The organism is Fuchsiella alkaliacetigena (assembly GCF_023227765.1).
Lineage (GTDB): Bacteria > Bacillota > Halanaerobiia > Halobacteroidales > Acetohalobiaceae > Fuchsiella > Fuchsiella alkaliacetigena.
In genome coordinates, this window is record NZ_JALKBZ010000003.1 from 1 (window position 1) to 115,343 (window position 115,343).

General features: G+C 36.2%; 98 protein-coding genes, 3 riboswitches and 1 other annotated feature (1 of these 102 running past the window's edge). Of the genes, 83 read left to right on the forward strand and 15 right to left on the reverse strand.

Annotated features, from left to right (window positions below):
• Nucleotides 1-513 precede the first annotated feature (513 nt).
• From MWH30_RS01295 to MWH30_RS13755, 4 genes are all read right to left on the reverse strand, one after another.
• A complete protein-coding gene (locus MWH30_RS01295; protein ID WP_248662232.1) occupies nt 514-1,185 on the reverse strand; it encodes a hypothetical protein in 672 nt (223 codons plus the stop codon).
• 130 nt (nt 1,186-1,315) lie between these two features.
• Nucleotides 1,316-1,498: a hypothetical protein gene (locus MWH30_RS01300; protein WP_248662233.1), complete on the reverse strand. Its 183-nt coding sequence runs from the start codon at nt 1,496-1,498 to the stop codon at nt 1,316-1,318.
• A 1-nt stretch (nt 1,499) separates the two neighbouring features.
• A complete protein-coding gene (locus MWH30_RS01305; RefSeq protein WP_248662234.1) occupies nt 1,500-1,814 on the reverse strand; it encodes a hypothetical protein in 315 nt (104 codons plus the stop codon).
• Between the two features lie 193 nt (nt 1,815-2,007).
• Complete coding sequence (locus MWH30_RS13755) at nt 2,008-2,139, reverse strand: hypothetical protein (protein WP_282706118.1); 132 nt, start codon at nt 2,137-2,139, stop codon at nt 2,008-2,010.
• Nucleotides 2,140-2,675: 536 nt separating this feature from the next.
• Between MWH30_RS13755 and MWH30_RS01310 the strand changes: the two genes are divergently transcribed.
• The 8 genes from MWH30_RS01310 (at nt 2,676) to MWH30_RS01345 (ending at nt 10,004) form a co-directional block, all read left to right on the forward strand.
• Entirely contained in the window at nt 2,676-3,593 is a 918-nt protein-coding gene (locus MWH30_RS01310; RefSeq protein WP_248662235.1) for a PstS family phosphate ABC transporter substrate-binding protein, read from the forward strand.
• 196 nt (nt 3,594-3,789) lie between these two features.
• A complete protein-coding gene (gene pstC / locus MWH30_RS01315) occupies nt 3,790-4,632 on the forward strand; it encodes a phosphate ABC transporter permease subunit PstC (protein ID WP_372494113.1) in 843 nt (280 codons plus the stop codon).
• On the forward strand, nt 4,632-5,483 hold the full coding sequence (gene pstA, locus MWH30_RS01320) for a phosphate ABC transporter permease PstA (RefSeq protein ID WP_248662237.1): 852 nt from the start codon (nt 4,632-4,634) through the stop codon (nt 5,481-5,483). Before pstC ends, pstA begins: the two co-directional genes overlap by 1 nt.
• A 25-nt stretch (nt 5,484-5,508) precedes the next feature.
• Nucleotides 5,509-6,276 carry a phosphate ABC transporter ATP-binding protein PstB gene (pstB, locus tag MWH30_RS01325; protein WP_248662238.1) on the forward strand — a complete coding sequence of 256 codons (768 nt, stop codon included), beginning with the start codon at nt 5,509-5,511 and terminating at the stop codon, nt 6,274-6,276.
• A 37-nt stretch (nt 6,277-6,313) separates the two neighbouring features.
• On the forward strand, nt 6,314-6,964 hold the full coding sequence (phoU, locus tag MWH30_RS01330; protein ID WP_248662239.1) for a phosphate signaling complex protein PhoU: 651 nt from the start codon (nt 6,314-6,316) through the stop codon (nt 6,962-6,964).
• 101 nt (nt 6,965-7,065) lie between these two features.
• A riboswitch (molybdenum cofactor riboswitch) is annotated at nt 7,066-7,192 on the forward strand.
• A gap of 88 nt (nt 7,193-7,280) precedes the next feature.
• Nucleotides 7,281-8,141: a molybdate ABC transporter substrate-binding protein gene (gene modA, locus MWH30_RS01335; RefSeq protein WP_248662240.1), complete on the forward strand. Its 861-nt coding sequence runs from the start codon at nt 7,281-7,283 to the stop codon at nt 8,139-8,141.
• On the forward strand, nt 8,141-8,917 hold the full coding sequence (locus tag MWH30_RS01340) for an ABC transporter permease (RefSeq protein WP_248662241.1): 777 nt from the start codon (nt 8,141-8,143) through the stop codon (nt 8,915-8,917). The genes modA and MWH30_RS01340 overlap by 1 nt, the downstream gene beginning before the upstream one ends.
• Complete coding sequence (locus tag MWH30_RS01345) at nt 8,910-10,004, forward strand: ABC transporter ATP-binding protein (protein ID WP_248662242.1); 1,095 nt, start codon at nt 8,910-8,912, stop codon at nt 10,002-10,004. Before MWH30_RS01340 ends, MWH30_RS01345 begins: the two co-directional genes overlap by 8 nt.
• Nucleotides 10,005-10,083: 79 nt before the next feature.
• Here the strand turns inward: MWH30_RS01345 and MWH30_RS01350 are convergent, their stop codons facing one another.
• From MWH30_RS01350 to nuoE, 3 genes are all read right to left on the reverse strand, one after another.
• Nucleotides 10,084-11,841 carry an NADH-dependent [FeFe] hydrogenase, group A6 gene (locus tag MWH30_RS01350; protein ID WP_248662243.1) on the reverse strand — a complete coding sequence of 586 codons (1,758 nt, stop codon included), beginning with the start codon at nt 11,839-11,841 and terminating at the stop codon, nt 10,084-10,086.
• Nucleotides 11,842-11,872: 31 nt separating this feature from the next.
• Nucleotides 11,873-13,675 (reverse strand): NADH-quinone oxidoreductase subunit NuoF, encoded by a 1,803-nt coding sequence (nuoF, locus tag MWH30_RS01355; RefSeq protein ID WP_248662244.1) that lies wholly within the window; start codon nt 13,673-13,675, stop codon nt 11,873-11,875.
• Between the two features lie 73 nt (nt 13,676-13,748).
• On the reverse strand, nt 13,749-14,231 hold the full coding sequence (gene nuoE / locus MWH30_RS01360; protein WP_248662245.1) for an NADH-quinone oxidoreductase subunit NuoE: 483 nt from the start codon (nt 14,229-14,231) through the stop codon (nt 13,749-13,751).
• Between the two features lie 421 nt (nt 14,232-14,652).
• On the opposite strand from nuoE, the gene MWH30_RS01365 reads away from it, so the two are divergent.
• From MWH30_RS01365 to MWH30_RS01530, 34 genes are all read left to right on the forward strand, one after another.
• Nucleotides 14,653-15,600 carry a biotin/lipoyl attachment domain-containing protein gene (locus MWH30_RS01365; RefSeq protein ID WP_248662246.1) on the forward strand — a complete coding sequence of 316 codons (948 nt, stop codon included), beginning with the start codon at nt 14,653-14,655 and terminating at the stop codon, nt 15,598-15,600.
• A gap of 5 nt (nt 15,601-15,605) precedes the next feature.
• On the forward strand, nt 15,606-16,919 hold the full coding sequence (locus MWH30_RS01370) for a PhoH family protein (RefSeq protein WP_248662247.1): 1,314 nt from the start codon (nt 15,606-15,608) through the stop codon (nt 16,917-16,919).
• Nucleotides 16,920-17,025: 106 nt separating this feature from the next.
• Nucleotides 17,026-17,724: a YggS family pyridoxal phosphate-dependent enzyme gene (locus MWH30_RS01375; protein WP_248662248.1), complete on the forward strand. Its 699-nt coding sequence runs from the start codon at nt 17,026-17,028 to the stop codon at nt 17,722-17,724.
• 36 nt (nt 17,725-17,760) lie between these two features.
• A complete protein-coding gene (locus tag MWH30_RS01380) occupies nt 17,761-18,183 on the forward strand; it encodes a cell division protein SepF (RefSeq protein WP_248662249.1) in 423 nt (140 codons plus the stop codon).
• A 46-nt stretch (nt 18,184-18,229) separates the two neighbouring features.
• On the forward strand, nt 18,230-19,036 hold the full coding sequence (proC, locus tag MWH30_RS01385) for a pyrroline-5-carboxylate reductase (protein ID WP_248662250.1): 807 nt from the start codon (nt 18,230-18,232) through the stop codon (nt 19,034-19,036).
• Between the two features lie 19 nt (nt 19,037-19,055).
• On the forward strand, nt 19,056-19,340 hold the full coding sequence (locus MWH30_RS01390; RefSeq protein WP_248662251.1) for a YggT family protein: 285 nt from the start codon (nt 19,056-19,058) through the stop codon (nt 19,338-19,340).
• Between the two features lie 24 nt (nt 19,341-19,364).
• Entirely contained in the window at nt 19,365-20,159 is a 795-nt protein-coding gene (locus MWH30_RS01395; protein WP_248662252.1) for a photosystem II electron transport protein, Sll1252 family, read from the forward strand.
• A 13-nt stretch (nt 20,160-20,172) separates the two neighbouring features.
• A complete protein-coding gene (locus MWH30_RS01400; protein ID WP_248662253.1) occupies nt 20,173-21,438 on the forward strand; it encodes a DivIVA domain-containing protein in 1,266 nt (421 codons plus the stop codon).
• A 24-nt stretch (nt 21,439-21,462) separates the two neighbouring features.
• Nucleotides 21,463-22,167 carry a 5'-methylthioadenosine/adenosylhomocysteine nucleosidase gene (locus MWH30_RS01405; RefSeq protein ID WP_248662254.1) on the forward strand — a complete coding sequence of 235 codons (705 nt, stop codon included), beginning with the start codon at nt 21,463-21,465 and terminating at the stop codon, nt 22,165-22,167.
• Nucleotides 22,168-22,234: 67 nt separating this feature from the next.
• Nucleotides 22,235-22,465, forward strand: a binding site (T-box leader).
• A gap of 50 nt (nt 22,466-22,515) precedes the next feature.
• Entirely contained in the window at nt 22,516-25,296 is a 2,781-nt protein-coding gene (ileS, locus tag MWH30_RS01410) for an isoleucine--tRNA ligase (RefSeq protein WP_248662255.1), read from the forward strand.
• Nucleotides 25,297-25,995: 699 nt separating this feature from the next.
• Entirely contained in the window at nt 25,996-26,739 is a 744-nt protein-coding gene (locus tag MWH30_RS01415) for a ferritin-like domain-containing protein (protein WP_248662256.1), read from the forward strand.
• 318 nt (nt 26,740-27,057) lie between these two features.
• Complete coding sequence (gene sigG, locus MWH30_RS01420) at nt 27,058-27,852, forward strand: RNA polymerase sporulation sigma factor SigG (RefSeq protein ID WP_248662257.1); 795 nt, start codon at nt 27,058-27,060, stop codon at nt 27,850-27,852.
• A 1-nt stretch (nt 27,853) separates the two neighbouring features.
• A complete protein-coding gene (spoIIR, locus tag MWH30_RS01425) occupies nt 27,854-28,537 on the forward strand; it encodes a stage II sporulation protein R (protein WP_248662258.1) in 684 nt (227 codons plus the stop codon).
• A 128-nt stretch (nt 28,538-28,665) separates the two neighbouring features.
• Nucleotides 28,666-28,926: a YlmC/YmxH family sporulation protein gene (locus tag MWH30_RS01430; protein ID WP_248662259.1), complete on the forward strand. Its 261-nt coding sequence runs from the start codon at nt 28,666-28,668 to the stop codon at nt 28,924-28,926.
• Nucleotides 28,927-29,036: 110 nt separating this feature from the next.
• Nucleotides 29,037-29,462, forward strand: a complete 426-nt coding sequence (gene nikR / locus MWH30_RS01435; RefSeq protein ID WP_248662260.1) for a nickel-responsive transcriptional regulator NikR — start codon at nt 29,037-29,039, stop codon at nt 29,460-29,462.
• Nucleotides 29,463-29,766: 304 nt separating this feature from the next.
• A complete protein-coding gene (locus tag MWH30_RS01440; RefSeq protein ID WP_248662261.1) occupies nt 29,767-30,678 on the forward strand; it encodes an ABC transporter permease in 912 nt (303 codons plus the stop codon).
• Between the two features lies 1 nt (nt 30,679).
• Nucleotides 30,680-31,447, forward strand: a complete 768-nt coding sequence (locus tag MWH30_RS01445; protein WP_248662262.1) for an ABC transporter ATP-binding protein — start codon at nt 30,680-30,682, stop codon at nt 31,445-31,447.
• A gap of 22 nt (nt 31,448-31,469) precedes the next feature.
• Nucleotides 31,470-32,438 (forward strand): ABC transporter substrate-binding protein, encoded by a 969-nt coding sequence (locus tag MWH30_RS01450; RefSeq protein WP_248662263.1) that lies wholly within the window; start codon nt 31,470-31,472, stop codon nt 32,436-32,438.
• Between the two features lie 804 nt (nt 32,439-33,242).
• On the forward strand, nt 33,243-35,465 hold the full coding sequence (locus MWH30_RS01455; protein ID WP_248662264.1) for an amino acid permease: 2,223 nt from the start codon (nt 33,243-33,245) through the stop codon (nt 35,463-35,465).
• Nucleotides 35,466-35,537: 72 nt separating this feature from the next.
• A riboswitch (cyclic di-AMP (ydaO/yuaA leader) is annotated at nt 35,538-35,686 on the forward strand.
• An 82-nt stretch (nt 35,687-35,768) separates the two neighbouring features.
• Entirely contained in the window at nt 35,769-38,015 is a 2,247-nt protein-coding gene (locus MWH30_RS01460) for an amino acid permease (protein WP_248662265.1), read from the forward strand.
• 91 nt (nt 38,016-38,106) lie between these two features.
• A complete protein-coding gene (locus MWH30_RS01465) occupies nt 38,107-38,793 on the forward strand; it encodes a response regulator transcription factor (RefSeq protein WP_248662266.1) in 687 nt (228 codons plus the stop codon).
• Nucleotides 38,774-40,567: an ATP-binding protein gene (locus tag MWH30_RS01470; protein WP_248662267.1), complete on the forward strand. Its 1,794-nt coding sequence runs from the start codon at nt 38,774-38,776 to the stop codon at nt 40,565-40,567. The genes MWH30_RS01465 and MWH30_RS01470 overlap by 20 nt, the downstream gene beginning before the upstream one ends.
• A gap of 145 nt (nt 40,568-40,712) precedes the next feature.
• Nucleotides 40,713-40,937 carry a hypothetical protein gene (locus tag MWH30_RS01475; protein WP_248662268.1) on the forward strand — a complete coding sequence of 75 codons (225 nt, stop codon included), beginning with the start codon at nt 40,713-40,715 and terminating at the stop codon, nt 40,935-40,937.
• Between the two features lie 274 nt (nt 40,938-41,211).
• A complete protein-coding gene (locus MWH30_RS01480) occupies nt 41,212-45,048 on the forward strand; it encodes a PAS domain S-box protein (protein WP_248662269.1) in 3,837 nt (1,278 codons plus the stop codon).
• 92 nt (nt 45,049-45,140) lie between these two features.
• Nucleotides 45,141-47,717 (forward strand): gluzincin family metallopeptidase, encoded by a 2,577-nt coding sequence (locus MWH30_RS01485; RefSeq protein WP_248662270.1) that lies wholly within the window; start codon nt 45,141-45,143, stop codon nt 47,715-47,717.
• An 18-nt stretch (nt 47,718-47,735) separates the two neighbouring features.
• The gene (locus tag MWH30_RS01490) at nt 47,736-49,553 is read left to right on the forward strand and encodes a sigma-54 interaction domain-containing protein (protein ID WP_248662271.1); all 1,818 of its coding nucleotides are present in this window, start codon (nt 47,736-47,738) and stop codon (nt 49,551-49,553) included.
• 316 nt (nt 49,554-49,869) lie between these two features.
• Entirely contained in the window at nt 49,870-50,502 is a 633-nt protein-coding gene (locus MWH30_RS01495) for a cobalamin B12-binding domain-containing protein (protein WP_248662272.1), read from the forward strand.
• A 50-nt stretch (nt 50,503-50,552) separates the two neighbouring features.
• Nucleotides 50,553-52,028 (forward strand): trimethylamine methyltransferase family protein, encoded by a 1,476-nt coding sequence (locus tag MWH30_RS01500; RefSeq protein ID WP_248662273.1) that lies wholly within the window; start codon nt 50,553-50,555, stop codon nt 52,026-52,028.
• Nucleotides 52,029-52,094: 66 nt separating this feature from the next.
• Nucleotides 52,095-53,546, forward strand: a complete 1,452-nt coding sequence (locus MWH30_RS01505) for a trimethylamine methyltransferase family protein (protein WP_248662274.1) — start codon at nt 52,095-52,097, stop codon at nt 53,544-53,546.
• Between the two features lie 48 nt (nt 53,547-53,594).
• Nucleotides 53,595-55,568 (forward strand): hydantoinase/oxoprolinase N-terminal domain-containing protein, encoded by a 1,974-nt coding sequence (locus MWH30_RS01510; protein WP_248662275.1) that lies wholly within the window; start codon nt 53,595-53,597, stop codon nt 55,566-55,568.
• Nucleotides 55,569-55,615: 47 nt separating this feature from the next.
• Complete coding sequence (locus MWH30_RS01515) at nt 55,616-56,413, forward strand: dihydropteroate synthase (RefSeq protein WP_248662276.1); 798 nt, start codon at nt 55,616-55,618, stop codon at nt 56,411-56,413.
• A 33-nt stretch (nt 56,414-56,446) separates the two neighbouring features.
• Nucleotides 56,447-58,030, forward strand: coding sequence for a BCCT family transporter (locus MWH30_RS01520; protein WP_248662277.1), 1,584 nt, complete (start codon nt 56,447-56,449; stop codon nt 58,028-58,030).
• A gap of 85 nt (nt 58,031-58,115) precedes the next feature.
• Nucleotides 58,116-59,540 carry a trimethylamine methyltransferase family protein gene (locus tag MWH30_RS01525; RefSeq protein WP_248662278.1) on the forward strand — a complete coding sequence of 475 codons (1,425 nt, stop codon included), beginning with the start codon at nt 58,116-58,118 and terminating at the stop codon, nt 59,538-59,540.
• A 502-nt stretch (nt 59,541-60,042) separates the two neighbouring features.
• The gene (locus MWH30_RS01530) at nt 60,043-61,551 is read left to right on the forward strand and encodes a DUF445 family protein (RefSeq protein ID WP_248662279.1); all 1,509 of its coding nucleotides are present in this window, start codon (nt 60,043-60,045) and stop codon (nt 61,549-61,551) included.
• Nucleotides 61,552-61,616: 65 nt separating this feature from the next.
• On the opposite strand, the gene MWH30_RS01535 is transcribed toward MWH30_RS01530, so the two are convergent.
• Nucleotides 61,617-61,910, reverse strand: coding sequence for a hypothetical protein (locus MWH30_RS01535; protein WP_248662280.1), 294 nt, complete (start codon nt 61,908-61,910; stop codon nt 61,617-61,619).
• 122 nt (nt 61,911-62,032) lie between these two features.
• On the opposite strand from MWH30_RS01535, the gene MWH30_RS01540 reads away from it, so the two are divergent.
• The 20 genes from MWH30_RS01540 to MWH30_RS01630 all read left to right on the forward strand — a co-directional run bounded on the left by MWH30_RS01540 (nt 62,033) and on the right by MWH30_RS01630 (nt 87,087).
• Nucleotides 62,033-62,917 carry a diacylglycerol/lipid kinase family protein gene (locus MWH30_RS01540; protein WP_248662281.1) on the forward strand — a complete coding sequence of 295 codons (885 nt, stop codon included), beginning with the start codon at nt 62,033-62,035 and terminating at the stop codon, nt 62,915-62,917.
• 14 nt (nt 62,918-62,931) lie between these two features.
• Nucleotides 62,932-64,230, forward strand: a complete 1,299-nt coding sequence (locus MWH30_RS01545; protein WP_248662282.1) for a glutamate--cysteine ligase — start codon at nt 62,932-62,934, stop codon at nt 64,228-64,230.
• An 18-nt stretch (nt 64,231-64,248) separates the two neighbouring features.
• Nucleotides 64,249-65,571 carry a glutathionylspermidine synthase family protein gene (locus tag MWH30_RS01550; RefSeq protein WP_248662283.1) on the forward strand — a complete coding sequence of 441 codons (1,323 nt, stop codon included), beginning with the start codon at nt 64,249-64,251 and terminating at the stop codon, nt 65,569-65,571.
• Between the two features lie 122 nt (nt 65,572-65,693).
• Nucleotides 65,694-66,689, forward strand: coding sequence for a metal ABC transporter solute-binding protein, Zn/Mn family (locus MWH30_RS01555; protein ID WP_248662284.1), 996 nt, complete (start codon nt 65,694-65,696; stop codon nt 66,687-66,689).
• A gap of 1 nt (nt 66,690) precedes the next feature.
• Entirely contained in the window at nt 66,691-67,449 is a 759-nt protein-coding gene (locus MWH30_RS01560) for a metal ABC transporter ATP-binding protein (RefSeq protein WP_248662285.1), read from the forward strand.
• On the forward strand, nt 67,446-68,279 hold the full coding sequence (locus MWH30_RS01565) for a metal ABC transporter permease (RefSeq protein WP_248662286.1): 834 nt from the start codon (nt 67,446-67,448) through the stop codon (nt 68,277-68,279). Before MWH30_RS01560 ends, MWH30_RS01565 begins: the two co-directional genes overlap by 4 nt.
• Nucleotides 68,280-68,390: 111 nt before the next feature.
• Nucleotides 68,391-68,813 carry a Fur family transcriptional regulator gene (locus tag MWH30_RS01570; protein WP_248662287.1) on the forward strand — a complete coding sequence of 141 codons (423 nt, stop codon included), beginning with the start codon at nt 68,391-68,393 and terminating at the stop codon, nt 68,811-68,813.
• Nucleotides 68,814-68,942: 129 nt separating this feature from the next.
• Complete coding sequence (locus MWH30_RS01575; RefSeq protein WP_248662288.1) at nt 68,943-69,368, forward strand: PPC domain-containing DNA-binding protein; 426 nt, start codon at nt 68,943-68,945, stop codon at nt 69,366-69,368.
• A 133-nt stretch (nt 69,369-69,501) separates the two neighbouring features.
• Nucleotides 69,502-69,630: a hypothetical protein gene (locus MWH30_RS13760; protein ID WP_282706120.1), complete on the forward strand. Its 129-nt coding sequence runs from the start codon at nt 69,502-69,504 to the stop codon at nt 69,628-69,630.
• Nucleotides 69,631-69,823: 193 nt separating this feature from the next.
• Nucleotides 69,824-71,371 carry a sensor domain-containing diguanylate cyclase gene (locus MWH30_RS01580; RefSeq protein WP_248662289.1) on the forward strand — a complete coding sequence of 516 codons (1,548 nt, stop codon included), beginning with the start codon at nt 69,824-69,826 and terminating at the stop codon, nt 71,369-71,371.
• A gap of 236 nt (nt 71,372-71,607) precedes the next feature.
• Nucleotides 71,608-72,270: a vWA domain-containing protein gene (locus tag MWH30_RS01585; protein ID WP_248662290.1), complete on the forward strand. Its 663-nt coding sequence runs from the start codon at nt 71,608-71,610 to the stop codon at nt 72,268-72,270.
• A 348-nt stretch (nt 72,271-72,618) separates the two neighbouring features.
• Nucleotides 72,619-73,398 carry an ATP-binding protein gene (locus MWH30_RS01590; RefSeq protein WP_248662291.1) on the forward strand — a complete coding sequence of 260 codons (780 nt, stop codon included), beginning with the start codon at nt 72,619-72,621 and terminating at the stop codon, nt 73,396-73,398.
• A gap of 163 nt (nt 73,399-73,561) precedes the next feature.
• Nucleotides 73,562-75,487, forward strand: coding sequence for an anaerobic carbon-monoxide dehydrogenase catalytic subunit (gene cooS / locus MWH30_RS01595; RefSeq protein WP_248662292.1), 1,926 nt, complete (start codon nt 73,562-73,564; stop codon nt 75,485-75,487).
• A gap of 99 nt (nt 75,488-75,586) precedes the next feature.
• Entirely contained in the window at nt 75,587-77,719 is a 2,133-nt protein-coding gene (gene acsB, locus MWH30_RS01600; RefSeq protein WP_248662293.1) for an acetyl-CoA decarbonylase/synthase complex subunit alpha/beta, read from the forward strand.
• A 123-nt stretch (nt 77,720-77,842) separates the two neighbouring features.
• On the forward strand, nt 77,843-79,186 hold the full coding sequence (acsC, locus tag MWH30_RS01605) for an acetyl-CoA decarbonylase/synthase complex subunit gamma (protein ID WP_248662294.1): 1,344 nt from the start codon (nt 77,843-77,845) through the stop codon (nt 79,184-79,186).
• Between the two features lie 34 nt (nt 79,187-79,220).
• Complete coding sequence (locus tag MWH30_RS01610) at nt 79,221-81,143, forward strand: ASKHA domain-containing protein (RefSeq protein WP_248662295.1); 1,923 nt, start codon at nt 79,221-79,223, stop codon at nt 81,141-81,143.
• Between the two features lie 147 nt (nt 81,144-81,290).
• Nucleotides 81,291-82,253, forward strand: coding sequence for an acetyl-CoA decarbonylase/synthase complex subunit delta (locus MWH30_RS01615; RefSeq protein WP_248662296.1), 963 nt, complete (start codon nt 81,291-81,293; stop codon nt 82,251-82,253).
• Between the two features lie 51 nt (nt 82,254-82,304).
• Nucleotides 82,305-83,090 carry a methyltetrahydrofolate cobalamin methyltransferase gene (locus MWH30_RS01620; protein WP_248662297.1) on the forward strand — a complete coding sequence of 262 codons (786 nt, stop codon included), beginning with the start codon at nt 82,305-82,307 and terminating at the stop codon, nt 83,088-83,090.
• A gap of 134 nt (nt 83,091-83,224) precedes the next feature.
• Complete coding sequence (locus MWH30_RS01625) at nt 83,225-85,990, forward strand: UPF0182 family membrane protein (RefSeq protein ID WP_248662298.1); 2,766 nt, start codon at nt 83,225-83,227, stop codon at nt 85,988-85,990.
• Nucleotides 85,991-86,022: 32 nt separating this feature from the next.
• Nucleotides 86,023-87,087, forward strand: a complete 1,065-nt coding sequence (locus MWH30_RS01630) for a hypothetical protein (RefSeq protein WP_248662299.1) — start codon at nt 86,023-86,025, stop codon at nt 87,085-87,087.
• Here the strand turns inward: MWH30_RS01630 and MWH30_RS01635 are convergent.
• Nucleotides 87,080-88,000, reverse strand: a complete 921-nt coding sequence (locus tag MWH30_RS01635; protein ID WP_248662300.1) for a VanW family protein — start codon at nt 87,998-88,000, stop codon at nt 87,080-87,082. The genes MWH30_RS01630 and MWH30_RS01635 overlap by 8 nt on opposite strands.
• A 154-nt stretch (nt 88,001-88,154) precedes the next feature.
• On the opposite strand from MWH30_RS01635, the gene MWH30_RS01640 reads away from it, so the two are divergent.
• The 7 genes from MWH30_RS01640 to MWH30_RS01670 all read left to right on the forward strand — a co-directional run bounded on the left by MWH30_RS01640 (nt 88,155) and on the right by MWH30_RS01670 (nt 94,161).
• Nucleotides 88,155-89,213, forward strand: a complete 1,059-nt coding sequence (locus MWH30_RS01640; protein ID WP_248662301.1) for a M20/M25/M40 family metallo-hydrolase — start codon at nt 88,155-88,157, stop codon at nt 89,211-89,213.
• The gene (locus tag MWH30_RS01645; protein ID WP_248662302.1) at nt 89,204-90,241 is read left to right on the forward strand and encodes a M42 family metallopeptidase; all 1,038 of its coding nucleotides are present in this window, start codon (nt 89,204-89,206) and stop codon (nt 90,239-90,241) included. Before MWH30_RS01640 ends, MWH30_RS01645 begins: the two co-directional genes overlap by 10 nt.
• Nucleotides 90,225-91,214 (forward strand): M42 family metallopeptidase, encoded by a 990-nt coding sequence (locus MWH30_RS01650; RefSeq protein ID WP_248662303.1) that lies wholly within the window; start codon nt 90,225-90,227, stop codon nt 91,212-91,214. Before MWH30_RS01645 ends, MWH30_RS01650 begins: the two co-directional genes overlap by 17 nt.
• A gap of 19 nt (nt 91,215-91,233) precedes the next feature.
• Complete coding sequence (locus tag MWH30_RS01655; protein ID WP_248662304.1) at nt 91,234-91,983, forward strand: class I SAM-dependent DNA methyltransferase; 750 nt, start codon at nt 91,234-91,236, stop codon at nt 91,981-91,983.
• Between the two features lie 155 nt (nt 91,984-92,138).
• Complete coding sequence (locus MWH30_RS01660; protein ID WP_248662305.1) at nt 92,139-92,621, forward strand: hypothetical protein; 483 nt, start codon at nt 92,139-92,141, stop codon at nt 92,619-92,621.
• Nucleotides 92,618-93,631, forward strand: a complete 1,014-nt coding sequence (gene splB, locus MWH30_RS01665; protein ID WP_248662306.1) for a spore photoproduct lyase — start codon at nt 92,618-92,620, stop codon at nt 93,629-93,631. The genes MWH30_RS01660 and splB overlap by 4 nt, the downstream gene beginning before the upstream one ends.
• Nucleotides 93,632-93,744: 113 nt before the next feature.
• Complete coding sequence (locus tag MWH30_RS01670; protein WP_248662307.1) at nt 93,745-94,161, forward strand: ferritin-like domain-containing protein; 417 nt, start codon at nt 93,745-93,747, stop codon at nt 94,159-94,161.
• 60 nt (nt 94,162-94,221) lie between these two features.
• Here the strand turns inward: MWH30_RS01670 and MWH30_RS01675 are convergent, their stop codons facing one another.
• Nucleotides 94,222-94,995: a DUF1385 domain-containing protein gene (locus MWH30_RS01675; RefSeq protein ID WP_248662308.1), complete on the reverse strand. Its 774-nt coding sequence runs from the start codon at nt 94,993-94,995 to the stop codon at nt 94,222-94,224.
• A gap of 148 nt (nt 94,996-95,143) precedes the next feature.
• Between MWH30_RS01675 and MWH30_RS01680 the strand changes: the two genes are divergently transcribed.
• The 5 genes from MWH30_RS01680 (at nt 95,144) to MWH30_RS01700 (ending at nt 100,438) form a co-directional block, all read left to right on the forward strand.
• Complete coding sequence (locus MWH30_RS01680; protein WP_248662309.1) at nt 95,144-96,793, forward strand: radical SAM protein; 1,650 nt, start codon at nt 95,144-95,146, stop codon at nt 96,791-96,793.
• Entirely contained in the window at nt 96,793-97,095 is a 303-nt protein-coding gene (locus tag MWH30_RS01685; protein ID WP_248662310.1) for an MTH1187 family thiamine-binding protein, read from the forward strand. The genes MWH30_RS01680 and MWH30_RS01685 overlap by 1 nt, the downstream gene beginning before the upstream one ends.
• 127 nt (nt 97,096-97,222) lie before the next feature.
• The gene (locus tag MWH30_RS01690) at nt 97,223-98,380 is read left to right on the forward strand and encodes a cysteine desulfurase family protein (RefSeq protein WP_248662311.1); all 1,158 of its coding nucleotides are present in this window, start codon (nt 97,223-97,225) and stop codon (nt 98,378-98,380) included.
• Nucleotides 98,381-98,400: 20 nt separating this feature from the next.
• Nucleotides 98,401-99,573: a tRNA uracil 4-sulfurtransferase ThiI gene (thiI, locus tag MWH30_RS01695; protein ID WP_248662312.1), complete on the forward strand. Its 1,173-nt coding sequence runs from the start codon at nt 98,401-98,403 to the stop codon at nt 99,571-99,573.
• 184 nt (nt 99,574-99,757) lie between these two features.
• On the forward strand, nt 99,758-100,438 hold the full coding sequence (locus tag MWH30_RS01700) for a Crp/Fnr family transcriptional regulator (protein ID WP_248662313.1): 681 nt from the start codon (nt 99,758-99,760) through the stop codon (nt 100,436-100,438).
• A 138-nt stretch (nt 100,439-100,576) separates the two neighbouring features.
• Here MWH30_RS01700 and MWH30_RS01705 read toward each other — a convergent pair whose 3' ends face one another.
• Nucleotides 100,577-100,750 carry a hypothetical protein gene (locus MWH30_RS01705; RefSeq protein ID WP_248662314.1) on the reverse strand — a complete coding sequence of 58 codons (174 nt, stop codon included), beginning with the start codon at nt 100,748-100,750 and terminating at the stop codon, nt 100,577-100,579.
• 15 nt (nt 100,751-100,765) lie between these two features.
• Nucleotides 100,766-101,749: an SDH family Clp fold serine proteinase gene (locus MWH30_RS01710; RefSeq protein WP_248662315.1), complete on the reverse strand. Its 984-nt coding sequence runs from the start codon at nt 101,747-101,749 to the stop codon at nt 100,766-100,768.
• Between the two features lie 157 nt (nt 101,750-101,906).
• Between MWH30_RS01710 and MWH30_RS01715 the strand changes: the two genes are divergently transcribed.
• The 9 genes from MWH30_RS01715 to MWH30_RS01755 all read left to right on the forward strand — a co-directional run bounded on the left by MWH30_RS01715 (nt 101,907) and on the right by MWH30_RS01755 (nt 112,307).
• Nucleotides 101,907-102,296 (forward strand): Hsp20/alpha crystallin family protein, encoded by a 390-nt coding sequence (locus tag MWH30_RS01715; RefSeq protein WP_248662316.1) that lies wholly within the window; start codon nt 101,907-101,909, stop codon nt 102,294-102,296.
• A gap of 66 nt (nt 102,297-102,362) precedes the next feature.
• Nucleotides 102,363-102,992, forward strand: coding sequence for an Hsp20/alpha crystallin family protein (locus MWH30_RS01720; RefSeq protein WP_248662317.1), 630 nt, complete (start codon nt 102,363-102,365; stop codon nt 102,990-102,992).
• Between the two features lie 143 nt (nt 102,993-103,135).
• Nucleotides 103,136-104,587, forward strand: a complete 1,452-nt coding sequence (gene cls, locus MWH30_RS01725; RefSeq protein WP_248662318.1) for a cardiolipin synthase — start codon at nt 103,136-103,138, stop codon at nt 104,585-104,587.
• A gap of 112 nt (nt 104,588-104,699) precedes the next feature.
• Nucleotides 104,700-105,089: a lactoylglutathione lyase gene (gloA, locus tag MWH30_RS01730; protein WP_248662319.1), complete on the forward strand. Its 390-nt coding sequence runs from the start codon at nt 104,700-104,702 to the stop codon at nt 105,087-105,089.
• A 187-nt stretch (nt 105,090-105,276) separates the two neighbouring features.
• Nucleotides 105,277-106,209, forward strand: a complete 933-nt coding sequence (locus MWH30_RS01735) for a L,D-transpeptidase family protein (RefSeq protein WP_248662320.1) — start codon at nt 105,277-105,279, stop codon at nt 106,207-106,209.
• Nucleotides 106,210-106,231: 22 nt separating this feature from the next.
• On the forward strand, nt 106,232-107,614 hold the full coding sequence (locus MWH30_RS01740) for an ABC transporter substrate-binding protein (protein WP_248662321.1): 1,383 nt from the start codon (nt 106,232-106,234) through the stop codon (nt 107,612-107,614).
• Nucleotides 107,615-107,677: 63 nt separating this feature from the next.
• Nucleotides 107,678-107,793, forward strand: a riboswitch (SAM riboswitch).
• 82 nt (nt 107,794-107,875) lie between these two features.
• Entirely contained in the window at nt 107,876-109,069 is a 1,194-nt protein-coding gene (locus MWH30_RS01745) for an O-acetylhomoserine aminocarboxypropyltransferase/cysteine synthase family protein (protein WP_248662322.1), read from the forward strand.
• Nucleotides 109,070-109,089: 20 nt separating this feature from the next.
• Nucleotides 109,090-110,238, forward strand: a complete 1,149-nt coding sequence (gene metX, locus MWH30_RS01750) for a homoserine O-acetyltransferase MetX (RefSeq protein ID WP_248662323.1) — start codon at nt 109,090-109,092, stop codon at nt 110,236-110,238.
• A 593-nt stretch (nt 110,239-110,831) separates the two neighbouring features.
• Nucleotides 110,832-112,307 (forward strand): vWA domain-containing protein, encoded by a 1,476-nt coding sequence (locus MWH30_RS01755; RefSeq protein WP_248662324.1) that lies wholly within the window; start codon nt 110,832-110,834, stop codon nt 112,305-112,307.
• A gap of 104 nt (nt 112,308-112,411) precedes the next feature.
• Here MWH30_RS01755 and MWH30_RS01760 read toward each other — a convergent pair whose 3' ends face one another.
• The 3 genes from MWH30_RS01760 to MWH30_RS01770 all read right to left on the reverse strand — a co-directional run.
• On the reverse strand, nt 112,412-112,996 hold the full coding sequence (locus tag MWH30_RS01760; protein ID WP_248662325.1) for a hypothetical protein: 585 nt from the start codon (nt 112,994-112,996) through the stop codon (nt 112,412-112,414).
• Nucleotides 112,993-113,421 carry an alpha-helical endospore appendage domain-containing protein gene (locus tag MWH30_RS01765; protein WP_248662326.1) on the reverse strand — a complete coding sequence of 143 codons (429 nt, stop codon included), beginning with the start codon at nt 113,419-113,421 and terminating at the stop codon, nt 112,993-112,995. The genes MWH30_RS01760 and MWH30_RS01765 overlap by 4 nt, the downstream gene beginning before the upstream one ends.
• 164 nt (nt 113,422-113,585) lie before the next feature.
• Nucleotides 113,586-115,343 carry the 3' portion of a CLIPPER-2 domain-containing protein gene (locus MWH30_RS01770; protein ID WP_248662327.1) on the reverse strand. The gene runs 117 nt beyond the window's last position, so only the last 1,758 of its 1,875 coding nucleotides appear in the window; its start codon lies beyond the right edge, outside the window; it ends in the stop codon at nt 113,586-113,588.

Here is a 115,343-nt window from a genome sequence, read left to right on the forward strand (position 1 = left end):
AAAATCAATAAATCAGTAGCAATTATGTCTGGCAAATCAAGTAATTTTGTGATATTATATGATTGCATTTGTCCAAGCTCCTTTCTCTATTTTGAGTGTAGTTACTTAAATAATTAGAGAAAGCCTGGTCAAATGCATTTTTATTTTTGAAATTTACATATTTTTCTTCACAACATTAGTCAGAGATCCGATTTTTTTAAATTTATTTAGATTTAGCTAAATCTGTGCAATGTTTCTGTAATTATAAGCAGGAATAATGTATAGTTTTATTAGTTTTAAAAATGCTAAAATCAAGAATACTATCATAGCAAGGGATTAGAGTATTATGCAACTTTACTGTAATTCTGTTGCATAATACATATATTTACAATTTGACTTCTGATATTTCTAGTATTCTGTTATTTTATTTACCTATAGAATATATTAGTATTATTACATAGTAGTTTAAAAACCACCCTAAACCCTTACTTCGTAAGGGATTAAAAGATTTAATTTTTTTAACGAAATTAAAAATCAGGGGAAATATTCAGCTTTTGCTGTAATTCTATGGGTTTGACTTTCTGCTATTAAAATAGCTTGCTCTGCTGTACTCTCTTTAATTTGATCTGCTGACTTAGTTAGAGATACTTGCTGTTCTTCTACTCTATTCTCTTGCTGTTCTACTACTGTTGCACCTATATACTGCTCAAAGTCAAAGTTTCCTGCTGTCCTATGTATTCTGCTTTGATTTATGCAATAGTGAATAGCTTTGACTAATCCTTCTTCTCCATTTTTAATATTCTTAGCGTGGAACAGTTTTTGATCTTGATTAATTTTTTCTAATTCAAGTCCAAACTGATTATTAAACTTTTTGATAAAATATAACCTAGTCTGCTTTGTAATTTGATTTATATTTTTACCTAATGCTATTATATGCAAATGTGATTTTTCTTTGAATTGGCTTTTAATCTTATGTAGTTTATTTCTCTTGCTGCCTTTTCCTGCTGTATTTTCTTTCCCTCTATACATTAAAGTATCTACTCTATTTATAGGAGCATAGGGAGCTGGAGCTATTAATAAACTACAATTCCAGTTATTCTTTTTAATGTGATATTTCATAGACTCTATATAACTATGTGCTGTATTTTCTAGCTCTTTTTCTGATATATTTTTTGGTAGATTGATTGTTAATAATTTCATCTTCATCCAACTCCCCCCCCTTCAATGTAATTGCTTAGAATTAAATATAATCTGTTTTATTGATGTCTGCTTATCCCTATACTAGTCTGAAATTAAAACTGCTTAGAATTAAAAATAAGCAGGATTATAGCTACTTCTAATCTATTCTTCTACCCCAGTAATCTCTTTTATATATTTTCTTTGGTTTTTCTTTCTGCTTAAATCCCCATCTATCTCTACCTAATTCTAGCCTATGCCTTACTTTGTTGGCTTCTTTTTTTAATGCTTTTTGTGTACTTGCTATATTTTCAACTTCATTTTTCAACTCATCTATATCCAAACTAAGTCACCTCCTGTACTTCTATTTTTACATATTTTTTCAATTCTTCTTCTACTTCTGCTATTTTTTCTTTCAGTTCTGGTAGTTCTTTTTCTAGTTCCTCTACTTTCTCAAAGTCATGCTGATTATTTGCTATAGTTTTCTTGATATTTTCAAGCTGTTTTTGATACATTTTTTGCTTTTGATGTTGAGGATTCTTGCTATGTTTTTCTGCTCTTTTCTTTGTTCTAATCCACTTCAAAGTTCTTCGCTTGGTGTATTTGAATTCTTCTTTTTTGGTCTGATATTCCTGTTCTAGCTTTTCTTTTTCAGTCAAAAGGTCAGCTACTTCTTGTTGATCTACTAGTATTTCTTTTGATATATACAGTTTGATCACTCCTATAAAATAGTTTTAGCTGGAGAATATCATACCCCCAGCTATTAACAAGTCATCTATATAAACTCCTAAAAGAGAGGGAAGATAGTAGGCGGAGGTGTAGTGACCTACTATCTATCAGAAATAGCTAAAATCAGTCATTGATATAGTTCAGCACCAAATCCCTGACAACTGTAGATATATTTTCATTCTCTGGAATTTCATCTAATAGTTTTTTCTTAGTTTGAGGAGATACTCTGACAACTATGTTTTTTGATAGTTTCATTTTTTCACTCTCCTTTTTTAGTTGATTTTTACGATTTTTATGACCTTCATTATGTTATACTACTTTTTCACCAAATCTGTAAACCTTAAAAGTAAAACTTTTTTAATTTTTTTCTAAATCCAAAAATTATGATAGATTTTTTAGCATCTAACCCTTAGCTATTTTAAATAAAATAAGGGGCGGGGGATTAGAAAAAGTTAAACAAAGTGCCGGAGTTTGGTGTTAAATCTTTACTCTTTACTTTCATATTTTAAGCATATAGTAAGGCTATTCACCCCATATAGTATATTTTTATTTTTAAAATCGTAGTAATAATCGTAGTAATCTTATCTCAAATTACTTGAACTTAACTAAAAATAAATTCAAAAGGAAACTGCTATAATCACTATCATATCAAGGATTATTAAAGTTTTTAAAAATAATTAAAAATCTAAAACTTTAACATAATTTTAACATAGTTTTAACCTAACTGTAATAGAGAACTGTTACAATTGATTCGTATTAAAAAATAAGGTAATTAAAATAGGAGGAGAAAGATGATTAATTTATTTAGCAAAAAAGCAGTTGTATTATTAGTGATGTTGCTTACTTTTAGTTTGATAGCCGTAGGTTGTGGTGGTGGAGACGAGGTAACAGGAAATATTGAAGTTAGAGGTTCAGATACAATGGTTAACTTAGGACAGAGCTTAGCAGAAGCTTATATGGAAGAACAGACAGGGGTAGCAGTTTCAGTAACTGGTGGTGGCTCTGGAACAGGAATTGCAGCTTTAATAGATGACCGAGTCGATATAGCTAACGTTTCCCGTGCTATGAGTGAATCGGAGATTGAACAGGCCAATAATAATAATGTTGATCCTTTTGAAGTGGTAATCGGTATGGATGGACTGGCTGTTTTTGCTAATCAAGACTTGGGAATAGAAGAGTTAACTATGGATGAAGTAGGGGCTATATTTAGAGGTGAGATTACTAATTGGTCAGAGGTAGGCGGGCCCGATGCTGAAATTTCAATGTATGGTCGGCAGAGTAACTCCGGCACTTATGTTTTCTTTAGAGATAATGTATTAGGAGATGATTTCTCTGACGATGTAAGAAGAATGAACGGTACGGCGCAGATAGTAGAAGGAGTTAGAAGTGATAATCGGGCTATTGGTTACGGTGGGATTGGTTATACAGTGGATTCTAATAATGAAGTTGAAGATGGACTGACTGTGATTAGTATAGCTTTAGATGAAGACTCTGAATATGCTACTCCTCTAGAGCCGGAAAATGTAGAAACAGGTGAGTATCCCATTGCTAGACCTTTATATAACTACTTTAATGGTCAGCCTGAAGGAGCACAGTTGGACTATATAGAGTTTATTTTAAGTGAGGCTGGTCAAGAAGTAGCAGTTAGCACTGGTTTTTATCCGGTAAGTCCTGAGTATCAAGAGTTTAATGCTGAACAGCTTCAATAATAAGCAAAGTTTAAAGTCATTATCAGCTCCAAAATGTATTTTATTTTTGGAGCTGATTAAAGCTTGTTTTTGAATTTAATTATTAATTGCACTTCACAGGGAGGGATTTATCTTGACTGATCTTAGACTAGAACAGGAAGAAATTGAAATATCTAAGAAAGATAAGTTAACTAAGTATAAAGAAAAAGGGCTAAAGATCTTTTTTCTTCTAAATGGCATTTTGGCTATTATAGTTTTAGCAGGAATCTTTTATCTATTATTAAGTGAAGGCTTACCTACCTTTGAAGAGGTAAGTATTAGAGAATTTTTTACTTCTTTTAGGTGGAACCCTACTTCTCGTAATCCAGGCTATGGAATTCTTAGCTTGGTAATCAGTACTTTAGCGGTTACTATAGGGGCTTTGCTCTTTTCTGTGCCGGTAGGAATAGCCGCCGCCGCTTACTTAGCTGAGGTAGCCAGACCAAAAGAAAGAGAGATTTTAAAACCAGTTATTGAGATTTTAGCTAGTATTCCCTCAGTGGTAATTGGTTTTTTGGGAATAGTTTTATTGGGCCCTATTATTGCTAGAACCTTCGGTTTAAGTAACGGCTTAAATGTAATCAATGGTTCTATTCTCTTAGGAGTAATGGCCTTACCGACGATTATCAGTATCTCTGAAGATGCTATTTCGGCAGTACCTAAAGAGTATAAAGAGGCTTCTTTAGCTTTGGGTACTAATAGATGGCATACTTTAGTTAAGGTAACTATTCCCGCTGCTTTATCAGGGATTACAGCAGCCATAATGCTGGGGATGGGTCGAGCTATTGGTGAAACTATGGCCGTTTTAATGGCTACCGGAAATGCGCCGGCAGTACCTAGAAGTATTTTTTCTTCAATTAGAACTATGACTGCTACTATTGCTATTGAGTTAGGAGAAGTGCCCTTTAATACTACTCACTACCATTCTTTATTTGCAATTGGAGCAGTATTATTTGTAATGACTTTTCTGGTAAACTTAGTATCCGACTTGGTTCTCCATAAGTATGGGGAGGGTGAATAATGACAGATAACTTGAAACAGAAATTAGGTTTTGGAATTTTACGCTTATCGACGTGGTTAATTCTATTTATTTTATTTATTATTCTCTATGATATTATTTCTAAAGGAATAGGAGTAATCAGTTGGGAGTTCTTAACTACTGCTCCTAGAAGTGGAATGACTGAAGGAGGAATTTGGCCAGCAGTTATTGGTACGGTTCTGGTAACTATGATTACTGCTCTTTTTGCGGTACCGATTGGTGTTTTTGCAGCTATTTATTTAAATGAATATGCCTCACAAGGCAAGCTGACTAGAACAATTAGGATGGCTATTCGTAACTTAGCCGGAGTTCCTTCAATAGTCTATGGACTATTTGGTCTGGCTCTTTTTGTTAAAAACTTAGGCTTAGGAACTTCAGTATTATCGGCAGGTTTAACTTTAGGACTACTGACTTTACCAGTCACTATTACTGCTAGTGAAGAGGCTTTGAAATCAGTACCTAACTCATATCGACATGGCTCCTTAGCTTTAGGTGTTTCTAAATGGCATACTATTCGCCATAATGTACTTCCAAATGCTATTCCCGGGATTTTAACCGGAGCAATCTTAGGACTATCTAGAGCAGCTGGAGAGACGGCCCCGATTCTCTTTACTGGAGCAGCCTTCTTTTTGCCTAGAATACCAGACTCTTTAGGTAGTCAGTTTATGGCTTTACCTTACCACCTGTATATACTATCTACTCAGCACCATAGTATAGGTGTGGTTAGACCTATTGCTTACGGAACTGCTTTTGTGTTAATAGTTTTAGTTTTGATCTTAAACCTAGTAGCGATCTTTATTCGTTATCGATTTAGAAAAAATCTCAGCAAATAAATACCGTTTAAGGAGGTAACTATTGATGCTTCAAAATAGCAAAGAAAAGATTGTAATTAAGGACTTAAACTTCTTTTATAATGATTTTCAAGCTTTGAAAAATATTGATTTAAAAGTACCGGCTGAAAAAATAACAGCTTTAATTGGCCCCTCAGGCTGTGGTAAGTCTACTTTTTTGAGAACTCTTAATAGGATGAACGATTTGATTGACTGCACTAAAGTAAAAGGAGAGGTATTAATTGATGGGCATAATATTTATCAAAAAGGTTTGGATGTAGTAGAACTGCGTAAGCAGATCGGCATGGTCTTTCAAGATCCTAATCCTTTTCCTAAATCAATTTATGATAATGTTGCTTACGGGCCTAAAGCACACGGAATAAAGAATAAAGAAGTGCTTGATCAAATTGTAGAAGACAGTCTGAAAGCAGCAGCTTTATGGGATGAGGTTAAAGATAGATTAGATAAATCGGCTATGGATATTTCCGGCGGACAGCAGCAAAGACTATGTATTGCTCGAGCTTTAGCAGTAAATCCTGATATTTTATTAATGGATGAGCCTACTTCAGCTTTAGATCCCATTGCTACGGCTAAGATTGAAGAACTAATTAAAGATTTAAAGGAAGATTACACTATTGTAATTGTAACTCACAGTATGCAACAGGCAGCTCGCGTTTCCGATTATACTGCCTTTTTCTTATTGGGAGAAGTAATAGAACACGGGCCTACCGAAAAGATATTTGAAAGACCAGCAGATGAACGAACTGAGGACTACATTACGGGTCGTTTTGGTTAATGCTGATTATTAAAGAATAAAAGAGGAGTGAAATTCTATGGTCAGAAATAATTTTGATCAGGAGTTGGAAGACTTAAAACAAGACTTATTAAAGATGGGGAGCATGGTAGAAGAGGCTATTTATAAAGCAGTTACTTCTTTAAAAGAACAGGATGTAGAGTTAGCTAAAGAGGTAATGACTGAAGATGATCAAATCGATGAGTGTGAGATAGAGATTGAAAAGAAATGTATTCGCTTAATTGCTTTACAGCAGCCGGTGGCTCGTGACTTAAGAACTATCGGTATGATTTCTAAGATAATTACCGACTTAGAAAGAATGGGTGATTATTCCTTTAATATTGCCAAGATAACTATTACTATAGCTGATAAGCCTTTAATTAAACCTTTGATTGATATTCCTAAAATGACTGAAATCACCAGAGAGATGGTTAAGGAATGTCTTGATGCTTTTGTTAATTTAGATATTGAAAAGGCTGAAAAGGTAGCTAAGATGGATGAGAAAGTAGATGAGTTTGATGATCAGATTTTAAGAGAACTATTAACTTATATGATGGAAGACCCTTCCACTATTTCTCAAGCTACCTGTCTGATATTTGCTAGTAGATATTTAGAAAGAATTGCTGATCATACTACTAATATCTGCGAAAGAATTATTTATATGGTAACTGGAGAGAGGGTTAGTTTTTAGTAATAATATTTGACATTATGAACAAAATAACTTATAATACTTAGTAGATTGGACTTATAATTAGAATTATCTAAAGGAAGTTCCATTTAAAATCAAATATTTTATTGTTTCATCTTCGAATTAAATTGCCTACGGATATAGGTCTAAGGTGGTTTAAATGCGCTAGGGTGGATTGAGAAATCAGTTCACCTCCCGATAGATTTGGAAAGGAGATGTTTTTAGGTGCTTTTTTGAGTGCCATTGTTTATTAAGATATCCCTTTTTAGATCTAGGGATATCTTTTATTTTTTTAAAATTAAGAAAGGGGTTGAAAGTTATGAAAAAATTGCTGGTGTCTTTATTAATTATTTTAGTAATACTTGGTGGGGGAATATATCTTTCAAACTTAGGAGCAGATGATGATGGCTTATTAGTTTTTGCTGGAGCTGCTAGTAAGCCTGCAACTGAAGAAATAGTAGAGCTTTTTCAAGCAGAGACAGGGGTTAAAGTAAATGTTAACTTTGGTGGTTCGGGAACTGTTTTATCCCAAATGAAACTAAACCAACGGGGCGATATTTATTTTCCCGGCTCCTCAGACTATATGATTAAAGCTGAAGAAGAAGGGTTAGTTAAGCCAGATACTATAGAGTATGCAACTTATCTAGTTTCAGCTATTAATGTTCCTAAGGGTAATCCAAAAGATATTCAAAGTCTAGAAGATCTTTTAGAGCCTGGGGTTGAAGTAGGAATTGCTAATCCAGAATTTGTTTGTGTGGGAACTTATGCGGTAGAGGTAATTGAAAATAGTTTAAATGCTGAAGAGGTGGAGGCTTTGCGAGAGAATATAGTTTATTATGCTGACAGTTGTGCTTCTACTGCTAATGCTGCTGTTTTAGAAACGGTAGATGCAGTAATTGGTTGGCGAGTTTTTGAGGACTGGGAGCCGGAAAAGATTGAGACAATCCCTTTAGCTAAGGAGCAGGTATTGAGGTTCGGATATATTCCCATTGCTATTTCAGAGTTTAGTGAGAATGAAGAGTTGGCCCAAGAGTTTATTGACTTTATACAGTCGGAGTCGGGTCAGGAAGTTTTTAGAAAGTACGGTTATTTTATGAGCGTAGATGAAGCTGAAGAATGGTTAGGGGAGGAACGACCGGTTGGTGGTGAATATTCAGTGCCAGAGGAGTGGATTCAGTAGTGAACTTCAAAAGGGTTTCAATTGGCATAGTATTGACTTCATTTTTGATTTATGCAGTCTTGATTATTTCTCTCTTTTATTTTTTTGATATCGAGCGGTTTGCAGAGATTATTTTTTCGCGTCGGGTCTTATTTTCGCTCCGCTTAAGTTTGATTACAGCCACTATTTCCACTTTAATATCAGTTATAATTGCTATTCCTGCTGCTTATGCGTTATCTCGTTTTGATTTTGTTGCTAAAGACTTAATTGATACCTTATTTGAGTTACCAATGGTTGTTTCACCAGCAGCTTTAGGGGCAATGTTACTTATCTTTTTTAATAATCCTTTAGGAAGTTGGATTCAGGATAACTATATTCGCTTTGTTTTTACAGCTTCGGGGATTGTATTAGCCCAGTTTATTACTATTTTAGGTATTGCTATTAGATTAGTTAAAGCAGTATTGGATGAAATTCCTGAGCGTTATGAAAAAGTAGCTCGCTCTCTAGGCTCATCATCTTTTAACTCGTTTATGACTATTACCTTTCCTTTAGCTAAGAGGGGGATTTTTGCTAGTGGGATATTAGTTTGGGCCAAGGCTTTAGGAGAATTTGGTGCTACAATTACTATTGCTGGAACTATGGCTATGCAGACTGAAACTTTACCAGTAGCGATTTTTATGCGGATTTCAGTAGCTGATATAACTGGGGCTATGAGCTTAATCTTAATTTTAATTATAGTAGGTTTAGGAACATTATATGGAGTGAGGATTTTTTGGAGGGAATCACTATATGATTGAGGTTAAAGATTTAAGAATAGATTTAGGTAGTTTTGTGGTTGAAGATATTTCATTGACTGTAGAAGAAGGCACTTGTCATGTGATTATTGGCCCAACCGGAAGTGGGAAAACATTAATTTTAGAATCAATGATTGGTTTTAGGGAGTTTGATACGGGGGCTGTTTTTGTTGATGATAAAGAAATTAGTGAACTTCCTGTTGAAAAGAGGGGAGTTTCTTATGTTCCGCAGGATTTAGCTATTTTTCCTCACTTAACGGTTAAAGAGAATATTATGTATAGTTTGAATGTTAATAAAATTAAGGAGCAAAAAAGATATCAATTTGTGATGGAATTGGCTGATAAGCTAGGGATTACGCATTTATTAAATAGGGCAGCTAAGAATCTCAGTGGGGGAGAAGAACAGCGAGTAGCTTTGGTAAGAGCATTAGCTGTTGGAAATAATTTTTTGTTATTGGATGAACCCTTTTCGGCCTTGCATGAAGGTATGAAGAAGGATTTATGGTTGTTATTAAAAGAGATACAAGCAGAATATAATTTGACAATTTTGATGATTACTCATGATTTAGAAGAAGCTTTCTTTTTAGGTGACCAGTTGAGCTTAATGATCAATGGCAAAATTCATCAGAGTGGTAATAAGAAGTGTATTTATCAACGACCAGCTACCATAGAAGTAGCTAATTTTTTTGGGATTAAGAATCTGTTTTCAACTCGAGTTTTGGAAGTGCAAAGCAAGAAGCTAATTGTGGAATCTGATGAATTAGCTACGAAACTAGAGCTACCTTACTTAGAAAAGGATAAAAATAAATTAACAAGGGAAAATAAAGTACAAGTTGGGATTAGGGCTGAAGAGGTAATGATTCTTAAAAATAAATCTGAAAGACCTGATAGAGATAATTTATTAACTGGAGAAGTAATAAATATTTTTGAAAAAGGAGCTTATAATACTGTGTTGGTTGAACCCCGAGATTCTAAGCAACAGATAGAAGTAAGTATTCCTAACCATGCTTTTCAACAATTAGAAATTGAAAGGGATAAACAAGTGATTGTTTCTCTCAAAAGTAAGAGTTTATTTTATATTTTGGACTAAAAAGAGCACGTATTATGAACAATGGAGTAGAAATTTTTGTTCATAACACGTGCTTGTGGGAGGTGAAAATAGATAGTATTTATTTCGCTTTTTTATCTGCAACAGCATCGTATTCATTGCGCTGTTCATAATTAGTATGCAACAGTCGGTGAGCTTCTCCACTGAGTGGTTTAACTAAGAACTCATCGTATAGCTTTTGTACTTGCGGATTTTCGTGAGACTTTCTAATTTCGTCGCTTTGATCTATACTGTAAAGACCTTGAGCCCGCTTCAGTTTAATCTCAGTATTGGTGGGTAAAGGCTGACCTCCGCCACCTACGCAGCCAGTAGGGCAGGCCATTACTTCTATAAAGTGGTATTCTGCTTCTCCGGCTTGGATTTTATCGATTAGTTGAGCCGCATTGGCTAGACCGTGAGTAGCTGCCACTTTAATTGTTCTTTCGTTGATCTCAATTTCTGCTTCTTTAGCACCTTCGATACCTCGTACTTCTTCAAACTCTAACTCCTTTAATTCATCCTTAGTTAAGACTTCATAGACTGTTCGCAAAGCAGCTTCCATTACTCCCCCAGTAGTACCAAAGATAACCGAAGCACCACTGTGAGTTCCCATCAATTCATCAAACTCTTCATTTTCTGCTTCCAGACTACTAAAGCAGATTCCTACTTCTTTGATCATTCGAGCTAATTCACGAGTAGTTAATACAGCATCAGTATCCTTGTAGCCGCTATCGTTCATCTCAGCGCGATCCTTTTCAAACTTCTTAGCTGTACAAGGCATAATAGCAACGGTATAGATATCTTGCGGGTCAATTCCGGTTTTTTCAGCATAATAGGTCTTAGCTAAGGCTGAAAACATCTGCTGAGGTGATTTAGCTGTAGATAGATTAGGCAGTAGTTCTGGGTAGTTGTGTTCACAAAACTTAACCCAGCCTGGACAACAAGAGGTCAGCTGTGGTAATTTGCGACCTGTTTGAAAGCGATTTAATAGTTCGTTTCCCTCTTCCATGATCGTTAAATCAGCAGCAAAATCAGTAGAAAAGACCTTATCAAAGCCTAGCTTTCTTAAAGAAGCCACCAGTTTATCAGTGACTACGCTACCAGGGGTTAATCCAAACTCTTCTCCTAAAGTTGCTTCAATGGAAGGAGCTGTCTGTACTACTACGTGCTTGCTATCATCTTCTAGCGCCTTCCAAACCTGGTCTATCTCTCGAATTTCAGTAATAGCTCCCGTAGGGCAGACAGTAGCGCACTGACCACAGTTAGCACAGTTAATATCCTTTTTGGGTAGATTAAAAGCAGTAGTTACTACCGAATTGAAGCCCCGATTAGTAAAGTCTAAAGCCGAAACTCCCTGTATTTCTTCACAGAGCCTAACACAGCGACCACAGAGTATGCATTTGCTGGGCTCCTGCTTTAAAGAGGGCCCGATTTTAATAGCCGGATGATTCTTAGGCTCAATAGGTAGATCTATTTCGCTGATCCCTAGATTATGAGCTATATCCTGTAGCTCACAGCTTCCGTTTCTATCGCAGGTCAAACATTCATTAGGGTGGCTAGCTAATAAGAGCTCTACATTCATTCGGCGAGCCTGTCTGGCTCTAGCACTATTTACTTTTAGCTTCATTCCTTCCTCAGCTAAACTTACGCAGGAAGCTAATAAGTTACCACTTTCTAAGTCTTCGACGTCGCAGACCCGACAAGAACCATACTCAGTCAAATCAGGATGGTAACAGAGAGTAGGTATTTCAATACCTAACTTACGAGCAGCTTCCAAAATAGTAGTTCCTGACTCTACTGTAACCTGTTGTCCTTCAATAGTTAAAGTAATTTCACTCATCTTTTTCTCACTCCTTTGCAGTATAGGTTCATTATTCTCTAAATATAGCGTCAACCGGACACTCATCCACACAGTTTTCACAGGCAATACAGACTTCACTTCTGATTCTATGGGCTTCTTTTTTTGCTCCAGCAATTGCTTCCACCGGACAGGCATCTTTACAAGAAGTACAGCCTACACAGGCCTCTGCATCGATTTTAAAGTCGCCTAATAACTCCGGACAGACTCCTCCTGGACATTTGCGTTGTTGGATATGAGCTTCATACTCATCTCTAAAGTACTTTAGAGTACTCAATACTGGATTAGGAGCTGTCTGACCTAAGCCACATAGAGAAGTATCTTTAATATTATAACTTAATCTCTCCAAACGCTCGATATCTCCAGCTTGACCTTCGCCAGCAGTAATTCTATTTAAAATCTTCAGCATTAGTCTAGTACCTTCACGACAAGGAGTACACTTACCACAGGATTCGCTTTGGGTAAAATCCAAGAAAAAGCTAGCTACATCAACCATGCAGGTATCTTCATCCATTACCACTAAACCACCAGAACCCATCATTGCTCCCGCTTCAATTAAGGAGTCATAGTCAATAGGTAACTCTAATTTATCTTCAGGTAAACAGCCACCGGAGGGCCCGCCTATCTGTACTGCTTTAAACTCTTTACCATCACTAATTCCGCCCCCAATATCATAAATGATTTCCTGCATACTAATTCCCATCGGTACCTCCACTAAACCGGTATTATTGATCTTACCAGTTAGAGCAAAAACCTTAGTTCCTTTACTATTCTCTGTACCAATAGAATTAAAGGCTTCAGCTCCTTCCAAAATAATATAGGGAACGTTAGCTAAAGTTTCTACATTGTTAATATTTGAAGGCTTTCCCCATAATCCTTTTTGAGCTGGAAAGGGAGGCCTAGGTCTAGGCATACCTCTTTCTCCTTCAATAGAAGCCATCAAAGCTGTCTCTTCACCACAAACAAAGGCTCCAGCTCCAGCTTTAATATGCAGTTCAAAGCTGAAATTACTGCCAAAGATATTTTCACCTAATACCCCTTCTTCATTGGCTTGTTCAATTGCTCTTTGTAGGCGTTCAATAGCTAAAGGATATTCAGCTCTAACATAGACATATCCTTCATCGGCTCCGATTGCATAGGCATTAATCACCATTCCTTCTATGATGCGATGGGGATCACTTTCTAATAAACTGCGATCCATAAAAGCACCCGGGTCTCCTTCATCAGCATTACAGATAACATACTTTTTATCTCCTTGAGCATCACGAGCAAACTGCCATTTCAATCCAGTCGGGAAACCACCTCCGCCTCGACCTCGTAAACCAGACTCTTTAACTTCTTGAACTACTTCCTCAGGCTCTAATTCTGTTAAAGCTTTTTTAAGTCCTAGATAGCCATCTTGCTTTTTATAATCATCGATTTCAAGAGGATCTATATAACCACAGTTTATTAAAGCAATCTGTTGTTGTTTTTTATAAAAATCTATTTCCTTATAATTAGCTATTTTTTCTTTGCTTATTGGATCTTGATAGAGTAATCGTTCTACAATATTATTTTCTTTAATATGCTCTGTTACTATTTCTTCAATATCCTCGGGCTTAATTTCACAGTAAAATACACCATCAGGATAGGTAATTACAATCGGCCCTTTTTCACAAAAACCGTGACAGCCAGTTTGAACTAACTTTATTTCTTCACTTAGATTATTTTTATTTAGTTCATCTTCTAGAGCGTTTTTAACCTCTTCACATCCAGAAGAAATACAACCAGTACCTCCACAGACTAAAATTTGTGAACTATGAATAGTTTCTTTCATTTTTTTGTCCCCCCTTGCTTATAATTATCCTTAACTTAAACTGAACAAGAAAGTCTTCACTTTCACAAAGTTTCTAAGCATACTGAGTTATAATCTCAGGTACGTCATCAGGTACTAAACGACCGTGAGTATTATCGTTGACCATGATTACCGGAGCTAAGCCGCAAGCGCCTATACAGGCTACCGATTCCATAGTAAATTTCAGATCTTCAGTAGTTTCATTGGCTTCAATATCTAACTCCTTTTTAAACTTCTCCAAAATCTTAGTACCGCCTCTAACGTGGCAAGCAGTACCCATACAGATTCTAATAATATTTTCACCGCGTGGTTCTAAATGAAATTGAGAATAGAAGGTTACTACTCCGTATACTCGGCTAAAAGGTAAGTTTAAACCTGCTGCTATCTCTGCTAAGACTTCCGCGGGCAAATAACCATATTCTTCCTGGCTATTCTGTAAAACAGGAATTAAATCTTTTTGTGTTCCTTCATATTGCTTTAGTATTTCTTTTAAAGGAGCAAAATACTTTTCTCTGTTTTCTTCACATGTACAGTTCATTTTTATTCCCCCTTTATAGTTGATAGCTTTATAGTTCAAATATCAAGGTTGTTCTTCGCTTCACAATCATTATATTACACTTAAGGATATTTGTAAAGGGGAAAAGTAAGTTTTTTGGGAAAAATTTCTCAAGGATCTATAAGTTTAGACATAAAAAAAATAGCACCTATTATACTTTGAATATAACAGGTGCTAAAGAGAGGGAGAGGAAAACTTAACATCAAACTTGTTACTTGCTTCACAATCATTATACTATAATTTCTTTTCTTTGTAAAGGGGATATCGATACTTTTTTCACATTTTAAGTTTTTATTTTTAATTGATAAAGCTAAATGGTATAAAATGAAGGAGTAGCTTGGCTATTTATAGAATAATATCTATAACATATTTATAAATCTAGCGAAGGACGGTTTTGCTAATAGTGAAAGATTATAAGCAAGATAAAGATTTTTTGAGAAGGGAAAATAATAAGTCGACTGTCAATAAGAGTGGACTCAGGATTACTAAAAAAGTATTTAGACTGTTTTTCATTATTTTAATTTTAGTTTTTTTAGTTAATCTTTTTATTTATAATCCTGAGGAAGTAGTAATGACAGAATATGGGCAGGTGAGAGAAGAATATCAAACTACAGCTTTATTTGTTAGGGATGAGACTGTAAAGTATGCTCCTACTTCTGGAAAGTTAAATTTAAAAGTTGAAGCAGGACAGAGGGTACGTCCTGGTACTTTAATTGTGCAACTTGAAGGGAGAGGTGAAGATTATCGATTATATAGTTATCAAAGTGGTTTGGTTAGTTATCAGTTAGATGGTTTAGAGTCTACTTTAACTCTTAGTAATTTAGAAAGTTTAACTTACCAAAAGTTTCAGGAATTAAGCTATAAGTTTAAACAGGTTGAAGAGGAGGAGGTTGTAAATTCAGGTAGGCCTATTTTTAAAGTAGTAAATAACTTTGAGCTTTATCTAGTTGCTGCTATTCCTAAGGCAAAAGTAGATCTTTTTAACTTAGGGGCTGGAATTAAATTGGAGTTGTTAAATTTTGAAGGTCATAACTCTTTAGCTAGAGTAGAAAGGATAATTTCTAGTGAGCCTAAGAGCTTAGTAGTTTTTAAAGTTAGAAGTTTCTTGCCCCTATTTACCAAACTAAGAAAAGCAGAAGTGAACTTAATAAGCTCTACATATAACGGTATTGTAGTTCCAACTTCGGCTTTAATTAAACAAGATGATCGCTTAGGTGTAGTACTTTTAGAGGGGAATACGCCTGAGTTTAAAGAGGTAAGAGTTTTAAAGGTAGGTGAAAATAAAGCTGTAGTGCAGGGGATTGAGTTTGGACTTAAAGTTTCTACGAATCCTAGTGGAAAGGTGGAGTGAGAATTATGAAAAAGACTTTTGTATTAGATACCAATGTATTAATTCATGATCCAACGGCTCTCTTTGCTTTTGATGATAATGATGTTGTAATTCCTATTGTAGTGATTGAGGAGATAGATGCCTTAAAGAGTCGTCAAGATACTGTAGGTAAGAATGCTCGGGCCGTTTCTCGTTATTTAGATGAGTTAAGAGAACTTGGTAGACTCTATGATAAAGTTAAGCTCAAAAGTGGTGGCACTTTGAAGGTAGAGTTCAATCATCAAGTGGAGGACTTATTACCTTCAGGCTTGGAGGAAAAAGAGGATAATAGAATTTTAGCTACTGCTTTGGGACTTAAGGAAGCTGTTGCTGACGATGCGCCGGTTATCTTAGTGACTAAAGATATTAATATGAGAATTAAGTCCGATGCTTTGGGAGTTGTAGCAGAGGACTATGAAACTAATAAAGTGGATATTGAAGAGCTATATAGTGGTTTAACTAATTTGCAGGTAGATGCTGAAAAGATAGATCAATTTCATGACCAGGGTAAACTGAGTAGTCAGGCTGAGCTATATCCTAATCAGTTCGTATTATTAGAGGATAACTTAGGAGGCTCTCAATCTGCTTTAGGTAGGTATGATGTGGAGTCTGATTCTATTAAAAGTTTAATGATCCAAAATCCTAACATTTGGGGAATTAAGCCTAGAAACAAAGAACAGCATTGTGCTTTTGAGCTACTTTTAAATGATGCAATTAAGCTAGTTACTTTAGTGGGGAAGGCAGGGACAGGAAAGACTCTTTTAGCCTTAGCTGCTGGTTTAGAAAAGGTAGTAGAGGAGAGAATTTTCAATAAATTATTGATAACTCGTCCGGTGGTGCCGATGGGGAATGATTTAGGTTATTTGCCTGGGGATATAGAGGATAAACTACGTCCTTGGATGCAGCCTATCTATGATAATATGGAGTTTTTAGTTAGCAGTGATTCTGAAGACGATAAAGCAAGTAATATGATCCAAGACTTGCAGCAGATGGGCTTAGTAGAGTTGGAAGCTTTAACTTATATTCGTGGGCGTAGCATTCCTAAACAGTTTATTATTATTGATGAAGCTCAGAACTTAACTCCTCATGAGGTAAAGACGATCATTACTAGAGCTGGGGAGGATACTAAGATTGTATTGACTGGTGATCCTTATCAGATAGATCATCCTTATTTAGATAGTTGTAGTAATGGTTTAACTTATTTAGCGCAAAACTTTAAAGATCAGGGAATTGCAGGGCATATTACCTTTAATAAAGGAGAACGTTCAGAATTGGCAGAGATAGCAGCTTCGATTTTATAAGTAAATTTTTAATGAAAATATATCTTTAAATTGTATTCCTTTTTTCATTGATTAAGCAGGATAGTTATTCTATTTCAAGAAGTAATCATTTAGGAAGGGGTTGAATATGTCAGTAATAGAGAAAAACTTGAAAAAACTAAGAGATAAAATTGAAACTGCAGCTTCTAAAGTCGGTCGAGAAAGTAGTGAAGTAAAGTTAGTAGCTGTTACTAAAGGCAGAAGTTGTGCTGAAATTGAAGAACTTATTAAGTTAGGAGTAACTGATTTAGCAGAGAGTAGAGTACAAGAATTACGAGATAAGTATTTAGAATTAGCAGCAGATATTAACTGGCATATGATTGGCCATCTTCAGAGAAATAAAGTTAAGTATATTGCTCGAATGGAAAACTGTAACTTAATTCATTCTTTAGATAGCTTTCGTTTAGCTAAAAGAATAAATAAGAGAGCTGAAATGGAAAATAGAATACTGAATACTTTAGTCCAAGTTAATATAGCCAAGGATGAAAATAAATTTGGTTTAATGCCCGAGAAACTAAAGGAATATTTAAAAGAAATTTCAGTTTTTGAGCATCTTCAGGTTAAAGGTTTGATGACAATGGTGCCTTATGTGGATGATCCTGAAGAGGTAAGAGATTACTTTAAAGGTATGAAGGAGCTGTTTGAAGAAATTAAAATAGCAGCAATTCCAGGAGTCGAGATGCAGGAACTATCAATGGGAATTAGTAATGATTATCAGGTGGCTATTGAAGAAGGAGCAACTATGGTTAGAATTGGTTCAGCTATATTTGGGCCCCGTAAGTATTAAGTTGTTAAAATAAGTTAATTATTGAGGTGGAAAGAGGTGAAAGAGAAGATATTACAACAAATAGCTGATTTTTTGGGCTTTAAGGAGTTATATGAAGAGGACTGTGTAAATGCAGTTAATGATAAAAGTTTGCAGGGTCAAGAGCAGAATAAGGTAGTTAAACTTCATTCTTATGCTGAGAAGGAATTATTTGTAGTTAAACCTAATAAGTTTGAGGATGCTGCTACTATTGCTGATAAGTTGAAAGAACAGCAACCGGTGATTCTTGATTTACAAGAAACTGATGTACCTTTAGCTGCTAAGATAATAGACTTTATAAGTGGAGCTTCTTATGCTTTGGATGGTCATCGGGAAAAGTTAAGTGATAAAATATTTTTGTTTACTCCGCAGAATTTAAAGATTAATAATCAAGAACAGAGTATTAAAGAGAAGTTAGATTTGAAATTTTTGACTGACTAAGTATAAATTATAGATTTAAATAGTTGGAGATAAGGTGGGAAAATTAGTGAAGAGTAGTAAGATTGGCTTTATAGGTACTGGTGCTATAGCTGAAGCTTTAATAAGTGGACTGCTAGAGAGTAATAGATTTAAGGCTGAACAGATAATCGGTAGTGATATTTCTAGTTCTAGACGGGAAGAATTAAAAACAAAGTACGGTATAGAAGTAACTGCTGATAATAGGTTAGTAGTTCAGCAGAGCGATTATTTGATTTTAGCTGTTAAACCTCAAGTTTTGACAGAGGTCTTAGCGGAGATTAGTGAGTTAATAACTGTTGAACAGCTTATTTTATCTATTGCTGCCGGAGTTAATATTGATAGAATTGAGTCAGCAATTAGTGAAACTAGAGTGCCGATAGTTAGGGTGATGCCCAATACTCCTGCTTTAGTAAAAGAGGGGGCTATAGCTTACTCCTTGGGTAGCTATGCTGATCAAAACTTGGCTGAACAGATTGAAAAATTATTAGGTGCTGTTGGTAAAGTAATTCAAGTTAAGGAGAGTTTAATGGATGCTGTGACTGGCTTAAGTGGGAGCGGGCCCGCTTTTGTACTGCTGATTTTGGAGGCTCTAGCTGCCGGAGGAGTTAGAAATGGATTGACTCATCAACAGGCTGAAGAGTTGGCTATACAGACATTATTAGGAACTGCTAAGTTAGCTTCAGAAAGTGAAGAACATCTGGCTGCTTTGCGAGATCAGGTTACTTCTCCAGCGGGAACTACTGCTGAAGGACTTTATAGTCTGGAACAAGGAGGAGTTAGAGCAGCTATTATTGAAGCCGTAAGTGCGGCTTGTGAGAGATCTAAAGAACTATAAATATTTAGGAGGGACGTGAATGCACGGAATAATTCAACTGATTCGCTTTGTGTTTAGAATATATACTTGGATTTTAATTGCTAGGGTAATTTCTACTTGGGTGAGTCCGCCTACACATAATCCAAATGTAAGGAAAATTTTGCGCTTTATTTATCAGGTTACTGAGCCAATATTAGCTCCCCTAAGACAGCTGTTACCTACTAGGGGAATTGGGATTGACCTTTCTCCAATAGTGGCTTTTATTTTAATCAGAATTATTGAAACATCTTTAATTAGAATTCTAATGGGAGTATTTATATATTAGCTATAACTGTTGAAAGTGGAGGGAATGCTTTTGTTTAATCAGGAGAAACTGTTAAAGCAGGTTGATGATGAAAATGAAAGGATAATGGCAGCTAATATTCTAGATAAAGCAGAACAAACTTTACGTAGTCATGAGCCCGTTTTTAGTAACTTTTTAAATCCTTATCAGCGTAGCTTAGTAGAGCCAGTTTTAGATAAAATTCATGATTTGAAATACAGGAGCTATGGTGCTTTTAAGAAAGCGGAACGTAAAATATTAGCTTTAGCTCCGGACTACTATATGTGGGAGCTATTAACAGAACCTTTAGTTATCTTAGAGATTAAAGGAAACTTCAAGTTTGAAAATGTTAATCATCGTGATTTTTTAGGAGCAATTTTAGGAACTGGAATTAAGCGGGAGTTAATAGGTGATTTGCTGGTTGCAGATGATGGTTGTCAGGTAATTGTTTTAGCTGAAATTAAGGAGTATTTACTGTTAAATCTAGAACGAGTGCATAAGGTTCCAGTAGAGATTGAAGAAATTAGTGCTGAACGATTATCTTTACCGACACAGAGAGTGAAGAAAATTAAGAGTACAGTAGCTTCTTTGCGCTTAGATTCGGTGGCTAGTTCTGGTTTTGCTACTTCTAGAACTAAAATGGCGCGAGAGATTGAGGCAGGTAAGGTGAAATTAAACTGGCAACAGGAGACAGATCCGGCTCAAAAGATAGACTTAACAGATGTGATTTCTATTCGCGGGCGAGGTAGAGTAGAAATAGATGAGATATTAGGTGAATCTAAAAAAGGGAGAATTAAGTTAGTTACTAAAAGATATCTTTAAGGAGATGATTTAAGTGGAAGAGTTTTTAACGCCGTTGGATATCTATAATAAGGAGTTTAGTCGCACGTTTTCTGTGTGGTCTTATAACGATAAAGAAGTGGATGCTTTTTTAGACTTAGTAGGAGAATGTTATGAACATTTATATACTAGTAATGAAGAATTAAAGAAGGAAGTTTCTGAATTAAAGAGGCGTTTGCAGGATTATAAGGATCGAGAAGAGACTATTAATAAGACTTTGGATACGATTAAAGATACTGCCGATAGCCATCAACAGACTGCTCGGGAGGAAGCTAGATCAATTATTAGAAATGCCCAGGAAAAAGCGGTTAATCTTAAAGAAAAAGCTGAAACTGAAGCTAATAAACTAATTGAAAATGCTGAGGCAGAGGCTGAAAGAATTCTCGATAGAGCTGAAAATGAAGCTGAGAAGTTATTAAGCAATGCTCAGGCTGAATTTGAGCAGAAATTGGAAAGATATAACGCGGAATTGGAGAAGCAGCGTAGTAAGTATCAGGACTTAATTGAACATAAAGAGCTATTTGAGATGAAGTTTAAAACTTTGCTTAGAATACATCTAAATATGTTAGAAGAAGAACAAGAAGTGGATGAGTTAGCTGAGCTAAGTCAGCAAGAAGATCTAACTTTGAATGATTTGCAAAAAGAGTTTGAGACAACTCAGGAAATGGATAAGTTAACAGTAGAGAACTCAGAAAATGATGATAAAGATGATGAAGATGAGTTTGAAAAGGATACTGAAGATAAGAGCTGGGAAGCTGAACAAGGAGAATCGGAAAAAGCAGAGCAAGAAGTAGTTTCAGAAGTTAATGAAGAGGTGCAGGAAGCTAGTCAAGAGGTAGCTAGTACTGAAGAAAAAGTGGAAGCGGATAGTCAAGAAAATCAGAAAAATGAAGAGCAGGATATTGAGCTAGATAACGAAGAGATAATATCTATTTTGGAGCAGATAGATAATTCTGATCAGGAACAGCTAGAAGATTCAAATAATTTGGATTTAAAAGAAGCATCGGATTCTGAGGTTGACGAGTGGGATGAAGAATCCTTAGAGGCTAATAAATTAAATAATATTGACCAGGCTGGAGAAGAAGCAATGAATGTTTTAGAACAGACTAATAAATTAAATGATTTATCTGAACTTGATGTAGATGAATTAGAGCAGAATGCTGGACTCAATGAATTAAAGTCAGGTTTTAAAAAGAACTTTAATGTGGACTTTGATGTTGAGGAGCAGGGAGAAGCTGCTAATGAAGAAGAGGATGAATAAAGCTAGAGTTGGAGTGTGATGAGGATGAAAATAGGCATTATTGGGGCAATGGAAGCAGAAATTGAGTTATTGAAAGTAGATTTGGAGTTAGCTGAAGTATTAGAGAAGGCAGGAATGAAGTTTTATACAGGAACTTTGCAAAATAAAGAAGTTGTATTAGTTAAGAGTGGAATTGGCAAGGTGAATGCTGCTTTGTGTGCTCAAATTTTAATAGATCACTTTCAGGTAGCTCGGGTTATCTTTACTGGGGTTGCTGGGGCAGTGGATGCCCAGTTAGAAGTAGGGGATATAGTAATTTCTGCTGATGCTGTTCAGCATGACCTCGATGCTACAGCTATAGGTCATGAGTTAGGTGAGGTACCTAATCTGGATAAAACTGTTTTTAAAGCCGATGATGAGTTAATAGCTGCGGCTAAAACGGCTAGTGAAAAGTTAGCTAAAGAAGATGGATTGAAAGTGATTACTGGTCGGGTTCTTTCCGGTGACCAGTTTATAGCTGAACGGGAAAAAGTAGAATGGCTTAGAGAAACCTTTGCTGGTCACTGTGCTGAAATGGAAGGAGCTGCTGTAGGCCAGACCTGTTTTTTGAATGAAACTCCCTTTGTGATTATTAGGTCTATGTCTGATAAAGCTGATGGAGGAGCAGAGGTTGATTATCCTACCTTTATGAAGCAAGTAGCTAAACATTCGGCACAGATAGTTAAAGAAATGCTGGGTCAGCATTTATAGTATTAAAAATATCCTTGACGGATTTTAAAAACTGTAATATAATATAAAGCAAATTAAAATAATAATCCTAATTGCTATGATAGAGAAGAGTAAATAGGTTGAAAGTGCTTAGCGAGCCGGAGAACTGGTGAAAGTCTGGCCACGGACAACTTATTGAAGATCATCTCTGAGCAGTCTAACTGAAATTAATAGTAAGTTTGGACCGGTAGCTACCGTTATCAGCTTTAGAGATAGAAAGGTTGGCTCAATAGCAGCTTTTCTAATTAGGGTGGTACCGCAGGTAAACCTTGTCCCTTAGGGGATGAGGTTTTTTAAATTTTAAATTTAATTTGGAGGTGGAATTAGTTAATGGATTATAAAGAAACATTGGATTTACCACAGACGGAGTTTCCGATGCGAGCTAATCTATCGGAGCGCGAAGAGGACTTTCAGGAGTTTTGGCAGGAAAATGAGGTTTATGAACAGGCCTTGCAGAAAAGAGAAGGAGCTGAAAAGTTTATTCTTCATGATGGCCCGCCTTATGCTAATGGTGATATACACATTGGTCATGCTTTAAATAAGATTTTAAAGGATATTGTAACTCGTTATCAGACCTTGAATGGTTATCAATCACCTTATATTCCGGGCTGGGATACGCACGGATTACCTATTGAACATCAGGTGACTAAGGAATTAGGGGAGCAAAAGAAAGAACTGAGTATAGCCGAGTTGCGTGAAGAGTGCAAAGATTATGCTTTGAAGTATGTAGATCGTCAGCGAGACCAGTTTAAGCGTTTAGGCGTTTGGGGAGATTGGGAAAATCCCTATATTACTTTAAATCCTGAATATGAAGCTAAGCAAATTGAAGTTTTTGGTGAAATGGCCAAACAGGGTTATCTTTATAAAGGTCTAAAACCGGTTCATTGGTGTGTGGACTGTGGAACTGCCTTAGCTGAGGCTGAGGTGGAGTACGGTGAAGATAGGGCTCCTTCTATTTACGTTAAGTTTCCAGTTAAGGAGTCTTGGAAGGTTGGTGATACGGAATTAACAGCAGCCGAAAGTTATGTAGTTATTTGGACTACTACTCCTTGGACTATACCTTCTAATATGGCTATCTCGGTTCATCCTGATTTTGAATATGTAGTAGTTGAAGCTGAGGGAGAGCTGTTGGTGTTGGCTAAGGAGTTGCTGGATGAAGTAATGGAGATTTGTGGTATTGATGATTATAAAGTTTTAGAGAAGGTTAAAGGAGCTGATTTAGAAGGTTTAATAACTAAGCATCCTTTCTTTGATAGAGAATCGCCGCTTATTTTAGGTGAGCACGTTACTTTAGAACAGGGTAGTGGTTGTGTGCATACTGCTCCGGGCCATGGTCATGAGGACTATGTAATTGCTCAAGAGTATGATATTCCGGTTTTTGCACCTATGAATGATCAAGGAGTATTTACTGAAGAAGCAGGGCCCTTTGCTGGCATGTACTATGATGATGCAAATATTAAGGTAACTGATTTATTAAAAGAAGATAATTTATTGATGGATTTAAGTTTTATTGATCATTCTTATCCTCATTGTTGGCGTTGTAAGAGTCCAGTTATCTTTAGAGCTACTGAGCAGTGGTTTGCTTCAATTGATGCTATTAAGGATAGAGCGTTAGCAGCTGTTAAAGAGGTGAATTGGTATCCGAGTTGGGGAGAAGAGAGAATTTCCAATATGATTGCCGATCGTTCCGACTGGTGTATTTCTAGACAGAAAGTCTGGGGGGTACCGATTCCTATATTTTACTGCTTAGACTGTGGGCACGATATAATGAATGAAGAAAGCTTAACTGCTGTCCAAGAGTTATTTGCTGAGCAAGGCTCTAATGCTTGGTTTGAGCTGTCAGCTGAAGAAATTTTACCGACTGGATTTGAATGTGCAGAGTGTGGAAGCAGTGATTTTGAAAAGGAAAGCGATATAATGGATGTCTGGTTCGATTCTGGAGCTAGTCACGCAGCAGTATTGGAGAACTATGAAGAACTGCGCCGACCGGCTGATCTTTACTTAGAAGGTACTGATCAGTATCGGGGTTGGTTTAACTCTTCCTTATTGACTTCTATTGCTTATAAAGACGAAGCTCCTTATCGAGCTGTAGTAACTAATGGATTTACTGTAGATGCTAAAGGGAAAAAGATGTCTAAGTCACAAGGGAATGTAGTTGCTCCGCAAGAGGTTATAGATCAGTACGGAGCCGATATTCTCAGACTTTGGGTAGCTTCTTCGAACTTCAAAGAAGACATGCGGATTTCCGATGAGATACTACAGCAGAATGCTGAGGTTTACAGAAGGATTCGCAATACTTTAAAATATATCTTAGGAAATCTAAACGATTTCGATCCAGCTGTGAATAGAATTGATTATGCTGAATTACCGGAGTTGGATCAATGGGCCCTACACAAGTTACAACAGTTGATTAAAGGGGTTAATGCTGCTTATGAGGAGTATGAGTACCATAAACTCTACCATCAAGTGCATAACTTCTGTTCTGTAGAGATGAGCTCTTTTTATATGGATGTCTTAAAAGATAGATTATATACTTCCGGTACCGATTCTGAGTCTCGTCGAGCAGCGCAGACGGTAATGTATGAGATTTTAACTACTTTAGTTAGAATCTTAGCTCCAGTATTAGTCCATACTGCTGAAGAAACTTGGCAGCATTTACCGGAAAGCTGCAAAGAAGAAGCTAGTATTTTCTTAACCGATTGGCCTAGTGTAAAGGATGATTATTTAGATCAAGAGTTAGAAAGCAAATGGAATAGATTATTAGCAGTTAGAAAAGATGTATCTAAAGCACTAGAGTTAGCTAGAAATGAAGGTACTGTTGGTCATTCTCTTGATGCAGCAGTAGAGCTTTATACTGCTGAAGAGGAATTAGCTGACTTTTTAAAGCAGTTTGATAACTTAGCTGATCTGTTTATAGTTTCTAAAGTGGAACTGCTTGAGTTCGAGCTTGAGGATTCAGCAACTTATGAAGGGGAAGAGACAGCAGTGGAGGTAGTAGTTAAGTCTGCTCCCGGTGAAAAGTGTGAACGTTGCTGGAAATACTGTGAGACGGTTGGTGAAGATGCAGAGCATGCTACTATTTGTAGTAGCTGCTTAGAGGTAATAAAATAGTTGTAGATTAAAGAGCCTGAGTTGTTATTTAACTTAGGCTTTTTTTATTTTGCAACGATTTTGGTGTAAAGTTTAGTTAATAGTTGATAATTGGAATTCAAAAACTTAATTTTATTACCACAATATTGGTATATTGTTACGGTTGGTGCGGGAGGTCAAATGGGTGTTTAACGCTAGAAAAGTTTATTTTAGTACTTCTAAGACTCATCTCCACTAAAATAAGAACCTGCCAATTTTAATTAGAAAAATTGGCTAAACCAGTTCTTATTTTAGCTCCGATTCGTCAAGAAGTACTAAAAAACAAACTTTAATGTCGCTTATAAACACCCATTTGACCGTGCTGATAACGAAAAATATATTTGAGGCGTCTTCCGCTAACATAATTCTGCGCTTTATATCCCAGTGGGGGTTGTTTCAGAGTGGAATTCAGGTTTTTCGTCGAAATTGCTAATCTCTTTTCAAAGTGCTTCTGTCAAATCATAATATATCAAATAATTTGTAAGTAGCACTAAGCTAGAAAAAGGTGTTGGAACGGCGAAACTTCCCCCACTGGGTCATTAACGCAACATTAGAACGATAATGTTACATATAAGCTAGTGGAAAAAACTAATTAATATTCCATATTTAAAAACTACATATTTACTAACTCTTTGGCGAATAACTATTAATGGACTCAATATAAGCTAAGGAGGAAAAATAATGAAAGAGATGCAGCAAAAGACGACTAAGGATCAGGATATAGAACTAATTTCTACTAATATGAGCAACTTTGAAGGAACGTTTAACCTAGATAAGTCAGGGTTTGATCAAAACTTGCCAGGCCACACCACTGAGCATAAAATGATTATGCGTCAGGAGCCTCGAACAGTAAAAGAGGAAGGAGTAGGAATTGGCCTACCTCAAGATGTTCGTTTGGAAATGGCGCAGATGTTAGATGACCATCAGTGTGCCTTAACAGTTGCTTTACACCAGTATAATAAACATCACTGGTTGACTGAAGGCGCTGAAGCCTTTCACAGTTTGCACCATCTATTAGATGAGCATCGGGATAAGACTCAGGATCATATCGATATGGTGGGTGAACGAGTTGCTCGCCTAGGATGTGTGCCTACCGCTCATCCGGTTACTCAGCATGAGCTTTCTTATTTAAAGCATGAAGTTGAAGGACGTTATACGATGCGTGATTATTTGCGCAATGATTTAGAGCATGAGCTAAAAATACAGGAGATGATGAGGCAGACTATAAGTCGGGCCCATCAGCTTGAAGACTACGGTACTGCCGAAGTCTTACAGGAGGTTCTTTTAGATAGAGAAGACTTTGGCTACCATATTCTTAGTGTTTTAGAGGATGATACCTTAGTCCGCGGAATGAATCATTTATTAGATGAAAATCAGGATTTAATTAGAAATCAGCCTGCTAATTCCGAGGACAAACTACAATAATTGAATAACTATTTAAATAAGAGTTTGGAGCTTAAGCTCCAAACTCTTATTTAAATTTTAAACCCCCTCAGATTTTTTCCGATGTATAATCAGATAACTTTTCTTTAATACTAATAGCAGAAAGTAAGTCTCATCCCTTAAATTAGAAATTAAGATTTTCAGCAAAAAATACTATCTTTGCGTCAGATGAAGCTTCTGTTAATGATTTTAGATAATAAAAACTAAAAATTTACTTATTTTGATATATATTACAAAATAAAACGTATAAACTAGTAATTTACTGTAAATAATGATAATAAGGCTGGTTAGTGGAAAAAAATGGGAGGGTCGCTAGTGGGGAAAAAGGTAGACATTTCAGGAGTTAATACTTCAGAGCTGCCTGTTCTATCTAACGAAGAAATGAGAAAGCTATTTAAAAAGATGCAAGCAGGTGATAGAGAAGCTCGCCAAACTATAGTAGGAGGTAACTTAAAGTTAGTTCTTAGCGTTTTGCAGAGATTTAATAATAGAGGTGAGCCTATTGATGATCTTTTCCAAGTGGGATGTATTGGTTTAATGAAGGCTATCGATAACTTTGATTTAAGTAAAAATGTTAAGTTTTCTACTTATGCAGTGCCGATGATTATCGGTGAAATTAGGAGATACTTAAGAGATAATAATCCAATTAGAGTTAGTCGCTCTTTAAGGGATACTGCTTATAAAGCTTTGAAGCTTAAAGAAAATTTAGAGAATAAGAACTCTGAAGAGCCTACTTTAAGTGAGATAGCTGAAGAGTTAGATATTCCTCGGGAAAAGATAGTTTATGCTCTGGATGCTATTCAGGATCCTATATCTTTATTTGAACCAATTTATCAAGATGGAGGAGATCCCATCTATGTGATGGATCAAGTCAGTGATGATGAGAGCGAAAAAGAGACTTGGCTAGAAGGAATTGCTGTTAGAGAAGCTTTGCGTAAATTAGAAGATAGGGAGAAACTGATCTTAAGTTTAAGATTTTATGAAGGTAAAACCCAGATGGAAGTAGCAGATAATATTGGGATTTCTCAAGCCCAAGTTTCTCGCTTAGAGAAAGCTGCTTTGCAAAATCTTGAAAAATATGTTAGGGAGGAATAGTATGCAACGTTTAAGATTGATATTTATTACAGTAATAACTTTAATTATTTTAACCGGATTAGCTTCTACTTCAACTATAACATGGGAAGAAAATATAGATAGTTCAGTTTCTAGAGCTGAAGACTTATTGAGACTCCATGTAGTAGCCAATAGCGACTCGGTCTTAGATCAAAGAATAAAAAGAAGAGTTCGCGATAGAGTAATTGAAGAGACGGAGAGTTTATTAGCTGGAGTAGAGGATCAGTCAAAAGCTAAGCAATTAATTACTCACAAATCTGATTATATAAAAGGTATTGCTAAATCCGAGTTAAATAAATTTGATAAAGACTATTCGGTAGAGGTTGAGTTAGGAAATTTTGAATTTCCTAAGCGAACTTATGGCGATCTTACTTTATCAGCAGGGAATTACGAAGCTTTACGAGTAAGTTTAGGCCGAGGTCAAGGTGAAAACTGGTGGTGTGTACTATTTCCTCCATTTTGTTATATAGATTCTAATCATAATCATAAGCAGGATTTAGAAAAGGTTGATGAGGAAGAGTTAGAAATAAAAATGAAATCTCGGGTTGCAGAGTATGTAGAGGATAATCCTCAATTAGCTGAGCAAAAAGAAAACTTAGTTGAACTGTTAAGAGTTTCTATAACTGATTTTAATAGTTTAGTGGATAATATAATCAAAGATGACTAAAGGCTTCTGTTTTGCAGGAGCTTTTTTCATTATAGTTTACTTATTTTCTTAAGTAAATACTCACATAACTTATTATTTGTGCATATAATAAACTATAAAGGCAGTCTGCATATCTAGGGGGAATTAGAGTGATTAAGACCTCAGAATTGAAGCAGAAGGAAGTTATTAATGTTAATAATGGAGAAAGATTAGGTTTAATTAGAGATATAGAGCTTGATTTAAAAGCTGGTAAGATAGAGTCTATAATTGTTCCCGGTGAGAAGAAGGTTTGGAGTTTTTTTGCTAAGGATAATGATTTAATTATTGCTTGGGATCAGGTAGAAAAAATAGGAGAAGATGTAGTTTTGGTGAATTTATATGATCTTAAAGAGTTTAATAACGATACTTAATTAGCTAATTAAATTGAGCTGTTAACAGGAAATTTTAATGGAATCGAGAACTTTTAATATATAGTATTAAATTTTAACCATTTAAATTACTAGCTATTAGGGGGAGTTTAATGAGTAAGAATAATTTAATTAGATTCGGTATTTCTATGAATGAAGATTTATTGGAAAATTTTGATGACTTGATAGTAAAAAAAGGCTATTCTAATCGCTCAGAAGCTATTAGAGACTTAATTAGGAATAGGTTAGTAGAGAAGGAATGGAAAGATAATGAAAAGGAAGTAGCAGGTACAATTACTTTAGTTTATGATCATCATGTGAGGGGTCTAAGTGGTGAATTAAATGAACTGCAGCATGACTATCATGATCTATTCTTATCAACTATGCACGTTCATTTGGATCATAATAACTGCTTAGAGGTTTTAGTTGTTAAGGGTAAAGCAAGGGAAACTAGAGAGGTAGCTGAAAAGTTAATTGGACATAAAGGAGTTAAACATGGTAAGTTAACTATTACCTCTACTGGTAAAGACTTAACTTGAAAATTGAATTGTGAGAACTCTTAATCGGGCTATTAAGGGCCCGATTAATTGCTTAACGCATTGTGAAAATAATAACATTATCTTTTTGACAATAACCCTTTTTTATGTTAAAATTATTATGTAAATTAGGGTTTTGTATACTATATAAAATTGGGAATAAGTGGATGATAAATTTTAGTTTAATTAACTATACTTTAGAAATAGATAGCATCTATCTCTCATCTATCTCTAAAGTAATTAAGTGTTGCTTGAAATAGTTTATTTAGTTGAATTAGTGTTTTTAGTTTACTGAGGAGGTTAATAAATGGATAAGTCTTATGAGTATCAACAATTAGAAGAAAATAATGAACTAGGTGTTTCAAATTCAGAACATAGTTATGGGCAGGAAAGTATTTCTCCCCAAAATAACTTAAAACTTAAAAAAGATAGTGCTAAAGATATTTTTATAAGCGTATTGCCTATTATTGGCTTGCTAGTCATTTGGCATTTGATAGCTATTTCTGTAACTAGAAGCAGAGGAGTTCCTTTTCCTACTCCAGGACAAACCTTTATTAGGTTTTATGAACTATTAAGAGGGGATATTTATTTAGAGCACACAGTTTATAAGCATTTACTGGATAGTTTAATTAGATGGGGTTCAGGTTTTTTATTAGCAGCTATTACTGGAATGATAGTTGGAATTTTAATAGGTTGGTCTAAAATTTTCGATAGACTTTTAATGCCTATTGTCTATATCTTACAGCCAATTCCTAGTCTGGCTTGGATACCAGTAGCGATTTTGCTTTTTGGTTTAGGAGGCCAGTCTACTTTATTTATTATCTTTTTAGCGTCTTTATTTCCAGTAATTATCAACATGGCTGCTGGAGTCAAAGGAGTTAATAAGATGTATATTAGAGCGGCACGGATGATGGGTTTAGAGGATAGATCACTTTTCTTTAAGGTATTGTTGCCAGGCTCTATACCTCACCTGTTGAGTGGTTTCAGAGTTAGCTTAGCTAATGGTTGGCGGGCTTTGATTGCTGCTGAGATGATAGCAGCTGCTGGCTCTGGAGTTGGTTACTCTATATTTCAGTCCCGTTGGAATTTAGATTATGCTTCGGCCTTTGTTAATATAATTTTAATCTGCATTGTAGGTTTGATTATTGAACGCTTAGTATTTACTACTATTGAAAGTCAGACTATTCAAAAATGGGGAATGAAACGAGAGGAGATATAGGATGACGCAATCGGTTAAGATTAAAGGAATTTCTAAGAAGTTTGTGGATCAGGAGACTGGAGATGAGCTCTTAGCTCTTAATAATATTAACTTAACTGTTCATGAAGGGGAGTTTGTCTGTATCTTAGGCCCAAGTGGGTGTGGTAAGTCTACTCTTTTAAATTTAATTGCTGGTTTTTTGGAGCCTAGTGCGGGAGAAATTTTAGTGGGCCCTGAAAAAGTGAAAGAGCCGGGCCCGGATCGCGGAGTAGTCTTTCAAGAATATACTCTTTTCCCTTGGTTGACTGTAATTGATAATGTGAAGTTTGCTTTAGATCAGCAGCAGTTGACTAAGCAGGAAAAAGAGGAAATTAGCAGTAAGTATCTTTCCTTAGTAGGACTAGCAGACTTTGCTGATGCTCGTCCGCATGAACTATCGGGGGGAATGAAACAGAGAGTAGCTATTGCTCGAGTTTTAGCTATGGACTGTGATATCTTATTGATGGATGAACCGTTTGGTGCTTTAGATGCTCAGACTAGACAGATGCTGCAAAAAGAGTTATTGGAGATCTGGGAGCAAGAAGAAAAGACGGCTATTTTTATTACTCATAATGTGGATGAAGCCGTTTATTTAGCCGATAGAGTAGTGGTTTTTTCTGCTCATCCAGGTCAAGTAAGAGCTGATGTGCGAATTAATATTCCTAGACCTAGAGATCGTTTAGCTAAGGAAGTGGCTGAAGTCAAAAGAGAGCTTTTAGATTACTTAACTATTGAAACTTATAGTGCTTAATTAAAAAAGGGGAGAGAGAACTATGTTTAAGTTGAGATTTAAAAAGTACTTATTAATTAGTTTAGCTTTAGTTTTTTTAGTAGGAACTTTGTTAACAGGCTGTGGAGCTGAAGATGATGATACTGTTACTTTAGGCTATCAGACGGCTTTATCCCATACAGCAGCTATCGTGGCTGTTAATCAGGATTTCTTTGCTGAAGAAGGGTTAAATATAGATGCCAAGCTTTTTAGTAGCGGGCCCGATGTTAATGAAGCAGTGGCGGCTGGCAGTGTTGACTTCGGCACTATGGGTGATACTCCAGTAATAATGGCTACTGCAGGTGGTTTACCAGTTAAGGTTTTAGCAGGTATTGGTGGTGGAGCAGAACGACAGCGTTTAATGGTTAGAAAGGATAGCGATATAGAGTCCGTTCAAGATCTAGTTGGTAAAGAGGTAGGAGTTCGACGGGGAACTAGTGCTCACGGTGGCTTTTATCGCTTGCTTGAAAATGAAGGCTTAGCTGATGATGAAATTTCTGTGGTGGATATTCGACCGGAGGATATGCCTGATTCTTTAGCTACAGAACAGGTAGATGCAGTATTAATCTGGGAGCCTACGCCGACAGTTATTGAGGGAGAAGGAATTGGTCGGCAGATAGCTAATTTGGTAGGTACGGGCAATGAATATCTCAGTTTTGCTTTAGTTAATCAAGCTTTTGCTGAGCAAAATGAAGAACAGGTACTTCAGTTCATGAGGGCCTTGGATAGGGCGGTAGACTTTATTGAGGAAAATCCCGAAAAGACGGCTCAAATAGTAGCTGAGGTAACAGGACTTTCCGAAGACTTAGCGGCCAGTGCTGTGGATAATCATTACTTTAGATTAGAATTAGATGCTGAAATTAAGGCTAGTTTAGAGGATACAGCAGAGTTTTTGTATGAAAATGGTGATATCTCTACGATACCAGATTTTGATGCTGCTTTAGATAAATCATATCTAGATAAAATTCAATAATATCTATAAGTTTTTATACCCCTGAGTGATGAGCTCAGGGGTATTTTTTATGTATTTTATTTTGTTCTTATGAAAATTGGGTTAGTATAATCAAATCTGTATTTGACTTGGCGTTAACACTTTGCTATAATCATTTTGTAATTTATTCTAGCTGGACAAGTACATTTATTAAGTATACCTCATAGATAAGCTATTATACATAGATGAACTTTTAATATGATTTAAACAAGGAGGAAATTTAATTAGTATTTCATGTGCGTAAACTTAAGCTAAATTTTAGTAAAATACACCTTTATTAATGTAATGTTCATTCAAGTCCAAAGTCAAATTCAAAAACAGTTTAACACAGACTAAAATCTGACTAAGTTCTGACTAAACCTTAAAACCATTAATTATTTAATTATTTTAATTTTTTATGTTTTAGTCAGATTTTGTCTGAACTTAGTCTGTGTCAAAATAGGTTTTGAACTTTATGTTTTCATGGTTTCTATTGCAACAATATGTCTATAAAAGAACAAATTAACTAGAAAAATATGTATTAAGTTAACGCATATGATTAGTATTTATAAAGTTACTTCATTTATGTGAACAAATAAGTGAAGATATGGATTTGCTTCCTTATTATAAAAGAGTTTTAGGAGCACTGTTAGTAGAGTAGAAATATCAATTTTTTGAAAAATGATATATTTGACCTGAAGTTTCTATTCTGCTATAATTTATTTGGCGTTTAAGTCTGTATTTATTAAGGTGGCTTATCAACTGTAATGTTTATATAGTAATTACTAATTGACAAGGAGTGATTTAGTGGCTAATTTAAAGAATAAAATCGCTAGTAAAGAGTCTGAAAAGCGTTTAGGAAAAACTATTGGTTTTTGGCAAGCATTTGCTATTGGAACTGGGACAATGATTGGAGCAGGGATATTTATACTTCCTGGTATAGCTATTACTGCTGCCGGTCCTAGTGCTGTAATTTCTTTTATTTTAGGTGGTTTAATTTCATTGGCAACAGCTTTAAGTATGGCTGAGTTGGCAACTGGTATGCCTAGAGCTGGTGGAGACTATTATTTTATAAGTAGGGCTATGGGCCCGCTTTTTGGTTCTATAATTGGCTTAGGAGCCTGGTTTGCTTTAGTCTTTAAAGGTTCTTTTGCTTTAATTGGTTTAGCAGAGTATCTAAAAGTTTTGTTTCCTGTTCCAATTTTGATAACAGCAGTTACAGTAGGACTACTATTGCTGTTTATTAATTATCGCGGTGCGGAAAGTAGTGGGAAATTACAAAATATTATAGTAGGTGGTTTATTTGTAATTTTAATAACTTTTATTTTAAGAGGCCTATTTATGATAGAAGCTGATAATCTTACTCCATTTTTTGTTGAAGGATATGGAGCCGTTTTTGGAACTACTGGTTTAGTATTTGTTTCTTATTTGGGGATTACTCAGTTAGCAGCTATTTCTGAAGAGGTTAAAGAGCCTGCTAAAAATTTACCTAGAGTTTTTATAGCGTCTGTATTAGCAGTTACTCTCCTCTATGTGGGGATAATGTTAGTGATTAGCGGTGTTTTTCCACAAGAAAAAGTAATAGTTATGGGTACTCCACTAGTAGAAGTTGCTAGATTGATGGTGGGGCCAGTAGGAGGAATTGCTATTGTAATAGCTGGTTTTTTAGCCACTGTATCGACAGCAAATGCTGCTTTATTGTCTTCTTCTCGTTTTCCTTTTGCTATGGGACGAGACAAATTAATGCCGCAGTGGTTTATTGAAATTCATAGTAAGTATTCAACTCCCTATAAAGCTATTCTATTTACCGGTTTAACTATGATTGTACTTTTATTACTTTTTAATGTAGAAGATTTAGCTAGATTAGCTAGCAGCTTTAACTTTCTTGATTTTATGCTGGTTAATTTATCGGTTATAATTTTACGTAGAGCAAGCCATAAATGGTATAAACCTACTTTTACTGATCCTTTGTACCCCTTTACGCAGATTATTGGTATTGGCGGAAGCTTTTTATTATTATTACAAGTAGGTTTAATGCCCTTATTATTTGTTGCTGCTTTAATACTCTTAGGAATAATATGGTATATAACTTACGGTGGACGAGACTCCTTGCCTAAATATAATTTGCTCGATGTTATAGAAAAAAGAGAGGCTTCAATTGAAAAGTTAGATGAAATAGCTCAAGATAAAAAAGTATTGGTGCCAGTTTCTAATCCCGACCATGAACATGATTTATTGCATTTAGCCGATCACTTAGCTGATAAAGTTGTTGGTTTAAATGTAGTTCATGTCCCTTCTCAAACCTCTTTGAGAGCAGCTCGTCAAGCTTATGAAGAAGATGAAGCTAATACTGATAATATTTTGGAAACTAGATTTAGAAAAAATATGGAGCAGATGAATAAAAAATCAGACTATATAATTAGCTTTGATCATGATGTGCCTAGTTCAATTTTGGAACAGGCTGAAAAGGAAAAGGCTAATTTAATTATTATGGGCTGGCAACGAAAAGATAGATTTGATTATAGAATAGGTGGCTTAACAAGTAAGGTTTTGGCTCGCGCTAAAAGTAATGTAGCTATTTTAAAAGGACATTTTCCAGACTTAATTAATGAAATTGTGGTAGCTTATGATGGAGGAGATAATTCAACTTATGCTCTTTATTTAGCTAAAAGGTTAGCTTTTGATGCTGGAGCTAAAGTAAGGGTTTTAAGGATAATTAATCCTGATCTATCTACAGAAGAAAAAGAAGCTATAACTTCTGAATTGGAAAAACTAGTTGAGGTAGCCGAAGGTTATGAGATGGATTATGAACTTAAAGAGCGCTATTCTACCGTTGATGGGATTTTAGAGTCTACTAAGGAAACTGATTTAACAATCATGGGAGACTCTAATCGGCGATTTAGAAGAGCATTACTGGGTTCTACTCCGCAACGAGTAGCTAGGCATACTGAAAACTCTATTTTAATTGTTAAAATGTATAAACCTATTTCTTCTGAAAGCTTTAGAGCTTTTATTGGTAAATTTAAATAATTATTTAAAATAAAACCCATAAGTATCTCTTGACAATAAAGGTTACTTATGATAGCATTAGAGCAGTTTAAAATGAATAAATCGCTGAATCTTCCGATTTCAATTGGAAGAACGGAATGAACAGATAATCAAAGGGTGAATTTCTTCTTGAAGAAGAATAGGGATACTCCCAAGTCCGAACCCAAATGTTCAAAAATTCGTAAGCGTTCTGGGGGAATAGATAAAGGAAGTAATGCCTACGGAGAATTCTATTCTCTCCGTAGGTTTTTTGTTTTTGGATATTTTTGGAGGAGGGGATAAATAATGGCCGAAATTCAATCAGAAGAACGTTTAGGTAAAAGTTTAGGTTTTTTCGCAACTTTTACTATCGGGACTGGGACAATGATTGGAGCAGGAATATTCGTTTTGCCAGGAATTGCTTCAGCTACAGCCGGGCCCGCAGCTATATTTGCTTTTCTTTTAGGCGGACTAATTTCTATAGCTACCGCTTTGAGTATGTCAGAGTTAGCAACCTTAATGCCCAAGGCTGGCGGAGCCTATTACTTTATTAGTAGAACTATGGGCCCGCTTTTTGGAACAATAATTGGTTTAGGAGCTTGGTTTGCTTTAATTTTTAAAGGTTCCTTTGCTTTGGTTGGTATGGGTGAGTACTTAGAAGTTTTGTTAGCTACACCTGTTTTAATTACAGCGGTTGTAGCAGGCTTACTTTTATTAATTCTTAATTATCGCGGTGCAGAAAGTAGTAGTAAGTTACAAAATCTCATAGTAATTGGGCTTTTTGTAATTTTATCGTTGTTTATAGGTAGAGGATTTTTCATGTTAGAAGTCGATAATCTGACTCCAGTAATGCCCTATGGAGTTTCATCGGTATTTGCTACTACAGGACTGATTTTTGTTTCTTATCTAGGGATCACTGAATTAGCAGCCGTTGCTGAGGAGGTTAAAAATCCTTCTAAAAATCTACCCCGAGCCTTTCTGGCTTCCGTAGGAGTGGTTACCTTTCTTTATGTAGGAGTTATGTTAATAGTTAATGGGGTTATCCCTTTGGAAAAGTTAGTTGATATGAATGTTCCTTTAGTGGATACAGCCGGCTTGATGGCAGGAAGTGGAGGTAGATTAGCTATAATTTTAGCTGGTTTTTTTGCTACTGTTTCTACAGCCAATGCAGCAATCTTTTCATCATCCCGTTTTCCCTTTGCTATGAGTCGTGATAACTTGATGCCTAAGCCGATTATAGCTATTCATTCTAAGTTTAAGACTCCTTATAGAGCAGTTTTGCTTACCTGCTTACTAATGATTGGGCTACTATTCTTCTTTGATGTACAAGGTTTGGCTGAGTTAGCTAGTGCTTTTAATGTATTGATCTTTATTTTAGTTAATTTAGCAGTGGTATTTTTGAGAACAGTGGATACTGAAGACTATAAATCATCTTTTAAAGATCCTTTGTATCCAATTTCACAGTTGATAGGGATCTTTGGTAGCTTCATTCTATTATTTCAACTAGGTATTTTACCTATAATTTTTGCAATCGGAGTTGTAGTCTTAGGAGGAGTTTGGTATAAGGTTAGTGATACCAAAGAGGTTGAGGTTGAATACGATATTATTGATGCTTTAGAAAAGGATGTTTTGCGAAAAGAAGAAGTTCCTGACTCACCTATTGGAAAGAAGAAAAGAGTTTTAGTACCAGTTTCAAATCCTTATCATGAGAATGATTTATTGCACTTAGCTGATCATTTAGGAGATCAGGTTATTGGTTTAAATGTAGTTAAAGTTCCCACTCAGACTAGTCCTTATGCAGCTAGAAATGATTTTGAGATTAATCCGGGGCATATTCATAAACTACTAAGGGAACAGTTTGAAGAAGTTGTTGAAAAATTAAATACTACTGGAAAGTATATAGTTAGTTTTGATCATAATATACCGAACTCTATATTACAACAGGCCGAGGAGGAGAAAGCAGATTTAATCATAATGGGCTGGCAAAGAGCTAATAGATTACATTATACTATTGGTAGCTTAGCTAGTAAGGTTTTCTCTAGTGCTAAGAATCATGTTGCTATATTAAAAGGAGAATTCCCGGAAATTATCGAAAAGATTACTGTAGCTTATGATGGTGGTGATAACTCTACTTATGGACTTTATTTAGCTAAAAGATTAGCTCTTGATGCTGGAGCACAGCTAAGTATTTTAAGAGTAGTTGACCCCGATTTATCTGCTGTGGAGAAAAGAGAGATAAGAGATGAGTTAAAGAATATTGTTAAGGTTGAGAAGGGTTATGATATTGATTATCAAATTAAGGAACGCTTTTCAGTTAGCGATACAATTTTAGAAGCTACTCAGGAGTCTGATTTAACTATTGTAGGTGTTTCAAATAGAAGATTTAGCAATGCCCTTTTAGGAACAACTTCTCAAAGAGTAGCTAGGCATAGTAAAGCTCCTGTTTTGCTTGTCAAGAGATATAAGCCTCTTTCTTCTGAGGGATTAAGATCCTTTTTAGATAAGTTTAAGAATAATAAAGAAGAAAAGCTTCCTATTAAAAATGAAAATTAGCTATAAGCATGATATACTTGCTATAAAAACATAAGTTGTTTGTTATATAACAATAACTTATGTTTTTCTTTTAGCATTTAGGAGGGTAATTATGAGTAATGGAAAAGTTTTAGTGATAGATGATGATCAAAATATCTGTCAGATACTAAAAGACTATTTAGAATTTGAAAACTTTGAAGTAATAGTGGCTCATGATGGTCAAGAGGGATTAAGAAAAAGTAGAGAGGAAAATCCTGATATCATAATTCTTGATATTATGCTCCCAGAAATGGATGGGCTAGAGGTTTGTCAACAATTACGGCCTCAAAATGATACTCCAATTATAATGCTCAGTGCTAAGAATAAAGATACTGACCGAATTACTGGTTTAGAAATGGGGGCTGATGACTATGTAACTAAGCCTTTCAGTCCTAAGGAAGTAGTGGTTAGAGTAAAGACTATTTTAAGAAGGACTGAAAAAAGTGCTGAATATACTAATACTATCTCTTTTCCTCAACTTGCTATTAACCAAGATCATAGAACAGTTAAGGTTAAAGGGGAAGAGGTTGAGTTAACTCCTAAGGAGTTTGACTTATTATGGCACTTTGCTTCTTCTCCCAAACAGGTATTTAAACGACAAGATCTATTGAATAAGGTCTGGGGCTATGACTATTATGGTGATATTCGCACGGTAGATACTCACATTAAATCTTTAAGAGATAAGCTTGGAGAACCTGTTCAAAATTATATAAAGACTATTTGGGGTGTTGGATATAAATTTGAAGCAACAGAAGATTAGACAAAATACTTTATTCAGACGTTTGTTAATCAGATTTTTGCTGATTAGTCTAATTATAATTGTAGTATTGGGGTTTTCGACAATTTATTTTTTTGAAAATATTTACTTTGAAAAAAGCGAAGAGGAAATAGTTCAAAATAGTCAAGTGATGATTGACTTTGTGGCTCAAGCTTTACAGAGGGAGGATCAAACAACAGCTTTTAATTGGTTAAAAATAATTGCTCAATTGAACTCTGGTCAAGCTTGGATAGTCGATGAAAATAGCAGATTAGTGTTAAGTTATCCTTCGGTAAGGGAAGAGCAAGGAGAGCAGATAGAACTGCCGGAGTTTGAAAAGGTTTTAGCTGGAAATATTATTTCTCAACGAGTTGATTCATCTTATTTTGAAAGACCGATGCTGTTAATAAGTCTACCGATTTATCAAGGAGAAGATATTGATAATGTTTTATTAGTATTTACTTCAGTAGCTGGGATTAACTCTACTGTTAATCAGGTGCAGAAGTTAATGTTAACTTCTTCTATTATAGCTGTTTTATTAGCTATGTTGATAGCTTATAACTGGTCAAGATCACTTTCAGATCCCTTACGCAAGATGAGCAAGACTGCTATTGAGTTGAGTCAAGGTAATTTTGGAAAGCAGATTTCTACCGATGAACAGGGAGAAATTAAGACTTTGGCTGAAAGTATGAACTATTTATCGACTAAGTTAGAAAGTACCATAGAAGATCTAGTAAAAGAACGTAATAAGTTAAAGTATATTTTAACAGGGATGGAAGAAGGGGTCTTAGCAATTGATGAGCAGCATCAAATAATCTTAGTTAATAGTGCTGTGAAAGAGTTATTTAACTTATCGGCAGTAAAGGGAGCTAATTTTACTGAAGTTATAGAGCATAGTGGGACTAAAGAGACTTATTTAGAGTCTTTAGCTACTGGTCAATCATATCACGAAGAGTTTTCTCTTAATAAAAATGGTACCCCAAAAAGGTTGTTACTTCATTGTACTCCTATATATACTGAAAAAGAAGAATTCTGGGGGGTGGTTGGTCTTTTTCAAGATATCAGTGAGCGTTGGCGCTTTGAACAGTTGCAAAAGGACTTTGTAACTAATGCTTCCCATGAACTTAAGGCCCCCTTGACTTCGATACAAGGTTCTGCTGAGATTTTACTGGATGGAGTTGTAGATTCTACTGTAGAAGAACAGGATTACTTGCAGATTATCCTTCAAGAAACTAATCGACTTACTAAACTAGTAGAAGAGATATTGGAGTTGTCGGAATTTGAGGCTCAGGCTGGAGAGCTAGTAATGACTGAAGTTAATGTTAAGCAGTTATTAACTGATGTTAGTACAGTCTTTAATAAGATCTTAATTGAAGAGGAGATTAAACTAGAGGTTGAAAAGCCGACTAGCGAACTTTATATTTGGGCTAATCAGGAAAAGATAAAACAGGTACTACTGAACTTGCTAGAGAATGCTTATAAATATTCTCAAGGAGAGGACTTAATAGTATTAGCAGCTGTTGCTGAAGGAGAGAGAGTGAAGTTTTGGGTGCAGGATTATGGGATTGGAGTTCCGGCTGATGAGTTACAGAATATCTGGACTAGATTTTATAAAGTTGATAAAGCTCGGACCCCTACTCAAGAAGGTAGTGGACTAGGTCTTTCCATCGTTAAGTGGATAGTAGAAGCCCACGGAGGAGAGGTTTTTGTGGAAAGTGAACTTGGTCAGGGTTCAATCTTTGGTTTTTATTTGGAAAGGCATGACTTGAATTCTTGATTATTCTTTGATTTTTTCTCAAAGTTTTATCACAAAAGAAGTTTATAATTAATTGTGTAATCTTAAAGGACAGTAAAATTCTTCTGTCCTTCTTTATATAAATAATTTTTGTTAGTTAAAATCTAAGAAGGGGGAATTAAAGATAATGAGACATAAGAAAAAAATAGCACTTGTATTAGCTTTAGCACTATTCGCTTTGGTTATTGTTGGTTGTGGAGCTCCAGATGTAGAGGAAATGGAAGAGATCGAGCAAGAAGAGATTGAGCAGATGGAAGAGGAAAGCTTTGATGAGGGAGCCGAAGAGGACTTTGATCCTTTTGAAGAAGAGCCAATGGATGGTGAAGAAGAGCCGATTGAAGAAGACTTTTAAATTTAACTAAATATTAAGCTGGTATATATCAATTTGTAGATTAAATTGATCGTTAAAACAGAGCAGCAATGTTAACATTGCTGCTCTGTTTTTATTTTTTCAATTAAAGATTAGTAATTTTTGTTAAAGTTTAAATTTGAGAGGTTTTTTTCTTTTGTTATAGAAATATATGTTAAGGTAGTGTTTTTAGTTAACTTGAGCTATTATCAAAGGATAGTTTAAAGGCTAGTAGACTATTTATATTTTTAAATTGAGGTCAGTTAGGGGGAGTATAATGAGCTTAAAAAAGAAATTATTTATTTTAATTTCAGCCTGTATTTTGATATTATCGTTAATTATTTTGTTTTATATAAGAGGACAGGTTATTAACATAGTTGAAGTTAATGAAAATCGACAGTATAATGCAATAATTAATACTGTTGAAAAAAGGATGGCTAAACAGCTTGAAAAGGCCGAACTTACTGTTTTGAGTATTGCTAATAATCCAGAAGTTCAGCGAATATTTGCTGCTGGTCAAAGAGAAGAACTCTATCAGTTTTTGGCTCCTACCTATGATTCAATTAAAGATAGCTTTGATCAATTTCAATTTCATTTACCAGATTCTACTAGCTTTTTGAGAATGCACTTACCTTCTCAGTTTGATGATGATTTGAGTGGGTTTAGAGATACGGTTAATGAAGCTAATCGGACTCAACAGTTGACTACTGGTTTGGAGGGGGGAGTGGGAGGTTATGGTTTTAGAGCAGTAGCACCTGTTTTTTATGAGGAGCAACATATTGGTTCAGTGGAATTGGGGGCAGAGTTTGGGACAGGCTTTATCCAGGAGTTAAAAGATGATTTTGGAGGAGAATATATTGTATACACTTTCAGAGAAAATAATATAGATTCCAAATTGGAGAATTTTGAAGTTGAAGATAATAGATTAGTTGCTACTGTTGAGGAAGATAGCTGGCGGGTTGATACAGAAGTAATTCAAAGAGTAAAGCAAGGTGAGAAAGAAATTAAACGGTCTGCTAATGGCTCTGAGGCTACTTTGTTATTCCCAATTAAAGATTTTAATAATGAAGTTATAGGTTATTTGAAGATTATTCAGGATAGAAAAGAAGTTTTAAGCTTATTGAGTCAGACTGGCGGAAATGTATTCATATTAACCTTAGCCGTATTGTTAGTAACTGCGGTAATTGTTTTTAAATTAATAGAATATGTATTTGAACCTCTAGATAGATTTAAGGAAGTGTTAACTCAGGCTTCTTTAGGTAATCTGAAAAACTATTATCCTATAGAGCAAGTGGACTGTGTAGAGCTGATGAACTGCGATAATTCGGACTGTCCGGAGTATGAGGAAGGTAAGACTCTATGTTGGTTTGAGGTGGGTAGTTATGCTCCAAAGTTTGGGAGAGAGATAGTTTGTCCTCGAATCATTAACGGTGAGTATCAGTCCTGTCAAAAATGCAAGGTTTATCAGCGAGTTTGTAAGGACGAAGTACTTACTCTAGGAGCTTGGTTGAATAAATTTATTGAGGTTGCTAATGATATGGTGGTTGAAATTGAGAAGCATCAACAACGATTAGGGAATGTTTTTGAAAAAGTAGGAATAGTATTTTGGTCACAGGATTTATCGGTTGATGAATTGAGCTATGTTTCTGATTCTTGTCAACAACTATTTGGCTACTCAGCAGCAGAGTTTTATGAACAGCCTGAACTTTGGCAGGAGATTATACATCCTGAAGATGTAGACTTTGTATTAGCAGAACAGACATCGTTATACGAAAGTAAAGAAGGGGTGGAAACTGAGCATAGGGTAATTAAAGCCCAGGGAGAGGTAGTCTGGATTAAAAACTTTGTAATCCCTATTTTAGATGATGAAGAACAGATAGTTCGTTTAGACGGAATTGCTTATGATATTACTGAATTAAAGCTTACAGAGCAGGAATTAGCTAAGTCCCGGCAGTTATATAGTAATATAGTGAATAGTCAGCAGGAGATGATCTGTCGTTTCGATCCCGATACTACTTTAACCTTTGCTAATCAGGCTTATTTAGACTATTTTGGAGTAACTGAAGAGGAATTGATTGGAAATAAGTTTTTAGATTTAATTCCTAGTGAAGACCATGAACATGTTTTAGCTCAATTAGAGGAGTTGGCTGCTACGGGAGAGCCAATAACTTATCAGCATCAAGCCGAAGTTAAAGGAGAAATTAGATGGCAGCAGTGGACTGATTATCCCATTTATGATGAAGAGGGAGAATTCTTAGAGTTTCAGTCTATTGGAATTGATATTACTGAAAGAAAGCGGGCTGAAGAAAGAGCTAAAAAAATTAAAAAGCGCTATCAAAGTTTAGTTGAAGCTCAGCAGGATTTGATTGTTCGTTTAGACTTGGAAGGTCGGTGTACTTATGTTAATGATATTTTCTGTGAAACTGTAGGTAAGTCTCGCAAGGAGTTACTAGGTCGCAGCTTTGCAAATTATATATACCAAGCCGATCTGTCTAAGTTTAAAGAAGAGTTTAAACAGCTAACAGATAAGCCCTTTAAGTCAGAATTTGAGATTAGATTAGAGACTATTGAAGGTTTAAATTGGTTTAATTGGAAGGTTTATGCTATTGTAGATCAAGAGGGAGAAGTGGAGGAAATACAGGGGGTTGCACGGGATATTACGGAGCTTAAAGAAGCACTAAGTCAGGCTGAAGCAGCTAATAAGGCTAAGTCACAGTTTTTAGCTAATATGAGTCATGAAATTAGGACTCCACTTAATGCAGTGATTGGTTTTAGCGAGATTTTGGAGTCACAGGTGGAGGATGGCCAGCAGCGGGCCCACTTACAGGCCATCAAGGCTGCCGGAAGAAGTTTATTAAACTTAATAAATGATATTTTAGATATTTCCAAGATAGAAGCTGGGATTTTGGAAGTAGATTTAGTAGTAATGGATCTCAAAAGTCTTTTAGATGATATGGAACGGATATTTTTACAGGAGGCTGAAGAGAAAGGCTTAAGTTTGATGATAGATTATGAATCTTCATTGCCTTTAATTGAGTTTGATGAAGGTAGATTACGACAGATCTTATTAAATCTAATTGGTAATGCTATTAAGTTTACTCAACAAGGCCATGTTAAGATAACTGTAAAAACAGAAGCAGAATCCAAGGCAGAGCAACTAAAGCTGATTATTGAGGTTGAGGATAGCGGAATAGGTATAAATGAAGAAGACCAAGAAAGAGTTTTTGCTCCCTTTACTCAGCAAAAAGGACAAAAAATTGAAGATTACGAAGGGACAGGCTTAGGTTTAACCATTACCCGGCGTTTAACAGAATTGTTAGGTGGTAAGATTACCTTAGATAGTGAATTAGGAGCAGGGACAGTTTTCAGACTGGAGTTTCCAGAGGTAAATATAGTTGAAGCTACAACTGAAGATGAAGAAGAAAATTTTAAGGAGAATATTTATTTTACTGGAGCAGAAGTTTTGGTAGTAGATGATGTAAATTCTAATCGCAAACTCCTAAAGACTAAGTTAGAAAATAAAGGTTTGACAGTAATAGAAGCAGCTTCAGGTACAACAGGAGTAGCTAAGGCAGTGGAGTTTGAACCAGAGTTAATTTTGATGGATATTAAGATGCCTCAAGTTAATGGCTACCAGGCTAAGCAAAGGATTAGAGATAAAGGTTTGGAGATGCCTATAATTGCTCTTACTGCTTATGCTACTAAAGCTGAAAGGGAACGAGCTAAGGCAGTTGGTTTTGATGGTTTTATTGCTAAGCCGATAGAGGATGATAAGTTGAATAGAGAGTTAGCTAAATATCTAGACTTTGCTGTTCAGGAGGAGCTTGATGAGCAGTCGGAAAATTTAGAAGAAATAGTTAATTTAACTGAATTGCAGAGAAGCTTAAATAATGATTTTAAAGAGGAATTTGAAGAGCTACAAAAAGCTTTTGTAATTAATGAAGTTGAAGACTTTGCTCAGCAATTATATAAATTAGCTAAGCAGCATCAGGCTACAGAGTTAGCTAAATATGCTCAAGCTTTAGAAACTTATGCTAATAACTTTGAACTACAAAAGTTAAAGGAAAAATTCGAATCTTTTCCAGCAAAAGTAGAAAGCTTACTTAATTCTTAACCCATTATATTTTGACGGAACTGCTAAGTAAAGCAGGATAACTTTGGTTAAATATAGAATATTGCTATAGTAGTTGAAGAGGGGTTGAATTGATGAAAGATTTTACTAAGGTGTTTTTTATAGTTTTAATTTTATTTTTTATTCTGTTTGTTGCTGATGGAGTAGAGGCCGCTGTTAGAGATTGGAACTACTATGAATCGGAGCACTTTGTAGTTTTTTATCCTGAGGGTTATGAACGACAAGCTGAAGAAACTTTATATTACTTAGAAAAACATAGAGCAGAGGTGATGGAGTTAACAGGAAACGAGGGAGATTTTCAAACCAAGGTGGTGATAGAGGATATTGGGATGCAGCCTAATGGTTATGCTGACCCTATTACTAATAAAATCGGTATCTTTACTAATCAACCGGAGAGTAGTTCTGGATTAGCTAACTATGAAAACTGGTTTAGATTAGTAGGAGTTCATGAACTGACTCATATTGGCCATTTAAATAACCACTCTGGGCAGAGTTCTATGAATGTTTTTTTATTCGGGAATCTTTTTTCTCCTAACTTACATTCTCCATTGTGGTTGATAGAAGGAATAGCTGTTTATGGTGAATCACAGTTTAGTGATTATGAAGGTCGTTTAAATGATGGTTATTACGATGCTGTTTTGGCTAGTAAAGCTCAGGCTGGGGAACTTCCTTCTTTGGCTGAATCTACATATATGCACGATCATTATCCTTTAGGACATCCTTATCTTTATGGAGCTACCTTTTTTCGTTATTTAGCCGATACTTATGGTGAGGATAAGTTTGCTGATTTTTTTAATGTTTATGGTTCTTATCACTGGGTTCCTTTTATGGGCAATTTTTTCCCCAGGATGGGCTTAGATAGTGCTGCTAAGACTGTTTATGGAAGTAGCTTTGCTGAGTTATTTGCCGAGTGGCAGGCTTATGAGACGGAAAAACATCAGCAGTGGGAGATAGTTGGAGAGCAACTTAGTGATTATCAACGAAGTAGCTTAAACAGTTTAGTTGCTACTGAAGATAGATTATATTATTTTAGACGGAGTTCCTTAAACTCTTACCCTTTTCAGCATTCGCAACCTTTAGTGCAGTTAATAGAGTATAATCCGCAGACTGGAGAGGAGCAGGTGCTAGTGGAGCACGGTGCTCAAAGTAACGGCAGTATTGAGGTGGTGGATGCTAAGTTATACTATTCTGTACAAGGGATTAGTGAGGACTATGCTAATGTAGGTCAATTAGGTAAAGGAGTAACGAATATTTTATATACTTATGATTTAAGTACTGGTGAACAGGAACGACTATTAACTGCTGATTTTAAAGATTTTACAGTATTGGCAGCAGGAGAAGTAGTTTATGCTCAGGATAGCGCTGCTACTTTAGGTTCTGAACTTTGGAGTTATAGTGAAGCAGAAGGTAAACAGAAATTAGGAGAAACAGAGCAGTTGATTTCTGAGTTGAGGGAGTATCAAGGTGATTTAATTGTAGTCAGTCAAGATCGCTCTACTACCTGGAGTATTAATCTTTTACATTGGGTTGACCTAGAGTTGGAGCCGCTGGTGGATACTTTGTGGGCTGAAACTTCGATAATGGTAGCTGAAGATCAACTTTATTTTGAAGCTAATTATGAGGGGCACTATGCTCTTTATCAGTATGATTTGCTCAGTGAAGACTTATTTAAACTTAGTCAGGGCGATTATGCTCGGCAGGGGGTTCCTTATGGAGATGATATCTATTTTGTAAGTATAGATTCTCAAGGAGAGAATCTATATAAAAAGGATAAAGTAAAAACTCCTTATTCAGTAACGGAGCTAGAGGAACAAAAAATTCAAAGGAATGAAGAAGTTCCGGAGTTAACAGACTTAGACTTAACTGCTGAACAGGAATCAGGGAAGATTAAAAATTTGAGTTATTTATTTAAACCTCATACCCGATTTTTTCCAAATCTTTTAGCGGGAAGTGATGCGTTAGGAAGTAACTCTTATACAGTTAACTATTCTCAATATGAGGGTTTTGATTTTCATTTTACTTCGCGTGTTTTTAGTCCTTTAGCAGTATCTGTTAGTAATATCAAAAAGGAAGAGGGACGCCAAACAAATTTAGCTGCAGCCTATCCGCTTTATCAATCAGTAAGTGAAGGCTTTGCTAGTGCTTGGCTGGATTATAGCACGAATTTTGATGATTCAGTTCCGGGATTAAATCTAAACTTTACTTATCCTCGCCATGATTTGGACTTATACTTTCAATATAATATAGCTAATGATGGTTATAATAGTGAGTTTAATTATAAGTATTTACGAGAAGAAAGTAGTTTGATATTTAAAGGTAGTTATTTTGAGAATTTTGATAAAGATAAACAGTTGCGAGGTTTTGCTCCTAGCACTATTGAAGAAGCTCAGGGCCATACTTTGAGTGTAGACTATATACATAAATTATTTGAACTGCGTAAGGGTGCTTGGAATCCTAACTTTTTTATTGCTGATGTTTACGGTAGTCTTTTTGTAGATTATGCTGATTTTGATTCGGAGTCTGTTGCTTATGGTTATGAACTATTATTTGAGGCTGGAGCTGGAAACTGGCTTTATTTGGTACCTAAGCTAGGTGTATCTTATTCGGAAGGAGAGGCTCGGCCTTATTTGGGAGTAAAGATGGAGTTTTAAATTAAGAAAGGGGATTATATGCCTAACTTAAAGGAAATGCAGATCTTTGTTCAGCAAGTAGCCGATGCTTTTGCAGCAGTTTTGGACTATGAAGTAGCTATTATCGATGATAACTTAGAGGTTATAGCTGGTACTGGTCGGTATAGAGAGGAAATAGGTATTAAGTACGGCCCGGGTTCTATGACTCATCGTTTAATATCTAGTTCGAGGAGAGAGTCTTTGTTAGTTAGGAATCCTAAGCAGAGTGAGATATGTTCTGACTGCGTAGATAAAGAGGACTGTCCGGTGTGGGCCGTAATTATGTCTCCGATTATTTTTAGGGAGCAGGTTATAGGCAGTATTTCCTTAATGGCCTTTAATGGTCAGCAGCAGATGAATTTAGTTAATAATAGCTCTAAATTAATTACTTTTTTAGATAAGGTTTCTACATTTATCGGTAGTACTTTAGGTGAAAAGAAGATACGGAATCAGATGCGGGTGATGGCTGATCAGTTTAAAGCAGTAATTAACTCAGTTCATGAAGGAATTGTGGCCATTAATGCTCAGGGGAAGATTACTCATATTAATCAGTCAGCTCAAGAGATACTATTGATTGACTCTGAATATGAAGGAGAGCATATTAATACTCTTTTTTTTGGTTTAGAACTGGAAGATATATTTTCCGGTTTGGAGATGCTTGATAGTTCTAAGCAGTACTTTGAAAGAAAGATAAACTATCGGCAGGGAAATAGAGAGTTTAAACTGCTCTGTAATATTACTTTAATCAAAAGTGAAACTGGAATAATTGGAGCTACTATTTCCTTTAGGAAGCTGAAAGAGATTAAGGAGTTGGCTAATAAGATTATAGCTGAGGATCAAGAGACTACCTTTGCTAAGATTAAAGGGACTAGCAATCAAATGGTAAAGATAAAGAAAAAAATGAAGCGAGTTGCTACTACTGATTCTACTATTTTGATACAGGGTGAAAGTGGTACCGGGAAAGGGATGTTTGCCGAAGCTATTCATCAAGAAAGCTGTAGGCGAGATGCTTCCTTTGTTAATGTCAACTGTGCAGCCATCCCTCAGTCCTTATTGGAAGCAGAACTTTTTGGCTATGAGGAGGGAGCCTTTACTGGAGCTAAAAAAGGGGGTAAGCCGGGTAAGTTTGAATTGGCTGATCAAGGAACTATCTTTTTAGATGAGATTGGTGATATGCCTTTAAGTTTTCAAGTAAAGCTATTAAAGGTAATAGAAAATAAAAAGATAGAACGAGTAGGGGGAGTTGCAGAGATTGAAGTAGATGTGAGAATAATTGCTGCTACTAATCGTAATTTAGAAAAGATGATTAAGGAAGGTAACTTTAGAGAGGATCTTTTTTATAGGTTAAATGTGATTCCAGTTTATATTCCCCCGCTACGAGAACGACAAGAGGATATTAATTTATTGCTCCATTTCTTTTTAGAAAGATATGTTGATCGTTTAGATAAAAATATCAGGGGCTTTACTGCTGGAGCTAAAAAACAGCTTTTGAATTACTCTTGGCCAGGTAATGTACGGGAGTTAGAAAACTGTATTGAGTATGCAGTTAATATTGCTACTGCTAACTATATAACTAAGGAGAATTTACCGGAAAGGATTGTTGATTGTGATTTAGAAATAAAGTCTAGTTCAACTGTTCCAACTTTTGATGAGTTAAAACGCCAAGCAATAATTAAGGCTTTGCAGGAGTATGGAACTAGTAGTAAGGCTAAAGAAAAAGCAGCTGCTGCTTTGGGAATTAGTAGAGCTACCCTTTATCGGAAGCTTAAAGAGTTTGAAATTGATTTTTCTCAATTTAAGACAAGTTCTCAAAGTTAGAAAAAGGCCGTTAAGCCTTGTTTTAATAAAGAAAATAGAGTTTTGAAAAAATATCTATCTCATTTTGAGATAGATATTTTATATTTTTAAGCTAAATTACTAAGCTAGTTAGTGTTAATAGGGGTTGATTTGGTTTTTTAGCTGTGCTGAGTTCAGTTTTAAGTTAAATATAGAGTTTTAAGAGCGTTAATTTGGATTTATAGCAGACTTTTTGAAGAAATATTAAGTTTTGGAATAATACTTGCATTTTTAAAATAATGAAAGTCAGAATATTTATAATTTTATTATCAATAACTTCAAAAAGGGGGAGTTACTAATGGCAGACTTTGAGAGGTTAAGTGAAGAAGTGATTGCTGGTAGTGTGGATGAGGTAGCGGAGTTAACTCAGGAGGCTATTGATGGTGGAGCAGAACCTAAGGAGATTATCAATCAGGGTTTGATTAATGGAATGAGCATAGTTGGACAACGCTTTAAAGAAGGAGATATGTTTGTACCGGAGGTAATGATGGCGGCTAAAGCAATGAAAGGTGGAATGGAATTAGTAGAACCTTTATTGGCTGAAGGAGATACTTCTACGGTAGGAACAGTAGTTTTAGGTACAGTTGCTGGTGATCTACACGATATCGGTAAGAATTTAGTGGCTATGATGATGGAAAGTGCTAGCTTGAAGGTAGTGGACTTAGGGATCGATGTAGACCCAGCGGAGTTTGTAGAAGCAGTTAAGGAGCATCAGCCGGATGTATTAGGGATGAGTGCTTTATTGACTACTACTATGCTGGAGATGCAGAATACTATAGAGCTGTTGGAGGAAGAAGGCTTACGTGACTCATTGAAGGTGATAATTGGCGGAGCACCGGTAACTCCTGATTTTGGGGAAGAGATTGGTGCTGATGCTTGGGCACCTGATGCAGCTTCTGCTAAGGATAAGGTTTTAGAGTTAATTGATTAATTAATTGATCATTGCTTAGCTAGATATTTGTAGAAAGGGGAGATTAGCTTATGGAAGAGATGGTAAGAGCTAATTATATGGCAAATCAGAGTGTCAACTTTTCGATGTTAAGTGAAAATGAAAGAGAAAGAATTTACTTAGCAGCCTTGGAGATTCTTGAAAGAACGGGAGCTGTGGTTCACGATGAAGAGACTTTAGAGGTTTTGGCAGATGCAGGCTGTTGGGTTGAGGATAATAGAGTTAGGATTCCTTCGGGAGTTACTCAAGCAGCAGTTAATTCTGCACCTTCAAGAGTTGTTTTTTGCGATCGGAATGGCGAGCGAAAGATAATTGCGGAAGGAGATAAGGTTTATTTCGGGCCCGGGCCCACTAACAACTACTATATAGACCCTCATACTGGAGAAAGACGTGATCCTAAAAAAGAGGATAAGGTAGATGTAGCTAAGACCTGTGATTACTTACCTAATATCGATTACGTAATGGACTTAGGCACGCCTAAAGATGTACAGACTGGAATTTCCGATATCCATTCTTTCGACGCTATGGTGCGCAATACTACTAAACCGATCTTTCACTGGGGCTTTGATATAGATCAGTACGAGGATATTATAGAGATGGCAGCAGTAGTAGCTGGAGGAATGGAGGAGCTACAGAAAAGACCTTTTATAGCTCTTTATTCGGAACCGACGCCGCCTTTGGTTCATTCGGAAGAGGCAATTGCTAAGGCTACCTATGCTGGCAAGCATAAGCTACCTATTATCTATACTCCCTGTGTAATGTCCGGTGGAACTGCGCCGGCTACCTTGGCTGCTACTTTGGCTTTGGGAGTAGCCGATAGTTTAGTCGGCTTAGTAGCTAATCAGCATTTGAATAAAGGCAATCCCTTTATTATGGGTGGAGTTTATACCATTATGGATATGAATACTACGGTCTTCTCCTATGGTTCACCGGAGTTTTTAGCTTTGCAGGCTGGGATTGCTGAAGTAGCTAGCTATATGGAGATTCCGGTCTTTGGTACTGCTGGCTGTACCGATTCCTGTACTTTAGATGGGCAGGCAGCCGGGGAAGCAGCTATGAGTATTCTGATTGCTGCTCAAGCTGGAGCTAATGTAGTTCACGATGTGGGTTATACTGAGTATGGTTCTACTGGTTCTCTTTATCAGCTGGTAATGGGTGATGAGATTATCGGCATGGTGAAGAGATTTATGGAAGGAATTAAGGTTGATGCTGAGCATCTAGCTATTGAAGTAATAGATCAGGTGGGCCCGGGTGGGCATTTCTTAGGCCAAGAACATACCAGTAAGCATTTTAAAAATGAAACTTGGTTCCCCGATTTAATAAATCGTCAACGCTATAGCGGTTGGCAGGCTGCTGGAGCTACTACTATGGGAGAGCGGATTATAGAAAAGACCCAACGTATTTTAGCTGAACATGAGCCTGAGCCTTTGGACGATGCTGTGCTTAAGGAGTTGGATAGAATAGTTGCTCGAGCTGAAGAAAGAGAAAGGCAGCGGACTAAGAAGTAAGGAGGAGTTGATTATATATTTAGCTGACAGTGATGGTGGATATCTTTGGAAAGGAGAGATTAGTTTATGATAAATAGTAACTTAAAGGCTAATGCCTCAACTGTCTTAGAGGTGCTGAGCGATGAGCAGTGTCAGGAGATCTTATCGGCAGCAATGCAGGTTTTAGAGCAGACGGGCGTAGTCTATCACTATCAGGAAGCGTTGGAGATTATGGAGGATGCTGGTTGTTATGTAGATGGAAATCGAGTTAGGATTCCTACTAAGTTGGTAGAGAAGGCCTTAAGAACTGTTCCGTCCCGAGTAACCTTATATAATAGTAGGTCTAAGCAGCCGGCTTTGAGATTGGAAGGGAATAATGCTTACTTCGGTACTGGTTCTGATACTCCTTTCTTTATCGATCCTTATACTCAAGAACGGAAGAAGGCTAGCAAAGAAACGGTAGCTATGGCTACTAAGGTGATCGATGCCTTAGCTAATCTGGACTTTGTGATGTCTTTGGGAATTGTGCAGGATGTACCGCAGCCTATTTATGACCGACATCAGTTCCAGGCCCAGATCTTAAACTCCTCTAAACCGATTGTAACTACTGCTACCGATGTCGATGGTTATGCCGATATTATTGAGATGTGTGAGGCAGTAGCCGGAGGAGAGGACGAATTAAGACAAAAGCCCTTTATGACTCTTTATGCAGAACCTATTTCACCTTTGCAGCACGATAACGATGCTGCTACTAAGTTAGTCTTAGCCGGTCAGAAGTCCTTACCGGTGGTTTATACTCCCTGCATTATGGCGGGCGGAACAGTGCCGGCTACTTTAGCGGGAGCTATGGCTACTGGTTTAGCGGAGAGCTTAAGCGGTTTAGTGCTTAACCAGCAGGTTAACGAAGGTAATCCCTTTATCATGGGCGGAGTCTTTACCATTATGGATATGGAGACTACTATCTTTTCCTATGGAGCACCGGAGTTTAACTTAATGCAGGCTGCTTTGGCAGATATGGCTCATTATTTGGAAATTCCTATGTTTGGTACTTGTGGCTGTACCGATTCAAAGGTGGTGGATGAGCAAGCTGCTATTGAGGATGCACTGTCGATACTGATTACGGCGCAGTCAGGAGCTAATTTAAACCACGATGTAGGTTATATTGAGCACGGCAATGCTAGTTCTTTAGAAAACTTAGTAATCAGCGATGATCTAATCGGTATGGCTAGGCGAGTCGTGAAGGGAATTGAAGTTACTGAGGAAACTTTGGCTTTGGATGTGATCGATGAAGTCGGGCCCGGAGGTCACTTCTTAGCTCATCAGCATACTATGGATAACTTTAAAAAGGAAACTTGGTATCCTGATTTATTCAGACGAACTAGGTATGGAGAATGGGTAAAGAACGGAGAAAAAACCTTAACTGAACGAGCTAACGACAAGGTAATTGATATTTTAGAAAACTATGAACCTGAGCCTTTGCCGGCTGAGGTAGAGGAGAAGATAGCTGCAATTGTCAAGCGAGCAGAGGATAACTTATAGATACTGGCTAAAGTTAGAGAGCCTTGGATTGAAGTTGGGAGGATTTCTATGCAGACTGCTTTGGGAATCGATACCGGAGGAACCTATACTGATGGAGTAGTAATCGATATAGATGAAGGAAGATTATTAAGCAAGGCTAAAGCATTTACTACTCGACAGGACCTTTCCTTGGGAATTAAAGAATGTATTGATAATTTAGCAGAGGTAGACTATCAGCAGATTAAGCTGGTTTCTTTATCTACAACTTTAGCTACTAATGCTATAGTTGAAGGTCAAGGCTGTGAAGTAGGATTAATCTTGATTGGTTTTGAAGCTGAAGAAGAGTTACCTACGGAGCATATAGCTGAGATTAAGGGTGGTCACGATATTAAAGGTAGCATTAAAGAAGAGTTAGACTGCTCAGAAGTTAAAGAAATAGTGGCCCAATTAGTGGAAAAAGTAGATGCCTTTGCCGTTTCTGGTTATCTCAGTGTTCGTAATCCGGAACATGAAGAGAGAGTTAAGGAGATAATTAAGGAATTAAGCGATTATCCTGTAGTATGTGCTCATGAGTTAACCTCTTCTTTAGGAGTCTATGAACGAACAGCAACAGCTGTGTTAAATGCTCGTTTAATACCGATTATTGCTGAGCTGGTGGAGGCAGTTGAAGAGAGCATGGCGGCTCGGGGGATAACTGCTCCTTTAATGATTGTCAAAGGAGATGGCAGTTTAGTTAGTAAAGAGGTAGCTTTAGAGAAACCGATTGAAACTATACTTTCCGGGCCCGCTTCCAGTTTAGTAGGAGCTACCTATTTGACTGATTTGGAAGATGCAGTAGTGGTAGATATGGGAGGAACTACTACCGATGTAGCCTTATTAAAGCAGGGTAGCCCTAGTCTTAATGAAGCAGGAGCTAAAGTTGGGGGTTGGTTGACAAGAGTTCAGGCTATAGATATGGAGACTATTGGTATCGGCGGTGATAGTCGGATACAGGTTTCGAAAAAAGGTGCTTTGGAAATAGGGCCTCAGCGAGTATTTCCCTTAAGTTGGGCTGGCGATAAGTATAGTCATTTACTGGCAGAGTTAAGAGAGGTTAAGCAAGCTGAGTATTTTCCAGTTAACTCTCAACCTAGCGATATTCTCTTTTTTATCAAAGAGTCCTATCGAGTTGACTTAACTAGAACCGAAAAAGAGATTTTGAAGGTGATAAAGGAACAGCCGCACACTCTTTATCGACTAGGTCAAATTTTAGATAAAGATCCTAACTTATTACCTTGGGAGCGCTTAGTAAATGTGGCTGCTGTTCATCGAGCCGGTCTCACTCCGAGCGATATACTTCATTTCTTAGGGGAAATGGAGTGTTGGCAATGTGAGATGGCCGAATTAGGAGTGGAAATAGCTGCCCAGCGTCATAGGAGTGAAAACAAAGAGTTTATTAACGAGGTACAGGAAAGGATTTATTATAGATTAGCTTTAGTAATCTTGCAAAGTCTATTATCGGCCCAAGGGATAGAATTAGAATCTGTTACTGACTCAGAAGTAGAATTCTTATTGACAGAAATTTTAAAGAAGCCTGCTTCGACAGAGAAAGAATTAATAAACTTTTTTGTGGAACTGGAACTACCTATAGTTGCTATTGGAGCTCCAGTTAAAGCTTATTTTCCTACAGTAGCTCAGAGGTTGAATACCGATTTAGAAATTCCCCCTCACGCTGCAGTAGCTAATGCGGTAGGAACTATAACCGGTCAAATAGTGGAAAGGGTTAAAATACTGATTAAACCTGGGCAAAGAAGCGGTTATCTACTCCATGCTCCTTGGATTAAAGAAAACTTTGCTCATTTAGAAGAAGCTGTTAGTTATGCTGAAAAAAAGGGAGTTGAATATGTTAAAACTAAAGCTCGCAGATCAGGAGCAGTTGATTTAGAAGTATCTGTAGAACACGAAGATGTATATAGTAGTCTCTCAGCTGGGCAGGGAAAAGAAGATATGTATTTGGAAAGTAGAGTAGAAATAGTAGCTATGGGTAGACCGGCTCTAAATTAAACGAAAATTTGAGACTTGTTTTAACTCAATTTGGGGAGGGATTTAAAATGATTATTATTGGTGAATTAATTAATACCAGTCGAGAGGAGGTGGAGCCGGCGGTTAAGGAAAGAGATGTAGAGTTTATTCAGAATTTGGCTCAAGAACAGGAAAAGGCTGGAGCTGACTTTATCGATGTTAACTGTGGAACTTTGATTAGAGAAGAGGCAGAGGCAATGGAGTGGTTGGTAGAGACGGTTCAGGAAGTGGTAGAGGTGCCACTGTGTATAGATAGTCCTGACCCGGAGGTGATTAGAGTAGGTTTAGAGACTCACCAAGGAAAGGCTTTAGTAAACTCTATTACTGCTGAGGAAGAAAGATATCAAGAGACCTTGCCTTTATTACAGGAATACGATGCTGAAGTGGTGGCTTTGGTGATGGATGATGGGGGAATGCCTAAAGATGCTGAGGATAGAATTAGAGTAGCGGCTCAACTAATCGAGGATCTCACTGCCGACGGAATTGATATTGATGACATCTATGTAGATCCTATTATTCAGCCTATCGGTACCGATGAAAAGATGGGGATTCAGATTTTAAATGCTATTCAGGAGATTGTTACTGAGTATCCAGGGGTCCATATTACCTGTGGTTTGAGTAATATATCTCACGGTTTACCGGAAAGACCTTTATTAAATCAGGCTTTTATGCTGTTGGCTATGAGTAGAGGAATGGATAGTGCTATTTTAGATCCTTTAGATGAAAGAATTATGGCTTTGGCTACAGCTGCCGATACTCTCTTAGCTAATGATCAGTACTGTGCTAACTATATTAAGGCAGCTAAGAGTGGTCACTTGGATGTTTAGATAATGATTAAAAATTAAAGGGGAGTGGTAAAAATGCCGGATACTGAAAAAAAAGTAGAGAATGAAATGAATAGGGGTACAGGTTTAAAGAGTATTGACCCACCGATATTTTGGATTTCAGTGATCATTTCAGCTATTTTGGTTATTTGGGGAGCTATGGCTACGGATCATTTTTCAGGAATAATAGACTCAGTTTTTAATTTTCTAGTGGGAAGCTTTGGTTGGCTGTATATTCTTTTCGTAGCGGCAGTATTGTTGATTACAGTTATCATAGGTTTTAGTAGGTTGGGAAGTATTAGATTAGGAAAGCCAGGAGAAGAGCCTGAGTTTAGTACTCGTTCTTGGATAGCTATGTTATTCAGTGCCGGAATGGGAATTGGGCTTGTATTTTGGGGAGTTGCTGAACCGATTATGCATTACGTTACTCCGCCGCCGTTAGGAGGATTGGAGGGTGAGACTGCTGAAGCTGCTGTAATGGCTGGAAGTACTTCTTTCTTTCACTGGGCGCTTCATCCTTGGGCCCTATATGCTTTCTTTGGTTTGGTTTTAGCTTACTTTGGGTTTAGGCGGGGCATGCCTCAACTGCCTAGCTCTACTCTTTATCCTCTCTTAGGTAAAGAAGGAGTAAGAGGAGCTCCGGGGAAGGTATTTAATATTTTAGCTGTATTTGCTACTTTATTTGGAATCGCTACTTCATTAGGCTTAGGTGCTCAACAGATTAACAGTGGCTTGGGTGAATTGATAGGCTTACCCGTTAATAATACTATAGCTACAGTTATTGTCTTAATAATTACTGTACTCTTTATACTTTCTGCTGTGACAGGTATCGATAAAGGGATTAAGTACTTAAGTAATATCAATATTACTATCGGCGGTATTTTACTTGTTTTAATGCTCATCTTAGGGCCAACAGTCTTTATCCTGAACTTTATAATGGATGCTTTAGGGAGCTATCTGCAAAACTTCTTTGAATTAACTTTCATCACTAGTGCTGTTGAACAGAGTGATTGGCCGGGTTGGTGGACTATCTTCTACTGGGCTTGGTGGATTTCTTGGACTCCTTTTGTAGGTGGTTTTATTGCCCGAATTTCCAGAGGGCGTACCATTAGAGAGTTTGTAATTGGAGTATTGATTGTACCTTCAATTATAGGAATAATCTGGATAGGAACTATGGGTGGTTCAGCTATCTGGTTAGAGCAGTTTGGGCAGGGAGGTATTGTGGACCCGGTGATGGCCGATGAAGCAGTAGCTTTCTTTGTTACTCTAGCTGAGTTTCCGCTGGGGACACTGATGAGTGTATTAGCTACGATTCTGATTGGAACCTTCTTTATCACCTCTGCTGACTCAGGTACCTTTGTGATGGGGATGCTGACTTCTAAAGGTGAACTGGAGCCTTCCAATGGAGTTAAGATTACCTGGGGAATATTTGAAGGTTTAGTTGCTGCTATTTTAATATTAGCTGGCGGGCTTAGTGCTTTACAGACTGCAGCTATTGCGGGAGCCTTCCCCTTTATGTTGTTGATGATTTTAACTGTAGCCGGTATTCTAAAGGCGCTTAATGAAGATTATATTTTGCATGAACAAGGAGAGTTTATTGGTACTATAGATTTAGATTAATAATTTGTGTAACTTCCCTTCTAGGTTATATAGTTTTCCTGGAAGGGAAGTTAATTTCAGACTATATTTTAAAGGGGGTTCAAAAATGATAGAACGAAAGATCTTTATTAAAGATATTCTCAGTGCTGAAGACTTAGAGATGATCCATCAAGCATCTATAGAGCTGTTAACAGAGACTGGAATAGAAGTTTTACATGAAAAAGCACGGGAGATTTTTGCAGAAAATGGGGCCCGCGTGGAAGATACTAGAGTTTATTTAAGCGAAGAACTACTTGAAGAATATTTAGCCAAGGCTCCTAGTTCTTTTACTCTTCACGCTAGGAATCCAGATAATAATGTAACTATTGGCGGCGATAATTCAGTCTTAGCTCCCGGCTACGGAGCTCCTTATGTAACTGATTTAGACGAAGGAAGGCGAGATTCTACCTTTGAAGACTATCAGAACTTTACTAAGTTAGCTGCTGCCAGTGAGAATATCGATGTTTTAGGTGGAGTAATTGTAGAACCTACCGATATTGCTGATCAGCTGCGTCACGTGAAGATGCTTTATGTTGCTGCTAAATATAGCGATAAGTGTTTAATGGGTAGCGCTTTAGGTAGTAAAAAGGCTAAGGAAGCTTTTCAGATGGCTAGTCTTCTTTTTGGTGAAGAGGATATTATTGACGATAGAGCAATAGTGATTTCTTTAATCAATACCACTAGTCCTCTCAAATATGATCACCGCATGTTGGATGCCTTAATAACTCATGCAGAGTATAATCAGGCAGCGGTAATTGCTTCTTTAATTATGGCTGGCTCTACAGGGCCGATGTCCATTGCTGGAACTTTAACTTTGCAGAACGTAGAGGTGTTAACGGGGGTAGTATTGGCGCAAATGATTAATCCTGGTACTCCGGTAGTTTACGGTTCGGCTACTACTATTACCGATATGAAGACGGCTAACTTAGCTATTGGTAGTCCCGAGTATGCTAAGTTCGTAGGTTCTACGGCTCAACTAGCTCGTTATTACGGTCTTCCTTGTAGAGCAGGTGGTTCAATTACTGATTCCTTGCTAGCTGATACTCAGGCTGGTTATGAATCGATGATGACCTTTATTTCCTCCATCAACCACGGTTTGAACTTTATTCTTCATTCAGCAGGTTTATTGGAGAACTATATGACTATGTCTTATGAGAAATTTATAATTGATGATGAGATTTTGGGAATGATTAATAACTATCAGGCCGGAGTTGAAGTAAGTGAAGAGACAGTAGCCAAGGAAGTAATTCAGGAGGTGGGCCCTGGTGGTCATTACTTATCCCACGCCCATACTTTAGAGCATATGCGAGATTTTAGAGAGCCTATACTCAGTCAACGAGCTGGCTTTGATGGGAGCTCAGAAATAGATTCTACAGTAGAAAGAGCTAATCAAAAGTGGAAAGAAGTTTTAGCTGACTTTGAAGCCCCTCCCTTAGATCCTAAAATTGAGAATAAATTAAAGGAATTTATGGAGCAGGTAGCTAATAATTAAATAGAGGATTAATTAACTAAGCTCTTTGATTAAATTTCAGAGAGCTTAGTTATTTTATTTTTAAAGAATGCAGGACATGTTAATCATAATAAATAAGAAAACTGTTTGGATAAACAGGGAAAATAGTTAAGATGTAGAAAAGTATATATAGGTCATACGCGTCAACTTAATACACATTTTTCTAGTTGATTTGTTCTTTTATAGATAGATTGTTTTAGAGCAAATGATAAAGGTCAAAACCTATTTTGACATGCCCCGTAGGAAATGCCCTTGGGGTGCTGACTAAGTAATGACTAAAATCTGACTAAATCATAAAAAATTAGGAAATTAATTATTTTATCCTCCAGGGCGCTGTGTCAAATTGCTCTTGACTTTGAACTTAGTTGTTAATTATTAATTTAACGAAACAATTCATTAATTTAGTTTCAATAAGCTAATCAAAGATATACCTGAGTAGTTACAAAATCAATAATCAGAATAGAAAATAGCAGGAGGGACAGCAATGAACTTAATGATTTTTGTAGTTAGTCCAATGGTAGGTTCAGTAATCGGTTACTTTACTAACTGGGTAGCTATTAAGATGTTATTTAGGCCTTTGACAGAAAAGCGAATATTTGGTTTAAAGCTTCCTTTTACTCCCGGAGTAATTCCTCGTCGACGTGGTAAGTTAGCCGAAAGTATTGGTGATATGGTAGGTAGACAGCTATTAACTGCTGATGCCTTTCATAATATATTACAGAGCGAGAATATGAGGTCTAAGTTAAAGGAGTTTATTCAAGAGCGAATTAGGAGCTTAAAACAAGAAGAGCGAAGCTTAGCGGAAATTATGGAGAAAGTTATTGCTGATCGTCAGCAGAGAGAAACTTTAGCTAAAAAGATAAAAAAAGTATTTTTTAAAGGAATTAAATCTTTACTTAAGGAAGATAAAATAGTAGAACTATTAGATAAGCAAGTAGATAAATTGGAAGTTGAGGATTTAGCAGCTTACTTTAATAGTTCAGACTATCAGCAGTTAAGATCTGAATTAGCAGAGGCGATCGCTGCTTCTTTAGACGGGGAGGCTAGCCAGGAAGAGTTAGCTAAGCTAATTCAAGAACAAGTAAATAAGCTGGAGAATAGTGAGCAGACCTTAGCAGAACTGTTACCGCAGGGACTGCAAGTAGCTATTAAAGACTGGTTGGCTGAGCAGGGCCCGCAGTTAGTAGAAGAGCTAATTAATTTCTTAGGCTCGCCGCAAACTAGAGAACGGATTAATCAAAAGCTAGAAGAATTTTTGGAAAATAATTCGCTAATGCAGATGATAAGCGGTTTTATAGATAAGGATAAGATTATCGATCAATTGATGGAAAAGATGGTTAAGTTTTTAAGAGAACCGGCCAATCAAGAAGAAATTGTAGAGCAGGTAAATCAATTTTTGGACTCTATACTGGAAACTGAAGTTGCTACTATAGCAGCTAAGTTAGATGAAGAAGCTGTAGCTGAGATTAGTGAATTTTTAATAGCTAATCTGGCTTCGGTAGAGGTATCTGAGCAGCTATTAAGCCTTTTAGAAGGAGTAGCCTTAGAAAAAATAGCTCAGTTACAGGAATTAACTACCCAGCAGCGGCAAGCTTATAAAGATAAATTGGAGGCTGTGTTAAATAAACTGTTGAGCAAAGAGTCTTTATGGGAAGCTTTGGAGTTGTGGAGTAGCGAACAGCTTGATCAGCTCGGTAGTAAGCCAGTAACTACCTATTTCAAAAAGTTAGATTTAGAGACTATTGAGCAGTTGGAAACAGGAATTTTAGCTGCTTTAACTTATACAGTTAAGAATCATCTAGGGAAGGTGTTAAGTACTTTAAACTTTAAGGAAATGGTGAAAAGAAAGGTTAATTCTTTTGATATCTTAGAAGTTGAAGCTTTAATATTAAATGTAATTGAGACGGAGTTAAAAGCTATTACTTGGTTTGGAGCTGCTTTAGGAATGATAATGGGTTTAATTACTCCACTTATTAATCTATTGATGCAGTAGTAGCTATTTGCCACCAGCAACTGTACTTCTGGTGGCTTTTAATATATAGGCTTTCTTAAAATATACTATTGCTTTTGCTTATGTATTGTTTTTAATAGGCTTTCTACTTTTTCTTGGTCGTAATCTGTTAGCAGCTTTAAGGTTATATTTCTATAAACCATTCTTTCGTAACGTTTAAAGAGGAGGGAGAAAGCTAGCCAGGCTATAATACCAGTCAGGATAGCTAGTTGATATTTATTGCTGATAATATAAGTAATCATAATTGAGGTAGAGAAGATACCTATAAAAAAGGAGAGTAAGTTTATAAATTCGTGTTTAAAGTTTATTTTTTTGAGTAACCCTGTAAATATACTTAACATAATTTTAAATTCCCACCTTTCACATTCTTAATTGGCTCGTATAAATTATTCTAGACTTTAGTTTAAATACCTTTAATAAATCGTCTTTCTTTTAAATTATTATCTAAATTGAGGTGAAGGTTATGGCTATAAAAATTATAATTAATCCTTGTTCTGGACGCGGTAGAGGAAGATCTTCTTTAAAAACAATAGAGCAGCAGTTTGCAGAAGCAGGACTGGACTTTGATATTGAACTTACTTCTGCTGCTGGAGAGGCTATAGAATTGGCTAAAGAAGCAGTGGAAGCTGATTATTCTCTGGTAGTTGCTGGTGGGGGAGATGGGACTTTAAATGAAGTAGTAACTGGAATTTTGGCTGCTGAGTCTCCTTATCCTCGATTAGCTTTAATTCCAGTAGGAACTGGTAATAACTTGGCTCGAGCTTTGGATATTCCTTTGGAGGCAGAGGGAGCCTGCCAAAGAATTATCAAGGCTGAGAAAGTAATTAAACTCGATGTAGCTAAGGTTAATGATCGTTACTTTCTTAACTCTTTAGGGATTGGCTTAAACTCACAGACCGTCTATAATGCTAACCAGGGCTTTGATAATATGACGGGCAGCATAGTTTATATGTTGGCTGCAGTGCAGGCTTTATCCGATTATGAGAGTGTGGAGTTAGAGATTAGATTGGATAGCGGTGAGCTGATTGAAGGTGCTTTTTTAATGATGGTGATTGGTAATGGCAAGGTGTATAGTAGGGCCCTAGATTTAATTCCTGACTATAGTATTAATGATGGTTTATTGGATCTGTGTTTGATTGAGGAGATGTCTACTCCAGAGCTAATAGCTAAGTTTCCTAAGTTTTTGGCTACTCAACATGAGGATTTGGCGGAGGTAACAATGAGAAAGATTAAAGCAGCTCAGATAAGAGTATTGAACAGCGATAGATTTCAGGTTGACGGAGAGGTGTTAACTGGTGAAGAGTTAGAAATCAGTATTTTGCCTCAGGTTTTGGAGATGATAATTTAAGTGAGGTGGAGATTGTGGAGTATAGAAAACAGCTACAAAGCTTTGTGGATTATTTTAAAAGTAGCGAAAAGAATAGGGCTGAAGAAGCTATTGGAGTAGAGGTTGAACACTTTATTGTTTGGGCTACAGACTTACAGGCAGTTAACTATTCAGAAAGTGAAGGAATAGCAGCTATTTTGCAGAGGCTGTTGGAGCAAGGTTGGCAGGGCCAGAATGAAGGAGATTTTTTAGTCCAGTTAAGCAAAGAAGAAAAGATAATTACTTTGGAACCTGGAGGGCAGTTGGAGGTTAGCATTAATCCACAGCAGCAGATTAGTGATTTAGCTAATATATATCGTTCTTTTTTAGCGGATATAATCCCAATTTTGAATGCAAATGATCAGTTATTATTGACTACAGGCTGTCAAGTAGAAAGTAAGCTGGAGGAGATTGAATGGACTCCGAAAGCAAGATATAGGATTATGTCCCGTTATTTAGCTAAGCGTGGTAAGTATGCTCATCACATGATGAAAGCTTCGGCGGCCCTGCAAGTTGCTATAGATTATAGAAGTGAAGCTGATTTTATTAAAAAGTTTAAGATAGCTAACTCATTATCACCAATAATTTCAGTTTTAAGCGATAATTCACCCTTTTTTGTGGGGCAGAGGTATGAGCAGCATGCTGCTCGAACCTTGATCTGGTCTAACTGTGATGATGAGCGATGTGGAGTGGTTGAGGAAGCTTTTAGTGATCATTTTGGCTATCAAAAGTATGCTGAATATATTTTAAAACGTCGACCTATTTTGTTAAATGAAGGAAATGAATTTAAGTTTACTGGAGAGCAGACTTGTAGAGAGATTTTTGCAAATGAGGGGATGTCGTCGGCTAATTTAGAACACGTATTGACTATGTTTTTTCCGGAAGTTAGAGCTAAAAACTTTATTGAGTTGAGAATGATGGATACTTTGCCGCCAGAGTTACTTTGGGGAATAGTAGCTTTTTGGAAGGGTTTGCTTTATGATGAAGAAAATTTGCAGGAAGTTTATGAATTAGTTAAGGACTGGTCTTATGCAGAAGCAGAACAGGTTAGGGCTGATATTATTAAAGAGGGTTTAGAGGCTGAATTAAGAGGTCAGACATTTTTGGAATTAGGAAGAAAGCTTTTTGAAATTTCTGCTCGCGGACTATCAGCAGAGGAACTTGAATACTTAGCTGATTTTAAAGAATTAATAACTTCAGGTCAAAATCCAGTAGCTGTGACTAGGGAAAGTTTAGAAGCAGGTAACGACAAAAAGCGGGCCCTAGAATGGTTAACTTTAAATCGGAAACTTTAAAAGGGGGTTAGTAGATAAGTGTTAGCAAAGCTTAATCAGCAGTATCAGCGCTTATTAGCTACTAAGCCTAGCTTATACGCTGAAGATTTAACTAAAATTTATCAGGATTTAGAGGAGCAAGAAATCTATTATCAAGGTCAGGTAATTCCTATTCTTTATCAACCCTTTTTCTTCAGTTCAGCTGAGATAAAACAGTTTACTGAGTTAGGCTCTAGACTGAGTAGCATCTTAGTTAAGGTTATTGAGCGATATTTAGAGAAGCCGGAGTTTAGATCTTATTTTGCTTTTAGCCCGCAGCTAGAGGAGCTAATTTTAGTTGATCCGGGTTATTCTGCTTTAGCGCCTATGCTGAGGGCTGATATCTTTTATTACGGGCTCGATGATTTTAAGCTATGTGAGCTAAATACCGATGGTTCTTCAGGAATGGTAAAAAGCAATGTGCTAGAAAAACTGTTCTTGCAGTCAGCAGCCGTTGAAGACTTAAATGAAGAATTTGGCTATAGTTTTGCTTATAATGAGCTAATCCAGAGCTGGATAGATACCTTACTCAAAGCCTATAGTGAGTTTGATCCTCATAATACTCAACCTAATATAGCTATTATGGACTTTGATAATTTAGGAATGGTCAGTGAATTTAAATATTTTCAACAAGCATTAAGGGAAGCTGGTTATCAAAGTGTGATTGTTGATCCTAGAGAACTGGAGTATCGTAATGATGCTTTATATTATCAGGATTTAAAGATAGACTTAATCTATCGACGGGCCGTAACTCCAGATTTAATGGAGCGCTACTCAGAACTTGATGATCTATTAGCTGCCTATCGCCAGCAGGCAGTCTGTTTAGTGGGCTCCTTTAGATCACATATTATTCATAATAAAGTTTTATTTGCGCTACTGCACGATCGGCAAAAGACCGATTTCTTGAGTGCGGCTGATAGAGAGTTTATTGAGCAGCATGTTCCAAAAACGGAGCTTTTAAGCGATAAAAGAGTTACCCGAAAGCAGTTGTTGAATAGACAAGAGGAGCTAGTGCTGAAACCTCTAGATCTCTATGGAGCAGAAGGAGTCTACATAGGAGCTGACTTAAGAAAAGCAGAATGGAGGAAGATAATAGATGAGATAGACTTTGATGATTACTTAGTACAGGAGTTTTGTCCTTTGCCGGAGCTAGAACTAGCTGTTTTAGATGGAAAGAGTTTAGAACTGCAGAGTTATAAGTATATTTTAGGTCTTTTTATCTACGATTTTTCCTTTCAAGGAATCTATACTAGAGCTGGACAGCAAAATGTAATTGCTAGCTCTACCGGTTGTGTTACTTTACCTAATTTAATAAGCTATTAAGCTGATAAAAAAGCTACTTTCATCGGAAAGTAGCTTTTTTATTATTTGAACTTCTAAATTTTCTTTTGTTTCATATAATTAATTGATAGATGCAAACGATTTGCAAAAGGAGGCCTGGAAGGATGAAAAAGCTTTTTTTAATCAGCCTACTACTATTGTTCAGTATAGCTTTATTAGGCTGTGGACAACAGGAAGAGGCTGTGCAGTTGGATGAAGCAGAGGAAGTTTTACAAGTTTATAGTAGTTTTTATCCTTTACATTATGTTAGTGAAGAAATTGGGGGAGAGTTAGTCAATTCTCAGTCTATAGTTCCCATAGGAGATGAAGTACATACTTATGAAATATCACCTCAACAGATAGCCGAGTTGGAAAATGCAGATTTATTTTTTTATAATGGTTTAGGCTTGGAACCCTGGGCTAAAAGAGTTAGTGATAATATTGAAAAGATGGGAGTAGAGGCTGTTAAAGTAAGCGAGGTGATAGACTTATTAGAGTTTGAAAAAGACTCTCACCATTGTGATCATTCAGAGCACGGAGCTAAAAAGAGTGAACATAGCAAAGCTCATAATGAAATAGATCATCACCACCATGGAGATTACGATCCTCATATTTGGTTGAATCCAGTAAATATGAAAGAAATAGGTCGCTTGGTTTTAGATAAGTTTGTAGAAGTAGATGCTGAAAATGAAGAGTACTATCAAAGAAATTATCAAAACTTTGCTGAGCAGTTGGCAGAGCTAGATCAAAAGTACCAAGAAGCTTTGGGGGAACGAGAACAGGACCATATATTGGTTTCTCATTCTGCCTTTGCTTATTTAGCAGATAGATATGGCTTAGAAGAGTTAGCTGTAGCTGGAGTCTCTTCACATCAAGAACCCAGTACTGGTGGCTTAGCTAAGTTATCCGAAAAGGTAAAAGCAAAAGATTTGGAGTATATCTTTTTAGAAACTTTAGCTAATCCTAAAACAGCTGAAGTTTTAGCTCAAGAAGTTGAGTTAGAGGTACTAACTTTAAATCCTATTGAAGGATTAACTGAGGCAGAGCAAGAAGCTGGCGAAGACTATTTATCAATAATGAAAAGCAATTTAGATGCTTTAAAGAAGGCGTTGGTGAATTAACTTGAAAGCAATAGTGAAAATCAAAGATCTGTGTTTTAGCTATAATAAACATACTGTTTTAACAGGAGTAAATTTAGAGATTGATAAAGGCGACTTTGTCGCCTTTATTGGCCCTAATGGCTCTGGCAAGAGTACCTTAGCTAAGTTGATAGTTAATATATTAAAAGTTCAAAGTGGTGAAATAAAAATTTTTAATAAATCAGTGTCTTCAATTAAGGATTGGACGAAAATAGGCTATATTTCTCAGAAAAAAGACTTTAACTTCAGCTTTCCAGCTACTGTGGAAGAAGTAGTAGGAGCTAATCTCTACCAGGAGATGGGTTGGCCTAAGTTTTTAACTTCTGAATTAAAAGCTAAAGTGAGTCAAACATTGGAGTTAGTGGGGATTTCGGCTCAAAAGAAAACTTTGCTGGGGGAACTTTCTGGAGGGCAACAACAGAGAGTCTTTATTGCTCGAGCTTTAGTTACAGAGCCGGAGATTATAATTTTAGATGAACCCTTAACAGGAGTGGATTCTCAATCACAGCTTGCTTTTTATAGACTAATTTCTCGTTTGAATCGTGATTTGGGAATAACTATTATCTTGATTTCTCATAATATTGAGCAGATAGCTGGAGTAGTAAATAAAATATTCTATTTTAAGGATCAACGAGTGCTTTTAACTAAAAATAAGCACTTGGAGAATATTAGTTATAAGTTTGCTTTAAAAGCTAGGGAGGGCCCTTTAAAAAATCAACCGCAGGCGGTGGATGCAGAATGAGCTTGGAGATATTTGCTTACTCTTTTATGCAGCGAGCCTTTATAGCAGGCAATATTATAGCTATTATCTGTCCGCTGATTGGAGTTTTTTTAGTTTTAAAAAGATTATCGTTAATTGGGCATACTTTATCTCACATTGCTCTCGCTGGAGTAGCTCTAGGTATGTTATTAGGTATTTATCCCGTTTATACAGCTTTAGTAATCTCAATATTAGCAGCCTTGGGGATTGAATCCTTACGAAAAAGATATAATGATTATGCTGAATTATCCTTAGCAATTATTTTAGCTGCTGGTTTAGGAGTAGCTACTGTCTTGATCAGTCTAGCTGGAAATACTTCGGGTATTTTTAGTTATCTCTTTGGAAGTATTTCTTTAGTTACTAGTCGAGATATATTTTTAGTAATTCCTTTGGGGATTTTGATATTAGGATTTGTATTTTTCTTTTATTATGCTTTTTTTCTCTTAGCTTTCAATGAAGAAGAAGCTAAGTTAGTAGGGGTGCCTATTGGATTTTTGAACTCATCTTTTATGGTTTTAGTTTCAATTACTGTTTCTGTGTCAATGCGAATTATTGGTGGGCTTTTGGTTTCTTCCTTGATTACTTTACCAGTGGCTACTGCTTTACAGATAGCTAAAAGCTTTAAGCAAGTGATATTATATAGTCTGTTATTTAGTTTGTTAGCTGTAAACACAGGTTTGCTTATTTCATTTTACTATGATTTAGCTTCGGGGGGAGTGATAATTATCTGCAATGTTATTTATCTATTGGCAGTAATTATCTATTCTTGGCTAAAAAACTACATTAATGCTAACTTAAGTTTTAATCATTAAAGCAGCTATCGTTATTTAACAATAAAGTTATATTTAGCTCTGTATTTTAATAGAAATTAGTTTAAGTTAAAGTTTATGATTATTTAAATAGGTTTTAAAAGAGGGATTAATATGGATGAAAAGCTATCTATTTGGAAACAAAAATTAAAGAAAAAAGGTTTGAGATGGACTAAACAAAGAGCAGCTATTTTAAAGGTTTTATTAGCTAGTGAGCGTCCCCTTTCTGCTCAAGAGATATTACTTAGATTACAGTCCCAAAATTCTAAGTTAAGACTATCTACTATCTATCGTAATCTTAACTACTTTGAGCAGGAACAGGTAGTAAATTTATTACAGATTGACCAAAAGGAGAATAAATTTGAGTTAAATAACGGTCATCATCATCATTTGGTATGTGCAGACTGTGAAGAGGTTCTTGTTTTAGACTGTCCTTTGCAGAATTTTGAAAAGCAGCTTAGTGGGAAAACGGATTATACTATTTTGGAACATCGTTTGAATATATTTGGAATCTGTCCAGACTGTAAAAGTAAATAATCAGTAATTAGTTATTATTATTAAAAAACTTTATTATTAATAGCAGGTAAATTTATATGTTTTCTAGAAGACTATATTTAAACCGAGGATTTTGATACTTTGATATAATATTAGGAGGTTAGCATTGCTATGTTAAAAAAATACCAACAAGGTAATATTTATATGGGTCGTTTAGATTATGAAACAGATTTATTAAAGGAATTAACTGCAATAGTAAAAGATAAAAATATTAAATCTGGTCGCATAAATGTGATTGGAGCAGTTAAGAAGGCTACTATTTCTTTTTATGATCAGCAAAAAAAGGAGTATCGAGATTTGACTTGGGTGGAAGAGATGGAGATAGTAAATTGTGTAGGAAATATATCTTTGCGAGACGGCGAAGCTATTATTCATGCTCACATTACCCTAGGTACTTCAGCTGGAAAGCTAAGAGGTGGTCATTTAGCCGCTGGAACTATTGTTTTTGCTGCTGAATATATTATTGAAGAGTTTATCGGGGAAGCTTTTGAACGGGGGACCGATAAAGTTACTGGTTTACCGTTGTGGCAGGAGTAATATTTATAATGTTGTTTTTGAAAAAGGAAAATTCTTATTGAGTCCAGAAAGTACACTAGGGGGTATATAATTTATTAGTTTTACAGAAACTAATGCCAACTATATTAAATTAACTAAAAGGAGTTGGTATTAAGTGGAGCAGGAAGAGGTTCAGTTTGCTCAGTTAAATGATGAAGAAGTAAAAAAATTGACTAAAATGGAAACAACCTTGAGTAATAGAAAAGGAGAAAAAATAATTCTCCTGGCTTATACTGAAGAATAAATACTAACTAAGATATAATTTTAAAGGTCTGCTTAGAAGCCTCGGGGATAGAAAGTAGTTGATTAGTTTTAGAACTTGCCCCGAGGAGAGAGCAGACCAGCTAAGAAAAGTTTTTAAGAAGGAATTTAGTACTTCTATTAGTTACTTATTTTTTGAGCTTATTATTATATTAATCTTAAAGAGGTTGAATAAAATGGATTTAGAAAAGGAAGCAAAGGATAATGAAATAATTGAAAAACTGAATACTCTTTATAAAATGATTAAAGAAGTTTATTCTGTAACTAACCTTTATCAGACTTTAGAGTCTATAGTAGATATAGGTTGTGAACTATTACTTGCTGATGCTGGTGGTATTATGACTATAGAAGAGAATGAACTGAAGAAAAGTGCAGTAAGAAAAAGCAATCAAAATAAACTTTTTGTTAGGGTAGCAAAGAACTTAAATAAAAAATTAGTTCCTGATCGGTATGATATTAAAGATACAGTTTTGGAGTCTGTGTTTGAGGAACTTCAAGCAGTACTAGTTAAGGAAGCTAAATTGAAATCGGAGCTACCTTTTGTTCAACAAAGCGGTTATAATGAACTTTTGGCTGCTCCCTTAACTAAAGGTGATGAAATTTATGGTCTTCTTTTCTTAGCTAAGAGGAAAGAGTTTAAGCAAGTAGAGCTTCAATTAATTAAGCCTATTGCTATTCAAGGCTCTATTTTGATTAAAAATAATCAGCTTTTTGAAAAAATGCAAAGGAATGTAGCTGAACTATCTACTTTACAAAGGATAAGCAAGATAATTAATTCTACTTTGGATCTAGAGCAGGTTTTAGAATTAACTGTGGATGTAATTATAGGTACTATGGGGGTTTCGGCTTGCGCAGTAATGTTAGTTGATAAGAAAGATCAGAATTTGAAGCTAAAGGCTAGCTGTGGACTACCGGATAAATTTAAAGAGTTAGTTAGTAATATAGATATAAAAGCCCAAAATAACATTTTTACTGAGATAGTTAAGAGTAAAGAAGCTACTATATACAATCAGATTGAGCCGGAACTAAAAGAAAAGTTAGGTTTTAGAGATATGAAGTCGATTATATCTTTGCCGCTTAAGGTGAGAGAAGATGTTATCGGGATTGTTACTGCTATTAATACTTTCATGGTTAATAGTTTTAATGATGAGGATAAGCGTTTTTTAATAACTTTATCTAATCAAGTTGCTATTGCTATAGAGAATGCTAGAATGTATAATCAGATGGAGGAAATGGCTATTAGAGATGGATTAACTCAGCTGTATAATCATAGTTATTTTCAAGAAGCTTTAAGTGATGAAATCGAGAGAGCTATTCGCTATGAACAGCAATTATCCTTACTTTTATTAGATATAGATAACTTTAAAAACTTTAATGATAATTACGGTCATCAGTTAGGGGATCAAGCTTTAAAAAAGTTAGCTAATAATTTAAAATCGATTACTAGGGGGATCGATATTGTAGCTAGATATGGAGGAGAGGAGTTTGCTATTATCCTACCGGAAACAGGATTAGCAGGTGCTAAAAAGCTTGGTGAGAGAATAAATAAGTCTGTTCGGGAAATGGTTATTCAAAAGGAAGATGCAAAATTACAGATTACTATTAGTGTAGGAGCAGCAACACATGAAGAAGATTTAACTCAAGAAGAACTGATTAATAGAGCTGATCGGGCCCTATATAAGGCCAAGGAAGAAGGCAAGGATAGAACTTGTGTTATTGAATAATTGATTTAATAAGCTTCGGAGGGGAATTATATTTTATTTAGATAACTCTTGACTTTTGTATGCTTATTTGTTACCATTATAAATAGATTGTGAACTTTTGCACATTATTTTTAGAGGGTTTTAAATTTTAGATTTAAGAAGCTAATAATTGTTTAATCTGTAGTTAAAGAATAATCTCATTTCTGCTGAATAAAATTACTGTGGGACTGCTTTTATAAGCTTTAAGGAGGGTGGAGATGAGAGTTAAGCATAATATTACTTTATTGATAATTGTGGTTTTTTTATTAATAGCTATTACGGAAATTACAGGTTTACCAGAAAAGCATATAACTGAGCAGGAAGAAGAAATTCAATTAAGTGAAGAAATTAATAATTTAGGGATAGTTTGGGATGTATCAGCAGACTTCCAAGAGCAAAATGATAAAAGCAATCAAGAAATTTTAAATAATATAGTAGATGTTGTTCCAGAAAGTGTTAACCTTAGCTTAAGACCGATTAATCAGCAAGGCTTGCAGGGAGAACAGGTCTTTGTGTTGAATATGAATAATGGCTCTTCATTAACTAGTATAGATCAAGTAGATAAGTTAAGCCGAACTGAATACTCTTCAATTGCTCAATCTTTAGTTCAAACAGGTATTGATTTGATTAGTCGTGAAGGAGAGGACTATGTGTTATTGATTACCGACCGGGAGAGTGGTGATCAGCTTAATGATTTGCCTAGTAGAGCGGCTAATAGACTGCGTAAGCATAATATCCGCACATATGTATTACAGTTAGGTGAACCGGAAGAGGAGTTAAGTAAGGAGCTAAAACTTACTGCTGAGTTAGGTGGTGGAGAGTACTTTAGTTACTCTGATAAAGATAGAGTGATTCCGGTGATGACTCTTCTGGAGAGGTGATTGGGAAATTGGGATACTATAACTTAAAGTGAAAAAAAAAACTTATCTTTTTGAAGGAATTACTGCAATAAAACAGAAATACTATAACTGGAGATTGTATTTTGATGTTTATTAAGGCTAATTTTAAATTTTAAAAATAAAGTTTAAATTTTTGAAGGAATTATTATAGTTAAACAGAAATACTATAACTGGAGATTGTATTTTGACAATTTAAAAAATTGAAATTTTAATCAACTTAACGAATATAGTTTTGAATTTAAAATAAAATAGACTGTCTTTTCTTATGCAAAAATTTAGAAGATAAATTAAGTAATAGTTAGGATTCAAGATAAAGAGGAGCTGGAATAAATGAAAATAGCGATTTCAGGAAAAGGCGGTGTAGGTAAAACAACTATTGCCGCTAACTTAAGCAGAATTTTTAATCAAAATAATTATCAAGTATTTGCTGTAGATGCTGATCCAGATGCTAATTTAGCTACTACTTTAGGGATTCCATCGGACGAGGCTGCAAAACTGAAGCCTTTGGTGGAGCTAGAGGATGTAATTGAAGATAAAAATGCTGGCGGAGGAGCTTTTATCAGCTTAAATCCGAAGGTGGAAGATGTATTAGATGATTATGCTTATAGTTTAGATAATATAAAGTTTCTGCGGATGGGTGAAGCCAAGCAGGGTGGTTCTGAGTGTTACTGTAAGGAAAACAGCTTTTTACGTTCTTTGATAGAATCTCTTTTGGTTGACAAAGAGGAAATTGTAATTTTAGATATGGGGGCCGGTATTGAGCATTTAAGTAGGGGTACGGCTCAGGATGTAGACGTTTTAATTATTGTGATTGAGCCTAGTCAGGTGAGTATTGAAACTGCTAAGAAGGTTCAAGAAATGGCAGCCGATTTAGAAATACCGGCAGTAAAGATTATTGCTAATAAGGTTTATAATGAAGAGGCTGAAAGTATGATTAAGGAAAACTTTTATGCTCAAGATATTCTAGGCTTTATACCATTTAGTCAAGAGGTAGTTAGCTCTTCTATGTCGCAAGATAGGCAGAATAAGGTTTTGAGCAGCTTAGAAGCGAGCATAAAAGATATATATAATAACCTTTTAATGAAGGTAGGTGATGTAGAGGGAAGTTAATTAGAGCAAACTGAAGGTGTAGTTTAGAAGTAGGCTTTAAAGTATTTAGGAACCTAGTAAGACCATAGTTGTTATTGACGACTATGATTCATTTTCTGAGGTAGGTATTTCAGAATTATAAATGCTTTAAAATTCAAAAGAAGAATGAGGAGGTTAGGAAAATATGAGTTTTGAAAACAAGAGTTTTGATGAGGCAAGTCAAGAACTATTACAATTAGCCGAAGATAAAGGGCATGCAACGTGTTGGGATAGGTACGAAGATATGAAGCCGCAGTGTGGTTTTGGGAGCACAGGAGTTTGTTGTACTATGTGCTTACAAGGGCCCTGTAGAGTAAACCCTCATGATAATGACAAAGGGAATCAAGAGGCGATCTGTGGAGCTAGGGACTATACAATTGTTGGTCGTAACTTGATAAGAAGTGTTGCTGCAGGTACTGCTTGTCACTCTGGTCACGCTAGACACGTAGCTGAATTATTAAGAGAGGTGGCAGATGGTCACGTAGACGACTATGAAGTAAAAGATGAAGAGAAATTAGAGAGAATAGCTAATAAGATAGGTATTGATACTGATGGAAAAGATGTAGGTGAACTAACAAAGGAAGTAGCTGAAGAAGCTATTAGTAACTTTATTGGTTTCCACGGTGAAGAGATGAGCTGGTTGAAGACAATGGTGCCAGAAAGCAGATATAAGTTATTGCAAGATTGCGATATAATTTCAACAGGTATTAATGATGCTATAGGAGATGCTATGCATAGATCAGCAATGGGGATGGATTCTGATCCATTGAACTTGATTTTTGGTGCTTTAGAGACTTCATTAGCTGACTTTTTAGGATGTACTTTGGGAACTGATTTATCTGATATTCTCTTTGGAACTCCAGAAGTAATTGAATCTGAAGCTAACCTTGGAGTATTGGATGAAGATGCAGTTAATATTATAGTACACGGTCACGAGCCAGTATTGAGTGAAAAGATAGTAGAGGCAGCGAAGAGGCTAGAAGATGAAGCGGTAGCAGCTGGAGCAGAGAATGGAATTCAGCTTTCTGGTATTTGCTGTACAGGTAATGAGCTATTGATGCGTCAAGGAGTTCCTTTGGCTACTAACTTTGTAGCTCAGGAATTAGCAATTATGACTGGAGTAGCAGACGCAATGGTAGTTGATATTCAGTGTATCATGCCAGCGCTTAGAGAGATTACTGGTTGTTATCATACTGAGTTAATTACAACTATGCCAATTGTTAAGATTCCTGGAGTTAGACATATTCCATTTAATGATGCTACAGCTAACCAAGATGCTGACCAAATTGTTAGAACTGCAATTGAAGCTTATAAGAATCGAAGTGGAGAAGTTAATATCCCTGAGCATAAGAGTGAGATAATGGCTGGCTTTAGTGTAGAAGCTATGGTGGATGCTTTAAGCCAAATTAATGAAGAAGAGCCATTGAGTGTAATTACTGATGCGCTTGCTGAAGGAGATATTAGAGGTATTGTTCACTTTGCTGGTTGTAATAACGTTAAAGTTGCTCAGGATGAGAGTCATATAGCTATAGTTAAAGAAATGTTAGCTAATGACGTATTATGTACTGCAACTGGTTGTGTAGCTAATGCTTTTGGTAAGCACGGATTCTTGACTCCAGAAGCAATAGAAGAGTATGCTGGTGAAGGCTTGAAGAGATTCTTTAAAGCAGCAAAGGAAGCAACTGGCTTAGACTTACCAGCAGTATTCCATATGGGATCTTGTGTAGATAACTCTAGAGCTATTGAGTTAGTTACTGCTATAGCTGACTATTTAGGTGTAGATATTGGAGATCTACCAGTAGTAGCTAGTGCTCCAGAGGCAATGCACGAAAAAGCTGTATCTATCGGTACTTGGGCCGTAACATTAGGACTACCTACTCACGTAGGAGTAGTACCACCAGTAACAGGAAGTACGCTAGTAACAGAGGTTGCTACTAAAGTTGCTAAAGATGTATTTGGTGGCTACTTTATTGTAGAGACCGATCCTGAAGCAGCTGCTGAGAAGATAATAGCTGAACTTGATGAAAGAAGCTGGTTGATGGAAATGAAGGCTAAAGCTCAAGAGGCGTAGGTTGATTTGAGTTTCCAATAAGATAGTATTTGTTGATCGAAGCAAATCAGAAATTTGCAAGTAAAAAAATATTATTACCTAGGACGAGGAGGAGATAAAATGTCTATAGATGTATGTAAAGCGGCTATGGAAGGAACTATTGTTGCTGCTAATTTTGCTGAGACAAGACTTGAAAGAGCAATTAAGGACTATGGTCCGGACAAAGAGATAGCATATCCAGATACTGGATATGAGCTACCAGTTATCTCGGGTTTAGAAGGAACAAAGGTAAGTAAAATTGGGGAATTACCTGCAATTCTAAACAAGTATAAAAAGTATATAACTCATGACTATACTTTCGAGAATGCTAAACAAGCTGGTGAGTTAACAGCAGTAGCAGCTGAAATAATTGAAGCTCTAAAGTATGTCGATGGTGAAGATCCTTATGAAGATGAAGTTTATACAGGCTTTATCAGCGATGTTGTACTAAGAGAGCTAGGAGTACCGCTAGTTGATGGTACTATTCCGGGAATTGCTATTATTATGGGTAAGGCTCGCACAAGTGAAGAGGCTGCAGAACTAGTAACTGATCTACAGGGTAAAGGTATTCTAACTATTCTGAACGATCAAGTTATTGAGCAGCTAATTGAAGAAGATATCAAGATTGGTCTAGACTACTTGACAGTACCTCTAGGTCACTTTACTCAGATTATCCACGTAGTTAACTTTGCTGTTAGAGCAGCCTTTGCTTTTGGTGGTGAAGAACGTGGAGATGCTGAAGCTGTACTAACTTATATCAGAGATCGAATTAAGGCCTTTATCTTGGCTTTAGGCGAGCCGGATGAGGTTAGAATTGCAGCTCACTTTGTAGCTAACCATCTAGGACTACCAATCATTACCGATCAGGAGGATGTAGAAGAGATTGAAGATTGGTATGTTGTAGAGACTGACTACGAAGAAGCAGTACAGTTAGGAATTGAGCTACGAGATATCCACATTGAGATAGTAGATATCCCAGTACCGATCACAGTAGGACCTGCTTTTGAAGGAGAGCAGATCAGAAGTGGTGATATGTACGTAGAGTTTGGAGGTCAAAGAACTCCTGCTTTTGAGCTAGTAAAGAAAGCAGATAAGGAAGATGTGGAAGATGGTAAGGTAGAATTAGTTGGCCCCGATATAGATGAGGTAGAAGAAGGCGGTCAGCTACCATTAGGTATTATGATTGAGATTTATGGTAGAGATATGGAGGAAGACTTCGAACCTGTATTCGAAAGAAGAGTTCACGATTACTGTAACTATGGTGAAGGTTTATGGCACATGGGTCAGCGTGACATTAACTGGATTAGAATCAGTAAGGAAGCCGAAGCCGAAGGCTTTACTATTGGTGGAATCGGTGAAATTATCTATGCTAAGCTTAAGTCAGAGTATCCATCAATTATAGATAGACTACAGGTAACGCTATATACAGATGAAGATAAAGTAAATGAGATGTTAGAAGAAGTAGCTAGACCAAGATATCAGAAGCGTGACGATAGATTGAAGGATCTAACTGATGAATCAGTAGATACTTTCTATGACTGCCTACTATGTCAGTCCTTTGCTCCGGATCACGTCTGTATCGTAACTCCAGATCGAGTAGGATTATGTGGAGCAGTAAGTTGGTTAGATGCTAAGGCAGCTTATGAGATCGACCCTGCTGGAGCTAACCAGCCGATCGAATTAGATGATCCAATTGACGAGCACAAAGGACAGTGGGAAGCAGTTAATGATCGTCAGCGCAAAGAGTCTGCTGGTAAGATCGAAGAGGTAAATATCTACTCTATGCTAGAAGCGCCGATGACTTCTTGTGGTTGCTTTGAGGCTATTATGGCAATGGTACCGGAGTTAAATGGAATAATGATTGTAAACCGTGAGTTTGATGGCGGTACGCCAGTAGGTATGACCTTCTCTACTCTAGCTGGTACAGTAGGTGGAGGAAACCAAACGCCTGGATTTATGGGAATTGGTAAGACTTATATTACTAGTGACAAGTTCATTAGAGCTGATGGCGGTCTAGGTAGATTAATTTGGATGCCAAAAGAGCTTAAAGAGTCTATGGAAGATGAACTAAACAGTCGAGCAGAAGAACTAGGTTTAGGAGAAAACTTCGTGGATAAGATTGCTGATGAAACAGTAGGAGAAACTACTGAAGAAATTATGCCTTTCCTAGAAGAAAAAGGACATCCTGCTCTAGACATGGATCCATTAATGTAAATAAAGTATTAATTAGCTATTAGGTTAATTAATTACTAAATAAGAGATTGGGCATAACTACGGTTATGTCCAATCTCAATAAAAATAAATTAGATAAAACAATATGAAAGGGGAATTGGAATTATGGGACTAACAGGATTAGAAATTTATAAGAAGTTACCACAAACAAACTGTGGAGAGTGTGGGCCACCCACTTGTTTGGCCTTTGCAATGCAGTTAGCAGAGGGGAAAGCAGAACTATCTGAGTGCCCAGATGTATCAGATGAAGCTAAGGAGGCTTTAGCAGCTGCTTCTAAGCCGCCGATTGCTACAATTACTATAGGAAGTGGAGAGTTTGAAAGAGAGATAGGTGGAGAGACAGAGCTATTTAGGCATGATAAAACATTCTTTAATGAACCAGGAATTGCTTTGACGGTTAGTGATGAAGAGGATGTAGAGGCTAAGATAGAGAAAATTAATGCGCTTAGCTTTGAAAGAGTAGGTCAAGAAATAGAAGTAGATATGGTAGCTGTTGTTAATGATTCTGGAGATGCTGATGCTTTTGCTGAAGCAGTAGAAACAGTAGCTAATAATAGCGAAAGAACTTTAATTTTAGTATCTGAAGATGCAGCAGCAATGGAAGCTGCTCTTGATATAGCTGCCGATGAAAACCCATTAGTTTATGGTGCTACTTCAGATAACTGGGAAGATTTATTAGCTCTAGCTGAAGAAAATGACTGTCCATTAGGAGTAAAGGGAGAAGACTTGGACAATCTAGCTGAGTTAACTGAACAAATTACTGGTGAAGGTTATGAAAATCTAGTAATAGATGGTGGAGCTAGAGAAACAGCAGAGGTAGTAGCTCAACAAACAATGATCAGAAGACTTGCTCTAAAGAAGAAGTTTAGACCGGTAGGCTTCCCTACTATTACCTTTACTACTAAAGAAGATTCACAAGAAGAAGCTATGCAGGCTAGTAACTATATAGCTAAGTATGCTGGTATTGTAGTTCTTAGCAATGTGCTTGAATTAGCTGAAATGATGCCATTATTAACTGTTAGACAAAATATCTATACTGATCCAAGAGTACCAGTAACAGTAGAACCTAATAAGGTATATGAAATTGGAGAACCTGATGAGAACTCTCCGGTATTCATTACTACTAACTTCTCTTTAAGTTATTATAGTGTAGAGGGAGAGGTACCAGAGGATGGCTATATTATTCCAGTAGATACTGATGGAACTTCAGTATTAACAGCATTCTCAGCTGATAAGTTTGGTGGAGCTAAGATAGCTGAAGTTATGGTAGAGGAAACTGATATTGAAGATAAAGTAAGCCATAGAAAGGTAATTATTCCAGGTCATGTAGCTGTACTTAGCGGTAAGTTAGAAGAAGAATCAGGCTGGGATGTATTAGTAGGACCTAGAGAAGCATCTGGAATTGCAGCCTTTATTTCTCAAAGATGGGAAGAGGAACTAAATAGTTAAGAAAGAATGTAGTCTGCCTTAAGGAGGATTATAAATGCCACAAGTTAGGTTTTTACCTAAAGAGGTAGAAGTAGAATGCAAAAGCGGTACTAACTTAATGGAGTTAGCAGCCGATGCAGGAATAGAACTTAAGGCGGTCTGTGGTGGAGCAGGAAGTTGTGGAAAGTGCCAAGTAATAGTCAATGAGGGAGAAGTTGAGATACTTGATCAGGGGAATCTTTCCCCTGATAAGTTAAATCAAGGCTATGTATTAGCTTGTAAAACAGAAGTGGCAACAGATGTAACTATTGAGATCCCACCAGAGTCGCGCTTGAGTAAACACCAAGTATTTATAGATGAAAAAGCTGAAGAAGAAGATAAGCTCTTAACTGAAGAAGAGTTAGAGCTGCAAGGGAAGTTTGAAATAAGCCCTATCTATACTAGAATGAGTCTGGAGTTAGAGGAACCATCTTTAGTTAGTAATGCTGGTGATTTGGAACGCTTATATACAGAGCTAAATCGTAATCGAGGCAGCTTACCAGCTTTAAGAACTCCGCTGCCAGTTTTAAAAGACCTAGCTGGTCATTTAAGAGAAAACGATTGGCAGACTCAAGTTTCAGTGACTAGAGTGACTGAAGATTATGGAGAAATAGTTGAATTAAACCCGATAGATGATCAGCAAGCTGATTATGGTATAGCAGTAGATATTGGTACAACTACTGTGGTCTTAGAGCTAGTTGATTTAGAACAGGGGAAAGTTGTGGCTACAGAGGGTGCCTATAATCGACAGGCCAATTTTGGCGATGATATCATCGGTAGGATTAATTTTGCCAAAGAAAAAGATGGTGGTTTAGATAGGTTGCATCAAGCAATAATTAAAACTATCAATGAACTAATAGATCAGGCAGTTGAAAGTGCAGGAATAGCTCAAGATGATATCAAAACAGCAGTATTTGCAGGAAATACTACTATGGTCCACCTATTTTTGGGGATTGATCCTAATAATATTCGTATAGATCCTTATATTCCGACGGTTAACTTTGTACCTCCTTTAAGAGCACAAGAGTTAGGTATTAATATAAAAGACAACGGATGGTTGCACTGTTTACCAGGAGTAAGTAGCTTTGTAGGTGGAGATATTACTTCCGGAACCTTAGCCACTAATATTAGTGAGCAGGAAAAGATAACTCTATTTATAGATATCGGTACTAACGGAGAGTTAGTATTAGGTAATCAAGACTGGTTGATGACCTGTTCTTGTTCAGCCGGGCCCGCCTTTGAGGGTGGAGGAATCACTCATGGTATGAGAGCAATGGCTGGAGCTATAGAGTTCTTTGAAATAGATGCAGAAAGCTATCAGGTGAAGTACAGCACAGTAAACGATGCTCCGCCAATAGGCATCTGTGGCTCAGGACTAATAAATCTCTTAGCTATTTTAGAGGAAACAGGCATTATTGGTCGTTCTGGTCAGTTTGATATGGATCTAGATACTGACCGCTTACGAGAGACCGACTATGATAAAGAGTTTGTACTAGTCTGGGCTGAGGAAGCAGGAATAGATGAAGACATAGTAATCAGCGAAAACGATATCAAAAACCTATTAAGATCTAAAGGAGCTATTTACGCTGGAATTAGAATGATGTTACAGAATATGTCTCTACAAGAAGAGTTTATCGAACAGGTATTCATAGCCGGTGGTTTTGGGCATTACATTAACTTAGAGGATGCCTTGAAGATAGGGTTACTTCCGGACTTACCTTTAGATAGATTCACATTTGTAGGAAATACTTCCTTAAAGGGAGCTAGAATGAGCCTGTTATCGGAAGAGAAGTTTGAGGAAGTGCAGGAGATAGCTAATAAAATGACTTATCTAGAGTTAAGTGCCGAAAGTCAGAGCCAAGACTTTATGGATGAGTTTGTAGCAGCACAGTTTATTCCGCACACTGACTTAAGCTTATTTCCTTCGGTAACTGGGTAGTTAAGAGCTTTGAGGAAATAAATATAAAGTTTTTTATCTCACTTAGCAATAGCTGAGTTAGATAAAGACTTGATTAAATTCTTATATGTTTAGTTATATAACAAATAATAATAAAATTATAAAAATTATGAGAAAGGGGAGACTAAAATGGCAGTAGAAATACCAAAGGAAAAATGGGGTGGCCAGGTAAATGAGGTCACTATTGGAGCAACTGAAGAAGATGGAGGAACTAGAACGTCAACAGTAACAGTGGGAGGTTCAACTACTCTACCTTGTTTGAGCTTTGAAGGAGAAAATCCTAATAAAGCAGTAGTAGCAATAGAAATATTAGATGAAGAGCCACAGGATTGGCCTCAGCCTTTAGTTGATGTTTGGGGAGATGTTTATTCTGATCCAGCAGAGTGGGCTAAGAAAGCTGTAGATGAGTTTGGAGCTGAATTGCTTGCTATTAGATTGACTAGTGCTAATCCAGTTCGTCAAGACCGTTCTCCAGCTGAAATAGCGGAAACAGTTAAAGAGGTGCTAGATGCAGTAGGAGTACCTTTAATTGTAATAGGCTGTGGAGACGCAGAAAAGGATAATGAAGTATTAAAAGAAGTAGCTCAAGAGACTGAGGGAGAGAACTTACTGATTGGTTTTGCTGAAGAAGATAACTATAAAACAATTGCTGGAGCTTGTATGATCCACGGTCATACTTTAATAGCTCAATCTCCAGTAGATGTGAACATAGCTAAGCAGTTGAACATTCAGCTTACGGACTTTGGAATAGACAACGATCAAATAGTAATTGATCCTTTAGTAAGTAGCTTAGGTTACGGAATGGAGTATTCTTACTCGGTAATGGAGCGAGCTCGCTTAGGAGCAATTAGAGACGATAAAATGTTATGCATGCCGATGATTAACTTTATTGGTGATGAAGCTTGGGGAGTAAAAGAACCTGATACTCCTGAAGAAGAGAACCCAGGTTGGGGAGAGCAAGATACAAGAGGTATTATGTGGGAGACTATGAATGCTTCTACAGTACTACAGTCAGGAGCAGACATCTTAGTAATGCGTCATCCTAAGGCAGCTGAAAATGTAAATAAATTTGCTGCAGAATTAGTTGAGTAAATAATTTTGGATAATTATATCCATAGAAAAAAATCAGGAGGTAGATAAAAAATGATTATTATTGGTGAAAGAATTAATGGAATGTTTAACGATATTGCTGAGGCAATTAAGAATCAAGATCCAACAGCTATTCAAGAGTGGGCCGTAAAGCAGTTGGAAGCAGGTTCTCATTATCTGGATGCTAACGTAGGACCAGCAGTTGAGGACTCTCCCGAGGTAATGAAGTGGTTAGTAGAGGTAATTCAAGACGAAGTTGATGCACCGGTATGTCTAGATACAACTGATGTTGAAGCTATGGAAGCAGGTTTAGAGGTGCACGAAGGTACAGCAATGATCAACTCTACTACTGCTGAGCAGGAAAAGTTAGATGCTATTCTGCCTTTAGTTAAGGAGTATGATGCTGAAATAATTGGTTTAGCAATGGATAAGTCTGGAGTACCTAAGGATGCTGCAACAAGAACTGAAAAATCAATGCAGATTATAGCTAATGCAGATGCTCATGGTATTCCAATGGAAAATGTATTTATTGATCCATTAATTCTGCCAGTAAATGTAGCTCAGCCACACGCTCCGGAAGTACTAGCTACAATTCAACAAGTAAAGAAATTAGCAGATCCAGCACCTAAGACAGTATTGGGACTAAGTAACGTTTCTCAGAACTGTAATAACATGAAGTTAATCAACAGAACTTTCATGGCTATGGCAATGGCTGTTGGGTTAGATGCAGGTATCATAGAAGCTAATGATGAAGACTTAATCGATACTATTGCTACAGCAGAGATTATCTTAAATAACGATGTTTACTGTGACTCTTTCTTAGAGCAGTATAGAAAGTAAATAAATTAAAATAGTCTTTTTCAAGGAGTAGAGAATTAATTCTCTACTCCTTTTTACTTTATTTAAAATATTTGTGAATTAGGCAGGAAAAGTAGTCTAATAATAGAAACTAATAAACAGAAGGGAGAATTAGAATGAAAAAATTAACTACGGTATTAGCTTTAATTGGTTTAGCTTTTATCTTATTTTTTTTAATAGGTAATAATTTGTTTACTAACTGGTTGTGGTTTGAAAGTATAGGTTATCTTTCAGTTTTTACAACTATTTTACTTACTCAGAACTTGGCTAGAATTATCTTTAGTTTATTGTTGATACTTTCAATTTTTGTTAATTTATTATTTACTAAACAGGAAATTTTGGATTATAAAGCTAGAGATAAATTTGTAATGACTGATTCGGAGGAATTATTTGTTGATGAAAAAAGGTCTATTTTAGATTTAGTTAATAAAAAGAATTTAACTTGGATTTTTTTAGGGATTAGTATTTTAATTGGTTTATTATTTGCTTCTTTTAGTTCTAATCTTTGGCAGTTAATTCAGCAGTATTTTAATGCTGCTACTTTTGAGATTACTGATCCGATTTTTAACAATGATCTCAGCTTTTATATTTTCAAACTGCCTTTTTATGAGTTTATTTATAGATATTTAATGTTAGCTTTGGTAGTTAATGCTTTTTTAGCAGTTATAATTTATTTATTTATTAATTCTGATCATTTAGCCGACAGAAAAATAAATTTAAGTTCTCGGGTAAAGTACCACTTGACTATTTTGGCTAGCTTATTTATGCTACTCAAAGCAGGTGGTTATTGGTTAGCTAGATATGACTTATTATACTCTAGCAGCGGAGTAGTTTTTGGGGCTGGTTATACTGATATTAATGCTCAGTTATTAGCCTTAACTGTGTTAACGGTGCTTGCTGTATTGGTTAGTATTTTTATGCTGGTTAATCTCTTTACTGAAAACTTTAAGCTAGTGGCCGGAGGAGTTGGAGTTTTAATTGTAGCTTCTATAGTGTTAGGTGGTATTTATCCGGCAGTAATACAGAGATTTAGAGTAGAACCTAATGAATTAGCAGCGGAAATGCCTTATATTGAAAATAATATTGAACTTACTCAGCAAGCTTATAATTTAGCCGATGTTAAGGAAAGAAGGTTTTCATTTGATAATGAACTTACTGCTGAGGACTTACAAAATAATCAAGGGACAGTGAGTAACATCCGCTTGTGGGATCCTAGACCTTTAGCATCAACTTATCATCAGCTACAAGGAATGCGGAATTACTATAATTTTAATGATATTGATGTAGATAGGTACGATATAAATGGAGAGTATAGACAGGTGATGTTAGGAGCTAGAGAGTTGAATAAACAAAACTTGCCGGAGCGAGCTAAAACTTGGGTAAATGAGAAGCTTAAATATACTCACGGCTTTGGATTAGCAATGAGTTATGTTAATCTAGTTACTAGTGATGGACAGCCTGAATTTTTAATTAAGGACTTACCGCCTCGGTCTGAGTTTCAGCTGGAAGTTGAAGAACCCCGGCTTTATTTTGGAGAAGAAACTGATGATTATGTAATAGTTAATACTGATGTAAAAGAGTTTGATTACCCTAGTGGAGAGCGGGAAGTTAATCATGTCTATCAAGGAAGCGGGGGAGTTCAGTTAAGTTCTATGCTGAGAAGAGCGGCTTTTGCTTTGCGGTTTGGGTCTGCTAATTTAATTCTCAATGATGATATGCATGATGAGAGCCGTTTACAGTTTAGTCGTAATATTACTGAAAGAGTTAATAAAATAGCTCCCTTTTTGACTTATGATGGAGACCCTTATTTGGTTTTAGGCGAAGATGGTAAGCTATATTGGATTCAAGATGCTTATACAACTACTGATAGATATCCTTATTCTGAACCTTATAATCAGTCTATTAATTATATTCGTAATTCAGTTAAGGTGGTAGTTGATGCTTATGAGGGAGAGGTGGACTTTTATATTATTGATGAAGATGATCCAGTAGTTGAGACTTATAGTCGAATTTTCCCGGAGTTATTTACTGATTTTGCTGAGATGCCTGCTGATTTACAAAAGCATATTAGATATCCTGAAGATTTATTTAAAATACAGTCTCAAAAATATCAAGCTTATCATATGGAAGATCCAGCTGAGTTCTATAATCAGGAGGATTTATGGACAGTTCCAAATGAAAAATTTGCTGGAAATACAATTCAGATGGAGCCTTATTATATAATTATGGACCTACCAGGAGAAGAGGTAGGAGAAGAATTTGTGCTAATGCTACCCTATACTCCTGATAGGAGAGATAATATGATTTCCTGGTTAGCTGCTAGATCAGATGGTGATAATTACGGTGAGTTAGTTCTTTATGAGTTTCCTGAAGATCGTTTAGCCTACGGTCCAATGCAGATAGAGTCTAGAATAGATCAAGATTCGGAAATATCTGAAAGATTGAGTCTGTGGGATCAACAAGGTTCTAGAGTAATTCGAGGGAACTTATTAGTAATCCCTATTGAAAATTCAGTGCTATATGTGGAGCCGGTTTATTTAGAGTCTGAACAGAGTCAAATTCCAGAGTTAAGGAGAGTAATTGTAGCTTATGATGATCAAGTAGTAATGGCTAATAATTTGGACTTAGCATTAGCAGAGATATTTGGAGAGCAGCTGTTAGAGGATTCTGAAGAGCTTGTAGAAGAATTGGACTTTGATAGTCCGGAGATGGCTGAAGTAGAAACAGAGCTTAGAAGTATGCAGCAGTTAGTTGGGGATGCTTTAAGCACTTATAGTCAAGCACAAAGTAGTTTGCAGGAAGGAGACTGGGGTAAGTATGGTGAGTTAATAGATGAATTAGAAGGGATACTTAAAGAGCTAGAGAAAAAATCAGACTTATAAATAAATTATGAATAGGGTAGGGTGAATTTGATATGGATTCTAAGCTAAAAGTTATTCAAAATGCTACTAATTTGAATAAAGAGGAGGCTAGTTTAGCCCTAGATTTAGCTGAAGGGGATATTGAAAAGGCTTTGGAAATGGTAGATTATGTGGAAATGGTTTTTTTAGTTTTACAAATTAAGTTTCAGATTAAACAGTCTGGAGGTAAGGTTTACGGGTTAATTAGTATTATTGCTAATGGAAAGCAGGGAGATTTGTTAAGTCTAAATATTGCTACTGCTTATAATCGAGAAGTTCAAGAGACTAATATAGATATTAGCAATGAAGCCTTTGTGCAGACTATAAAACAGATTAGAAGAGAACAAGATAGTAGCTATAACCTTGAAATCAAAAAAGCTTTTAACAATACATTAAATTCAGCTAAAATTTTTGATTTATTTGCTAATGTTAAAGAGAATGAATTAGAGCTTGTTAGTAATCAATTAAGACAGATCTTAGGTAGTGTTTTTGAATCTCAAGTTGAGGTGGAGTTAAATGCAGAAGTAATCACTAAAGCTCAGGCTAAGCAAAAAACACATTTAGATTTACAAATTGAGACTGAAGATATTGAAGAAGGTGCAACTGAGGAAGAACAAGGAGAAGTAGCTGAGGAAAAAGAAGAGAGAGATAAGTTATCAATTTATCTCAAGTGTGCTCCAGTTATTTCAGCAATTGAAGGAGTCAAGACGGAAAATTTAGAGATAGGAGAAGAGATATTAGTTAGAATTGTAGATAAAAGAGAGATTGGTCGTTATTTAGCCGATTTGATCTGTACTGAAGAAAATCAAGTTGCTAGAGGAGTTATTAACGATATTTATTTTAATGAAGACTCTGGGAGATATACTGTTATGCTTGAGTTCGGGCCCAGTATTTTTGGTAAAGTACTAGCTGAAGGAGAAGTAAAGTTAGCTTTAGCTGAAAGTTTAGAAGTCGAAGAAAATGAAGAAGAGCCTGAAGAGGAGAATTTAAAAATTGAATTAGATTTACCTTGGCTTTTATTAGCTGTACTATTAGTATTAATAGTGATAGTAGTTTTTCTTTTAAATACTCTTATTTAATTTTATGGATTTGGAGTAGAAAAACAACTACGTTTTGATCTATTATTTCCCCTAAGATTAGTATTGGCAATTCTTTATTATTTACGAATTTTAAATCTTTAAACTCATAAACTATAGTTGCATCTCTATTAGGCGGCACATAATTAACTTTAAAAGAATGAGGATGTCTTTCAGTAACCTTTAATTCGCTTATTAATAAGGTGTTATATAAAGTGGAAGAAACTTGGCAAATTCCACCTCCGTAATCTGGTTGAAGCTCACCACCTATATAAACTGGTGCTTTTTGATAACCTTTTTCAGGAATAGGCTTGCCAAGTTGTTTATTCCAGGAGAATTCTTTTCCAGATTTAATAATTGAGCCGTTTAATTTATCTAAAGCAATTTCTATATTATTTACTCGTTCTTTTTGGTCGTTGTTTATTGGAGTAGTATAAGTGCTTAAAAAGCTTACTTTTAGTTTTTCTTTTTTATTTTTATCTTCAGTTTGGATATTGATCCATTGTTTTTGATTACTATTGATGAATTCAGCAGTTATTTGGGGTTTTTGCTTTTGGGAGCTTAATTTAACTTGGCTACCTTTAGTAGCTGTTAATAGTCTAGTTGCTGTTTCTTCAATATCTATACTTTCACCTTCTTTTTCAGGGATTATTTTTTTGCTATTAGGTGCTAGATAGGCATTTTGAGGGGGAGTGGACTTTTCAGCTTTAATTTCTTCTAAAAATTCAGATAGTTCATTTGAATTTAAGGGTCCTATTTTTTGGTCTTCTAATTTAACATCTGGACTCACTATCTCTTGCTGACAGTCATCATTATAATAAGAAGGGTTACTATAATTTACAAATAATAGAATTATTAGAATTATAATTAGGATTGAGGTAACTTTAATGATCTTATCTAAAATTTTGGCAGACATATAATCCTCCTCTTTTAATTCTATTATCGCCACCTGTTAAATCAGATATGTAACCAATATTTAGTCATACTTAAAGCTAAAGACTGTCAATATATGGGGTTGATGTTTACTTATTAGATTAATAATATTTTTTGATTTGAGAGGAGGCAGGAGTTTGGATACAAAAGAAATATTAGCAAAGCTTTCTAATTGTGACGGAGTTTCTGGAGCGGAAATAGAAGTTAGAGAAGTTATTGAAGAACTGTTAGCCGATTATGTGGAAGAATTTAAAACAGATGCTTTGGGAAATTCAATTTCTCTAAAAAGAGGAAATAAAGAATCGTCAGATATTCCTAGAGTGATGCTGGTTGCGCATATGGATGAAATAGGTTTAATGGTTAAGGAGATAACTGAACAGGGTTTTCTTAGGTTTACTACTGTAGGTGGTATAGATAAAAGAACTTTAATTGGACAAGAAGTTTTAGTTTATGGAAAAGATACTTTAGAGGGGATTATAGGTGCTAAACCACCTCATGTTCAGGAAAAAGCTGAACGAAAAAGAGCCATTAAGTTGGATGATATGTATATAGATTTAGGATTAGCTGAAGCTCGAGTTAAGGACTTAGTTAGTATTGGCGATATAGTGGTCGTTAAAAGAGAGTTTAATGAGTTAACTGGTAATAGAGTTAGCGGAAAGGCTTTGGATGATCGAGCTGGGATAGCTGTGATGATAGAGACTTTAGAGGAGTTAGAGCGGCTTCGTTATCAGGTCGATCTTTTTGTAGTTAGTACTGTACAGGAGGAAGTAGGAGTTAGAGGAGCAATCACCAGTACTTATGGAGTTGTGCCTGATATTGCTGTAGTAATTGATGTTTGTCACGGTAGGATGCCTGGTGTTGCTAGCGATGAAGCAGCTAAGTTAGGTTCTGGGCCGGCTATTACTTTGGGCCCTCAAGTTCATCCTCAACTGCACCAAAAATTCAAAGATATAGCTAAAGATTTAAATATTGATTATCAAATTATGGTAGATAATAATCCCCGCGGTACAGATGCCTTTGCTGTTCAGGTTACTAAGAGTGGAATTGCTACTTCTTTAATTTCAATTCCTCTACGTTATATGCATACTTCAGTAGAAGCATTGGATTTAGACGATATTAAATCGGCTGCTCGCTTGATAGCTAACTTTATTAATAGGGTCGATTCTGAATTTGTGGAGGGATTAGAATGCTTTTAGGTGAATTAGCAGATGCTATGGGAGTTTCAGGAGCAGAGTATGAAGTTCGGGATTTGATTAAAGAAAAGCTTGCCGATAAGGTTGATGAGTTGCGGACTGATACCTTAGGGAACTTAATTGCTTATCAAGCAGGTGATCCGGCCTTACCGACTTTACTGTTAAGTGCTCATATGGATGAAGTGGGTTTAATGGTTACTAAGATAGAAAAGAATGGTCTATTAAGCTTTAAAAAGGTAGGAGGAATAGATAGTAGAGTTTTAGCTTCTAAAAGAGTATTTGTAGGAACTGATAAAGTTCCTGGAGTAATTGGAACTAAGGCTATCCATTTGCAAAAGCCTAAACAACGAAAGAAGGCTATAAAAGCAAAACAGCTATACATAGATATTGGAGCTAAAAAGAGAAAAGAGGCTAAGCAATTGGTTTCTATTGGTGATACTGCTACCTTTGCTACTCAGTTTTCTCAGTTAGGAGCTGAGACCGTAAAGGGTAAAGCTTTTGATGATCGAGTTGGTTGTGCTATTTTAATGAATATTTTGGAGAAGGACTATGATTTTCCTCTTTATGGAGTTTTTTCGGTGCAAGAAGAGATCGGCCTGCGAGGAGCTAGAGTGGCTGCTTACGATATGGAGCCTGATTTAGCTTTGGTTATTGAAGGGACGACGGCAGCCGATGTTCCTGATAGTGAGGAAGCTCAATACTCTACTACCGTAGGAGCCGGGCCCGCTTTGACAGTAATGGATAGAACTATTATTTCTAATAAACAATTAATAAAGAGAATAGTGGAGATAGCAGAAAAAGAGGAGCTTGACTATCAGTTTCGACGCTCTACAGCCGCTGGAACCGATGCTGGCAAAATCCATTTGCTGAAGGATGGAATTCCTACAGCAGTAGTCTCTGTTCCGGTGCGATATATTCATTCACCAGTTTCACTATTGAGCTTAGCAGACTATAGAGCTACGGAGAAGTTAGTCCATCAGTTTTGTTGTAGCTTAGAAAAGGAGGGTTTTGAGATTGAAAGAGTTAATTAAGGAATTAACTGAGAGTGACGGTACTTCCGGTCATGAAGAGTCTCTAACAGAGCTTATTAAAACAAAGATTGAACAGCAGGTAGATGAAGTTCGCATAGATAAACTGGGTAATCTAATAGCTTTTAAAGAAGGTGCTAGTGAGCAAACTCTGATGTTAGCTGCTCATATGGATGAAATAGGTTTAATGGTTACTCATATTGATGAAGATGGTTTTATTAGGTTTTCTAGAGTAGGTGGAGTTGCTCCTTATTTACTCTTAGGAGCTAGAGTAAGATTTAGTAATGGAATGGTAGGGGTAATAGGTAAAGAAAAACTGAAGAGCATCAAAGAGTTAAGCTTTGATAAGCTGTACATAGATGTAGGGCTTAGCAGTAAAGAAGAGGTAAGTGAAAAAATAAGTATAGGTGATGTAGCTGTTTTTGATCGCAACTTTGTTGATCTAGGGGATCGCTTGGTAGCTAAGGCGTTAGATGATCGTATAGGCTGTGCCTTGTTGATGGAACTGATTAATGATTCAGTGGATTTGGCTAACGATACATATTTTGTATTTACAGTTCAAGAAGAGGTAGGTTTGAGAGGGGCGCGGACTTCCGCTTTTGGGATTAATCCTGATTTGGCTTTAGCTATAGATGTAACTCGGACTGGAGATACTCCAGAGTCTAAAACTAGAGCAGTTAGCTTGGGAGAGGGCCCGGCTGTTAAGATTAAGGATAGATCAGTAATTGCTCACCCACGGGTGAAGGAGTTAATGTTAGCAGTAGCTAAAAAGGAAGAGCTTCCTTATCAGCTTGAAGTTTTGAAGTCCGGAGGAACCGATGCGGGGAGTATTCATTTAACTAGAGAAGGAGTGCCTAGTGGAGTTTTATCTATTCCGGCTCGTTATATTCATACTCCTAGTGAAATGGTTGATTATGGAGATGTTGAAAATAGCCTTCGTTTTTTGAAGGCTTTTGTACAGCAAGAGATAAAATAATAAGGATGTGACTTACTATATGCAACAAGAATATGAAGGCTTGGCTAGCATCTACGATTACTTAGTTGCTGAAATAAGCTATGAAGACTGGTTTGCTTACTTGCAGGAAATTTTGGCTAAGCTGGACTGTACTCCAAGTATTGTAGCTGATTTAGCCTGTGGAACGGGCAAGACGACCATTCCCTTTGCCGAACTGGGAATTAGCAGTTATGGAATTGATATCTCTGGAGAAATGCTAGAAATAGCTAGACAGAAGGTAGAAGATCAAGATTATGATATAAAATTCTTAGAACAGGATATGAAAAAACTGGATTTACCAGTTCAAGTAGAATTAATGGTCTGCTATCATGATGGATTAAACTACATTCTTTCCTTAACGGAGCTCTATCAAGTTTTCAAAAAAGTAAATGAAAATTTGTTAAAAGGTGGTTATTTTATATTCGATTTGAATACTGTTAATCGTTTTGCTAAAGCTGATAATGAAGAAGTAACTATTATAGACGAAGGAGAGAAATTTTTAGTTTGGAAAACTGATTATGATAGCAGTCAAGAAATCTGGACTATTGATTTAACAGGCTTTGTTGAGGTTGAAGCTGGTCTTTATCAACGTTTCGAGGAAATACATAAAGAAAAGCATTATTCAGAGGGTGAAGTCTTAACTGCTTTAAGAAAGACTGGATTTAAGGTGATTGATTATTATGAAGCTTTTACTTGGCAAAAACCGGATTATAATTCACCTAGAATTTTCTATATTGCCCAAAAAGTTTAATAAATTTTGCTAATTTACTCTAACACCTATTTTAAAGTAGGTGTTCTTCTTCTGGAAGTAAGGTATATATTGAAAGTATAATATTAAATCTAACTTATAAGACTAATATTCGAAAGTAGCCTTTAGAATATACTACTTTAAGGAGAATATTAGTTATGATAATTAATCGACTTATTGAAGAAGTAAGGATTGAATTAGAAGAGGCTAATAAATTATTAGCCGAACTGGAAATGGAAGAAGAAGCAGACTATGAAGAATCTAAAGATGATCAGTACTTTTTATGGGAGATTACTAAGCAGATTATAGATGAACAAGAAAATTTATTATCTAATTTGGAAATAGATGAATTAGCTACGGTTATTTCTAAGTTAAATGATAGATATCTGTTTTGTTCTTCTTGCGGTAGAAATATTTTAGAGAGTATTAGACTTTTAAGATTACCACCACAGAGCTTATTAACGGTTAAAGATGCTCAAGTTCCGCCGACAGAAATTGTGATAGTTGATGTCTGTAAGTATTGTAATTATATATTTAACTTTGAGTTTTTCAAAGGACAGGAAGCTTATCAGCTATATCAGTTGTTGATAGCTGATCTGCAAGAAACGGAGTTTGAGCTCGAGGAGAAGATTAAAGTATGAATAACTTTTCTCCTGAGCAGGTATTAATTGAAGCTAAAGCTTTGGATTATCAGTTAGGTAAAGAGCTTAAAGAGAGATATGAAAAGCAAAAAGTGCCTATTAGGATTATTGAGTCTCATAATAGAGTTAAATGGGCCGAAGAAATGTCTCCAGCCCAGCTTTATCAACAGGCTAAAGAAACTTTAGTGGTGGGAGTTAAAAAGACTTTAAGGTTTAAGTCTTGTCAGCCTTCGGCTGATTATCGCTTAGTAACTAGTACTAGCTGTCCAGGTAAATGTGAGTACTGTTATTTAGCTACTAATCTGGGCCCGGCTGTTTATGTTAGAGTTTATGTTAATTTAGCTGAGATTTTAGAGGCCGTTAGCAAGCATATTAAGAAAAGTGATAAAAAGATTACTACTTTTGAAGCTAGTAGCTCTTCTGATCCGGTAGCAGTAGAGCATATTACCGGTGCCTTAGCAAGGATGATTGAGTTTTTTGCTGTTAGAGATGATGCTAGGTTGAGACTAGCTACTAAGTTTACTAATGTGGATTCTTTGTTAGATTTGGAGCATCAAGGGAATACTAAGTTTAGGTTTAGTATTAATGCTGATTATGTAATCGATAACTTTGAAGGAAATACTCCTAACTTAAAGGCTAGGATAGAAGCTGCTCAAAAGGTGCAGCGGGCGGAGTATCCTTTAGGTTTTATGATTGCTCCAATTATGATTTTTGAGGGTTGGCAGCAGCAGTATCAGCAGATGTTGGAGCGATTAGCGGCTAATTTGACTGTTTCTGCTAGTGAAGAGTTGAGCTTTGAGTTGATTAGTTTTAGGTTTAGTACGCGGGCCCAGAACTTAATTACTGCTCGACATCCTCAAAGTAAGCTGGACTTTAATAAAGAAGAGCGTCATCATAAAGGCTTTGGAAAATATGTTTATCAAGAGAAGGATATGCAGGAGTTAAAAGATTACTTTACTACTCAGATCAAAAAATACTTTCCTCAGGCTAAGATAGAGTACTGGACTTGAAAATTTTACTAAAAAAACTTCCAAAACCTCTTGACAAAGTACTATTTAATCTGTATAATTATAAACAGTAACAATAATAATTATTAATTAAAATAAATAGGGGGTAATAAAAGATGGATTTAATTAACGAAAATGAATTAGGAGTAACTAAGGGAACTGAGTTAGAAGGAGCAGTTAATCAAGAATTTAAAGGAGAGACTACGGAGGTAGGACTTTACTTAGCTATGGCTCGTCAAGCACAGCGAGAAGGACTAGCTGAAGTAGCTGAGGTTTTAAAGACTTTAGCTTGGGAGGAAGCAGAGCATGCAGCTAGATTTGCTGAGCTAAATGGAAAGATTTCTGAGGATACTAAGGAAAATATTGAAAAGATGATGAAAGGTGAGCAGATGGCCAATAAAGGTAAGCGTCAAGCTGCTGTTGAAGCTAAAGAAGAAGGCTTAGATGCTGCTCATGATGTTTTAGATGAGTCTTCTAAGGATGAAGCACGTCATGCTAGAGCTCTAAAGGGATTACTAGAACGTTATTTCTAAAAAATTTAAGATCCAACTAAGAAAAGGCTCCTGTTATATAACAGGAGCCTTTTTGAACTTTTAAGTTATAACTGTTTCTTGTTTTCTTTTTTCTACGTCTAATAAAATCTTCAAAGCTAATTTAGAAGCTTTTAGATGCTTAGGATCGGGTTCAATGGTAGTTAGCTTTTGGATTAAATAGGGAATAGTTAAAACTAGCTTTGGAGAAGCTAAAATTATTTCGTAAGCTATACCTAAAGCCATTAAACTTTCCAAGTAAACATTAAAGGTTAAACCTAAACTTTCTAAAAGAAAAATAATAAATAAATAAAAGACAATTAAGTTAGTTCCACAGCGTCTGGCTAATCTAGATTGAGCATTGAAATCACCTTGAAAGTTAGCTTCATAATAGTTAACTGCTTTATGCTCAGCTCCGTGAAATTGAAAAACCTCTTTTAAAAGAGTTGCTCTTAAAAGCAAGAAGATCAGCATAAAAACTGTTATATAAACCGATATATTTAAATTAGCAGCTCGAACAAATAGATTGCTACTTCCTTGAGGTACTAATTGAAAATAGACTTCTAAAGCGATATTGATAAAAATTAAAAGTAGTATCGGCCAGTATTTAGTGGGTTGTTTAGTCATTTCTTTAAAGAAATTAATTAATGAAAAAAGAATGCTCATAACTCCTCTTAAAACAGGAATCTTTTTAAAAAATAAAAAGATTTTGTTATTAGCTAAGGTGTTTTTTCCTACTTCGTATTTTAATTTGTTATCCTCATAATAGGCTTTGACTGAATAGTTTTCGCCGAAAAGACGGACTCCATTTTTATAGGCTCTACCGCCAACCTTCATAGTTATTCCCCCTAACTACTAAATAGTTTATTAGCTTTTAGCTAAGATGTCAACTCTTGTTGAGAGATTTTATTTATTACTTTTCATTTTAGAGTTAAATTGTTATAATAAGGCTAGATAGTAAAATTTGAGGAAGGAAGATTAGTTGATGTTTAATTCTACTAAAATATGTATTTTGGATGGCTATTTAGATGAACCCTCCTGTCTAGGCGTACCGCCTTATATTTCCCCTCATGTACGTTATACCTATGGGGCTTTGTTAGCAGCTGGTTTAAGTAAAGAACAGCTTGATTACTTTACTATTGATCAGTTAAGAGGTAATCGAGAAGAACTGCTCTCAAAGTTAAGATCAGCAGAGATAGTGGTCATAGTTGCGGGAACTACAGTACCAGGTAAGTATTTAGGAGGAAGTCCGATTACCTTAACGGAGATCGAAGAGATTGGCGGTTGCTTGGAAGAGCCTGTAGTCTTTTTAAGCGGGCCGATTATAAATTGTAATTTACAAGTGAAGTCGATTGATAAACTTGCTGAGGAAGTTCCTGGTTTGGCTGTTTATAAGGAGCTTACGGGGGAAGATCCTACTGTTGAATTGGAAATAAATGAGGTGGTGGATAGTTGGGCCCGCCTCGGGGCAGAACTTACAGTAGAACATCCTAATTATCCCTATTTGATGTGCGAGCTGGAAACCTACCGTGGTTGTTTAAGGGAAAAGCATTGCTCGTTTTGTAGTGAAGCTTTGAAAAAAGCTACTTATCAACGTAGTATTGAGGGAATTGTTAAGGAAGTAGAGAGGTTGGCTGAACTGGGTAATCACTATTTTAGATTGGGGTCTCAAACTGATTTGTTGCTTTATCAGGCTTTGGAGGAAAAGGATAATCTAGTTCCCAATTTTGAAGCTATTAAAAAGCTATATACAGGAATTAGAAAGGTAGTTCCTGACTTAAAAACCTTACATATGGATAATATTAATCCAAGTACTATAGCTGATAATCCTGAAAGATCGGCTAAGGCTTTGAAAGAAATAGCTAAGCATAATACTGCCGGCGATATAGCAGCCTTTGGTTTAGAATCTGCTGACCCGCAGGTTTTAGCTGCAAATAATATTGGTACTAGCCCTGAAAAAACCTTTGAAGCTATTAAAATTATGAATCAGGTTAGTGCTTATCGCCAAGCAGGAGTTCCAAAATTATTACCGGGGCTTAATTTCTTACACGGTTTAAAAGGGGAAAGACCGGAAACATTAGAATATAACTTTGAATTTTTGCAAAAGGTATTGACAGCAGGATTAATGTTACGGCGGATTAATATACGGCAAGTGAATCCTATACAGGAGTATCAGGCAGAATATAGTTATGATAAGCATCAGTTTAAAGAGTATAAACAGAGAATTAATGAAGAGATTAATCAACCTATGTTGAAGCGAGTTTTTCCGCAAGGGACTATTTTAAAAGAGGTAATTGTGGAGCAGATTAAAGGGAAACTTTCCTATGCTCGACAGTTAGGCACCTATCCTATTCTGGTAGGTATTCCAGGCCAGCATGACTTAGGAGAATCTTTGGAGGTAAAGGTAGTAGACCATGGTTATAGGTCGCTTACTGCTTTACCTTGGCCTTTTGACATTAATCAGGCTAGCGTAGCAGAGTTGAAGACTTTACCAGGCATAGGAAAAAGCCGAGCAATGCGGATTTTCATGGCTAAAAAGATCGAAAATTTTGCTCAATTGAGTCAGCTTTTAGACCATAGTTATGATATTGAACAGTTGGAGGACTTAATTACTTTTAAAGAGGAGGAATATTGATGGCTATTGTAGAAGTGACGGTAGTTCCGTTAGGGACAGAGGATACTAGTTTAAGTGAGTATGTAGCCGATTGTCAACAGGTTTTAGCTGCGGAGGAGGAAATTGAATATCAGTTAACTCCGATGGGAACTATAATTGAAGGGGATTTAGATGAAGTTTTAGCTGTGGTTAGAAAGCTACATGAAGTGCCTTTTCAATCTGGAGCTAAGCGGGTTTCAACTTCTGTTAAGATTGATGATCGTAGAGATAGAAAAGGAAGTATGAAACAAAAGGTAAGTTCTGTAGAAAATAAGTTGAAGTAATTGTTCTTAGCTGATTGAAGGATATTTTTTGATTTTAATCTATCCTTTATCATCTATCATCTGTCCTCTGAACTAAATAATAGACCGATATTAATGCAGAATTAATCTTTAAAAAGGAATGATATTTATGGAAGAAGTTTATCTAGATAATAGTGCAACTACTAAAGTCAAAGATAAAGTAATAGAAACAATGATGAAGCCAATGAAGGAGGTTTATGGAAATCCTTCTTCACTGCATAGTATGGGCATAGAAGCTGAAAAACTACTTAAAAAGGCTAGAAGAAAGGTAGCTAAGGCAATTAGAGCTGATGCTGAAGAGATTATATTTACTTCTGGAGGTACTGAAGCTAATAACTTAGCTATTAAAGGAACTATTAATACCTTGCAGCGCTATGGTAATCATTTAATTACCACTAAAATTGAACACTCTTCGACTTTACATCCTCTACAGGACTTGGAGAAAGAAGGTTGGGAAGTGACTTTTCTAGATGTAGATGAGAAAGGTATTTTAGATTTGGAACAGTTAGCAGAAGTGATTTCTGAGGATACTATTTTAGTTAGTATTATGCAAGTTAATAATGAAGTAGGTAGTATTCAGCCTATTAAAGAGGTTGAAAAAATAGTTCAAGACTATCAAGATAGCGGCCTTTATCTGCATATAGATGCTGTGCAAGCCTTAGATAAATTAGAGATTAATTTAAGTAATTCGAGTATTGATTTATTATCAATGAGTGGCCATAAGATCCACGGGCCTAAAGGAAGTGGAGCTCTCTATATTGCTGATGGTACTAGGTTAAAGTCATTAATTACCGGTGGTGGTCAGGAGTTTGGTTATAGAGCAGGAACTGAAAATGTAGCTGGCTATGTTGGCTTTGGAGAAGCAGTTAAACTGGCCACAACTGAGGTGGAAGCAGATGTGGAGCAGATGCAAAAATTGAAGGAAGAGTTGGCGGCTGGGATTAAAGACGGCTTAGAAGGGGTTCAGATCAACGGCCCGGAGGTAACAGCGGGTGTTCCTCATATCTTAAATGTTTCTTTTCAAGGAGTTAAAGGTGAAGTGTTAGTTCATGCTTTGGAAGCAGAAAATATTTATGTTTCTACTGGCTCGGCTTGTTCTTCTAAAGATTCCAAATCTCATGTGCTAGCAGCGATGGGTTTAGAGCAAAAAGCCATGGAGGGAGCTATTAGATTTAGTTTATCTTCTTTTACTAGCAAGGAAGAAATAAGCTATACAGTTGAAAAATTAAAAGAAATTGTACCTAGATTAAGACAGATTACTGGTTAAAGGAACAGGAGGAGAGTTAATTGAAGGACTTAGTTTTAATTAGATATGGTGAAATAGGAACTAAAGGAGGAAATAGACATCTTTTTGAAGATAAATTAATAGCTAATATTAAAGAAAACTTAGCCTCACTAGGCAAGTCAAAGGTCTATAAAACAGATGGGCGAATTTTTGTAGAAAGTGAAGCAGAGTTAGATTTAGTAAATGAAAGGTTACAAAAGGTGTTTGGAATAGTAGGAGTTTGTCCGGCGCGAGAGACAGCCTTGGATTTTGAGGAGATTAAGCAGGCAGGCTTGGAGTTAGTTGAGAGAGAGTTATCTGGGCAAGCGCAGACCTTTAAAGTGGAGACCCGTCGTACTAATAAAGATTTCGAGTATGATACTATGGATATTAATAGGGAGTTAGGAGCTTATGTATTACAAAATACTGAGAACTTAACAGTAGATGTTCATGAACCTGAAATTAGATTAAATGTAGAGATTAGGTATAAAAAGGCTTATGTATATGCGATGGACTTACCTGGGGTAGCCGGTTTACCAGTAGGAAGTAGCGGCAAGGCTGGATTGCTCTTATCAGGCGGTATAGATAGTCCGGTAGCTGGTTGGATGGCTATGAAGCGTGGAGTAGAACTGCTGCCTATTTACTTTCATAGTCCTCCTTTTACTAGTGATAGAGCTAAGGAAAAGGTGATTGATCTTTGTCGGGTATTGGCTGCTTACTGTGGAGGTCAGCTTAAGTTGAGAGTAGTGCCTTTTACTGATTTTCAGACTGCTATTAGTGATAACTGTCCTCAAAAATTGCTAACTATTATTATGCGGAGAATGATGATGAAAATAGCTGAAGAGATTACTATTCAGGAAGAAGGAAAGGCTTTAATTACCGGGGAAAGTATTGGTCAGGTAGCTAGTCAGACTTTAGATAGTATGCGAGTGACTAATGTAATTACTGATCTACCTGTGTTTAGACCTGTAATTGGTCTGGATAAAAATGAAATTAAAAAAATAGCTAAGAAGATTGGGAGTTATGAAATTTCTATTCGACCTTATGATGATTGTTGTACACTTTTTGTACCAGATAGCCCAGTTACTAAACCTAAATTAAAATTTGTAAAATATGCAGAGGAAAATTTGGAAATAAAGGAGCTACTAAGTGAAGCTATAGCAGGAACTGAGATTATTGAGGTTAAATCCGAATAATATTAATTTAATATTTGTGAATTTGATTTACAAAGAACATGGCTTACCTAATGTTGAACTGTATATTTACTATTAGGTAAGCCTTTGATATAATAACGATGATAAGCTATAAATAATTAAAATTTAATTGGAATTTACGGTGTAAAGCTTGTCTTTTATTAATGGAATAGAGGAGGTTTTAAGAGTGACGGATGATTTTTTAGAAAACTTTATTCTTTTTCAAGATCTAAGCTTTGTGGAATTAGAAAAGATTAAACAAGCAACGTATATCAGGGAATATGCCAAGGATGAAATTATTTTTATGGAAGGAGAGCCTGGTGATGCATTTTATATCATCCTATCTGGAGCGGTAAAAGTTTTTAAAATTGGTCAAAGTGGCAAAGAAAAAACTTTAACCCTATTAAATGAGGGAGATTTCTTTGGAGAAATGGCTTTATTAGAGAAAAATGTTCGTTCTGCTTCCGTAGAAGCTATCAAAGACTCCTGTTTATATGTATTTGAACGGAGTAAATTTAATAGTATGATTTATCAATTCCCTGAAATTGCTGTAAAGATGATTGCTGTTCTTTCTAATAGATTGCGAGCAGCTAATAAGTTAGTTGAAGACCTGACTTTTAAGGGAGTTAAGGAGAGACTTGCGGAAACTTTAAAGGACTTGGTTTCAGAATATGATATAAGAGATGGAAGATGTGCTTTAATTATAGAAGGAACTACTCATCAGGAACTGGCTAATTTAACTGGAAGTACTAGTGAGTTTATCACTAAGTTATTGGGAGAAATGGTTGAGGATGAAGGTTTAATTATTGAGGATGAATCTTTGATTTTATTTGAGGATTATATTGAAAATTTAAAGATTATGGATTAAGAATATTATAGAACTAAAGAAACCCCAAGCAAGTAAGTAAAATCTTTGCTTGGGGTTTAGGTTGTGCATTATAATTGGTGTTGGATTTATTTTGAAGTGAGCTGTTTTTCTAACTTAGTAGTTTGATTTTTGATAATTTTAATTTAGATCAGCGGTTGTATTTCTTTCTTCGGAAACAATGATAATTCCATCTTCTTCAATTAGATTACTAGTTAAGTAGTCAGCAGAGATGAAACCGGAGTTATTAGTAGTGATATAATAAGTTTCGCTGCTATCGTTTTCTTCAGTATTGTTATTTATTTCTCTATCCACAATTAAGCCCTCCTTTTAATTTCTAATTTTAGGAATCCATTTTTGTTGAGTAATATTAACTTCTGCTTCTTGCATCATTTTATTTTGTTGAATTTCACCGTTGAAAATAAAAGAGTCTAAAGCTTCTTGACTTTCAATATAACCTCCGCAGACTTGAAACTTTTGAGTAGAATTTTGTAGATAATCTGTAGGCTGAAAAGGTTTTTGTAAATCTAAATCTTCAGCATAAACTTTATATAGCTGCCAAATTAGACTTTCTAATTTAGAATCTGGATACTTAATTGGCAACTTAATATCGGCTGCTTCTTGGCGGGAAATCATATAGTTATGAGCATAAAGCTTTTCTGTTAGATAATTAATTATATTTTCTACTAAAACTTCATCTTCTCCTAAAGAATGTAGTGAAAGCAGTTTTTCAGCTGTAGATCTAATTAATAAATAGTTGCGATGGACATTACCTAAGGCTAGGGGATGTACTTTATCTACTAGATAGGAAAATACTTTAGTTAAGTTTTCTTCATTATTTAGTTTAAATTTTTGTTTAGCTAATTGAAAATAAGAACTTACATCCTCTACACTAATAGGTATTTTAGCTTGAGGATTATTAGGATCTTGAGGATTGAAAGCATTAGCTACCGTAGGATCAATTGGTCCTAACTCTCCCATTTTACCCATTATAATTTCATTAGCTCCTAAGCAGATTAAAGTGCCAGCACTATAAGCTCTAAAAGGAATTAGGACGCTGAAGTGATCTGAGTATTCTCTAATTAAATTAACTAAACGCCAGGGAGTTAGTACATCCCCACCGCGGGTATAAATAAATAGATCTATTTTTTCTTTAATTTTATTTTTTTCTAGATGTTCATAAATTATTTTAATTGCATCGGGGGCGATGCGAGTGCTGATATTTTTTCTATCTCCGGTAAAATAACAGATTACAGTTGAGTCTCTTTGTTGACTGATTTTATTGATGATTTCTAATCTATCTTGTCTAGGCACAAATTTTCTCTCCTTTATTAATTAGCAGTTTTCATTATTATTATTCTGTCTTAAATGATTTTTATGTGTTGAGGTTTAGAAAATGGTTTTAGCTAATAATTATTTATTAAGAGTTAAATACTATATTTAAAGCGGTAAGTAAAAGGAGGAACTTTAAGTGAAGGAGCAAACTGAAGATTTCAATGTACAGAATAATCCTTTAAACTATTCTACAGGCATTCCAACTTGCAATCAGCAGGACTACTGTACTCCTCAAATTGATATTTTGGAGGACCAAAGTAATGTTTATTATGTATGTGAACTGCCCGGAGTAGAGCCGGAAAGCTTAAATGTTGAGCTTACAACTGAAAGTATATTTATCCAAGGAGAGTTGGGAGCTGTTATTGAAGAAAATCAAAAAAGAGCAGACTTTGTTTATCAAGAGCGAGCTAAAGGAGGATTTTTTAGAGAAATATCTTTACCTGTGAATGTAGATGTAGAAAGAGCTGAGGCTAATTTTAAACGCGGTTTATTGGAGATATCTCTTCCTAAAGTCAATAATTACTAGTATTTTTTATTAGCAAATAGAACATTATAAGTAGTGAAGATAAAAATAAACATAAAAATCAGGAGGTTGATAGTTATTTATACTCAAAACTCATTAAACCATGGTTCTTTTGCAATTGCTCAGCAGCGACGAGGTCAACAGCAAGGATTTGCTAGTCCAAGCTTTCAAACTGGAATGACAGGTTTTAATTATTCTCCAGCATCTAATGCTTGGTCTTATCGCTTGCAGCCTATTTCTACAGCTCAAGCAACAAATATGGGAACTGCTCAGCAATCAAGAGGCCAGTTTACTCAAACTGCTTATCAGCAATCTATACCTATGCAACAGCAGCAGTTACAACAGCCACAGTTTCAGCAACAGCAACTACAACAACCGCAGTTTCAACAGCAGACTACCGGAATGATTAGTCCGAGTATTAGCATTTCTGAAACTCAAGATGATCTAATTATTGCTTGTAATATGCCAAATGTAGATCTAGATAATTTGAGTTTAACAGCTACAGAAAACTCTTTATCTATTGCTGCTCAAGCATTTATTGGTCAGCAGTCTAGTAGCCTGCATAGAACTGTTCCTTTACCAACAATGATTAGAGCAGAAGCCGTTGATGCTAGTTATAATAATGGTATTCTACAGATTAGAATGCCTAAGCAAGAAACTAGCGCTCGTCGACAACTGCAGGTAAATATAAACGAGTGAATGAGAATGTTTGAGTATTCTGCAATCAAGAATGCTTAGATAAGGAAGATATTGTTTAGTAAAGGGTATATCTCCAATTTGGAGATATACCTTTTCTATATTTTAATTTTTAAACTATAGTTAGAACTAAAAGAGGGTGAAAAATGATTGGCATTTATTTTAAAATCTTTTTAAGTTTATTCTTAGCTTTGATATATTTTAATCTGTTTAGACTAGTTAGAGATACTGTTTTATTTAGTTTTTATCCTTATTTAGTGTTTACTGTGGTGATAGTAGCAGGCTTATTAATAGGACTTTATTTTGTAGATTCTGTAGTGATAACTAGAGTACTTAGCTGGGCTATAGGAATTCTGATAATATTTACTTTATTCAGCTTGGTTCAGGTTTATAGAAATATAGGGCCTAGGGATTATCAAGTCCAATTAAAAGAGGTTGAAAAAGGTATAAATAATAGAGCGGATTCAAGAATAGTAGAGCTAATTAGCTCTACTATCGGCAGCGCTCTGACTTCCGATAATAAAGTTGATTTAATAGTTGATTCAGAAAAGATGTTTGAGGAGATGTTAAAGAAAATTGCTGAGGCAGAAGATTATATTCATATTCAATTTTATATTGTTCGTGATGACTGGTTGGGCCAGCGGTTTAAGGAACTTTTAGCTGATAAAGCAGCCCAAGGAGTTGAAGTTAAATTAATTTATGATGCTTTAGGCAGTCATCAACTGACTCGGGATTATGTGCAGGATTTAGAGGAGGCAGGAGTAGAGATTGAAAGTTCAGGGGGGATATTTTATTCATTATTGACTGGGAAATTAAACCATAGAAACCATCGTAAAGCCTTGCTGGTAGATGGGGAAGTGGGCTTTATTGGTGATATTAATTTAGGACAGGAGTATACTAAAGGTAGTCCACGTAAAAGCTTGCTTTTAAAGTTGAAAGGAGCCAATTTAGTGAAACTGCAAGAAGTTTTTTTAGCAGACTGGAATTCGATTACAGGCCAGCAGTTATCTGTGACAGAGTATTCTATTCAAGAGCAGGTAGATACTAGTTTGCCGGTACAGTTAGTTGCTAGTAATTATGATACTGCTTGGCAGGAGATTAGCAAGCTATATTTAGGCTTAATTAGTAAGGCTGAGGAAAGTATCTATTTAACAACTCCTTACTTCATTCCAGATCAGAGCTTATTAACAGCCTTACAAGTAGCTTCCTTGCAAGGGGTAGATGTAAGAATTATTATTTCTGAGCAAACTGATTCTCAAATATTGAGTTGGAGTAATAGAGCTTTTTTTGGTGAAGTGTTGAGAGCAGGAATTGAACTGTATAAGTATGAAGATGGCTTTTTACACAGTAAAACTTTAGTAATTGATGAGCAAAAGTTCTCTTTGGGTTCGGCTAACTTTAATACGCGTAGTTTATATCTTGATGCTGAATTAAATGCTGTTGTTTATGATCGAGAATTAGCGGAAACATTGACTGTAGAGTTAGAGGATATTATAGATGATAGTGAGGAAGTTTTGTTAGCTGACTATTTAGAAAATAGATCTTGGTTAAAGAGACTGCAGGAGTTAATAGGTTACTTTTTAACTCCGGTTACCTAGCTGATCTATTAGGTATATTTTAAGTCTAGTTGATGATTAGACTTTAAGAGCTATTGACAATAACTATCATAACTACTAAAATAGGGGTAAAGGAATTAGTAGGAGATTAATTATGGCTCAAGACTATAACTTTGTACATTCTTGTATTAGAGTATTGGACTTAGAGAAGTCCATTGAGTTTTATCAACAAGCTTTAGGTTTAGAGGTGGATAGAAGAAGAGATTTTCCAGAGTATGAGTTTACTTTAGTTTATTTAAAAAGTTCAACTGGTGATTTTGAACTGGAGCTTACTTATAATTATGATCGCCAAGAGCCTTATACAATTGGGGATGGCTATAGTCACCTAGCAGTTACGGTAGCTGACCTGGAGGCTTCTTATCAGCGTCATCAGGAGTTAGGCTATGAAGTAGGGGATATAAATAGCTTAGAAGGTGAGGCTGGAGGAGGCTATTACTTTTTAACTGATCCTGATGGATATAGAACTGAAATTATTCAAAAATAGTTTATTTTAAAAGTGAATATTGACGGTTATGACCCTCCTTTCATTTTTGAAGGAGGGTTTTGCTTTAGCATAAATTTGAGTGTAGTTACATATTTATTATCATAGTAAGCTTGCTTATTGTTTGGAAGATTAACATAATTACTAAGTTTTTTTATTTTTGGATAAAAGAAAGCAAGGAGGATAAAGGTTGATTAAAAAGCGAATAGTCGTATTTGATTTATTAATTGCATTGCTTATTTTTTCGAACGGTTTAGCTGTGGCTGCGGGCCCTAGCTGTAGCTGTGAAGAAAGCAGAGATCTATCTTTACAAAGTCCTCATTTAGAAGGACACGATGTCTGGGAATTACAGCAGAATTTAAAAGAACTGGGCTTATATGAAGAGGAGCCCAATTCAGTTTACGATTGGCAAACGCATTTGGCTGTAAAAGAATTTCAAAAGAATTATCAATTAGAGGTTACCGGAGTAGTTGACCAAGAAACTTGGCTTGATTTGGGAAAGGTTTTGAATAAAAGAGATAATATCATTCCCGTTAGCCAGGATATAGAAGCTCCAACAGGTGAAGTGAGTTTATTAATAGATGCTTATCAAAAAAAGATGACAGTCTATGAAGATGGAGAGCCTTATCATGAGTTTCCAGTTGCTGTAGGCAAGCCTTCCACCAAATCGCCAGTAGGAGAATGGGCTATCATCGCTAAAGATGCTCATTGGGGCGGTGGTTTTGGAGTTAGATGGATGAGGATCAATGTACCTTGGGGAATTTTTGGGATTCACGGTACTAATAAACCAGGTTCTATTGGCACAGCAGCTAGTCATGGTTGTATTAGAATGTTTAATCGAGATGTGAAGAAGCTTTATTCTTGGGTAGAGGTGGGGACTAGAGTTAAGATTATTGGTGAGCGGGATCCAATCGAGGTTACTCATGATTTAGAGCCTGGTCACACAGGTAAGGATGTACTTTTATTTCAAGAGAGCTTACGAGAGCATGGTTTGGAGCCAGGCTATACCGATGCTAGATTTGGTAGTGACACTGAAGAGGCGGTTAGAGAATTAAAGTATATCTATGGTTTGCAGGATGATTTAGAAGGAGATCAGAACACCTTTTACATTTTAAATCTGTGATAGAGAAGGAGTGAGCTATTAAGTGTTGGCTAACTTAGATTTGAAGTCCAACTGGTTAATATTAATAGCTATGGTAGTACTGATAATAGTTGTTACTGGAGCTTTAACTTTTTATTTTATGCAAGAGGATGTTTTTAGAATAGATCCAGAAGTGCAGTTACAGCCTGAAAGAGAGTACCAACTGACTTATTGGGATTATCCTTTATTTATTGGTCAGGAAGAGGAGTATACTGAATTTTTAGAGGAAGCAATTGCTGATTTTAATGACATGTATCCTAATATTAAGGTGGACTATGAAATCTTATCCTTTCTAGAAGGGGAAAGTAGACTACAAGAAAGATTAAAAGAAGGGAATCCGCCGGATATTTATAATGATATTTTTGGAAGCAAGTTTTTTAGTGAAGAATTACAGATTCCAGTTAATATTTACTTTGCTGAAGGGGACTTAGGTGACTATAATCAGGCAGCTATTAAATCGTTTTATGCTGATCAGCGGGTTTGGGGACTGCCTAACTGGGTATTACCTCAAGTTTGGGTAGGGAATAAAAGTTTATTAACTGAAGCTGATTTAGATTTAAATGAGATTCAGACTGTCGGTTGGGATTGGCAACAGTTTTCGGAAGTAGCTCAACAGATTAATGATTTAGGTAGGGATAACTCTATTATCTTTAATCCACATAATTCACAGTTATTATTCCATCTGCTAAGTCAACAAGGTCGAGAGCAGTTTCTGTGTCAAGAAGAGGGACTGCTTTTAGAGGCTGAAGAATTGAAGTTAGCCTTTCAGTTTTTAAGGGAACTGCAAGAAAAACAAGTATTTCCAGAGTCGACTCAGGAGATGAATAAGCAGCTTTTACCTGATTTTTGGCAAGGCCAAGCAGGGGTGATAGCTCCGATTAATATGTGGCTGTTGAATAACTTTTATCAGCGAGAAGCTGAGCAGCAAAGGGTGGATTTGACCTTAATTCCGCCACCGGGAATTGAACAACAGGAGCAATTACCTTTAGAGGTAGGTGGTTTAGTTCTTTTTAGACAGCAGGAGTATCAAGGGCACGAGCATAGTAAGGCTACCTATAAGTTTGCTGAGTTTATTAATCGGCAGAAAAACTTGTTTTTAGCTGAAAAATTGAAAGTAGTACCGGCTTATCTACCCTTACAGTCTTTGTGGGCCCAGGAGGTAGACTTAAGGAGTGAGATTAAAGAGGATATTTTGAGTTATGCGCAGCGCGGAACTCCTAAGCAGTTAGATAGCTTTGCTAGTTTAGCTGTACAAAGACAGATTGAAGAGTTATTAGCTCAGGCTTATCAGGATTTTTGGTTGACAGAAAAAAGTATTGCCGAAATAGTTAATGAAGTTATGACAGAATCTCAACAGCTGGTGGCTGCGCAGAGAGAAGAAGAATAATTTTTTGCTTGACATTCTTATTAAGATATGTTAGGATAGATTAAAATAATGAATATACGTAAACTCTTATCGAGAGAGGTGGAGGGACTGGCCCGATGAAGCCCGGCAACCGGTGGTAGTGTTAACTACTATGGCGGTGCCAAATCCTGCAATGTTTTATCTGCATTGAGAGATAAGAGAGGTGATAGTTTATAAGACCTCTTCTTATCTAAGGAGAGGTTTTTTTGATATGATATTTAATTATATGGAGGGATAAAATTTATGACAACAGATCAGGGAGAGGATTTAGGATTTGATACGATATCTTTACACGGAGGTTATACTCCAGATGAAACAACAGGCTCTAGAGCAGTACCTATTTATCAAACTACATCTTATGTTTTTGATGATGCAGACCATGCGGCTCGATTATTTGCTTTAGAAGAAGCAGGAAATATCTATACTAGGATTGGCAATCCGACTCACGCAGTTTTTGAAAAAAGAGTCGCTGCTTTAGAAGGTGGCGAAGCTGGTTTAGCTACTAGTTCGGGAATGGCGGCTATTCACTTAACGATTATGACGCTTTTGGAGGCGGGCGATGAAATAGTAGCTTCTAAGTATATCTATGGTGGTACTTATAATCTATTATCTACTACTTTACCTAAGTATGGAATTGAGACTAAGTTTATTGATCCTGATGAATTAGAGTCTTGGGAGGAAGCTATTAGTGAGGATACTAAGCTTTTCTTTTTAGAATCACCAGGAAATCCTTTATTAAATATTGTGGATATTGAGGGAGTAGCAGAGATTGCTCACGCTAATGATATTCCAGTAGTGGTGGATAATACCTTTAATACTCCTTATTTATCTCAGCCTTTGAAGTTAGGAGCAGATATAGTGGTTCATTCGGCTACTAAGTATATTGGTGGACACGGAAGTTCTATTGGGGGGATTATTGTTGGTTCTGAGGACTTTATCTTTAAAGCTAGAACTGAAGGTTATCGAGATATAGGGCCCGCTTTGAGTCCTGTTAACTCTTGGCTCTTTATTCAGGGTCTAGAAACACTGTCCTTGCGGATGGAAAGACATTCTGAAAATGCTCAGCAGGTAGCTGAGTGGTTGGAGGAGCATCCCAAGGTAGAATGGATCTGCTATCCTGGCTTGGAACGACACGTTCAGCATGAATTAGCTAAGAAGCAGCAGAAAAACTTCGGCGGGATGATTACCTTTGGGATTCAGGGTGGCTTTGAAGCAGGTAAAAAGCTGATAAATAATGTAGAACTATGTTCATTGTTGGCTAATGTAGGTGATACTAGAACCTTGATTATTCATCCAGCTTCTACAACTCACGAACAGCTAGAGGCTGAGGAGCAGGAGGAAGCTGGAATTACCGAAGATTTAATTAGAATTTCAGTTGGTTTGGAGAATGTGGAGGATATAATTGCTGACTTAAAACAGGCAATGGAAAAGGTATAATTAAGGAAGGGGGGAGTGATATGAGTGTCTGTAGTGAAGAATTGGCTAAGACAGAGGGGGACTTGGCAGTGGTTTCTCCTCAAAAATTAACCCTCTTTAGTGACGATAAAATGTTTGAACTGGAATCGGGTCAAAAGTTAGGGCCGATTGAGGTGGCTTATGAAAGCTATGGGACTTTGAATTCAGCGCGGGATAATGTTGTTTTAATTGTCCATCACTTGACTGCTAATGCTCATGCAGCAGGTAAGTACAGCTTAGATGATCAGGAAGCAGGCTGGTGGGATCCCTTAATCGGCCCTGGGAAGGCTATAGATACCGAAGAGTACTATGTGATCTGCACTAATGTACTCGGTAGTTGTTATGGAAGTACCGGGCCCGCCTCAATTAATCCAGCTACTGGCAAGGAGTATGGAAGTGACTTTCCAGTAGTAACGGTGGGAGATATGGTTAATTTACAGAAGGCTTTTTTGGAAAAACTGGGGATTAAGGAATTACAACTAGTAATTGGTGGTTCCTTAGGCGGCATGCAGGTTTTAAAATGGGCTGTAGAGTATCCAGATTTTTTACAAAAAGCGGTGCCGATTAGTACTCCGGCTCAGCTTAAGGCCCAAACCATAGCCTATAATCAGGTAGCTATAGAAGCAGTAAAGAATGATCCTGCCTGGCACGGCGGGCATTATTACCAACAAGAGGAACGGCCAGTTAAAGGGATGGACTTAGCTCGTAAGATCGGGATGATTACCTTTAGAACACCTCAGTCTTTTCAAGCTCGCTTTGGTAGAAAAGAGTTGGCTGATAAGGAGTTTTATAGCTTGGATAATCAGTTTAAGATTAATAGCTACTTGGACTATCAGGGCCAGAAGTTTATAAATCGCTTTGATGCTAATTCCTTTATCTATTTAACTAAGGCTATGGATCTCTATGACTTAAGTAGGGGTTATGGTTCTTTGGCTGCAGCCTTAGAAAGAGTTGAAGCTGAGGTGATGATGATGGCTGTAGATTCTGATCAACTCTTTCCAATTGAGGAGTCCCGAGAAGTGGTGAGTATACTTAAGGAACTGGATAAAGATGTTAAGTTTCATCAGTTAAGATCTGATTATGGTCATGATGCTTTTTTGGTGGAGTTTCATAAGTTTGGCCCGGTGATAGAGGATTTTTTATCAAGCTGAAAGCATAAGTTAAAGCTCTGCCTTAAATAAGGTAGGGCTTTTATATTTTAATATTTAGGTTCAAGTTCTAAGAACAAAACAATATCGTTCTATTGTTGCGTTGGTGTAGGGGCCAAATAGGTGTTTCACGCTAGAAAAGTTTATTTTAGTACTTCTAAAATTCATCTCCACTTAAATAAAAGCAAGTAAATTTTAATTAGAAAAATTTACTAAACCAGCTTTTATTTAAGCTCCGATTCATTAAGAAGTACTAAAAAATAAACTTTAATATCGCTTAGAAACACCCATTTGGCCGTGCTGATAATGAAAAATATGTTTGAGTCGTCTTTCACTAACATAATTTTGCGCTTTATATCCCAGTGGGGGTTGTTTCAGAGTGGAATTCAGGTTTTTCGTCGAAATTGCTAATCGCTTTTCAAAGTGCTTCTGTCAACTTATAATATATCAAATAATTTGTAAGTAGCACTAAGCTAGAAAAAGGTGTTGGAACGGCGAAACTTCCCCCACTGGGTCATTAACGCAACAATATCCCAATTAAGTTTAAGTTGGGTCTCTGATAATGGCAAAATAGATTAATAAGGAAGTGATGTTTTATGAACAGCAAAGTTGTAGCTCACAATAGTCGGGCTGAGGATTTAGAGTTAGAGAAAGCAGTTACTGAGTATAAAGCAGGAGTAAGTCCAGCTCAAATTGAAAATAATATACTTAGGTTTATTCGAATCTTAAGGAGCTTAGGAGTTAGAGTTAGTTTAGTAGAAGGGATAGAAGCTTTAGCTGTTTTAAAAAAGGTTGATATTTTAAATAAAGAAGAAGTTAAAATAGCTTTAAGGTCGATGTTAGTTAAGGATTACGAGAAGATCAGGATTTATAATCGAGTTTTTGAATACTTCTTTGCTTCTTTTACTTTAGAGAATGAAGAAGCAGAAGCTGAGAATCTTGATTCAACTGCTGAAGAAGAAACAGAGGAAGAAGAGGTCTTGCATGATCCTATTTCCCGGGCTGATCTTGACGAAGAAGAGGAAGAGGAGCGGGAGTTAGAAGTAGATTTAGATCCTGAGCAACAGGAGTTTTATGATCAGTTGGACCCGGAGATTAAAGAACAGGTTAATGAGCAGGTGAGAAGTAAGTTTAGCGAAACCTTATTACGCACTCCTCAAAATGAGTCTATGGTTAAAAACTTTATTCAGGGCAGCTTAAGGTACTGGCAGGCTAAATTAAACGAAAATAGAGATAATCTGATTGATTTGGATACTACAGTGGATGTTAAAAAGACAGGTGAGCGGGAACTAGATAATACCTTACGGCAGTTGGTAAGTAAGTTAGATGAAGAGGATGAGTTTATTTTAGCCAAGGATATTAGAGAAATTGCTGAAACAGAGATGGATAGAGTGACTGAGATTATTAGACGTCTGACTAAGCAGTTAGCTACTAAGCTATCTCGAAGATATAAAAAGAGCAGTAAAAGTAAGCAGTTGGATATTAGAGCTACTTTACATAACAGTATTAAGTACGGCGGTACTTTAGCAGAACTTAGCTATCGGCAGCAGAAGCTTAAAAAGCCTAAGTTTTTATTAATCTGCGATGTATCTGATTCTATGGCTAGGTATTCGCAGTTTGTACTCCAGTTTGTTTATGGTTTGGCTGATACGGTGAAGGGGATTGATAGCTTTATCTTTGCTGATGATTTAGAAGAGGTTACGGATTATTTTGCAGGTGAAGGCTCTTTTGCTGAAAAGATGGCTTCTGTAATTGGAGAAAGTGAGCAGTGGGGAGGAGCAACGGATTTAGATTGTGCTTTAAGCACCTTTAATAGTAATTATAAATCCCTATTGACTAAAAGAACGGTAGTTTTTATTGTTAGCGATACTAAGACCTTAAGAGTTGAAAAAGCAGCGGCTAAGATTGAGGGAATGCAGAGGCGGGTTCGAGAAATAATTTGGTTAAATACTCTGCCTAAAGCAATGTGGAAGCATCGAGATTCTGTTAAGGCTTTTCAAAAGCACTGTCGGATGTTTAAGTGTAATATGATTAAGGATTTACAGAGAATAATTAAGAAAGAGTTTTTATAGAGATTTATGTAAAAATTCATCATAGATCTAAAGTATAGTGATCTATGATGAATCAGGCCTAGATGATTTATTTGGTTAAATTATAATATTAAGTCAAGTTTAGATTAGCTTATATCTACTGTCTCAGAATCACCAGGCTCTAAACTAGGAAAGGTAGCAACTAATCCTAATACATCATCATCTATCTCTATATCTGTCAAGGTTACATTACCGATATTAGTTACTATATATCTAAAGACTGGATCAATATTTGGCGGCAAGGTTGGTCCAGGAGGACTATCTGCTTCAACAAATGTCTCTCCACCATCAACAGAGATAAGTTTCTCAATCTGAATAGCTGGCTCTGCTTGAAGTATACCAAAGTAGTGTGTTAAATCAGTGTCGGTAACTATTTGATCGTCAGATGTGCCTTCAACTGTAACTTCATTAACATGTTGTCCTTCTTCCCAAGTACCATCTAAGATTACTTCTACTGATGCACCAGGCTGTAAAGAAGCAAGAGCAAGTATAAAACCAAAGAACTCATCTGTTGCTTCAATATCTGTCAAAATCACATCACCAATATTCGTTACTACAAATCTAAATTTGGGGTCTATATCTTCTTCAATAAGTGGACCTGGAGGCGTATCTGCATCTATCCAAGTTTCACCTTCATCAGCAGAAACAAATTTTTCAATCTGAATAGTCATATTGAATTCACCCCTTCAGTATTATTTTCGTCCACTGACTCACTATTATAATAAGCAGTAGCCTCATCTGTATAGGTCTCATTCTCATAAATACCATTAGCCGTAACAGTATTAGTTTGCACTTCAACTGGTGGCTCGGGTGGTAATTCTAATTCTTCTTTAAAATCTAAAACATCTTCTAACTTAAATTGTAATAACATCTGTTTTTTAATTGGCATTCTTAACATTCTTATGATAGCTTCTTGCTGTTCAATTGCTTCTTCACTAGTAATTGTTCCCTCTTCCATCATTCCAGCTATTGCTTGTATCTTTTTACCTTCTGCATTTAAAATATGAGCCAACGCTGTCTCTTCTAATGCTATTGATTCTAATAAATCTGTTAACGCTTCTTCCTGAGTTCTTTCAGGAATTTCCGGTGCCGACATTCAATCTTCCTCCTTTCAAAAAAATTAAGACTTAATAATAATCATAGTCAATCAAAATTCCATTATAAATATAATCTAAATGCTATTTTTACAGCACTTTATAAGAAAAACGGAGTTCAAGGAATAATAACTGAACTCCGTTTAGTTAAAGCAAGCTATTAACCTTAGGTCACGTCAGGGTAATCTATTGATTGTTCATCACCAGGATTTAGCGGGTCAGGAAAGATAACAATAAGACCTAATACATCATCAGTTATTTCCACATCTGTTAACTGTGTTCCTCCAGTATTTGTTACTATATATCTAAAGACCGGATCAACACCTGGTGGTAAGGTTGGCCCTGGAGACGTATCAGCCACAACAAATGTTTCTCCTTCATCAACTGAAACTAATTTCTGAATTTGAACTGCGGGTTCTGTAGTACCAAAGTAAAATACCTGGTCAGCATCAGTTACAATATTATCATCTGGATCTGTTCCTTCAACTGTAGCTGTGTTAGTCTGTTGACCAGCAGCCCAAGTTCCAGTTACAATCACTTCAAAAGATTCGCCTGGATCTAGTGTAGTTTGGGGGATAGTTATTGGCCCTAATACACTATCAGTTAAGGTTATATTATCTATAGTAACTGTTCCAGTATTTGTTACGATATATTTGAATTGAGGATCGATATTCTCCTCTATAAATAAACCTGGAGCTATATCAGCATCCTCGAATATTACTCCATCATCAGAAACAAATTTCTCGACATCTATTGCAGCAGTTACTCCCACATAATTGGCTTCATCTGTATCTGTAACAATTTCTCCTGCTGGATCTTCTCCTTCAACTGTAGCTAGATTAGTCTGTTGATCAGCAGCCCAAGTTCCAGTTACAATCACTTGAAAAGATTCGCCTGGATCTAGTGTAGTTTGAGGAATAGTTATTGGCCCTAATACACTATCAGTTAATGTTATATTAGTTAGAGTTTCATTACCAGTATTTGTTACTGTATATCTAAAGACTGGATCTGTAGTCTGGATGATATCGGGTCCTGGAGGTGTATCAGCATCAACAAATGTTGTACCTCCATCAGCAGAAACTTCCTTCTCAACATCAATATCTGCTTCAGCTGTTGTAGCTGGATTTGGCGAGACATAGACACCACTAGTTCCTGAAGTCATACTAAACTGGGTTGTAATTGAATACCAACCACCAACAAAAATACCATTACTTAGTGATGAAGTTGATCCGAAAAATACAGCATCTGGAGTATTTATTGGACCTGTTCCTGGATAAAGAGTAGAAGGACTTCCTGTAGTCAGCCAGTAGCCAGTGAAGAAACCACCACCACTAAAGTTACTACCACCATCAATCAAAGCACCTTGACCATCATCAAAACGTGGTCCTTGTGGATAGGGAGGAGCTGGATTAGAGCCACCACCTGACGCATTAATATCACCTGCAACATTGATAAAGTTAGTAGGAGTTAAATCTCCTTGCGGAACAATTGCTCCACCACTCTGAGGTTTTACCTGCCCTTGATATCCATTTGTGGGGTCTCCATCTGTATCCCAACGCAGGATGAAGACATCTCCAGCATCACCAGTAATGTTAATTTTACTAGAAAAGTTAAGTCCTGAAGTAATATTGATAACAAAGACTTGATCTATGCCATCTTGAGTATTTAATCCATTAAGTGAAGTTGAAGAAACACTTTCAAATCCAGGTGTAGGAGCAAGAGCATTAATCTGTTGAAATGCACTAATCAGATCATCCTCAAGATCATCAATTAATGCAGTTTGATTAGTTACTCCTGTAGCCTGAGTGGGATTATCATCAACTATATCCTGCCAGGCACCAAGGGTGGTATCATTAGTAGAAATTGTTCCAGCATAAGGTACAAAACCTGAAGTACGTTGATCAGCTTGGATTCCATCAACGGC

Coding starts and splice junctions, on each gene's coding strand:
- MWH30_RS01570 (WP_248662287.1), top strand. CDS start 68,391: ATGGATGAAAAGCTATCTATTTGGAAACAAAAATTAAAGAAAAAAGGT.
- MWH30_RS01655 (WP_248662304.1), top strand. CDS start 91,234: ATGCAACAAGAATATGAAGGCTTGGCTAGCATCTACGATTACTTAGTT.
- MWH30_RS01675 (WP_248662308.1), bottom strand. CDS start 94,995: ATGAAGGTTGGCGGTAGAGCCTATAAAAATGGAGTCCGTCTTTTCGGC.
- nikR (WP_248662260.1), top strand. CDS start 29,037: ATGAGTAAGAATAATTTAATTAGATTCGGTATTTCTATGAATGAAGAT.
- MWH30_RS01760 (WP_248662325.1), bottom strand. CDS start 112,996: ATGACTATTCAGATTGAAAAATTTGTTTCTGCTGATGAAGGTGAAACT.
- MWH30_RS01590 (WP_248662291.1), top strand. CDS start 72,619: ATGAAAATAGCGATTTCAGGAAAAGGCGGTGTAGGTAAAACAACTATT.
- MWH30_RS01680 (WP_248662309.1), top strand. CDS start 95,144: ATGTTTAATTCTACTAAAATATGTATTTTGGATGGCTATTTAGATGAA.
- nuoE (WP_248662245.1), bottom strand. CDS start 14,231: ATGAACTGTACATGTGAAGAAAACAGAGAAAAGTATTTTGCTCCTTTA.
- modA (WP_248662240.1), top strand. CDS start 7,281: ATGAAAAAATTGCTGGTGTCTTTATTAATTATTTTAGTAATACTTGGT.
- MWH30_RS01390 (WP_248662251.1), top strand. CDS start 19,056: ATGCACGGAATAATTCAACTGATTCGCTTTGTGTTTAGAATATATACT.
- MWH30_RS01645 (WP_248662302.1), top strand. CDS start 89,204: ATGCTTTTAGGTGAATTAGCAGATGCTATGGGAGTTTCAGGAGCAGAG.
- MWH30_RS01755 (WP_248662324.1), top strand. CDS start 110,832: ATGAACAGCAAAGTTGTAGCTCACAATAGTCGGGCTGAGGATTTAGAG.
- MWH30_RS01480 (WP_248662269.1), top strand. CDS start 41,212: ATGAGCTTAAAAAAGAAATTATTTATTTTAATTTCAGCCTGTATTTTG.
- sigG (WP_248662257.1), top strand. CDS start 27,058: ATGGGAGGGTCGCTAGTGGGGAAAAAGGTAGACATTTCAGGAGTTAAT.
- MWH30_RS01525 (WP_248662278.1), top strand. CDS start 58,116: ATGATAGAACGAAAGATCTTTATTAAAGATATTCTCAGTGCTGAAGAC.
- spoIIR (WP_248662258.1), top strand. CDS start 27,854: ATGCAACGTTTAAGATTGATATTTATTACAGTAATAACTTTAATTATT.
- acsB (WP_248662293.1), top strand. CDS start 75,587: ATGTCTATAGATGTATGTAAAGCGGCTATGGAAGGAACTATTGTTGCT.
- MWH30_RS01575 (WP_248662288.1), top strand. CDS start 68,943: ATGTTAAAAAAATACCAACAAGGTAATATTTATATGGGTCGTTTAGAT.
- MWH30_RS01475 (WP_248662268.1), top strand. CDS start 40,713: ATGAGACATAAGAAAAAAATAGCACTTGTATTAGCTTTAGCACTATTC.
- MWH30_RS01350 (WP_248662243.1), bottom strand. CDS start 11,841: ATGAGTGAAATTACTTTAACTATTGAAGGACAACAGGTTACAGTAGAG.
- MWH30_RS01530 (WP_248662279.1), top strand. CDS start 60,043: ATGAACTTAATGATTTTTGTAGTTAGTCCAATGGTAGGTTCAGTAATC.
- MWH30_RS01520 (WP_248662277.1), top strand. CDS start 56,447: ATGCCGGATACTGAAAAAAAAGTAGAGAATGAAATGAATAGGGGTACA.
- MWH30_RS01620 (WP_248662297.1), top strand. CDS start 82,305: ATGATTATTATTGGTGAAAGAATTAATGGAATGTTTAACGATATTGCT.
- MWH30_RS01615 (WP_248662296.1), top strand. CDS start 81,291: ATGGCAGTAGAAATACCAAAGGAAAAATGGGGTGGCCAGGTAAATGAG.
- MWH30_RS01500 (WP_248662273.1), top strand. CDS start 50,553: ATGGAAGAGATGGTAAGAGCTAATTATATGGCAAATCAGAGTGTCAAC.
- MWH30_RS01670 (WP_248662307.1), top strand. CDS start 93,745: ATGGATTTAATTAACGAAAATGAATTAGGAGTAACTAAGGGAACTGAG.
- MWH30_RS01610 (WP_248662295.1), top strand. CDS start 79,221: ATGCCACAAGTTAGGTTTTTACCTAAAGAGGTAGAAGTAGAATGCAAA.
- MWH30_RS01535 (WP_248662280.1), bottom strand. CDS start 61,910: ATGTTAAGTATATTTACAGGGTTACTCAAAAAAATAAACTTTAAACAC.
- nuoF (WP_248662244.1), bottom strand. CDS start 13,675: ATGAAAGAAACTATTCATAGTTCACAAATTTTAGTCTGTGGAGGTACT.
- MWH30_RS13755 (WP_282706118.1), bottom strand. CDS start 2,139: ATGAAACTATCAAAAAACATAGTTGTCAGAGTATCTCCTCAAACTAAG.
- MWH30_RS01345 (WP_248662242.1), top strand. CDS start 8,910: ATGATTGAGGTTAAAGATTTAAGAATAGATTTAGGTAGTTTTGTGGTT.
- MWH30_RS01580 (WP_248662289.1), top strand. CDS start 69,824: ATGGATTTAGAAAAGGAAGCAAAGGATAATGAAATAATTGAAAAACTG.
- gloA (WP_248662319.1), top strand. CDS start 104,700: ATGGCTCAAGACTATAACTTTGTACATTCTTGTATTAGAGTATTGGAC.
- MWH30_RS01510 (WP_248662275.1), top strand. CDS start 53,595: ATGCAGACTGCTTTGGGAATCGATACCGGAGGAACCTATACTGATGGA.
- MWH30_RS01310 (WP_248662235.1), top strand. CDS start 2,676: ATGATTAATTTATTTAGCAAAAAAGCAGTTGTATTATTAGTGATGTTG.
- cls (WP_248662318.1), top strand. CDS start 103,136: ATGATTGGCATTTATTTTAAAATCTTTTTAAGTTTATTCTTAGCTTTG.
- metX (WP_248662323.1), top strand. CDS start 109,090: ATGAGTGTCTGTAGTGAAGAATTGGCTAAGACAGAGGGGGACTTGGCA.
- pstB (WP_248662238.1), top strand. CDS start 5,509: ATGCTTCAAAATAGCAAAGAAAAGATTGTAATTAAGGACTTAAACTTC.
- acsC (WP_248662294.1), top strand. CDS start 77,843: ATGGGACTAACAGGATTAGAAATTTATAAGAAGTTACCACAAACAAAC.
- MWH30_RS01630 (WP_248662299.1), top strand. CDS start 86,023: ATGGATTCTAAGCTAAAAGTTATTCAAAATGCTACTAATTTGAATAAA.
- MWH30_RS01450 (WP_248662263.1), top strand. CDS start 31,470: ATGTTTAAGTTGAGATTTAAAAAGTACTTATTAATTAGTTTAGCTTTA.
- MWH30_RS01375 (WP_248662248.1), top strand. CDS start 17,026: ATGTCAGTAATAGAGAAAAACTTGAAAAAACTAAGAGATAAAATTGAA.
- MWH30_RS01460 (WP_248662265.1), top strand. CDS start 35,769: ATGGCCGAAATTCAATCAGAAGAACGTTTAGGTAAAAGTTTAGGTTTT.
- MWH30_RS01370 (WP_248662247.1), top strand. CDS start 15,606: ATGAAAAAGACTTTTGTATTAGATACCAATGTATTAATTCATGATCCA.
- MWH30_RS01515 (WP_248662276.1), top strand. CDS start 55,616: ATGATTATTATTGGTGAATTAATTAATACCAGTCGAGAGGAGGTGGAG.
- MWH30_RS01440 (WP_248662261.1), top strand. CDS start 29,767: ATGGATAAGTCTTATGAGTATCAACAATTAGAAGAAAATAATGAACTA.
- MWH30_RS01445 (WP_248662262.1), top strand. CDS start 30,680: ATGACGCAATCGGTTAAGATTAAAGGAATTTCTAAGAAGTTTGTGGAT.
- MWH30_RS01295 (WP_248662232.1), bottom strand. CDS start 1,185: ATGAAGATGAAATTATTAACAATCAATCTACCAAAAAATATATCAGAA.
- MWH30_RS01540 (WP_248662281.1), top strand. CDS start 62,033: ATGGCTATAAAAATTATAATTAATCCTTGTTCTGGACGCGGTAGAGGA.
- phoU (WP_248662239.1), top strand. CDS start 6,314: ATGGTCAGAAATAATTTTGATCAGGAGTTGGAAGACTTAAAACAAGAC.
- MWH30_RS01555 (WP_248662284.1), top strand. CDS start 65,694: ATGAAAAAGCTTTTTTTAATCAGCCTACTACTATTGTTCAGTATAGCT.
- MWH30_RS01625 (WP_248662298.1), top strand. CDS start 83,225: ATGAAAAAATTAACTACGGTATTAGCTTTAATTGGTTTAGCTTTTATC.
- MWH30_RS01765 (WP_248662326.1), bottom strand. CDS start 113,421: ATGTCGGCACCGGAAATTCCTGAAAGAACTCAGGAAGAAGCGTTAACA.
- MWH30_RS01745 (WP_248662322.1), top strand. CDS start 107,876: ATGACAACAGATCAGGGAGAGGATTTAGGATTTGATACGATATCTTTA.
- MWH30_RS01485 (WP_248662270.1), top strand. CDS start 45,141: ATGAAAGATTTTACTAAGGTGTTTTTTATAGTTTTAATTTTATTTTTT.
- splB (WP_248662306.1), top strand. CDS start 92,618: ATGAATAACTTTTCTCCTGAGCAGGTATTAATTGAAGCTAAAGCTTTG.
- MWH30_RS01565 (WP_248662286.1), top strand. CDS start 67,446: ATGAGCTTGGAGATATTTGCTTACTCTTTTATGCAGCGAGCCTTTATA.
- MWH30_RS01690 (WP_248662311.1), top strand. CDS start 97,223: ATGGAAGAAGTTTATCTAGATAATAGTGCAACTACTAAAGTCAAAGAT.
- MWH30_RS01585 (WP_248662290.1), top strand. CDS start 71,608: ATGAGAGTTAAGCATAATATTACTTTATTGATAATTGTGGTTTTTTTA.
- MWH30_RS01685 (WP_248662310.1), top strand. CDS start 96,793: ATGGCTATTGTAGAAGTGACGGTAGTTCCGTTAGGGACAGAGGATACT.
- ileS (WP_248662255.1), top strand. CDS start 22,516: ATGGATTATAAAGAAACATTGGATTTACCACAGACGGAGTTTCCGATG.
- MWH30_RS01490 (WP_248662271.1), top strand. CDS start 47,736: ATGCCTAACTTAAAGGAAATGCAGATCTTTGTTCAGCAAGTAGCCGAT.
- MWH30_RS01465 (WP_248662266.1), top strand. CDS start 38,107: ATGAGTAATGGAAAAGTTTTAGTGATAGATGATGATCAAAATATCTGT.
- pstA (WP_248662237.1), top strand. CDS start 4,632: ATGACAGATAACTTGAAACAGAAATTAGGTTTTGGAATTTTACGCTTA.
- MWH30_RS01660 (WP_248662305.1), top strand. CDS start 92,139: ATGATAATTAATCGACTTATTGAAGAAGTAAGGATTGAATTAGAAGAG.
- MWH30_RS01495 (WP_248662272.1), top strand. CDS start 49,870: ATGGCAGACTTTGAGAGGTTAAGTGAAGAAGTGATTGCTGGTAGTGTG.
- MWH30_RS01395 (WP_248662252.1), top strand. CDS start 19,365: ATGCTTTTGTTTAATCAGGAGAAACTGTTAAAGCAGGTTGATGATGAA.
- MWH30_RS01415 (WP_248662256.1), top strand. CDS start 25,996: ATGAAAGAGATGCAGCAAAAGACGACTAAGGATCAGGATATAGAACTA.
- MWH30_RS01505 (WP_248662274.1), top strand. CDS start 52,095: ATGATAAATAGTAACTTAAAGGCTAATGCCTCAACTGTCTTAGAGGTG.
- cooS (WP_248662292.1), top strand. CDS start 73,562: ATGAGTTTTGAAAACAAGAGTTTTGATGAGGCAAGTCAAGAACTATTA.
- MWH30_RS01635 (WP_248662300.1), bottom strand. CDS start 88,000: ATGTCTGCCAAAATTTTAGATAAGATCATTAAAGTTACCTCAATCCTA.
- MWH30_RS01405 (WP_248662254.1), top strand. CDS start 21,463: ATGAAAATAGGCATTATTGGGGCAATGGAAGCAGAAATTGAGTTATTG.